This window comes from Hydrogenophaga sp. (assembly GCF_030651625.1).
Classification (GTDB): domain Bacteria; phylum Pseudomonadota; class Gammaproteobacteria; order Burkholderiales; family Burkholderiaceae_C; genus Hydrogenophaga.
In genome coordinates, this window is record NZ_JAUSCF010000020.1 from 56,512 (window position 1) to 153,093 (window position 96,582).

General features: G+C 65.0%; 92 protein-coding genes and 1 pseudogene (1 of these 93 only partly in view). 56 read left to right on the plus strand and 37 right to left on the minus strand.

Annotated features, from left to right (window positions below; all coding sequences use genetic code 11):
- Together glgX and glgB are read right to left on the minus strand one after the other, a co-directional pair.
- A protein-coding gene (gene glgX / locus Q7V46_RS07390) for a glycogen debranching protein GlgX (protein ID WP_304912881.1) crosses the window boundary here: on the minus strand, positions 1–1,146 show its 5' portion. It extends 1,113 nt beyond the left edge of the window; only the first 1,146 of its 2,259 coding nucleotides appear in the window; it begins with the start codon at positions 1,144–1,146; the stop codon falls past the left edge of the window.
- On the minus strand, positions 1,143–3,059 hold the full coding sequence (gene glgB / locus Q7V46_RS07395; protein ID WP_304912882.1) for a 1,4-alpha-glucan branching protein GlgB: 1,917 nt from the start codon (positions 3,057–3,059) through the stop codon (positions 1,143–1,145). Before glgB ends, glgX begins: the two co-directional genes overlap by 4 nt.
- A gap of 94 nt (positions 3,060–3,153) precedes the next feature.
- Between glgB and Q7V46_RS07400 the strand changes: the two genes are divergently transcribed.
- From Q7V46_RS07400 to Q7V46_RS07450, 11 genes are all read left to right on the plus strand, one after another.
- A complete protein-coding gene (locus Q7V46_RS07400; RefSeq protein WP_304912883.1) occupies positions 3,154–4,083 on the plus strand; it encodes a cation diffusion facilitator family transporter in 930 nt (309 codons plus the stop codon).
- Positions 4,080–4,523, plus strand: a complete 444-nt coding sequence (gene dtd / locus Q7V46_RS07405; RefSeq protein WP_304912884.1) for a D-aminoacyl-tRNA deacylase — start codon at positions 4,080–4,082, stop codon at positions 4,521–4,523. Before Q7V46_RS07400 ends, dtd begins: the two co-directional genes overlap by 4 nt.
- Positions 4,524–4,729: 206 nt before the next feature.
- The gene (locus Q7V46_RS07410) at positions 4,730–6,064 is read left to right on the plus strand and encodes an NAD(P)/FAD-dependent oxidoreductase (protein ID WP_304912885.1); all 1,335 of its coding nucleotides are present in this window, start codon (positions 4,730–4,732) and stop codon (positions 6,062–6,064) included.
- Positions 6,065–6,069: 5 nt separating this feature from the next.
- Positions 6,070–7,065 carry a hypothetical protein gene (locus Q7V46_RS07415; RefSeq protein WP_304912886.1) on the plus strand — a complete coding sequence of 332 codons (996 nt, stop codon included), beginning with the start codon at positions 6,070–6,072 and terminating at the stop codon, positions 7,063–7,065.
- A 26-nt stretch (positions 7,066–7,091) separates the two neighbouring features.
- Positions 7,092–7,931 (plus strand): MipA/OmpV family protein, encoded by an 840-nt coding sequence (locus tag Q7V46_RS07420; RefSeq protein WP_304912887.1) that lies wholly within the window; start codon positions 7,092–7,094, stop codon positions 7,929–7,931.
- Positions 7,924–8,748, plus strand: a complete 825-nt coding sequence (locus Q7V46_RS07425; protein WP_304912888.1) for a 1-acyl-sn-glycerol-3-phosphate acyltransferase — start codon at positions 7,924–7,926, stop codon at positions 8,746–8,748. The genes Q7V46_RS07420 and Q7V46_RS07425 overlap by 8 nt, the downstream gene beginning before the upstream one ends.
- Positions 8,715–9,473 carry a glycosyltransferase family 2 protein gene (locus Q7V46_RS07430; protein ID WP_304912889.1) on the plus strand — a complete coding sequence of 253 codons (759 nt, stop codon included), beginning with the start codon at positions 8,715–8,717 and terminating at the stop codon, positions 9,471–9,473. Before Q7V46_RS07425 ends, Q7V46_RS07430 begins: the two co-directional genes overlap by 34 nt.
- A 9-nt stretch (positions 9,474–9,482) precedes the next feature.
- Positions 9,483–10,262, plus strand: coding sequence for a class I SAM-dependent methyltransferase (locus Q7V46_RS07435; protein ID WP_304912890.1), 780 nt, complete (start codon positions 9,483–9,485; stop codon positions 10,260–10,262).
- On the plus strand, positions 10,259–11,461 hold the full coding sequence (locus Q7V46_RS07440) for a cation:proton antiporter (protein WP_304912891.1): 1,203 nt from the start codon (positions 10,259–10,261) through the stop codon (positions 11,459–11,461). Before Q7V46_RS07435 ends, Q7V46_RS07440 begins: the two co-directional genes overlap by 4 nt.
- A gap of 70 nt (positions 11,462–11,531) precedes the next feature.
- Positions 11,532–11,762 carry an acyl carrier protein gene (locus tag Q7V46_RS07445; RefSeq protein WP_304912892.1) on the plus strand — a complete coding sequence of 77 codons (231 nt, stop codon included), beginning with the start codon at positions 11,532–11,534 and terminating at the stop codon, positions 11,760–11,762.
- A 4-nt stretch (positions 11,763–11,766) separates the two neighbouring features.
- A complete protein-coding gene (locus Q7V46_RS07450) occupies positions 11,767–13,023 on the plus strand; it encodes a beta-ketoacyl synthase (protein WP_304912893.1) in 1,257 nt (418 codons plus the stop codon).
- Positions 13,024–13,075: 52 nt separating this feature from the next.
- On the opposite strand, the gene Q7V46_RS07455 is transcribed toward Q7V46_RS07450, so the two are convergent.
- Genes Q7V46_RS07455 through Q7V46_RS07465 form a run of 3 tightly spaced genes read right to left on the minus strand, consistent with a single transcriptional unit; the run spans position 13,076 to position 16,935 of the window.
- Complete coding sequence (locus Q7V46_RS07455; RefSeq protein ID WP_304912894.1) at positions 13,076–14,797, minus strand: NAD(P)/FAD-dependent oxidoreductase; 1,722 nt, start codon at positions 14,795–14,797, stop codon at positions 13,076–13,078.
- A gap of 45 nt (positions 14,798–14,842) precedes the next feature.
- On the minus strand, positions 14,843–15,700 hold the full coding sequence (locus tag Q7V46_RS07460) for a beta-ketoacyl synthase chain length factor (protein WP_304912895.1): 858 nt from the start codon (positions 15,698–15,700) through the stop codon (positions 14,843–14,845).
- A complete protein-coding gene (locus tag Q7V46_RS07465; protein WP_370690301.1) occupies positions 15,688–16,935 on the minus strand; it encodes a beta-ketoacyl-ACP synthase in 1,248 nt (415 codons plus the stop codon). Before Q7V46_RS07465 ends, Q7V46_RS07460 begins: the two co-directional genes overlap by 13 nt.
- A gap of 310 nt (positions 16,936–17,245) precedes the next feature.
- On the opposite strand from Q7V46_RS07465, the gene Q7V46_RS07470 reads away from it, so the two are divergent.
- From Q7V46_RS07470 to Q7V46_RS07545, 15 genes and pseudogenes are all read left to right on the plus strand, one after another.
- Positions 17,246–17,530, plus strand: coding sequence for a phosphopantetheine-binding protein (locus tag Q7V46_RS07470; RefSeq protein ID WP_304912896.1), 285 nt, complete (start codon positions 17,246–17,248; stop codon positions 17,528–17,530).
- A gap of 49 nt (positions 17,531–17,579) precedes the next feature.
- On the plus strand, positions 17,580–18,233 hold the full coding sequence (locus Q7V46_RS07475) for a hypothetical protein (protein ID WP_304912897.1): 654 nt from the start codon (positions 17,580–17,582) through the stop codon (positions 18,231–18,233).
- 11 nt (positions 18,234–18,244) lie between these two features.
- Positions 18,245–19,880, plus strand: a pseudogene (locus Q7V46_RS07480) (AMP-binding protein).
- Positions 19,877–20,779, plus strand: a complete 903-nt coding sequence (locus Q7V46_RS07490; protein ID WP_304912900.1) for an acyl-CoA synthetase — start codon at positions 19,877–19,879, stop codon at positions 20,777–20,779. The pseudogene Q7V46_RS07480 and the gene Q7V46_RS07490 overlap by 4 nt, the downstream one beginning before the upstream one ends.
- The gene (locus Q7V46_RS07495) at positions 20,776–21,354 is read left to right on the plus strand and encodes an outer membrane lipoprotein carrier protein LolA (RefSeq protein ID WP_304912901.1); all 579 of its coding nucleotides are present in this window, start codon (positions 20,776–20,778) and stop codon (positions 21,352–21,354) included. The genes Q7V46_RS07490 and Q7V46_RS07495 overlap by 4 nt, the downstream gene beginning before the upstream one ends.
- On the plus strand, positions 21,351–23,684 hold the full coding sequence (locus Q7V46_RS07500) for an MMPL family transporter (protein ID WP_304912902.1): 2,334 nt from the start codon (positions 21,351–21,353) through the stop codon (positions 23,682–23,684). The genes Q7V46_RS07495 and Q7V46_RS07500 overlap by 4 nt, the downstream gene beginning before the upstream one ends.
- Positions 23,681–24,340, plus strand: a complete 660-nt coding sequence (locus Q7V46_RS07505; protein ID WP_304912903.1) for a hypothetical protein — start codon at positions 23,681–23,683, stop codon at positions 24,338–24,340. The genes Q7V46_RS07500 and Q7V46_RS07505 overlap by 4 nt, the downstream gene beginning before the upstream one ends.
- A complete protein-coding gene (locus Q7V46_RS07510) occupies positions 24,337–25,137 on the plus strand; it encodes a polysaccharide deacetylase family protein (RefSeq protein WP_304912904.1) in 801 nt (266 codons plus the stop codon). The genes Q7V46_RS07505 and Q7V46_RS07510 overlap by 4 nt, the downstream gene beginning before the upstream one ends.
- On the plus strand, positions 25,134–25,907 hold the full coding sequence (locus Q7V46_RS07515) for a class I SAM-dependent methyltransferase (protein WP_304912905.1): 774 nt from the start codon (positions 25,134–25,136) through the stop codon (positions 25,905–25,907). Before Q7V46_RS07510 ends, Q7V46_RS07515 begins: the two co-directional genes overlap by 4 nt.
- A 34-nt stretch (positions 25,908–25,941) precedes the next feature.
- Positions 25,942–27,132: a beta-ketoacyl-[acyl-carrier-protein] synthase family protein gene (locus Q7V46_RS07520; RefSeq protein ID WP_304912906.1), complete on the plus strand. Its 1,191-nt coding sequence runs from the start codon at positions 25,942–25,944 to the stop codon at positions 27,130–27,132.
- Positions 27,129–27,938, plus strand: coding sequence for a beta-ketoacyl synthase chain length factor (locus tag Q7V46_RS07525; protein ID WP_304912907.1), 810 nt, complete (start codon positions 27,129–27,131; stop codon positions 27,936–27,938). The genes Q7V46_RS07520 and Q7V46_RS07525 overlap by 4 nt, the downstream gene beginning before the upstream one ends.
- Positions 27,939–28,006: 68 nt before the next feature.
- Entirely contained in the window at positions 28,007–28,411 is a 405-nt protein-coding gene (locus tag Q7V46_RS07530) for a 3-hydroxylacyl-ACP dehydratase (protein WP_304912978.1), read from the plus strand.
- Positions 28,412–29,131 (plus strand): 3-oxoacyl-ACP reductase FabG, encoded by a 720-nt coding sequence (fabG, locus tag Q7V46_RS07535; RefSeq protein WP_304912908.1) that lies wholly within the window; start codon positions 28,412–28,414, stop codon positions 29,129–29,131.
- Positions 29,132–30,018: 887 nt separating this feature from the next.
- On the plus strand, positions 30,019–30,549 hold the full coding sequence (locus tag Q7V46_RS07540; protein ID WP_304912909.1) for a hypothetical protein: 531 nt from the start codon (positions 30,019–30,021) through the stop codon (positions 30,547–30,549).
- A gap of 96 nt (positions 30,550–30,645) precedes the next feature.
- The gene (locus tag Q7V46_RS07545) at positions 30,646–31,602 is read left to right on the plus strand and encodes a restriction endonuclease (protein WP_304912910.1); all 957 of its coding nucleotides are present in this window, start codon (positions 30,646–30,648) and stop codon (positions 31,600–31,602) included.
- Positions 31,603–31,683: 81 nt separating this feature from the next.
- Here the strand turns inward: Q7V46_RS07545 and ybeY are convergent, their stop codons facing one another.
- The 3 genes from ybeY to Q7V46_RS07560 are packed head-to-tail and all read right to left on the minus strand — an operon-like array spanning position 31,684 to position 33,635.
- The gene (gene ybeY, locus Q7V46_RS07550) at positions 31,684–32,145 is read right to left on the minus strand and encodes an rRNA maturation RNase YbeY (RefSeq protein ID WP_304912911.1); all 462 of its coding nucleotides are present in this window, start codon (positions 32,143–32,145) and stop codon (positions 31,684–31,686) included.
- 19 nt (positions 32,146–32,164) lie between these two features.
- Positions 32,165–32,614, minus strand: a complete 450-nt coding sequence (locus Q7V46_RS07555; RefSeq protein ID WP_304912912.1) for an MliC family protein — start codon at positions 32,612–32,614, stop codon at positions 32,165–32,167.
- Positions 32,615–32,648: 34 nt separating this feature from the next.
- The gene (locus Q7V46_RS07560; RefSeq protein WP_304912913.1) at positions 32,649–33,635 is read right to left on the minus strand and encodes a PhoH family protein; all 987 of its coding nucleotides are present in this window, start codon (positions 33,633–33,635) and stop codon (positions 32,649–32,651) included.
- Positions 33,636–33,721: 86 nt separating this feature from the next.
- On the opposite strand from Q7V46_RS07560, the gene ruvA reads away from it, so the two are divergent.
- From ruvA to Q7V46_RS07590, 6 genes are all read left to right on the plus strand, one after another.
- Positions 33,722–34,300 carry a Holliday junction branch migration protein RuvA gene (gene ruvA, locus Q7V46_RS07565; protein WP_304912914.1) on the plus strand — a complete coding sequence of 193 codons (579 nt, stop codon included), beginning with the start codon at positions 33,722–33,724 and terminating at the stop codon, positions 34,298–34,300.
- A gap of 111 nt (positions 34,301–34,411) precedes the next feature.
- Positions 34,412–34,648 (plus strand): TraY domain-containing protein, encoded by a 237-nt coding sequence (locus tag Q7V46_RS07570; RefSeq protein WP_304912915.1) that lies wholly within the window; start codon positions 34,412–34,414, stop codon positions 34,646–34,648.
- 48 nt (positions 34,649–34,696) lie between these two features.
- A complete protein-coding gene (gene ruvB, locus Q7V46_RS07575) occupies positions 34,697–35,755 on the plus strand; it encodes a Holliday junction branch migration DNA helicase RuvB (protein ID WP_304912916.1) in 1,059 nt (352 codons plus the stop codon).
- Entirely contained in the window at positions 35,752–37,068 is a 1,317-nt protein-coding gene (locus Q7V46_RS07580; RefSeq protein WP_304912917.1) for an efflux RND transporter periplasmic adaptor subunit, read from the plus strand. Before ruvB ends, Q7V46_RS07580 begins: the two co-directional genes overlap by 4 nt.
- Positions 37,069–37,074: 6 nt before the next feature.
- Positions 37,075–38,301, plus strand: coding sequence for an FtsX-like permease family protein (locus Q7V46_RS07585; protein WP_304912918.1), 1,227 nt, complete (start codon positions 37,075–37,077; stop codon positions 38,299–38,301).
- 16 nt (positions 38,302–38,317) lie between these two features.
- Positions 38,318–39,043 (plus strand): ABC transporter ATP-binding protein, encoded by a 726-nt coding sequence (locus tag Q7V46_RS07590; protein ID WP_304912919.1) that lies wholly within the window; start codon positions 38,318–38,320, stop codon positions 39,041–39,043.
- A gap of 153 nt (positions 39,044–39,196) precedes the next feature.
- On the opposite strand, the gene Q7V46_RS07595 is transcribed toward Q7V46_RS07590, so the two are convergent.
- Both Q7V46_RS07595 and Q7V46_RS07600 read right to left on the minus strand, forming a co-directional pair.
- Positions 39,197–39,739 carry a carboxymuconolactone decarboxylase family protein gene (locus Q7V46_RS07595; RefSeq protein ID WP_304912920.1) on the minus strand — a complete coding sequence of 181 codons (543 nt, stop codon included), beginning with the start codon at positions 39,737–39,739 and terminating at the stop codon, positions 39,197–39,199.
- Positions 39,736–40,698 carry a tripartite tricarboxylate transporter substrate binding protein gene (locus Q7V46_RS07600; RefSeq protein WP_304912921.1) on the minus strand — a complete coding sequence of 321 codons (963 nt, stop codon included), beginning with the start codon at positions 40,696–40,698 and terminating at the stop codon, positions 39,736–39,738. The genes Q7V46_RS07595 and Q7V46_RS07600 overlap by 4 nt, the downstream gene beginning before the upstream one ends.
- Before the next feature lie 170 nt (positions 40,699–40,868).
- On the opposite strand from Q7V46_RS07600, the gene Q7V46_RS07605 reads away from it, so the two are divergent.
- The gene (locus Q7V46_RS07605) at positions 40,869–41,891 is read left to right on the plus strand and encodes a D-2-hydroxyacid dehydrogenase family protein (protein ID WP_304912922.1); all 1,023 of its coding nucleotides are present in this window, start codon (positions 40,869–40,871) and stop codon (positions 41,889–41,891) included.
- Between the two features lie 27 nt (positions 41,892–41,918).
- On the opposite strand, the gene Q7V46_RS07610 is transcribed toward Q7V46_RS07605, so the two are convergent.
- Positions 41,919–42,311 carry a hypothetical protein gene (locus tag Q7V46_RS07610; RefSeq protein ID WP_304912923.1) on the minus strand — a complete coding sequence of 131 codons (393 nt, stop codon included), beginning with the start codon at positions 42,309–42,311 and terminating at the stop codon, positions 41,919–41,921.
- 455 nt (positions 42,312–42,766) lie between these two features.
- On the opposite strand from Q7V46_RS07610, the gene Q7V46_RS07615 reads away from it, so the two are divergent.
- Genes Q7V46_RS07615 through Q7V46_RS07625 form a run of 3 tightly spaced genes read left to right on the plus strand, consistent with a single transcriptional unit; the run spans position 42,767 to position 45,531 of the window.
- Positions 42,767–43,936, plus strand: coding sequence for an SPFH domain-containing protein (locus Q7V46_RS07615; protein WP_304912924.1), 1,170 nt, complete (start codon positions 42,767–42,769; stop codon positions 43,934–43,936).
- Positions 43,937–43,957: 21 nt separating this feature from the next.
- Positions 43,958–45,268, plus strand: coding sequence for a TFIIB-type zinc ribbon-containing protein (locus tag Q7V46_RS07620; RefSeq protein ID WP_304912925.1), 1,311 nt, complete (start codon positions 43,958–43,960; stop codon positions 45,266–45,268).
- Entirely contained in the window at positions 45,265–45,531 is a 267-nt protein-coding gene (locus tag Q7V46_RS07625; protein WP_304912926.1) for a hypothetical protein, read from the plus strand. The genes Q7V46_RS07620 and Q7V46_RS07625 overlap by 4 nt, the downstream gene beginning before the upstream one ends.
- A gap of 7 nt (positions 45,532–45,538) precedes the next feature.
- On the opposite strand, the gene Q7V46_RS07630 is transcribed toward Q7V46_RS07625, so the two are convergent.
- Positions 45,539–47,320: a lysoplasmalogenase family protein gene (locus Q7V46_RS07630; protein ID WP_304912927.1), complete on the minus strand. Its 1,782-nt coding sequence runs from the start codon at positions 47,318–47,320 to the stop codon at positions 45,539–45,541.
- Positions 47,321–47,439: 119 nt separating this feature from the next.
- Here Q7V46_RS07630 and Q7V46_RS07635 point away from each other — a divergent pair, with 119 nt between their 5' ends.
- Complete coding sequence (locus Q7V46_RS07635) at positions 47,440–48,615, plus strand: SPOR domain-containing protein (protein WP_304912928.1); 1,176 nt, start codon at positions 47,440–47,442, stop codon at positions 48,613–48,615.
- Between the two features lie 241 nt (positions 48,616–48,856).
- Here Q7V46_RS07635 and Q7V46_RS07640 read toward each other — a convergent pair whose 3' ends face one another.
- Together Q7V46_RS07640 and Q7V46_RS07645 are read right to left on the minus strand one after the other, a co-directional pair.
- Positions 48,857–50,026 (minus strand): DSD1 family PLP-dependent enzyme, encoded by a 1,170-nt coding sequence (locus Q7V46_RS07640; protein ID WP_304912929.1) that lies wholly within the window; start codon positions 50,024–50,026, stop codon positions 48,857–48,859.
- A 37-nt stretch (positions 50,027–50,063) separates the two neighbouring features.
- Complete coding sequence (locus Q7V46_RS07645) at positions 50,064–50,708, minus strand: histidine phosphatase family protein (RefSeq protein ID WP_304912930.1); 645 nt, start codon at positions 50,706–50,708, stop codon at positions 50,064–50,066.
- 218 nt (positions 50,709–50,926) lie between these two features.
- On the opposite strand from Q7V46_RS07645, the gene Q7V46_RS07650 reads away from it, so the two are divergent.
- Entirely contained in the window at positions 50,927–53,311 is a 2,385-nt protein-coding gene (locus Q7V46_RS07650; protein ID WP_304912931.1) for a PAS domain-containing sensor histidine kinase, read from the plus strand.
- Between the two features lie 31 nt (positions 53,312–53,342).
- Here the strand turns inward: Q7V46_RS07650 and Q7V46_RS07655 are convergent, their stop codons facing one another.
- The 4 genes from Q7V46_RS07655 to Q7V46_RS07670 all read right to left on the minus strand — a co-directional run bounded on the left by Q7V46_RS07655 (position 53,343) and on the right by Q7V46_RS07670 (position 56,498).
- Positions 53,343–54,104 carry a DUF4136 domain-containing protein gene (locus Q7V46_RS07655; RefSeq protein ID WP_304912932.1) on the minus strand — a complete coding sequence of 254 codons (762 nt, stop codon included), beginning with the start codon at positions 54,102–54,104 and terminating at the stop codon, positions 53,343–53,345.
- A gap of 42 nt (positions 54,105–54,146) precedes the next feature.
- Positions 54,147–55,076, minus strand: a complete 930-nt coding sequence (gene ttcA / locus Q7V46_RS07660) for a tRNA 2-thiocytidine(32) synthetase TtcA (RefSeq protein ID WP_304912933.1) — start codon at positions 55,074–55,076, stop codon at positions 54,147–54,149.
- A gap of 230 nt (positions 55,077–55,306) precedes the next feature.
- Positions 55,307–55,681 (minus strand): dihydroneopterin aldolase, encoded by a 375-nt coding sequence (locus Q7V46_RS07665; RefSeq protein ID WP_304912934.1) that lies wholly within the window; start codon positions 55,679–55,681, stop codon positions 55,307–55,309.
- 25 nt (positions 55,682–55,706) lie between these two features.
- A complete protein-coding gene (locus Q7V46_RS07670; RefSeq protein WP_304912935.1) occupies positions 55,707–56,498 on the minus strand; it encodes an SDR family oxidoreductase in 792 nt (263 codons plus the stop codon).
- Between Q7V46_RS07670 and Q7V46_RS07675 the strand changes: the two genes are divergently transcribed.
- From Q7V46_RS07675 to Q7V46_RS07720, 10 genes are all read left to right on the plus strand, one after another.
- Positions 56,497–57,666, plus strand: a complete 1,170-nt coding sequence (locus tag Q7V46_RS07675; RefSeq protein ID WP_304912936.1) for a class I SAM-dependent methyltransferase — start codon at positions 56,497–56,499, stop codon at positions 57,664–57,666. The two genes, Q7V46_RS07670 and Q7V46_RS07675, sit on opposite strands and share 2 nt — an antisense overlap.
- Before the next feature lie 13 nt (positions 57,667–57,679).
- Positions 57,680–57,874 (plus strand): DUF2905 domain-containing protein, encoded by a 195-nt coding sequence (locus Q7V46_RS07680; RefSeq protein WP_304912937.1) that lies wholly within the window; start codon positions 57,680–57,682, stop codon positions 57,872–57,874.
- Positions 57,875–58,045: 171 nt separating this feature from the next.
- Positions 58,046–59,551, plus strand: coding sequence for a serine/threonine-protein kinase (locus Q7V46_RS07685; RefSeq protein WP_304912938.1), 1,506 nt, complete (start codon positions 58,046–58,048; stop codon positions 59,549–59,551).
- Positions 59,552–59,669: 118 nt separating this feature from the next.
- Entirely contained in the window at positions 59,670–60,110 is a 441-nt protein-coding gene (gene trxC / locus Q7V46_RS07690) for a thioredoxin TrxC (protein ID WP_304912939.1), read from the plus strand.
- Between the two features lie 159 nt (positions 60,111–60,269).
- On the plus strand, positions 60,270–61,280 hold the full coding sequence (glk, locus tag Q7V46_RS07695) for a glucokinase (RefSeq protein ID WP_304912940.1): 1,011 nt from the start codon (positions 60,270–60,272) through the stop codon (positions 61,278–61,280).
- Between the two features lie 150 nt (positions 61,281–61,430).
- The gene (locus Q7V46_RS07700) at positions 61,431–62,678 is read left to right on the plus strand and encodes an ABC transporter substrate-binding protein (RefSeq protein ID WP_304912941.1); all 1,248 of its coding nucleotides are present in this window, start codon (positions 61,431–61,433) and stop codon (positions 62,676–62,678) included.
- A gap of 91 nt (positions 62,679–62,769) precedes the next feature.
- Positions 62,770–63,633 carry a carbohydrate ABC transporter permease gene (locus tag Q7V46_RS07705; protein ID WP_304912942.1) on the plus strand — a complete coding sequence of 288 codons (864 nt, stop codon included), beginning with the start codon at positions 62,770–62,772 and terminating at the stop codon, positions 63,631–63,633.
- A gap of 157 nt (positions 63,634–63,790) precedes the next feature.
- Positions 63,791–64,651, plus strand: coding sequence for a carbohydrate ABC transporter permease (locus Q7V46_RS07710; RefSeq protein ID WP_370690302.1), 861 nt, complete (start codon positions 63,791–63,793; stop codon positions 64,649–64,651).
- 205 nt (positions 64,652–64,856) lie between these two features.
- Positions 64,857–65,939 carry an ABC transporter ATP-binding protein gene (locus Q7V46_RS07715; RefSeq protein WP_304912943.1) on the plus strand — a complete coding sequence of 361 codons (1,083 nt, stop codon included), beginning with the start codon at positions 64,857–64,859 and terminating at the stop codon, positions 65,937–65,939.
- A gap of 132 nt (positions 65,940–66,071) precedes the next feature.
- Positions 66,072–66,323, plus strand: a complete 252-nt coding sequence (locus Q7V46_RS07720) for a hypothetical protein (protein ID WP_304912944.1) — start codon at positions 66,072–66,074, stop codon at positions 66,321–66,323.
- Positions 66,324–66,484: 161 nt separating this feature from the next.
- Here Q7V46_RS07720 and Q7V46_RS07725 read toward each other — a convergent pair whose 3' ends face one another.
- The 11 genes from Q7V46_RS07725 to Q7V46_RS07775 all read right to left on the minus strand — a co-directional run bounded on the left by Q7V46_RS07725 (position 66,485) and on the right by Q7V46_RS07775 (position 80,557).
- Positions 66,485–67,852 (minus strand): sensor histidine kinase, encoded by a 1,368-nt coding sequence (locus Q7V46_RS07725; RefSeq protein WP_304912945.1) that lies wholly within the window; start codon positions 67,850–67,852, stop codon positions 66,485–66,487.
- 24 nt (positions 67,853–67,876) lie between these two features.
- Positions 67,877–68,575, minus strand: a complete 699-nt coding sequence (locus Q7V46_RS07730; protein WP_304912946.1) for a response regulator transcription factor — start codon at positions 68,573–68,575, stop codon at positions 67,877–67,879.
- A gap of 360 nt (positions 68,576–68,935) precedes the next feature.
- Entirely contained in the window at positions 68,936–69,352 is a 417-nt protein-coding gene (locus Q7V46_RS07735) for a hypothetical protein (RefSeq protein WP_304912947.1), read from the minus strand.
- Between the two features lie 86 nt (positions 69,353–69,438).
- A complete protein-coding gene (locus tag Q7V46_RS07740; protein WP_304912948.1) occupies positions 69,439–70,344 on the minus strand; it encodes a mechanosensitive ion channel family protein in 906 nt (301 codons plus the stop codon).
- 74 nt (positions 70,345–70,418) lie between these two features.
- Positions 70,419–71,801, minus strand: a complete 1,383-nt coding sequence (gene otsA / locus Q7V46_RS07745) for an alpha,alpha-trehalose-phosphate synthase (UDP-forming) (protein ID WP_304912949.1) — start codon at positions 71,799–71,801, stop codon at positions 70,419–70,421.
- A 318-nt stretch (positions 71,802–72,119) separates the two neighbouring features.
- Complete coding sequence (locus Q7V46_RS07750) at positions 72,120–73,946, minus strand: glycoside hydrolase family 15 protein (protein ID WP_304912950.1); 1,827 nt, start codon at positions 73,944–73,946, stop codon at positions 72,120–72,122.
- Between the two features lie 5 nt (positions 73,947–73,951).
- Positions 73,952–74,695 carry a trehalose-phosphatase gene (gene otsB / locus Q7V46_RS07755; RefSeq protein WP_304912951.1) on the minus strand — a complete coding sequence of 248 codons (744 nt, stop codon included), beginning with the start codon at positions 74,693–74,695 and terminating at the stop codon, positions 73,952–73,954.
- Between the two features lie 105 nt (positions 74,696–74,800).
- Positions 74,801–76,090 (minus strand): multifunctional CCA addition/repair protein, encoded by a 1,290-nt coding sequence (locus Q7V46_RS07760; RefSeq protein WP_304912952.1) that lies wholly within the window; start codon positions 76,088–76,090, stop codon positions 74,801–74,803.
- Positions 76,091–76,630: 540 nt separating this feature from the next.
- Positions 76,631–77,317, minus strand: coding sequence for a glutathione S-transferase family protein (locus Q7V46_RS07765; RefSeq protein WP_304912953.1), 687 nt, complete (start codon positions 77,315–77,317; stop codon positions 76,631–76,633).
- Positions 77,318–77,550: 233 nt separating this feature from the next.
- On the minus strand, positions 77,551–78,513 hold the full coding sequence (locus tag Q7V46_RS07770) for a complex I NDUFA9 subunit family protein (protein WP_304912954.1): 963 nt from the start codon (positions 78,511–78,513) through the stop codon (positions 77,551–77,553).
- A 52-nt stretch (positions 78,514–78,565) separates the two neighbouring features.
- A complete protein-coding gene (locus tag Q7V46_RS07775; protein ID WP_370690303.1) occupies positions 78,566–80,557 on the minus strand; it encodes a transglycosylase SLT domain-containing protein in 1,992 nt (663 codons plus the stop codon).
- Positions 80,558–80,566: 9 nt separating this feature from the next.
- On the opposite strand from Q7V46_RS07775, the gene Q7V46_RS07780 reads away from it, so the two are divergent.
- Positions 80,567–81,223 (plus strand): 5-formyltetrahydrofolate cyclo-ligase, encoded by a 657-nt coding sequence (locus Q7V46_RS07780; RefSeq protein ID WP_304912956.1) that lies wholly within the window; start codon positions 80,567–80,569, stop codon positions 81,221–81,223.
- A 4-nt stretch (positions 81,224–81,227) separates the two neighbouring features.
- On the plus strand, positions 81,228–82,400 hold the full coding sequence (locus Q7V46_RS07785) for an alpha/beta hydrolase (RefSeq protein WP_304912957.1): 1,173 nt from the start codon (positions 81,228–81,230) through the stop codon (positions 82,398–82,400).
- A gap of 13 nt (positions 82,401–82,413) precedes the next feature.
- Here Q7V46_RS07785 and Q7V46_RS07790 read toward each other — a convergent pair whose 3' ends face one another.
- Positions 82,414–83,331, minus strand: coding sequence for a DMT family transporter (locus Q7V46_RS07790; RefSeq protein ID WP_304912958.1), 918 nt, complete (start codon positions 83,329–83,331; stop codon positions 82,414–82,416).
- Between the two features lie 172 nt (positions 83,332–83,503).
- On the minus strand, positions 83,504–84,553 hold the full coding sequence (locus Q7V46_RS07795) for a LysR substrate-binding domain-containing protein (protein ID WP_304912959.1): 1,050 nt from the start codon (positions 84,551–84,553) through the stop codon (positions 83,504–83,506).
- 118 nt (positions 84,554–84,671) lie between these two features.
- On the opposite strand from Q7V46_RS07795, the gene Q7V46_RS07800 reads away from it, so the two are divergent.
- Complete coding sequence (locus Q7V46_RS07800; protein ID WP_304912960.1) at positions 84,672–85,190, plus strand: DUF2917 domain-containing protein; 519 nt, start codon at positions 84,672–84,674, stop codon at positions 85,188–85,190.
- Positions 85,191–85,193: 3 nt separating this feature from the next.
- On the opposite strand, the gene Q7V46_RS07805 is transcribed toward Q7V46_RS07800, so the two are convergent.
- Complete coding sequence (locus tag Q7V46_RS07805; RefSeq protein ID WP_304912961.1) at positions 85,194–85,565, minus strand: TfoX/Sxy family protein; 372 nt, start codon at positions 85,563–85,565, stop codon at positions 85,194–85,196.
- A gap of 175 nt (positions 85,566–85,740) precedes the next feature.
- Between Q7V46_RS07805 and Q7V46_RS07810 the strand changes: the two genes are divergently transcribed.
- Positions 85,741–86,337 (plus strand): TetR/AcrR family transcriptional regulator, encoded by a 597-nt coding sequence (locus Q7V46_RS07810; protein ID WP_304912962.1) that lies wholly within the window; start codon positions 85,741–85,743, stop codon positions 86,335–86,337.
- Between the two features lie 151 nt (positions 86,338–86,488).
- Positions 86,489–87,469, plus strand: a complete 981-nt coding sequence (locus Q7V46_RS07815) for an MBL fold metallo-hydrolase (RefSeq protein ID WP_304912963.1) — start codon at positions 86,489–86,491, stop codon at positions 87,467–87,469.
- Between the two features lie 102 nt (positions 87,470–87,571).
- Here Q7V46_RS07815 and Q7V46_RS07820 read toward each other — a convergent pair whose 3' ends face one another.
- Positions 87,572–87,973 (minus strand): PKD domain-containing protein, encoded by a 402-nt coding sequence (locus tag Q7V46_RS07820; protein WP_304912964.1) that lies wholly within the window; start codon positions 87,971–87,973, stop codon positions 87,572–87,574.
- Positions 87,974–88,217: 244 nt separating this feature from the next.
- Between Q7V46_RS07820 and Q7V46_RS07825 the strand changes: the two genes are divergently transcribed.
- A complete protein-coding gene (locus Q7V46_RS07825) occupies positions 88,218–89,492 on the plus strand; it encodes an anion transporter (RefSeq protein ID WP_304912965.1) in 1,275 nt (424 codons plus the stop codon).
- A 279-nt stretch (positions 89,493–89,771) separates the two neighbouring features.
- Here Q7V46_RS07825 and Q7V46_RS07830 read toward each other — a convergent pair whose 3' ends face one another.
- On the minus strand, positions 89,772–90,692 hold the full coding sequence (locus tag Q7V46_RS07830; protein ID WP_304912966.1) for a DUF6279 family lipoprotein: 921 nt from the start codon (positions 90,690–90,692) through the stop codon (positions 89,772–89,774).
- On the opposite strand from Q7V46_RS07830, the gene glmU reads away from it, so the two are divergent.
- A complete protein-coding gene (gene glmU / locus Q7V46_RS07835) occupies positions 90,691–92,088 on the plus strand; it encodes a bifunctional UDP-N-acetylglucosamine diphosphorylase/glucosamine-1-phosphate N-acetyltransferase GlmU (protein ID WP_304912967.1) in 1,398 nt (465 codons plus the stop codon). The two genes, Q7V46_RS07830 and glmU, sit on opposite strands and share 2 nt — an antisense overlap.
- 11 nt (positions 92,089–92,099) lie before the next feature.
- Here glmU and Q7V46_RS07840 read toward each other — a convergent pair whose 3' ends face one another.
- Together Q7V46_RS07840 and Q7V46_RS07845 are read right to left on the minus strand one after the other, a co-directional pair.
- On the minus strand, positions 92,100–92,876 hold the full coding sequence (locus Q7V46_RS07840; protein ID WP_304912968.1) for a DUF2726 domain-containing protein: 777 nt from the start codon (positions 92,874–92,876) through the stop codon (positions 92,100–92,102).
- A 158-nt stretch (positions 92,877–93,034) separates the two neighbouring features.
- A complete protein-coding gene (locus Q7V46_RS07845; protein WP_304912969.1) occupies positions 93,035–93,532 on the minus strand; it encodes an Lrp/AsnC family transcriptional regulator in 498 nt (165 codons plus the stop codon).
- Positions 93,533–93,668: 136 nt separating this feature from the next.
- Between Q7V46_RS07845 and glmS the strand changes: the two genes are divergently transcribed.
- Complete coding sequence (gene glmS, locus Q7V46_RS07850; RefSeq protein ID WP_304912970.1) at positions 93,669–95,537, plus strand: glutamine--fructose-6-phosphate transaminase (isomerizing); 1,869 nt, start codon at positions 93,669–93,671, stop codon at positions 95,535–95,537.
- A gap of 5 nt (positions 95,538–95,542) precedes the next feature.
- On the opposite strand, the gene Q7V46_RS07855 is transcribed toward glmS, so the two are convergent.
- A complete protein-coding gene (locus Q7V46_RS07855) occupies positions 95,543–96,361 on the minus strand; it encodes a hypothetical protein (RefSeq protein WP_304912971.1) in 819 nt (272 codons plus the stop codon).
- Between the last annotated feature and the right edge of the window lie 221 nt (positions 96,362–96,582).

Consider the following 96,582-nt stretch of genomic DNA (forward strand, 5'->3'; position numbering starts at 1 on the left):
CCAGCGCAGGCTGTCCATCACCCACTGTTGCACGCGGGGTTCGCTGATCGCCAGGCTGTTGCCGGTGCCGCTGAAGTTGTGCGGCACGCCGTGCTCGCCCAGGGCGTACCAGTGCGTCTGGCCCAGCCCGCGCCAGCTCAGTGTGGGTCCGTCAAGGTCGCTCTCGGCCGTGTGGTTGAAGACCACGTCGAGCACCACCTCGATGCCCGCGCGGTGCAGGGCGTCCACCATGTGGCGGAACTCGGCGCGCACCGCGGCGGCCTCGATGGCCCCGGCTGGACCATGCCCGCCGGTGACCGCGGCGTAGCCCGGCTCGGGTGCGAATGCATTGAGCGTGTTGTAGCCCCAGTGGTTGCTCAGGCCACGTTGGATCAGGTGGCGTTCGCTGATGTGCTGGTGCACTGGCAGCAGACACACGGTGGTGATGCCCAGGCGCTGCAGGTGACGTACCACGGCCGGATCGGCCAGAGCGGCGTAGGTGCCGCGCTGGTGCTCCGGCACTCCAGGGTGCAGACGGGTGAGGGCCTTCACATGCGCCTCGTAGATCACCACGCGGTCGCCGTCGATGGCGGGTCGGGGTGCCATGGTCAGGCCCGCAACCAGCTCCGCCTGCGCATCCACCACCACACAGCGCGGCATCTGGGCGGCGTTGTCGTGCGGGTCGGGCTGGTGCTCGCTCCAGGCCTGTCCGGGGTGCAGCGGGTCGTTGCAGGCGTGGCCGGTCTGCAGCGCGAGGCGCCCGGTGTCACCCACCAGCGCCAGCGCCCAGGGATCCAGCAGCAAGTGGGCGGGGTTGAATCGGTGGCCGGCTTCGGGCAACCACGGGCCGCTGGCACGCAGCCCGTAGAGCTGGCCTGCACCCACTCCGGGCACGAAGGCCGCCCAGACGCCATCCCCAGCGGGCTGCAGCGGCAGGCGATGCTGTTCCACCGGCGCACCCGGCTCGAACAGGCACACCTCCACCCCGTGGGCGTCGGGTGCCCAGACCGAGAACTGCACGCCGTCCTCGCCGCCCTGACCGCACAAGTGAGCACCCATGGCCGGCACGGCGATGCCGCCAGGGCTCCCGTGCAGCAGGCTTTGCCAGGCCACAGGTGGCGTCTCCCCATTGGGGGAAAGACGCGAATCGTCGGAGGGGGGCTTCATGCCTGTTCGGGTTGGAGCCACAACACGGCGAGTGGCGGTAACGTCAGCGCCGCAGACCAGCGCTGCCCATCCTGCGCCAGGTCCTCGGCCAACACGCGGCCATGGTTGCCCACGTTGCTGCCGCCGTAGTGGCTGGAGTCGGTGTTGAGCCGCTCGTGCCAGTGGCCGCCGTGCGGCAGGCCCACGCGGTGGCCATGGCGCACCATGGGCGTGAGGTTGGCGATCACCACCACCGTGTCTTCGAGCGCGTGGCCGTATCGCGCGAACGCCAGCACCGAGTGATCGGCGTCGTCCACCACCAGCCACTGGAAGCTGTAGGGGTCGGTGTCGCGCGCGTGCAGGGCCGGCGCGCTGCGATAGACGTGGTTGAGGTCGCGCACCAGGTGCTGCACGCCGGCGTGCGCAGGGTCATTCAGCAGGTGCCAGGGCAGTTCGGCGTCGTGGTCCCATTCGGTGGGCGGGGCCAGTTCGGCGCCCATGAACAGCAGCTTTTTGCCCGGGTGGGCGTACATCCAGGCGTAGAGCGCGCGCAGGTTGGCCAGCTTCTGCCAACGGTCGCCGGCCATCTTGTTCAGCAGCGATCCCTTGCCATGCACCACCTCGTCGTGCGAGAGCGGCAGCACATAGTCTTCGGTGTGCGCGTACATCATCGCGAATGTCAGCTTGTTGTGGTGCCAGCGCCGGTGGATCGGGTCGAGTGCAAAGTACGACAGGGTGTCGTGCATCCAGCCCATGTTCCATTTGTGGTCGAAGCCCAGCCCGCCGGCGGCCACGGGGCCTGTGACGCGCGGGAAGGCGGTGGATTCTTCTGCAAAGGTGGTGGCGCGCGGCGCTTCCTGATGCAGCACATCGTGCACCTCGCGCAGGAACGCGATGGCCTCGTAGTTCTCGCGTCCGCCGTGCTCGTTGGGCACCCACTCGCCGGCTGGGCGGCTGTAGTCGCGGTAGAGCATGGAGGCCACCGCGTCCACCCGCAGGCCGTCGATGCCGTACTGCTCGACCCAGAACAGCGCGTTGCCCACCAGGAAGTTGCGCACCTCGTGCCGTCCGAAGTTGTAGATGAGGGTGTTCCAGTCGCGGTGGAAACCTTCACGCGGGTCGGCGTGTTCGTAGAGTGCCGTGCCGTCGAAGCGGGCCAATGCGTGTTCGTCGGCCGGGAAATGGGCGGGCACCCAGTCCAGGATGATCTTCAGTCCGGCGGCGTGCGCAGCCTGCACGAAGCGACGGAACGATTCGGGCGAGCCGTGGCGCGCGGTGGGCGCGTACAGGCCGGTGGGCTGGTAACCCCACGAGGCGTAGAAGGGGTGTTCGCTCACCGGCATCAGTTCCAGGTGGGTGAAGCCCATATCTACAGCGTAGGGCACGAGGTGGGTGGTGAGCTCGTCCCAGGTGGGCACGGTGTGCGGCCCGTCGGGCCGGCGCCACGAACCCGCGTGCACCTCGTAGATGGCCATGGGCTGGTCGGGGCGTTCGTGTGCTGCGCCACCTCGGTCGGCCGGTGGGCGCAGGGGTTCGCACACGCGGGCCGCGTTGCCTGGGGGCAGTTCGGTTTCGCGGGCGTAGGGGTCGGTCTTGAAGACGTGGCGGCCGTCGCTGCCCTGCACGTCGAACTTGTACCAGTCGCCCACCGCCGCACCAGGCACGAAGCATTCCCACACGCCGCACTCGGGACGCAAGCGCATGGGTTGCGTCTTCCACTGGTTGAAGTCACCCACCAGCCCCACTTGCCGCGCGTGGGGTGCCCACACGGCGAACGCGGTGCCGGCCTGACCGTCCAGCGTGGTGGCATGGGCCCCGAGCTTTTGCCAGGGACGCAGGTGCTTGCCTTCGGCCAACAGCCAGACATCGGTCTCGCCCAGCCAGAAGCTGGTGGTGGGGGGATGGGCGGAGGTGGGGGTTTTTTCAGGTGTCATGTGTGCGTGCTGTCCGGGCATTCTGTCACTGCTTGCGGGATGGCTGGTCAATCCCCTCGACGATCGGGTCAGGCCGGTGATGGACAATCTGCGCATGACCCCAGCCCATGCCCGTCTGCTCACGCCCCGGCGCCTGCTCATGGCGTCGGTGGTGATGGCCATCGTCACCATCACGCTCAAGACAGGCGCCTGGTACATCACCGACTCGGTGGGGCTGCTGTCGGACGCCATGGAATCGTTGGTGAACCTGGCCAGCGCCATCTTTGGCCTGGTGATGGTGACCATCGCTGCCCGCCCGGCCGACGAGAGCCATCCCTACGGCCACCACAAGGCCGAGTACTTTTCTTCGGGCTTCGAAGGCATCCTGATCATTGCTGCGGCGCTGGGCATCATCTGGGTCGCCGGGCACCGCCTGTTTGATCCCCAGCCGATCGAGCAGGTGGGCTGGGGTCTGGCGCTTTCGGTGGTGAGCTCTGCACTCAACGGCTTGCTGGCATGGGTCATGTTCCGCGCGGCCCGCGAGCACCGGTCGATTGCCCTGGAGGCCGATGCCAAGCACCTGGTCACGGACGTGTGGACGTCGGTTGGTGTGGTGTTGGGTATCACCCTGGTGCACTTCACGGGCTGGCTCTGGCTTGATCCGGTGGTGGCCATGGGCGTGGCGGCCAACATCATGAGGGAAGGTTTTCACCTCCTGTGGCGTTCCTCGCAGGGCCTGATGGACGAGGCGCTGGAACCCGAAGTGATGGCCACCATCCAGCAGACCCTCGAAGGATTTGCGCCAGCCAACAACGAATTCAACATCATCCGGTTCGACCACCTGAGCACCCGAAAGGCCGGCCAGCGCCGCTTCGTGGACTTGCACATGCACATGCCGGCAGAGTGGTCGCTGGGTCGGGCCGCTGCCGTGCGCGGCGACGTGGAGAAAGCCCTGATGCTCGCCGTGCCGGGCCTCCGAGCCACGATCCAGTTGCTGCCCAGTGATGTGGAGGCGCACCTCGACGATCCGAGGGATCCGGCATGATGGCTTTGTTGCAGCGCGTGAGCGAGGCGCGCGTGGTGATCGAAGGCGACACGGTGGGCGCCATCGGGCAGGGGCTGCTGGTGCTGTTGTGCGCCGAGCCTGGCGATACCGAGGCTGTCGGCGAAAGGATGCTGGCGAAGATCCTCAAGCTGCGCATCTTCGCCGACGATGCGGGCAGGATGAACCGCAGCGTGCAGGATGTGGGGGGAAGCTTGCTCGTGGTGAGCCAGTTCACGCTGGCGGCCGACACCCAGAGCGGGAACCGTCCCGGTTTCACGAATGCAGCGCCGCCTGTGCTGGGTGAGGCACTCTATGACGCCTTTGTACGTTCGGCGCGGAAACAACACCCTGTGGTCCAGACCGGCCGTTTTGGCGCAGACATGCAGGTGCATCTGGTCAATGACGGACCCGTGACCATCCCTCTCAGAGTGGTCGCATGACGGTGGTTCGGCCTTGTTACATTCTCTCGTCAGGGTGTCTTTTCTGAACCATTGGCACCGCTATACTTCGCCACCGCAGGGCTTCGAAGGCGCCGATGGGTCGTGCAGCACCCGTGTCAGGGCTGTGAACCCACCGCCCGAGCAACGAACACTCGGCGGCCCTACCGAATTCATTTGCCTATCCGGCTTTGCCAGAGGCTCGCCCCATGCAAAACCCTCCACAAATCCCTGAGACCAGACGTTGCGACGTGCTGGTGATCGGCGGCGGTCCGGCAGGTTCGACCGTGGCGCCGTTGCTGGCGGAAAAGGGCCACCACGTTGTGCTGCTTGAGAAGGCCCACCATCCCCGCTTTCACATTGGTGAGTCGCTGCTGCCGGCCAACCTGCCGCTGCTGGAACGCATGGGCATTGCCGACGAAGTCAAGGCCATCGGCATGTACAAGCCGGGTGCAGAATTTGTGTCGCCTTGGCATGAAAAGTCACAGGTGTTTCAGTTTGCCGAGGCGTGGGACAAGTCCCTGCCGTATGCCTACCAGGTCAAACGTTCGGTCTTCGACGAGATCCTGATCCGCAACGCTGAAAAAAAGGGCGCAACGGTGCTCGAGGGCTGCAAGGCCACAGGGGTCGATTTCCTGCCTGACGACAGCGTGATGGTGAAATCCACGCTGGACGACGGGCACCAGATTCACTGGCATGCCCGCTTTCTGATCGATGCTTCGGGTCGCGACACCTTCCTGGCCAACCGGTTCCGAATCAAGCAGCGCAGTGAAAAGCACAACAGCGCAGCGGTGTATGGTCATTTCGCAGGTGCGCAGCGCAACGAAGGGCCCGGTGAAGGCAACATCACCGTCTTCTGGTTCGATCACGGCTGGTTCTGGTTCATTCCACTGGTCGATGGCGTGACCAGCGTGGGCATGGTGACCTGGCCTTACTTCATGAAGACGCGCGGCAAGCGCAGCCTGGAGCAGTTCCTGCAGGATGGCATCGCCTCCTGTCCCGGACTGGCGGCCCGCATGAAGTCGGCCACACTCGTCAACGAGATCGAGGCCACCGGCAATTTTTCCTACACCTCGGCGCACAACCATGGCCGCAACTATGTGTTGCTGGGTGACGCCTATGCCTTCATCGACCCCGTGTTCTCTTCGGGTGTGATGCTGGCCATGAACAGCGGCGTGGTGGCTGCCGAGGCGGTCGATACCTGCCTGAAGACGCCGCACAAGGCCGCGGTCGCACTCAAGCGGTTTGACCGGCAGATGCGCCATGGCCCGACCCAGTTCTCCTGGTTCATCTACCGGGTCACCAACCCCATCATGCGCGACCTGCTCATGCACCCGCGCAACACTTTCCGCATGAAGGAAGCATTGCTGTCGGTGCTGGCGGGCGACATCTATGGCAAGACGCCCATCTGGCGGTCGGTGCGCACGTTCAAGCTGCTTTACTACATCGCCAACGCGGTCCAGCCCCAGCGTGCGTTCATGGCCTGGAAGCGCAGGCGTTTCAACATCCGAAGGGTGGAAGACGCAGCCCTCCACAACGCGTAGTGCGTGTGCCGTTGCAGCTTGTCACCGCTGAAGGCTTCGTTGCAGGCGATGCCGACCTGGTCCTGGGTGGGGCTCTGCTGGGCCTTGGGTCGGTGCCGCACCCTGAATGGCCGGTTCAGCACGTGGGCGCGGCGTTGCTCGGGGTCGACGCGCCTGCCCTGCAGGAAACCTGGCTGATCGACGGAGCGCCGGTGACGGCGGGCCGGTTCGAAGGCGTTGAATGGCGCCGATGCGGTGATGTGCTGTACGGCGTGATCGAGCTGGCCGAAGACGCGCTGCCCGCCGGCGGGGACAAGACCGCTTTGCAGTGGGTGAGCGAGTCCGCCTATGAGCGAATCTTCCGCCTGCTCGACACGCAAGGTTTGCCCCACCTGTGGCGGGTCTGGAACTACCTGTCTGACATTCATGGTGATGACGGCGGACTGGAGCGGTATCGCCGCTTCAACATGGGACGCGGCCATGCCTTTGAGCAGGCAGCACGCAGCGTGGTGGGGCGCGTGCCTGCGGCTTGTGCGATCGGGCTCGCCCAGGGGCCTTTGTCGGTGGCGTTCCTTGCCGGCGCGGTTCCGGCTGTTCCCATCGAGAACCCGCGCCAGCTCAGTGCCTACCTGTATCCGTCTGACTACGGGCCGCGCAGCCCGACCTTTTCGCGCGCAGCGCTGGTCTACCCGCCCGGGCAGGAGCTGCTCTTCATCTCCGGCACCGCCAGCATCGTCGGACACCGCAGCCTGCACGACGGCAATGTGCTGGCCCAGAGCCAGGAAACATTCGACAACATTGAATCGGTGCTCGCTGAAGCCAACCGTGCCAGCCGCCATGGCCGTTTTGATCTGACCGGCTTGAGTTACCGTGTCTACATTCGCCACGCCGAGCATTTCGATACCGTGCGGCGTGTCCTGCATCAGCGCTGCGGCAATGTGGCTGCGGTCTGCCTGCAGGCCGACATCTGTCGCGTCGAACTGCTGGTGGAGATCGAAGCCATGGGTGGGCATGCCGCCTGATCATGGACCCTGCACGAAAGAACAACTTGCTCAGCAACAGAACTTTTTCCTTCGGTGTGACGCTGGCCTGCGTTTGCGTCTCGGCCATGGCCGAAAAAACCGCGCCCCTGTGGGAAGTGGGTGCCGGCGTGGCCGCCTTCAGCTTTCCGGCATACCGGGGTTCTGACGAGACAAAACAATTCGTGTTGCCGGTGCCCTATTTCGTGTACCGCGGCGAGTTCCTCAAGGCCGACCGAGATGGGCTGCGGGCCAGGCTGTTTGCGTCGGACCGTGTGGACTTGACCGTGTCGGCCGCGCTGTCGCCACCCGCACCCAGCGAAGACATTCGCGCGCGCGCCGGCATGCCCGACCTGCGTGCATCGTTCGAAGTGGGGCCGCAACTGGACCTGACCTTGTGGCGTGCCGGGGACCGGGAGCGCAGCCTGAAGCTGCTCTTGCCCCTGCGCACCGCTTACACACTGGAGCGGTCCCCGCAGCACATCGGCTGGGTGTTCCATCCGAAGCTCAACCTGGACGCTGGAGAACTGCCGGGCCTGCGTGGCTGGAACGTGGGTGTGCAGGCAGGACCGCTGTTTGGCGACAAGCGCCAGCATGCTTACTACTACGGCGTGGATCCGGCGTTTGCGACAGTCGATCGGCCGGCCTACTCGGCGGGCGCAGGCTATGCCGGCATGCAGTATCTGCTCGGCGTGTCCAGGCGCTTCCCCTCTCACTGGGTGGGCGCCTTCCTGCGCTACGACTCGCTCAGCGGCGCGCGTTTCGCAGACAGCCCGCTGGTGCGCGATCGCAGCTACCTGGCCGCTGGCGTGGCCGTGACCTGGATCTTCGGTCAGTCGACCACCCGCGTGTCCACCACCAATGACTGAATCCCGACGACCGTCGCTCCTCTGGCGTGCCTACGAGGCGCTGGCCATGGTCATCGGCCTGGGAAGCCTGGCGCTGATGTGTCTGTTGTGGTTGCCTTTTGCCTTGCTGCTGTACCCCCTGCTGCCCAAGTTGGCGGGACAGACGCTGGGGCGCAAGGCCATCAGCCTGATTGCCCGGCTGTACCTGGGACTGCTGAGATGGGTCTGCGCCTGCCGTTTCGACCTGAGCGAACTGGACCGGCTGCGCAGCGATACGCCGCTCATCGTGGCCGCGAACCATCCCTCCCTGCTTGATGCGGTGCTCATCCTCTCGCGCTTGCCCAACGCCGTGTGCGTGATGAAGGCCAGCCTGATGGACAACGTGCTGTTCGGCTCGGGCGCTCGCCTGGCGCGCTACATCCGCAACAACGCACCGGTGGAAATGGTGCTGGGTGCGCGCGATGAGTTGCGCGGCGGCGCACAACTCATCATCTTTCCGGAGGGCACACGCACCACCGACTTCCCTGTGGGACCTTGCCTGCCCGGCGCTGCACTGATCGCGGCGCGCGCCAAGGTGCCGGTACAGACGGTGTTGATCGAGTTTTCGACGCCCTACCTGGGCAAGGCCTGGCCGCTGTTCCGCCCGCCCCAACTGCCGCTGCGTTGCCGCGTGCGCCTGGGGCGCCGGTTCGATCCGCCCGCCGACGTGCGGGCTTTCACCCTGGAACTGGCGGCCTACTTCCGCGCCGAACTGACCGAAGCGCCCGCGTCCGCTGCCGAAGCGGTGCTTTCTGAGATGTCCCCATGCCCGAAACCTCCCGCAGCCACCTCGTCCTGATTCCCAGCTACAACCCGGGTCCGGGCGTGGTGGCCACCGTGCAGGCGGCCCGCGCACAGTGGTCGCCCGTCTGGGTGGTGGTGGATGGCAGCACCGATGGCACCGAAACGTTGTTGCAGAACATGGCTGCCAACGATCCCGGCCTCAACGTGCTGGTGCTGCCGCACAACCAGGGCAAAGGCTCGGCCGTGCTGGCAGGCATTGAAGCTGCAGCCACACGAGGGTTCACCCACGCGCTCACCATGGACTCGGATGGTCAGCATCCGGCCGATCTCATCCCGACCTTCATGGCCGCCTCCCAGGCTGCACCCGATGCCATGGTGCTGGGCAAGCCCGTGTTCGGCGCAGAGGCGCCCGCCCTGCGTGTCAATGGACGCAAGGTGTCCAACGGCTGGGCCAATCTGGAGACCTTGTGGATGGGCGTGGGCGACTCGCTGTATGGGTTTCGCGTCTACCCGATGGCGCCCCTGGCCAAGATCATGCGAAGCAACCTGTTCATGCGCCGCTTCGACTTTGACCCTGAAGCGGTGGTGCGTTTGTGCTGGGCCGGCGTGCGCCCGATCAACATCGATGCACCGGTGCGCTATCTCTCGGTCGAGGAGGGCGGCGTTTCGCACTTCAAATACCTGCGCGACAACGCCCTGCTGACCTGGATGCATGCCCGCCTGTTCATCGGCTTCCTGATTCGCCTGCCGGTGCTCGTGGCCCGGCGGTTCTCCAGCTGAAAAAAAAGCATGACCCCACGTAACGCTCCGCTGACCGACGATCCGCGCCTGAAGGCCTATTTCGATGGTGAGGAAGAGCGCCGCGCACTCACTCGCGACCTGTTCAATGATGCCGCCGGAGGCTACGACGCCGCAGAACGGCTCACGGCCATGGGAAGCGGCGCCTGGTACCGGCGCGACGTGCTGCGCCGCTGCGGTTTGCGCCCGGGTATGCAACTGCTTGATGTGGCGGCGGGTACCGGTCTGGTCACGGTGGCGGCGCACGAACTGGTGGGGCCAGAAGGACAGGTCACGGCACTCGACCCTTCGCCGGGCATGCTCGCCGAGTTGCGCAAGAAGATCGAGGTGCAGACCATCGAGGCGTTTGCCGAAGCCATTCCGCTGCCCTACGCCTCCTTTGACTTTGTATCCATGGGTTATGCGTTGCGGCACGTGGCCGACCTGGACCAGGCCTTCGGTGAATACCTTCGGGTGCTGCGACCGGGTGGCCGGGTCTGCATCATGGAAATCAGCCGGCCCGCAGGCCGGGTGGGCAGGGCGCTGCTGCGTGCCCACATCGGCGTGGTCGTGCCTGCGTTGGCGATGCTCAGCCGCCAGCGTGCCGAGGTGGGCAAGCTGTGGGAGTACTACGGCGACACCATTGAAGCGGCGGTGGACCCGGCCAGCGTGCTGGACGCCCTGCGCCGCGCGGGCTTTGTGGATGTGGACTGCCACGTCACGATGGGGGTGTTCCGGGAGTACGTGGGTCGCCGCCCCGAGGCTGCAGCGGTTCCGTCGGAAGCGGCATGATCACCACCGAACTCTTCCTGATCGCCATGGCGGTCATTTTTTCGCTGCCCTGGCTGGTCTGGCGGCTCGGGCGCACCGATTACTGGGCGCCGCTGGTGGTGGTGCAGATCATCGCGGGCATCCTGCTTGGCCCCGGCGTGCTGGGGCGGGTGGCACCCGAGGCTTACACCTTCGTCTTCACGCCGGCGGTGATCCAGTCGCTCAACGGCATTGCCTGGTGGGCCGTGATGCTGTTCGTGATGATCGCCGGCATCGAGCTCGACCTGAAAAAAGCCTGGGTGCACCGGCGCGAGAGCGGCATCACGGCCGGTCTGGCGCTGGGCATGCCGCTGATCTTCGGCTGTGGGGCCGCGCTGGTCATGCTGTCTGCGGGCGGTGGCTGGATGGGTCCTCAGGCGCAAACCTGGCAGTTTGTGCTGGGCGTGGGCATGGCCTGCGCGGTGACCGCGCTGCCGATTCTCATCCTGCTCATGGAAAAGCTGGAAATCCTTCGGCAGCCGATCGGGCAGCGCATCCTGCGCTACGCCAGCCTGGACGACATCGCCATCTGGGGCGTGCTGGCCCTCATCCTCATGGACTGGGAGCGCGTGGGGCGGCAAGTGGGGTTCATGCTCGCCTTCTTCGTGATTGCGCTGCTGTACCGCCGGCTGATGCGCTGGTTGCAGGAGCGCGACCGCTGGTACGTGGCGCTGATCTGGCTGGCCGTGTGTGGTTTCGGTGCCGACTGGGCCGGCCTGCACTACATGGTGGGCGCCTTCCTGGCCGGGGCCGTGATGGACGCCGAGTGGTTCGATCAGGACCGCATGGACCTGCTGCGCCACCACGTGCTCCTGGTGATGATGCCGGTGTTCTTCTTGTCCACCGGCCTGCGCACGGAGTGGGCTCTCGGCGGCTATGCCGTGTTTGCGGCGGCGGGGCTGTTGCTGGTCGCGTCGGTGGCGGGCAAGCTGATGGGCGTGCACCTGGCCGGCAGGGTGCTGCGCTGGGGGCCGGGCGAAGCCAGCATCGTCGGCTGGCTGTTGCAGACCAAGGCGCTGATCATGATCATTTTTGCCAACATCCTGCTGGACAAGGCCGTCATCACCAGCGATACCTTCACTGCCCTGCTGCTGATGGCGGTGGCCAGCACCATGCTCACCGTGCCGCTGGTGGCGCCCAAGTTGGCCCGCCTGCGTGAACTGGTTCATCGCCACCACTGAAGGGCATTGGCGCGCCATCCGGGCATATTCCCAAGTAAAGTGCAGGGCGATTGGCTAGAATCCGGGCCCTATGACACCTCTCGAACTGGTTCGATCCTTTCTTGAAAACCGCCTGGGCGTCGAGCCTGTGCGGGTCGAGCCCGCATCCACTCTGGTCGATCTGGGGGTCGACTCCATGATGATGCTGGAGCTGATGTTCGAGTTCGAGACCCATCTGGGTATCCGGCTCCCCTCCGACCTGTCTTCGCCCCAGACGGTAGGCGACATGCTGGACATGATGGACCGGCTGGCGCAAGCCTGAACGCATGGCGGCGCAGCGCAGGGTAGCGGTCACCGGCCTCGGCCTGGTCAGTCCTTTTGGGGGCGACCTGGCCGATTTTTTTGCACGTCTCTGTGCGCAGGAGTCGGCGGTGACGCACCTTCGAACCGACGACAAGCCCAGCCCGCTGGCATTGCCCATGGTGCTGTGCCAGCATTTTGACGCGGCCGCTGCCATCGGAAAGCCCTTGGCTGCCTTGACAGACCGTTTTGCCCAGTTGGGGCTGAGCGCCGCCTTCACGGCCTGGGAAGATGCCGGCCTGTCGCGCAGCGCAGGCGGCCAGGACCGCAGCGACTGGGGTGTGGCCTGGGGCACTGCACTGGGGGGCGCCCATTTTTCTGAAAAGATCTACCGCGATCTCTGGCAGGAGGGCCGGGATCGCGTCGCACCCCTGTCGGTGCTGTTGGGCATGAACAACGCCGCCAATGCGCACATCTCGATCCAGCTCGGGCTGGGTGGTGTGAGCGTGAGCCACAGCGTGGCGTGCGCGTCATCGGCCATTTCCATCGGTGAAGCCTTTCGCCGGGTGCGCAGCGGCGAGGCCACTGTGATGGTGTGCGGGGGCTCCGATGTCCCTCAAAGCTACGGTGTGATGCGCGCCTGGGAAGCCCTGCGCGTGCTGGCGCCTGGTGATGAACACAGCTCACCCTCGGCCTGCCGCCCTTTCTCCTGCGAGCGGCGCGGGCTGGTGCTGGGCGAGGGCGCGGCGGCGCTGGTGCTGGAAGACTGGGACCATGCGCTGGCCAGGGGAGCGGCCATTCACGGTGAAATGGTGGGGTTCGGTGCCACCTGCGACCACAGCCACCTGGTGCGACCCGAAGTGGCTGGCCAGGCGCGCGCGCTTCGTGCGGCACTGGCCGATGCGTCGCTTGCCCCTGAAGAGGTCGACTATGTCAACGCCCACGGCACCGCCACGACTGAAGGCGACCCCACCGAAGTGGCGGCCTTGCGCGAGGTGTTTGCCGGCCATGCGGTGCAGCTCGCGGTGAGTTCCACCAAGGCATTGCATGGGCACATGCTGGGCGCGGCCGGTGCCATCGAAGCCGTGATCACGGTGCTCAGCCTGCGCGATGGCGTGGCGGTGGGCACGGCCCAGCTGGAAGGTCACATCGATGCCGCGTGCGAAGGCGTGGACCATGTCACCACCACCCGACGTGACCTGCCCTTGAAGACCGCCCTTTCCAGCTCCTTTGCCTTTGGTGGCAGCAACGCGGTGCTGGCTTTCCGGGCGGCAAGTACCTGAACAAAGGGCGCTCTGCAGGCCCTGCCCTCTGGCGCAGGCTCCTGAGTGCCTCTCAGCCAGCGACGCCAAGGACCTGGCTTTGCCGGTCCGATGGCGTGCCCCCTTCAGGGCGTAGCGCAAAGCACTGCGGGGGTGCTTCCCTTAACGGCAGCATGCGTTCGCCACCCGCAGACATCCGCCTTGACTGGTTGACCGTGGGTTCGGTGAGCATGCGAAGCTCCTCGCCGTCCAGGCCGGGGTGATCTTCCAGTGCGCGCTCCAGGATCTCGCGCGCCAGCTGGTGCAGTTGTGCACTCGAGTGGCGGATGCGCTCGGCGAATGCTGCCGTGTCCAGTTCGTCGTTGAGGCTGCGGTTGAGTTCGGCAAACCAGGGAATGGATGCCTGGTCCAGCATGACCGCCGCATTGCGCTTGAGGCTCTTGCCCGACCAGGCGCGCAGAAAAGACTGAACCACCAGATTGAGCCGCTGGCAACGTGCCATTTCATCGCGCAGGGCGGCCATGGTGGTCAGGTCGGTGAGCCGGTCGTGGAAGAAGAACTGGGACAACACACCCCAGTAAATGGCGTAGTCCCAGATCACTTTCACAGGCAGCACTTCCGGATCGCCGAACAGCGTGTACTGGTCGGTGTAAAGCGCCAGCGTGCTGTCGTAGAACGAATGGAACAGCTGGTCGTAGATCTGGGCACGGGCCCCCAGGCGCTCGCCCCGCCGGTCCATGTCCACCAGTTCGGTGATGTAGGTGTTGCTGATGGCGATGAAATCGCTGCCAGGTGAATAGAACGGGTCCAGGAACAGGCCGGCTTCGCCGGTGAGCGCCCAGCGGTCGGCCGAGAACACCTGCTTGCACCCGTAGGAAAAGCGTTTGAGAAAGGCAAAGTCCTGCAGCAGATGGCGTTTGCCGTCCAGGTCGTCGAACAGGCGCGGCTGGTACTTCTGGAGCCAGTCCATGGCCTTGTCGAAGGTGTCCATGGTGTCCAGCGGGTGGATGCGCGGGTCGGCGACGATCCCCACGGAATGCGAGCCTGAAGACAGCGGAATCAGCCACACCCAGTAGCCCGTGCCCACCAGGTGGTTGGTGGAGAGCCAGCGGGCTTGCGGGTCGCAGCGTTCGCGCCAGGCCAGGTTGTCGCTCCATTCGTCCAACACGATGCGGTCCTTGATGCGGAACCAGATGGCGTGAGCGCCGTGTGCGTTGGTCTGCGCCAGGTCCAGCTTGCGCTTGAGCAGGCCGGCGCGTCCGCAGGCATCGACCACCCAGCGGGCGCGCACCTCGTGCATGGCGCCCTCGTGCTCGTACACAACTTCGTGATCTTGCGCGGGCGTGGTTTCGGACCCGCTGAGCTCCACCCGGCGCACCATGGCCGATTCGACAAACCGGACACCACGCCGCTGCGCTTCGGCGGTCAGGAAATTCTCGAAGATGCCGCGGTCGATCTGGTAGCTGGGTACCGACAAGTGGCGGCTGGCGCCGATTTCGGTGACCTGGTCAATGTCACGGCGGCCCTCTGAGAAAAAGAAGCGGAACCCGAATTTGCGCAGTTGTTTGGTGTGCAGGTGCTCGCGCAATCCCAGCACCTTGTCGAAATAATGGGCACCAATTTCGACCGACGATTCCCCCACCTTGTGGGCTGCCTCGGGCGCCGGCAGGGTACGACGTTCGAGCACCAGCACGTTGATGTCGGGCATGCGTTGCCTGACCTGCATGGCCAGGGTGAGACCGGCCAGACCGCCGCCAAGGATCACCATGTCGCAACGAGAGGTGGAAGTGTTCATGCCGTGAGTATCCTGCGTGTGTTGCACGGTAAATGCAATTTCCGGCTATTTCTCGCAATGCTCGGCTTCGGCGTGGGTGGCCGCCTGGTTCGCCGACAAGGGTTCGATGGTCAACTGCAGGCTTTGTTTGCGAGACTGTGCCAGCGTCACGCTCGTGGGCGCAAGTGATGCGAGCGCCTCGAACAGCGGAAGCGCGTCCGCCATGCCATTGTTCGCCAAGGCCCCAGACACGTCCGAACGGGCCTGGATGGGGGGTTTTTCTGCGCGGAGGAGAGACCACGCCATTCGGTGGGAGCTGCGTGCGCTGCGTTCAGGCGCCAGCACCAGCGCCACCGCGAGCGCACCGCTGCTGGCCATGGATTCCGTGAGGGCGCCCGTGGCGGCGGTGTCGTAGCCCACCAGAAGCACCGGTTGCTGCTCTGCGCTGCATTGCACAGCAGCCTCAAGGAAGCCGGCAGCAAAACTGCAGTTGAAGGCGGTCAAGGTGGTGTTGGGCTGCCACGAGCCACCGACCATGCTCCAGAGGCCGGCGGGCGCGTTGTGAATGGAATGCAGAAACTTCGTGGGCGACACATGAAGCGGGTCGCAAGCCAGCGTAGCGCAGAGGGTGTCGATGGTGGGCAGGTCGCCATGCGCCGAGACAAACACGCCCAGCAAAGCATTGGCCTGCCTGCCTGACGCAGCCACCGCCATGCGGGCCGCCTCCAGCGCGAGTGCCACCGTTTCGGGTGCCCGGCGACGTTCGCTCGCAGTCAGCAAGGTGGCCGTCGGCAGGCGGCCCGTGGATGGTGCGGCACTGCGCTCGCCGCGAAACGCGGCTCTTGCGCTGCCCCAGTCCGGCAGACCGGGAGCCCAGAAGGCAATGCCTTCAACAAAGAGCGCGTGCTCGGTCATGCGGAACATGGCGCTTGAACCAGGGGCTGTGAGCCTCCCTCGCCCCGGCCCCATACCAGCACACAGTTGCTGCCGCCAAAACCAAAGGCATGGGTGGCCGCCACGCGCACATCCCCCTGGGCAGACTGGCGGCGAATGAGGGTACCGCAGGCCGGATCCACTTCGCGCGTGTGGACCGTGCCTGGCATCAGGCCGGTTTCGATGGCGAGCAGGCTGAAGGTGCTGCCCATCATGCCGGCAGCACCCAATGTGTGTCCCACCATGCCTTTGGTGGAGCTGGCATGGGTGCGCACGCCGAATCGCCGGTTCACCAGCGCCGCTTCCACGTCGTCGTTGAGTGGCGTGGCCGTGCCATGCAAATGCAGGAAGTCGACCGCATCGGCGTCCAGGCCCGCGCGTGCGAGAGCACCGTCCAATGCGGCTTCGGCGCCCCGACCTTGGGGGTGAGGTGCCGACAAATGGTGGGCGTCGCTCGACTCGCCATGCCCCAGCAGTTGCAAGGCGCCAGGGCCTTTCTCCAGCAGGGCAAAGCCGGCAGCCTCGCCGAGATTGAGTCCTCGGCGTTGGGTGCCAAAAGGCTCGCATGGATCTGGCGACACCAGTTGCAGGGCGTGAAAGCCGAACAGGGTGCTGCCGCACAGGGTATCCACACCGCCCACCACCACGGCATCGGCCACACCCACGCGCAACAGCCGCTCGGCCGAGCAAAAGGCTTTGGCACTGGAAGAGCACGCGGTTGAAAGCGTGAAACAGGGGCCGTCCAGCGCCAGTGCTTCCTGTACGAAAGCACCCAGGGCGTGCAAGGTGTGCAGGGGTGCGTTGTGCATATGCTCGGGAAAGTGGCCGTCGATGGTGCGGGCCTGATAGGCGGATTCCGTGGCGCCAATGCTGCCGGTGGTGGTGCCCATCACCACCGCGACGCGATCAGAACCGTGGCGCCGGCGAGCGTCCGCTACGGCTTCCAGGAAACCATCGGCCTGCAAGCCCAGCCAGGCGAGGCGGTTGTTGCGGCAGTCCCACCGCGCCCAGGATTCGGGCAGAGGTGCATCCAGCCCTTCCACACAACCCACCCACGTCGCCAGATGGCCGGTCAGAGACAAGTATTTGCAATCGTCCGCCGTGAGCGGCCGAAGCCCGCTGAGCCCTTCCTTCACCGCAGCGAGCATCGCAGCCTTTCCCCGCCCGAGGGCAGAGGTGGCGGTGTAGGCGGAGATCTTGGTGGGGGCGATAGGTTTTATGTACACAGGCGAGTATGAAACCATCCAATTTTAGAAATCGAGCCAGCGAAGATCGAAATTGAGGGCTATTGCGGGAATTCGGGCCATTTCAGGCCTCGCTGCATCGCTGCGAACGCCTCCCTGCGCAATGCGACAGGTGCATTTTGTGATTGCCCACCGGCTAAAATGCCGGGTTGCTTCGACCCCTGTGCGCCACACGGCGGGCGTCGTGAAGCGCTTCCGATCAACGGGCTTTGTTCCAGCTGGACCCCTGTTGTTGGATGGCCGCAATGCGGTGCCGGCCAATGTGGCCGCCCTTTCCTGAACGAAAACTGCCATGACCCAGAACGCCACCCCCGAAGCCGTCGAAGCCCTGTTGCCCGAAGTTTCTGCGCTGATCGTCGAAGCCCTCAACCTGGAGGTCAAGCCAGAGGAAATCGACGTGGACGCTCCCCTGTTTGGCGAGGGACTGGATCTCGACTCCATCGACGTGCTGGAAATTGCGCTGGTGATTTCCAAGAAGTACGGATTCCAGATGCGCTCTGACGATCAGGACAACGAACGCATTTTTGCGTCGCTTCGTGCGCTTACCGCTCACATTGCGAGCCAGCGCACGGCATGAGCGAAGCGCAGGGCCACTTCAAGCCGTCTCGAATCCCTCCGGGATTGGCATGACCCCGGCCCTGGTTCCGCTGCTGCGCACCCTGGGGGTGGCTGCACTGGCGGTGGCATGGGCTGTGGGGGCGCATGTGGCCAGTGCCAGTGGCGAGCCCTCGCACTGGGGCGCTGCCCTGGCCATTGCGCCCTTGGCGCTGGCCTTGTGTCTCGCCCTGTGGCGCCTGCCCAGCCGGTGGCTCGCCGCGTTGGCGGCGTGCGCGGCCCTGGGGCTGCTGGCCTGGGCCTGGCCGGCTCTGACCAGCGAGGTGGCGCTGTTGTATTTTGTGCAGCACGTGGGGGTGAATGTGCTGCTGGCCGCTTTCTTCGGGCGCACGCTCTCCGGGCCGGGCGAGTCGCTGGTCACGCGCATGGCGCGACAGGTGCATGGTGGTGTGTTGTCGGCTCGCCAGGTGGCCTACACGCGCTGGGTGACCAAAGCCTGGACCACGTTCTTTCTCTGCATGGCCGCCACCTCGACCGCTTTGTTCCTGCTAGCGCCTGTGGCCGTGTGGTCGGGGTTTGCCAACCTGCTGGGTGCACCGTTGACGGGCGCCATGTTCGTGGGTGAATACCTGTGGCGCATGCGGTGCCTGCCGGCCCATGAACGGTCCACGTTTGCCGATGCCGTACGGGCGTGGAAAAAACAAGGGTCGGATCCGGCGCCATGAACACAGATTCCGTGAACAAACAACCGCTGGTTACCGGCGTCGGCCTGGACCACACCATTGCCTGGACGCCCGGCGGCCCACGCCGTGTGCGCGACCTGATCGCTGATGCCCAGTGCCTGGCCGAGCAACTGCCGCCCTGCGACCACCTGCTCAACGTCTGCCAGGATCGCTACCGTTTTGCCGTGGGTTTCACCGCCGGGCTGCTGTCCGGCAAGGTCAGTCTTCAGCCCTCGTCGCAGTCGGAAGAAACGCTCAGGCGCGTGATGACCGAGCATCCGGATGTGGTGTGCCTGACCGACACCGACTTCGACAGCCTGGACATGCCGCAGTTCCGGTTCCCCGCGCGGCTGGAGGTTGACCCTCAAGAGGTGGAAGAAATCCCATTGATTCCCGCCGAACGCCTCGCGGCCGTGTTGTTCACATCCGGGTCGACCGGCTTGCCGCAGCCCCACCACAAGACCTGGGGCAAACTGGTGCAGAACGGGCGGGTCGAGGCCATCCGGCTCGGACTGACCGTGCGACCCCATGCCATCGTGGGCACGGTACCGGTGCAGCACAGCTACGGGTTCGAGTCCACCTTCCTGCAGGCGCTGCACGGCGGCAGCGCGTTCTGGTCGGGCCGGCCGTTCTATCCGCAGGACATCGTGGCTGCGCTGGCGGCGGTGCCGGCGCCGCGCATGCTGGTCACTACGCCGTTTCACCTGTCGGCCCTGCTGGCGGCCGATCTGGACCTGCCCGAAACCGACCTGCTGCTGTCGGCCACGGCGCCGCTTTCAGGGCACCTGGCTGCGCAGGCCGAAGCGCGTTTTGGTGCACCGCTGCACGAAATTTACGGGTCCACTGAAAGTGGCCAGCTGGCCAGCCGGCGCACCACCGACGGCGCCGAGTGGACGTTGCTTGATGGCGTGCGGCTGGAGCAGGTGGGCGACGAAACCGCGGCCATCGACGGTCACGTGGAAGGCCGTGTGCCGCTGTCCGACATCATCGAATGCCTGCCAGGTCAGCGCTTCCTGCTGCACGGGCGCCATGCCGATCTGGTCAACATCGCCGGCAAGCGCACCTCGCTGGCCTACCTGAACCATCAGATCGGGGCGGTGCCCGGCGTGGTGGATGCCGCCTTCTTTTTGCCCGACGGCACCGAGGCCGAGCACATCACCCGCTTGACGGCCTTCGTGGTGGCGCCAGGCCTTGACCGTGCCACCTTGCAAGCCGAATTGCGGCAGCGCATGGACGCGGTGTTTCTGCCGCGCCCGCTGGTGTTTGTGGACGCGCTGCCGCGCAACGATACCGGCAAACTGACCCGCGAAGGGTTGAAAGTGCTGTACGCCGAGAAAGTGCACCATGGACGAACTTGAGTCGAACTGGGCCGTGCCGGTCGATCACCCGGCGTTTGCCGGTCATTTCCCTGGCCAGCCCATCGTGCCCGGTGTGGTCTTGCTGGACCATGCCATGCATCTGGCCGGGCAGTGCCTGCAGGGCAATGATGGCACCTGGCGCGTCGACAATGCGAAGTTTTTTCACCCGGTGGGACCAGGCGCGCAGCTGCGTTTCCGTCTGAGCCGCAAGGCCTCAGGCACGGTTGCTTTCAAGGTGAGCGAAGACGGGCGCGACGTGGCCTCAGGCGCGCTCTCACCCACAGGCACATGAAGAGCGACACTCCCGACTGGGTGCGTCGCCAGGAACGCAGCAACCTGGCCATTCTGCGTTTCATGGTCTGGCTGTCGTTGTCTTTCGGGCGCGGTGCCAGTCGGGTCGTGCTGTATGGCATCGCGGTCTACTACGTGATCTTTGCGCCCCAGGCGCGTCGCGCCAGCCGGGGTTACCTGCGCCGCGCGCTCGGCCGCTGGGCCAACTGGCGCGACGGTTTCCTGCACGTGTTCAGTTTTGCCAGCACGGTGCACGACCGCATCTATCTGCTCAATGACCGGTTCGACCTGTTCGACATCGAGGTGCACGGTGCCGAGGAGCTGAGGGCCAAGCTGGCAGACGGCAACGGCGCCCTCCTGATCGGCGCCCACATGGGCAGCTTCGAAGTGCTGCGGGCCATCGGGCGTGGCCGCGAGGGCCTGAAGGTGGCGATGATGATGTACGAGGAAAACGCCCGCAAGATCAACGCGACGCTCGAAGCCATCAACCCGGTGGCCACCCAGGACATCATCGGCCTGGGTCAGCCGGGCTCCATGATTGCCGCGCGCGACAAGCTCGATCAGGGTTACCTGGTGGGCATGCTGGCCGACAGGCGCCTGGGCGACGACGTCACCACGCCCATCGATTTCCTGGGCGAGCCAGCGCCGTTTCCGGTGGGGCCGTTTCGGGTGGCGGCCATGCTCAAGCGGCCGGTGTACTTCATGACCGGTCTTTACATGGGCGGCAACCGCTATCAAATACACTTTGAACCTCTTGCCGACTTCACCCAGGTCGAACGTGCCGGGCGCGACGCTGCCATCCACGCCGCCCAGCAGGTCTACGCCGACCGCCTGAGCCATTTCTGCCGCCAGGCGCCCTACAACTGGTTCAACTTCTTCGACTTCTGGCAGGACAAGTGATTTACCACCTGCGTGCTTTTGTTCTGGTCTGTGCCGCACTCGTGCTGGCCGGCCCCACTGCGGCCGCCGGGTTCGACGTGGTGCAACTGATGGACAGCCTGGCGCGTCACCCGGGCGGACCGGCGAAGTTCACCGAGACCCGTCACCTGGCCATGCTCGACAAACCGTTGGTGAGCAGCGGCGAAATGCACTTCACCCCGCCTGACCGACTGGAGAAGCGCACGCTCACGCCCAAGCCCGAATACATGTTGCTGGATCGCGACCGCATCACCCTGGAGCGCGACCAGCGCCGCATGACGATTCGCCTGGGCAGCCGTCCCGAGGTGCTCGCCTTCGTCGACAGCGTGCGTGGCCTGTTGTCAGGCAACCGGGTGTCCATGGAGCGCAGCTACCTGATGCAGTTGCAGGGCGAAGCCGATCGCTGGGTGTTGACCTTGCATCCCAAGGATGCCGAGATCGCCGCTCTGATCCAGCGCATCACGGTCAGCGGCACAGACAACCAGATCCGCACCATCGAGTACCTCCAGGCCGATGGTGACCGTTCGGTGCTGGCGATCGAACAAGTGAACCCATGACCCGGCGGGCCGGCACCGTGCTGCTGCTGTGGCTGCTGGCGGTGGTGGCCGGTGTGGTGGTGGCGGCGAACAGCCGCTTCAACGCCGACATGTCGTTCTTCCTGCCCAGCGAGCCCACGCCGGGGCAGCAGGTCATGGTCGATCAGCTCAAGGAAGGCGCGGTCTCGCGCCTGCTCATGGTGGGCATCGAAGGCGGCGACGAGACCACACGCGCCGATTTGTCGATGGACCTGCGTCAGCGCCTGCAGGCATCCGGCCTGTTCCTGTCGGTGCAGAACGGCGAAGCCGGCAGCCAGGACGCCGAGCGCGCCCACCTGATGCAGCACCGCTACCTGCTCAGCCCCGAGGTCACCCCGCAGCGCTTCACAGTGGATGGGCTGAAGGGCGCCATTGCCGACAGCATCGACCTGCTCACATCGCCCGCCGGGCTGATGTTCAAACCACTGCTGCCACGCGACCCCACGGGCGAACTGTGGGCGCAGGTGCAGCGGCTGGACGCAGGCGCCGAGCCCGACAGCGTGGAGGGCGTCTGGGCCTCGCGCGATGGCCAGCGCGCGCTGCTCCTGTTGCAGACCGCCGCAGAAGGGTCTGACACCGATGGTCAATCCCGGGCCATCGACACCGTGCGGCGCACCTTCGAGGAAGGCCGCCAGGTCCTGGGCGTGATCGATGCAGAACTGCAGATGTCAGGCCCCGGCCTGTTTGCCGTGAACGCCCGCGCCACCATCAAGGAAGAGGTGACGCGCCTGTCGCTCATCGGCATCGGCTGCATCGTGCTGGTGCTGCTGCTGGTCTACCGTTCGCCGCGTCTGCTCGGTCTGGGGTTGTTGCCGGTGGCATCGGGCGCGCTGGCGGGCATCGTCGCGGTGAGCCTCGCCTTTGGCACGGTGTATGGCATCACCATTGGCTTTGGCATGGCGCTGATCGGTGAAGCGGTGGACTACGCCATCTATTACTTCGTGCAGTCCGGCTCGATGGGAGCGGCCGCCTGGCGGCAGCGCTTCTGGCCCACAGTGCGGCTGGGCGTGCTCACCTCGGTGGCGGGATTTGGTTCACTGCTGTTCTCCGGCTTTCCTGGTCTGGCACAACTGGGGCTGTACGCGCTCACGGGCGTGGTCACGGCCGCGCTGGTCACCCGCTTCGTGCTGCCCGAACTGGCGCCGCAGCATCTGCGCGGGAGCGATCTGAATGGGCTTGGTCAGGTGCTGTCCCGCTTTTATGCAGGCTTGCGTCGTCTGCGCTGGGCCGTGCTGGTGCTGGCCGTGCTGGCGGCCGGGTACCTGGTGACCGAGCGGGACCGCCTGTGGACGCCAGACATCGCCGTGCTGAGCCCCGCCAGCGTGGAAGACCTGCAAGTGGACGCTGCGCTGCGCGCAGACATGGGGGCGCCAGACGCGCGCTACATGGTGGTCGTCAGCGCCGCAGATGCCGATACCGCGCTGCGGCTGGCCGAAGAGGCCGCGCCCGCGCTGGACCAATTGGCGGCCGACGGCGTGATCGGCAGCTACGACAGCCCGGCGCGTTTTCTGCCCAGCAAACAGACCCAGCTCGCGCGCCAGGCTGCGCTGCCCGAACCGGAAATGCTGCGGGCCCGGCTGGTCGAGGCGCAAGCCGATTCCCCGCTCGCTGCATCCACGCTGGAGCCTTTCATCACCGACGTGGCCGCCGCTCGCACCCAGCCGCTTCTGGAGCGGACCGCGCTGGGCAGCAGCGGTCTGGGCCTGCTGGTGGACTCCCTGCTGGTGCAGCGCGCAGGCGGCTGGAGCGTGCTGTTGCCGCTGCACCCGCCCATGGCACCTTCAGAGGGTGCAAGCACCGACATCGACGGCGCGGCTGTGCAGACCGCGCTGGCCGGCACCGAGGCTCACTTCATCGACATGAAGACCGAGCTGGACACCCTTTACAACGATTACCTGCAGGGCGCCATCGCACTCTCGCTGGCCGGCGTGTGCGTGATCGTCCTGCTTCTGGGCGCCACGCTGCGTTCACCCCGCCGCCTGGCTTCGGTCCTGCTGCCGCTGGTGCTGGCGATTGTGTTCGTCATTGCCGGCCTGCAACTGGCGGGCGAAACCTTGCACCTGCTGCACCTGGTGGGCCTGTTGCTGGTGGTGGCCGTGGGCTCCAACTACGGCCTGTTCTTTGACCGCGCCGAAGGGCAGGACGATCTGGAGCCTTCGACCGTGGCGGCCATGGGCGTGGCCAACCTGACCACCACGCTGGGCTTCGGCGTGCTGGGTTTCTCCACCGTGCCGGTGCTGCACGCCATGGGCGTGACGGTGGGGCCGGGCGCTGTACTGGTCTTGCTGCTTGCGGCCATGTTCAAGAGATGATGCAACCGCTGCGCTGCCTTCGCGCCGAACGCGGCGCTTCCGACCTGCTGGTGCTGCTGCCAGGCGCCTACATGCGGCCGGAAGATTTTGTGGAGGCGGGGTTTTTTGCAGAGGTGGAGCGGCGCGGCCTGGCGCTGGACCTGTGTGCCGTGGCGATCGACATGGCCACGGTGTCCGATGGCCGGGCGGCGGAGGCGGTACGACAGCAGGTGTTGTTGCCAGCGCGCCAGACCCATGAGCGCGTCTGGCTGGGTGGTATTTCGCTGGGTGGGCTGATGACGCTGGAAATCACCGCTGGCCATCCGGAACTGGTGGGCGGCCTGTGTCTGATCGCCCCTTACCCCGGCAGCCGGCTGGTCACCAACGCCATTGCCCGTGCCGGCGGTATCGACCACTGGACACCCAGCGAGGCGTCGCTGCGCGACCCCGATACGCGTGTGTGGCACTGGCTGAAGGCGCCACCACCCGTGCGGCCCGTGTTCGTGGGACACGGCCGGCAAGACCGTTTTGCCGAGGGCATGGCGCAGATCGCCGAGCGCTTCCCACCAGCTTCGCGGCACGAAGTGGAAGGCGACCACGACTGGCCGGCCTGGCGTACCCTGTGGTCGCGCTTTCTGGACGCGGGGCATTTCCCCGCCCGGAGCCCATCCGCATGACCACCCGCTGGAAACCGTCCCCCTTCATGAAAGCCAGCTTTGCGCTGCACGGTGCGGCCGCGCTGGGCACGCTGGCCGCACCGGCTGTCTGGCCCTGGGCCTTGGGCGCACTGGTGCTCAACCACGCGGCGCTCACCACCGCCGGCCTGCTGCCACGCACCACTTTGCTCGGTCCCAACCTCACCCGCCTGCCCGACGCAGCCGCTGCGCGCCGCGAAGTGGCCGTCACCATCGACGACGGCCCCGACCCGGAAACCACACCGCGTGTGCTCGACCTGCTGGACGCCGCCGGTGCCAGTGCCAGCTTCTTCTGCATCGGCTGGCGCGCGCGCGAGAACCCCGCGCTGTGTCGCGAGATCGTGCGCCGAGGCCACAGCGTGGAGAACCACGGCGATGCGCATTCGTGGGCGTTTTCGCTGTACGGCTATGGCCGCCTCAAGGCCGACATCGCCGCCGCCCAGGCCACGTTGTCCGATATCACCGGCCAGGCACCGCGCTTTTTCCGCGCCACCGCCGGGCTGCGCAACCCCATTCTTGACCCCGTGCTCAGTCAGCTGGATCTGCGCCTGTCCGCCTGGACGCGCCGCGCTTTTGACACCCGGACCAGCGACGCAGCCCTGGTGCATACGCGGCTGGTGCATGGCCTGGGGCCGGGCGATATCCTGCTGCTGCACGACGGCCATGGCGCACGCGGCGCCGATGGCGCCCCCGTGATCCTGGCGGCGCTGCCGCGCCTGCTGGTCACTCTGAAAGAACACAACCTCACCACCGCCACCCTGCCACAAGCCTGCCCATGAGCAATACCGTCTCCCGAAGCGCCTCCCAGGACGCATCCCCTGGCCTCTCGCAGAGCGCCTTCCTGAAACGCCTGCTCGACGACGCCACCCAACCCTTCCTGGGCGGTGGTCGCTTCGCCTACCACTACGCCCGTGGCAAGCTCGGCGGCGACCCCATCTTTCGTGAGCTGCTGCGCCAGGGCCTGCTGCCCGAGCGTGGCCGTTTCCTGGACCTGGGCTGCGGGCAAGGCAGCCTGTTCTCGTGGCTGCTGTCTGCGCGTGCCCTGTATGAAAAAGGCCAGTGGCCCGCCGGCTGGCCCACACCGCCCAGGCCTGATCAACTGCGCGGCGTGGAGCTGATGCAGAAAGACGTGGAGCGCGCCGCCCGCGCCTTTGGGCCGAACCACCCGGTGCTGCGTATCGAGCAGGGCGACATGTGCCGCACCGACTTCGGCAAGGTCGACGTGGTCACCATCCTCGATGCGCTGCATTACTTCGACCACGCCGGCCAGGAAGACGTGCTGCGCCGTATCCACGCCGCGCTGCCGCCCGGCGGACTGTTCCTCACCCGCATTGGCGACGTGAGCGCCGGCCTGCCGTACCACATCAGCAACTGGGTTGACCACGTGGTCACCTTCGCGCGCGGCCACCGCCTGCCCAAGCTCTACGCCCGCCCACTGGCCGACTGGCGCGCGCTGATGCAGCGTGTGGGCTTCGAAGTGGCGACGCAAAACATGAGTGGCGAGAAACCCTTTGCCAACGTCATGCTGGTGTGCCGGGTACCGTCCTGACGCAAACAATACAAAAACCAAAAACGGAGACCCCATGACCCCGGTGCAACTCACCGCCTTCACGGCCACCACCTGCCTGGGGCAGGGGCTAGCCGCCACCCGCGCAGCCCTGCGCGAAGACCGCGGCGCGCTGGCACCCTGCGCTTTTGAATCGGTCAAGCTCGACACCTGGATTGGCGAGGTGCCCGGTGTGGACGAACAGGTGCTGCCTGAGCATGTGGCCGCCTACGACTGCCGCAACAACCGCCTGGCCCTGATGGGGCTGGAGGCCGACGGCTTCGCAGACAAGGTGCGCGAGGCCGCGGCCCGTTACGGCAAAGCCCGCGTGGGCGTGTTCCTGGGCACCAGCACCTCCGGCATCCTGCAGACCGAACTCGCCTATCGCCAGCGCGACGCTGACACCGGCGCCCTGCCGGAAGACTTCAACTACCGCGCCACCCACAACGCGTTTTCGGTCGCCGAATTCACGCGCGACTACTTTGGCCTGGAAGGCATGGCCATGGCCATCTCCACCGCGTGCTCGTCCAGCGCCAAGGTGTTCGCCGCCGCGCAGCGTCAACTCGCCCTGGGCACCATCGACGCGGCCATCGTGGGCGGCGTGGACACGCTGTGCCTCACCACGCTCTACGGCTTCGCCTCGCTGGGCCTCACATCGGCCCAGCCCTGCCACCCGTACGACGCCGCGCGCGACGGCATCTCCATCGGCGAGGCCGCGGCCTTCGCCCTGCTGGAGCGTGCCGACGCGCCCGCGCCCGGCACCGTGCTGCTGCTGGGTGCTGGCGAGTCCAGCGACGCGTACCACATGTCGTCCCCGCACCCGGAAGGCCTGGGCGCTGAACTGGCCATGAGCGCCGCCCTGCGCGCCGCAGGCTTGAAGGCCGACGACATCGACTACATCAACCTGCACGGCACCGCCACCCCGGCCAACGACGCCGCCGAAGGCATGGCCGTGGCCCGCCTGTTCGGCGACCGCGTGCCGTGTTCGTCCACCAAGGGCGCCACAGGCCACACGCTGGGCGCGGCTGGCGCGGTGGAAGCCGTGGTGTGCGCCCTGGCGCTGACCGACGGCTTTCTGCCCGGCAGCCCGGGTACCGCCACACTGGACCCGTCCATTCCGCTGCAGTACGTCACCCAGGGCCGCAGCGCCACGGTGCGCCACGCGCTCACCAATTCATTCGGCTTCGGCGGCAGCAACTGCGCCCTGGTGTTCGGTATCGCGTCATGAACCAAGCAGCATCCCCAACCCTCACTGCCTGGATCGACGGCATCGGCCTCATCGCCCCCGGCCTGCCCGACTGGACAGTAGCCAGCGCCGTGCTGCGCGGCGAACAGGCGCTGGTGCCAGCCCCCACCGTGCTGCCCGTGCCCACCAGCCTGCCGTCTGCCGAGCGCCGCCGCGCCAGCCGTGTCATCAAGCTCACCCTGGGCGTGGGGCTGGAAGCCGTGGCCCATGCCCAGGCCGACGTGTCCACCCTGGCGACCGTGTTCTCCGCATCGGGTGCCGACGGCCACAACTGCCACGCCTTGTGCGAACAGCTCGCCACCGACGACCGGCAGATTTCGCCCACCCGCTTCCACAATTCCGTGCATAACGCCGCCGCCGGCTACTGGGGCATTGCCACGCGCGCCATGGCGCCGTGCCAGGTGCTGTGCGCGTTCGACGCCAGCTTCGGCGCCGGCCTGATCGACACGCTCGGCCAGGTGGTGCTGGACCGCCAGCCCACGCTGCTCATCGCCTACGACAGCGAATACCCCGAGCCGCTGCGCGCCAAGCGCGACACGCCCGACTGCGGCGGCGTGGCCCTGCTGCTCAGCCCTGAGCGCGGCCCGCACTCGCTGGCCCGAATCGAGGTGTCGCCCACCACCGACGCTGCCCAAACCCTGAGCGAACCCGCCCTGGAAACCCTGCGGCAACAGATCCCGGCCCTGCGCGCGCTGCCCCTGCTGCGCGCCCTGGCCAAAGGCGAATCAGGCACCGTGGTGCTGGACTACCTGGCACCCATGCAATTGCAGGTGGAGGTGAGCCTGTGAGCGCTTCGGTTGTTGGGCAAGTGGTCGACCACGCCGGCATCGCCGCGCGCATTCCGCACCACGGCAGCATGTGCCTGCTTCACAGCGTGCAGGCCTGGTCTGAAGCCGCCATCGAATGCCGCGCAATCAGCCACACGGACCCCGCCAACCCCCTGCGCTCGCACGACCAGCTGGGCGCCGCCCACGGCATCGAATACGCCGCACAGGCCATGGCGGTGCACGGCGCGCTGCTGGCCGGCGCAGAAGGCCCCCCCCGCCAGGGCTACCTCACCAGCGTGCGCGGCGTGAGCCTGCACGTGACCCGGCTGGACGACCTGCCCGGCGAGCTTGAAGTGCGTGCCGAACGACTCTCCGGCGACGACCGCAACATCCTCTACCAGTTCTCCGTCCACCACGAAGGCCGCTGCCTGCTCGAAGGCCGCGCTGCCGTGGTGATCGACGCCAGTGCCCTTGTGCAAAAGGAAACCCCTTAAATGAAACGCGCTCTCGTCACCGGCGGCAGTGGCGGCATCGGCGCCGCCATCTGCCGCCGCCTGGCCGCAGACGGCCACCATGTGGTGGTGCACGCCAACAGCGGCATCGACCGCGCCCAGGCCGTGGTCAATGACATCCAGGCCGCAGGCGGCAGCGCCGAAGCCGTGGCCTTCGACATCACCCACCGCGAAGCCACCCAGGCCGTCCTTGACGCCCTGGTGGCTGCAGGCCCCATCCAGATCCTGGTGAACAACGCCGGCATCCACGAAGACGCCGTGTTCCCCGGCATGAGCGGCGGCCAGTGGGACCGCGTGGTCGACGTGTCCCTCAACGGCTTCTTCAACGTCACCCAGCCCCTCACCATGCCCATGATGCGCACCCGCTGGGGCCGCATCATCAGCATCACCTCCGTGGCCGCCGTCACCGGCAACCGCGGCCAGGTGAACTACTCCGCCGCCAAAGGCGCGCTGCACGCCGCCTCCAAGTCCCTCGCCCTGGAACTCGCCAGCCGCGGCGTCACCGTCAACGCCGTGGCACCCGGCATCATCGCCACCGGCATGATCGACGGCGCATTCAACGCCGAAGCCATCAAGAAGATCGTGCCCATGCAGCGGGCGGGGCAGCCGGAGGAGGTGGCGAATCTGGTGGCCTTCCTCTCTTCTGATGAAGCGGCCTACATTTCGGGGCAGGTGATTTCGATCAATGGGGGGATGATTTGACCCTTCTCGCCGCAGTTGCAGCGCGTGCATTTCAGGCCGCTGTATTGTCATAGGTGGCCCACCGTAGTGGAGTGCAATTGGCGTAATCGTTCGTTGTACCTGATCCAATAATTTGAGGGAGCGGGTGAGGCAATCAGTTTGCATCAAATTTATGTTAGGGGAAAGATTTTGCGAAACGTGACAGTGCCGCTCAGTTGGACCTGTGTTGACTGGCGTCCCGACGAGACTTGGGGAAAAATCCTGCTGCCTAGGCTGGTGGAAAATGGGGCGAATTCTAAGTACCTTGATCGCAGTGTTTACGTCATCCGTCTTGCTGGAAATTTTGCAATAAGCTATCCAAACGGCGAATCTCCAGCTGTATACGTTGGAGAAGGTGGCTTTGGTAGAAGAATCGCATCTCACAAGAAATGGGCTCGTAAGCTTGAAGAGCTAGTAGGGAAATTTTGTTTCCAGGTTTGTGTAGCAACACCAAGGGTGAGAAATCAACCCAATACATACCTAGACTGTGAAGCAGCGGTTCTACACAGATTTGGGGAGCGCTTCGGCTCAGCCCCCCTGTGGAATAAGCAGTTTGAAAGACGGCGATTCCAACACCACAACTACAGCCAAAACAAGCTTGACTACGTCATCGGGAAGCGGAGTGGTGCAAAGTACCATTGGGCTCTAAAGCCAATGAGGTCCTCGCCTTTCTATTCAAGCTATCTCAAGACTCATGTATAGAGCGCAGATCATTCCCACAGCCCCTCGTACCATCGTTTCAGCGATTTAGCATGACATTAGACTGAAAGCGATGACATTCTGATGTCGCCAAGACCTAGTAGGAGCTTTCTTGGAGTTGACGGATTGGCATCCAAGAGTTGTTTCGGAGCTCGCTGAAGTAGGCGGGGATGATCGCCATAATCGCTGCTCTATTTGGAGTCATTTCGTTCATTTGCCATTTTCGAAAGATCACACAAATGTCACGAACGTATGGACTTCGAACTGCAGGAGACCTTTTGGCAAAGCTTGAGCGCGATGCTCAAGCCTTTCGAGAAGGTGTGTCAAGTGACCGCTTCTTCAATTTTGTGATCACGGCATACGCATTGGCTGACTGGGTTCAGAGCGACCCCAACGTTCCGGGGGCTGCGAAGGCAGCGCTGGCACAATTTCGAGACAAGTTTGAAATTAAGATCTGTCGGGACCTAGCCAACGCTAGCAAACATTTCCAACTGGATTCGAGACGAAATCCGAATCCAACCGTGGCATCGACTAATTCCGCTCAGGGCTATGGTTTGGGAAGATTTGGCGCAGGTGAATTTGGAGTGGGTGAAGAGGAAATCACCGTGTGGCTAACTGCGGGAAGAGGCGTGAATGGGCTGGTTGTTGTGGAAGACGCACTTCGGGAGTGGAAAGCATTTTTTCTGACTCATACCATATGAGCCGACTGTCGCAGATTTCATATCCTTTCATTTAGAGATGGCTGCCCTGCGTGGGGTGTTCGGGCCAGGGCTTGCTGGTTAAATGTCGCAGGCCGTATGACCATCAAGGTGCACTATGCTTCGGAAATGACAGTCCCATCCTACGACCAGTTCATCGAGCCGATTCTGCGATTCCTTGCCAAGAATCCAGATGGAGCACCAGCAAAGTCAGCCCACGATGCAGCCGCGACTGCCCTCGGACTTACCGAAGAGGACCGACAACAAATGCTGGCGAGCGGCACGCAGTTGGTCTACAAGAATCGCGCTGGCTGGGCGCATGACCGACTAAAGAGAGCAGGCCTATCGAGTTCGCCAAAGCGCGGGTTCTGGAGGCTCACCGCCGAGGGAGCCGCCTTTGTAAAGGTGCACTCTGCGCCACTTTCCGAAGAGGAGACGCAGAAGCTCGCTATGGATTTCATTGGCGTCAGACTAAAAGTCCCTGGGGTAGCAGGCGAACAAGTGCTTCCAACCTCAGCGCCATCCGAAGCTCCAGCAGTCGCCAGCCCGGACGATCAACTTGAAGTCGCACTGGCAGAACTACGGAAGTCCGCAGCATCAGACCTTCTTGAGATTCTGGCCACGGTCTCGCCTTCGTTCTTCGAGCGCGTAGTTCTCGACTTGCTACATGGAATGGGCTACGGCGCAAATAGAGAGGATTTGCAGCAAGTCGGAGGTCCCGGAGACGCGGGAATCGATGGTGTGATCTCACTCGACCGGCTGGGACTTGAGAAGGTATATGTTCAGGCCAAACGGTGGCAGGAGAACATCAGTCGCCCGCATCTTCAAGCTTTCTATGGCGCTCTGGCCGGGCAGAAGGCAAGGAAAGGTGTTTTCATAACCACATCGCTTTTTTCGGCTCAAGCCCGCGACTACGCAAAGTCGGTTGAAGGTATCGTTCTCGTCGACGGTCCTCGCCTCGCCGGTTTGATGATTGACCACGGCATCGGTATCTCCGCCAGAGTAGTAAGGATTCCGAAGATTGACAGCGACTACTTTGACGAGAACGCGGCGTAGTCCCGATTTCGACCAGCCGCGAATTCTGCATCGCCCTGGAATAGAAATTGGGTGGGCTTGAAGGATTGAGGACTTTTTTGTTCAGCGCCGCCCATACGGATCCGCCACCCCCAACCCAGCCAGAATCTCCGTCTCCCGCGCCTCCATCGCCTCGGCATCGGCCTCCCCCGTCTCATGGTCCCACCCTTGCGCATGCAAGGTGCCATGCACCAGCAAGTGCGCGTAGTGGTCGGCCAATGACTTCTTCAACTCCCTGGCCTCACGCGCCACCACCGGTGCGCACAGCACCAGGTCGGCCATCACCATGGGTTCGGTGGCGTAGTCGAAAGTGAGCACGTTGGTGGCGTGGTCCTTGCCGCGGTAGTCGCGGTTCAGGGCCTGGCCTTCTTCGGCGTCGACGATGCGCACGGTGATTTCGGCATCTGCTTCCAGTGCGTGGCGGATGCAGCGCTGCACTTTGTGGCGGGGCAGGGCGGCGCGGTGCAGGGCGGCGTCTGGCAGGTCGCCGAACTGGAGGGACAGGCTGAGGGAGGGCAGGGGCATAAATGGGGTGAGGGCGCGATCAAGGTGTGGGCAGGGCGCGGCAGTCGCTCAGCAGCACCTGTTCCTTGGCGGTGTGGTCCGCCGCCATGAAGGCCAGAAACCCCTCGCTGCCTTTGGTGTGCCAGCGCAGGCTGTGCTGTTCGTCCAGTGCCACGTAGCGCGCGCCGGAGGCGGTGGGCCGGTTCTGCAGCAGGGCGGTGCGGCCATCGTGGTGCAGGGCGGCAAACGCGAGGTTGTCAGGCAGATTGAGGTAGACCACGTCCAGCTCGGTGCCGCCTGCGCAGCGGAAGCGCACGGTCTGGCTGGAGAAATCCGGGCCCACGACCATGGCGGTGCCGGTGACTGCCTTCTTCTCGGCTGGCATGGCGGGCGCAGCATCCAGTGGAGCCTTGCCGGTGCCTGCACACGCGCCCACCGTGAGAAGCAGCGCGGCCAAAGCGGGGAAACGAAGTGGCGTGGGCAGGTTCATGGGAATGGGTCTCTGTGGCGAAGCGTTGGCTGAATCAAGCGGCGCGAGTGGATCTGCGCGCAGCACGGCGCGGCGCAGCTGCCGCGTCTTCGGCAGCGCCTCGTGCGTCGTAAGCGTCCACAATGCGCGCCACCAGCGGGTGGCGCACCACGTCGGCGCTGGTGAGGCGGTTGAAGGCGATGCCGGTCACGCGCTTGAGCACGCGCTCGGCATCGATCAAACCACTCAGTTCGGTGCGTGGCAGGTCGATCTGGCTCACGTCGCCGGTGACCACGGCCTTGCTGCCGAAGCCGATGCGGGTGAGGAACATCTTCATCTGCTCCACCGTCGTGTTTTGCGCTTCGTCCAATATCACGAACGAGTGGTTCAGCGTGCGCCCGCGCATGAATGCCAGCGGCGCAATCTCGATCTGCTGGCGCTCGAAGGCTTTCTGCACCTTGTCAAAACCCATCAGCTCATACAGCGCGTCGTACAGCGGGCGCAGGTACGGGTCCACCTTCTGGCCCAGGTCGCCGGGCAGAAAACCGAGCTTTTCGCCGGCCTCCACCGCCGGGCGGGTGAGCACGATCTTCTGCACCGCGCTGCGCTCCAGCGCGTCCACCGCGCAGGCCACGGCCAGATAGGTCTTGCCGGTGCCGGCCGGGCCAATGCCGAAGGTGATGTCGTGCGTGGCCATGTTTTCCAGGTAGCGCGCCTGGTTGGGCGTGCGCCCGCGCACCTCGCCGCGCCGCGTCTGCATGGCAATGGCGTCTTCGCCGCCGGGCAGGGCGGTGTCGCCGCTGAGCATCAGTTGCACCTGTTCGGCCGGAATCGGCTTCTTCGCCATTTCATACAGCGCCTGCAAGGTTTCCAGCGCCTGGGTGGCCTTGGGTTTGGTGCCTTCGATGCGGAACTGCTCGAACCGGTGCGCCACCTTCACGTTCAAGGCCGCCTCAATGCTGCGGATGTGGCTGTCCATGGGGCCGCACAGGTGCCCCATGCGGACGTTGTCGGGCGGCGTGAAGGTGTGTTTGAGAATCAAACCGATAATCCGTGAGCGTGATGGCAAGCGGTGTTCCGACGCTGCTTGTGCCAGACTGGCACGATCGAAACCCGAGGAAACCCCCGATGATAGGCAAGTTGACCGGCGCATTGCTGGAAAAAAGCCCTCCCCAGATCCTGATCGACTGCCACGGCGTGGGTTACGAGGTCGATGTGCCCATGAGCACCTTCTACAACCTGCCCGCCACCGGCGAAAAAGTGTCGCTTCTTACCCACTTCGTGGTGCGGGAAGACGCGCAAATTCTTTACGGCTTTGGCACCGCGCCCGAGCGCGAGGCCTTCCGCCAGCTCATCAAGATTTCAGGCATTGGCCCGCGCACCGCGCTTTCGGTTCTCTCCGGCATGAGCGTGGCCGACCTGGCCCAGGCCGTGACCGCCCAGGAAGCTGGCCGTATTGTCAAGGTGCCCGGCATCGGCAAAAAGACGGCCGAGCGCCTGCTGCTGGAACTCAAAGGCAAACTGGGCGCCGACCTGAACCTGCCAGGCGCTGGCCCGGCGCAGAGCGAGGTGCAGAGCGACATTCAGCAGGCGCTGATGGCCCTGGGCTACAGCGAGAAAGACGCGGCTGCTGCGCTCAAACCCCTGCCGGTGGATGTGGGGGTGAGTGAGGGTATCAAGTTGGCGTTGAAGGCACTGGCGAAGTGAGTGGTGCAAGTGCGGCACCTCCTTCGACCTGAAAAACTATTGCTTCCATGAGTCGGCACACTGGTGTGCCTGAGTGGTGCTTGGTACCCTTGTCTGGCAAGCGAGCCTCCCATGCTGACCATTCGCCTGACACCTGACACCGAAGAACGCCTCGATCGCCTGGTAAAGGAAACGGGTCGGACCAAGACCGAGATCGCGCGTAACGCAATCCACGAGCATTTGGCCGATTTAGAGGATTTCTATCTGGCCGATGCCAAGGCCCGGAAGCACCGCAAGGGGATTCCGCTGACAGATGTCGAGCGCGGGCTCAGCCTGGCAAATTCAGAGGAGCGTCCGGATGCAGGGTGAACGGTATAGTCAAACACCGTCTACCCGACATTGCCGCAGAACCTCCCCGTGAGCATCCAGACCGACGACTTCGCCCCCGCCCCGCGCATGGTGTCTGCTGCGCCGGCTTCGCCCAAGGAAGAGGCGATCGAGCGGGCGCTGCGGCCCAAGCTGCTGGACGAATACGTGGGCCAGGTGAAGGTGCGCGAGCAGCTGGAGATCTTCATTGGCGCGGCCAAGATGCGCAGCGAGGCGCTGGACCACGTGCTGCTGTTTGGCCCGCCCGGCTTGGGCAAGACCACACTGAGCCACATCATTGCGCAGGAACTGGGTGTGAACCTGCGCCAGACCAGCGGCCCCGTGCTGGAAAAGCCCAAGGACCTGGCGGCGCTGCTGACCAACCTGGAACCCAACGACGTGCTGTTCATCGACGAGATTCACCGGCTGAGTCCGGTCGTCGAAGAAATCCTGTACCCGGCGCTGGAGGACTACCAGATCGACATCATGATCGGCGAAGGCCCGGCCGCGCGCAGCATCAAGCTGGATCTGCAGCCCTTCACCCTGGTGGGAGCCACCACGCGCGCCGGCATGCTCACCAACCCGCTGCGCGACCGCTTCGGCATCGTGGCGCGGCTGGAGTTCTACACGTCGGAAGAACTGGGTCGCATCGTCAAGCGCAGTGCGGGTTTGCTCAACGCACCGATGGACGAAGAGGGTGGCTTCGAGATTGCGCGCCGCTCGCGCGGCACACCGCGCATCGCCAACCGCCTGCTGCGCCGCGTGCGCGACTATGCCGACGTGAAGGGCAGTGGCACCATCACCCGGGACATTGCGAACCGCGCGCTCGCCATGCTCGACGTGGACCCGCAGGGCTTCGACTTGATGGACCGCAAGTTGCTCGAAGCCGTGATCCACCGGTTTGACGGCGGGCCGGTGGGGCTGGACAACATCGCGGCCAGCATTGGCGAGGAGCGCGACACCATCGAAGACGTGATCGAGCCGTATCTGATTCAGCAGGGTTTCCTGCAGCGCACACCGCGCGGACGCATCGCCACGTTGGCGGCGTACCGGCACCTGGGCGTGGTGCCGCCCAATACCGACAACAGCCTGTTCGAGCCTGGCCTGTGACTGGCAGCACAACCGAGCCCAAGCGCCGCTACTGGCTGGGCATCGCCTTCTGGGTGCTCGTCGTGGTGGGTGGCTATGCCGCCTGGTTCTTCCTGCGGGCGCCGGTGGTGGAGGCCGTCACCGTGCAGGCGGCACCCCTGGTGCGCACGTTGCAGTTCTCGGCCCGTGTGGCGGCGTTGTCACGGGTGGAGGTGGGCAGCACCATCACCGGGCGGGTGGCCCAGGTGAAGGTGGACGAGGGCGCTTCGGTGCGGCAGGGCGACGTGCTGCTGCAACTGGAATCCGACGAGCTGGACGCAGCCCTGGCCCAGGCCGTGGCCGCAGAAAAGCAGGCCCAGGCGCGACTGGCCGGGCTGCGCAGCACCGGCCGCGTGGCGGCCACCGCAGCCACGGCCCAGGCGGCGGCCAACCTGCGCGCAGCGGCGGCAGAACTGGCCCGCACCGAACAATTGGTGGCCCAGGGTTTCCTGAGTGCTTCGCGCCTGGACGATGCGCGCCGCGCGGTGGCGGTGGCCCAGGCCCAGCAGGACAGCGCGCAGGCCCAGGGCCAGGCCATTGGCGAATCTGGCTCTGACCTGGTGCAGGCCCAGGCCCAGCTGGCGGTGGCACAGGCGGCCACGGCAGCAGCGCGCGCGCGCCAGGCACAGGTAATCGTGCGCGCACCGGCTGATGCGCGTGTGCTGGCGCGCGACGTGGAACCCGGGCAGATCGTGCAGCCCGGCCGGGCCTTGCTGGCGTTGGCGTTGGACGGTCCCACGCAGCTGAGCGCCCAGGTGGATGAACGTTTTCTGGACCAGCTGCGCCCAGGACAGATGGCGGCCGTGGTGGCCGACGCCTTCCCTGCAGAGCGCTTCACGGCGCGGGTATTGACGATTGCGCCGGCGGTGGACGCCCAGCGCGGTGCCATCGAGGTGCGCTTCGCTCTGGAACAGGCCGCGCCGGACTACCTTCGCGAAGACATGACGCTGTCGGTGGAGGTGGAGACCGCCCGGCGCGACAGCACCCTGGTGCTGCCGCTGGCGGCGCTGCGCAAAGATGTGCACGCGGCCGACGGCGATCCCGGAGGTACGGTCCGTGTGCTGGTACAGGCTGACGGCCGTGCCGAGGCGCGCACCGTGCGCCTGGGTCTGCGCAACCTTGCGCTGGTGGAGGTGCTGGAAGGCCTGGCCGATGGGGACACGGTGCTGGTGGGCGGCGACTTGCAAGACGGCCAGCGCGTGCGCACGCGGCCCATGAGCACCACCGCCGGTCCAGGCGCGGCAGCCGCGGGGCAGGACGCCGGATCGGCCCTCACCAATGCCATGGGGCGTTGAACGCGCATGACCACCCTGCTCGGCTTCGAACTGCGGGTGGCCCTGCGCTTTCTGCGCGAAGGCCGTATGCAGACCCTGCTCATCATGGTGGGCGTGGCCGCGGGCGTGGCGGTGATCGCCTACATCTCTGCGCTCATCAGCGGCTTGCAGACCAATACCCTGAACAAGACGCTGGGCGCGCAGGCGCACATCACGCTCAGATCCGCCGACGACGTGGTCACACCCGCCGCAGCCCTCCAGCCCGGCATCACCGCGCTGACCGAGATCCAGCCTCGTGCACAGCGTCTGCGCTCGGTGGCCAACTGGCAGGCACTGCTGCCGCTGCTTGAGGCGCTGCCGGAGATTGCCGCGGTATCTCCCATGGTGGCCGGTGGCGGGCTGGCATTGCGCGGCGAAGCCACGCAGTCGATCTCGCTCATGGGCGTGGACCTGGACCGCTACGACCGCATCGTGGGGCTGCGCGGAAAGGTGGTCAGCGGCGTGGCGCGGCTGTCCCCCGGCGAAGCCATCGTGGGGCGCGAACTGGCGGCCGACCTGGGCGTGCGCGTGGGCGACCGCCTGACGGTGCAGACCGCGCTGGTGAGCGAGCCGGTGCGCGTGACCGCGCTGGTGGACCTGGGCGTGCGCGAGCTGAATCGGCGCACCGTGATCGTGCCGCTGCGCGCGGCGCAAAGCCTGCTGGGCCTTCCCGGCGGCGCCACCACCATTGACGTCACCGTGCGCGACGTGTGGGCCGCGCAGGCGCTCGCCGACGACCTGCGCCGGCGCTTCCCCTACCAGGTGGAAAGCTGGCAGGAAAGCAATGCGCAGCTGGTGTCGGCACTCAACGCGCAGTCGGTCAGCACCAGCCTGATCCGTGGTGTGGTGCTGGTGGTGGTGGTGCTGGGCATTGCCAGCGTGCTGGTGGTGTCGGTGGTGCAGAAGGGCCGCGAGATCGGCATCCTGCGCGCCATGGGCGCCACGCGTGGCCAGGTGCTGCGGGTGTTCCTGCTGCAGGGCGCGGTGGTGGGTTCCGTCGGTTCGGTGGCGGGGCTGGCGCTGGCCGTGCTGCTGATCTGGCTCTTCACCACCTTCGTGCGAGGGTCTGACGGCCTGCCTCTGTTCAATATCACGCTGCAGCCCGGGCTGGCGCTGCGCATCGCGCTGCTGGCCACGGTGTGCGGGGTGCTGGCGGCCATGGCACCGGCGCGCCGAGCGGCCGCGCTGGACCCGGCCCAGGCCATCCGCATCTGACGGTTTGCCTTTTCTGATGTCCGAAGCCACCCCCCAGCCCCTGATCGAACTCGACGGCCTGCGCAAGACCTACAACGCCGGCCTGCCCGCAGAGGCCGAGGTGCTGCATGGCGTGTCGCTGCGGGTGAATGTGGGCGAATTCATTGCGCTGATGGGGCCATCGGGCTCTGGCAAGAGCACGCTGCTCAACATCCTGGGCCTGCTCGAACGCATGACCGCCGGCAGCTACCGCCTGCAAGGCGAACCGGTACAAGATCTGGACGACACCGCACTCACGCTGCGCCGCCGCCATCTGCTGGGCTTCGTGTTCCAGTTCCACCACCTGCTGCCGGCGTTCTCTGCGCTGGAGAACGTGACCATGCCCTTCCTCATGGCCCACGGGCACGTGAACGACAAGCAATTGGCCCATGCGCGCGACCTGCTGGACGCGGTGGGCCTGTCACAGGCGATGAAGAAGCGGCCGTCTGAGCTTTCTGGCGGCATGCAGCAGCGGGTGGCGATTGCGCGTGCACTGGTGATGTCGCCTCCGCTGGTGCTGGCCGATGAACCCACCGGCAACCTGGACACCGCTTCTTCAGATGACGTGTTCGTGTTGCTGCGGCGCATGCACGCCGAGCGCGGAGTTTCGTTCGTGGTGGTGACCCACGACGCGCGCCTGGCGGCGCGGTGTGACCGGCTGGTGGAGCTGGTGGATGGGCGGATTTCCAGTGATGTGGTGACGCCGCTTCTGCCAGCCAGTTGACATCCCTGCGGCGCACCCCGACATCCTGAAGAGTGTCGTCAGGGGCACTGGGTGGCAACACCTCTGGAGTTGATCAGGCCAGCATCAACGCGCTCGACGTCGAGCGCGCAATGATGCAGGGGCTGGGCGGGAGGCGTAGGCCCATGCAGGCGGCTATTCCGGGGTGACGTGCAGCGCCACGAGGAAGCGCGAGACCATGTTGTAGGCGGCCACTGTGCCCACCAGTTCCACCAGCGCCTGATTGCCCAGGGCCACCTGAAGGCGGCGCATGATCGCGTCTTCCACGCGGATGTGCCGGGTCATCTGCAAGGTGAGAATCGCCGCGTCGCCCTGCAAAGCAGAAAATGCGCCCTGATCGAACCGCTCTGTGCCCAACAGCCTCAGTGCATCGAGCTGAGGCTGCGTGCCACCCGCCTGAAGGAACACCGGAGCGTGCTGGGTGAACTCGTACTCGGCCGCATTCAAAACAGCCACGCCGCACATGGCCAATTCACGCAGTTGCGGATCGAGGCTCATGTGCTCGCGCACCTGCTTCAGAAACCCGTTCCAGCCGGTGGCCAGGGGAGCGCTGTGCAGCAGCATGCGGTCCAGATTCAGCAGTTGCCCGCCGCGCCGCTCACGAATGGCAGTCACCAGATCCGCCGGCTCCGCAAGGTCCAGCGGCTGGAAGGGAACGATGCGGTCGCCGTCGTTCATTCGGTGATGTTGTTGTCTTTGATGAACTTGGCCCAGGTCGTCATCTGACGCTCGACAAAGGGCGTGAAGACTTCGGGGCCACTGCCGTCAATCTGAATACCCTGAGCTTGCAACTTGCTGGAAATGGCCGGGTCGCGGAGTGCTTTGCGCAGGGCTTCGTTGAATTGAGCCACGATGGGTGCCGGGATCTTGGCTGGACCGATGACGCCCCACCAGGCGGGTGCGTCAAATCCAGGGAAGCCGCTTTCGGCAATCGTGGGTACGTTGGGCATGTCCTTGGAGCGCTGGCTGGTGGTCACAGCCAGCGGCGTGACGTTGCCGGCCTCGGCGTGGGGCTTGATCAGAAACAGAGAACCTATGGCCAGTGGCACATGGCCCCCAACGGCATCGTTCATCAGTGGGCCGCCGCCCCGGTAGGGCACGTGGGTCCAGTTGAAGCCGGCGTTCTGCGCCAGCTGCGCGATGGCCAGGTGACCCAGGCTGCCGGAACCGATGGTGCCGTAGCTGTTGGGCTGCTTGGCTTTGGCTTGCTCCATGAGTTGCCCAAAACTGGTGATGGGCGAGCCTTTGGTGGCAGCCACCACCATCGGCGCCGTGCCCAGCAGGGTGACGTGCGTCAGGTCCTTCATGGTGTCAAAGGGAATGCCAGGCTTGAGGCCCGGATTCACCGCGTGGGTGTCGAACACCACGCCGAAGGTGTAGCCGTCGGGCTGAGCGCGCGCCACAGCCGAAGTGCCGATCATGCCGGAGGCGCCACCAATGTTCTCCACCACCACGGTCTGCTTGAGTTCGATGCGCAGGCCTTCAGCCAGAATGCGTGCCACCTGGTCCACGGACCCGCCTGGTGGGAACACGGCAATCAGGCGAACAGGTTTGGCACTCGGCCAAGCCTGTGCATGTGCCACGGTGCCGCCGACTGCAGTCAGGGCCACTATGGCCGATACGAGTAACTTTTTCATCATCGTTCTTGTCTCCTGTTATGGGGAAGGTATGCAGGGATAGTGCAATTTCAAGTATGGGCGGCTGAGGTCGAATGTCTGTACGTAGAACTACGAGCCATGACGCGCTTATCATGCAGATTCGCCCATTGGTCACTTTCCGCTTGCGGTTTTCTTTTATTAAGAACGAGATGAATCAGACGGCTTCTTCCTCCAAATCTGTCGCCCCCGGGCGGTTGCCTCGCGTGGTGGTTCTGGACGATTACGAAAGGGCTTTCGACACCTTGGCCGACTGGCAGCCTGTGCGCGAGCGCGCACTTCTGCACATCCAGACCACCCCTCTGAAAGGTGCTGCGCTGGTGGGCATGCTGGGCAGCGCCGATGTGGTGGTGCTCATGCGCGACCGCACGCCCCTGACAGCCGAGCTGATTGCCCAGTTGCCTCAGCTGAAACTGGTGATCTTTACTGGAACCCGCAATCAGGCTCTGGATGCAGCGGCGCTGGCCTCACGTGGCATTCCGGTTTGCCACACTGGCTGGGGTCCGTCCAAGGACAGTACCGCCGAACTGACCTGGGCGCTCATCATGGCAGCCTACAAGCGGCTGGTGGAGAACTGCAACGCGCTCATGCAGGGGGAGGAGCAGGCCCAGTGGCGCACGCCTCACGCCCTGTTGCCCATGCTCAAGGGTGAGACCATCGGGCTGGTGGGCCTGGGTGAGATCGGTGGCCGCGTGGCTCGTTACGCGCAGGTCTTCGGTATGGAGGTGCTGGCCTGGAGCCCGCGCATGACGGTCGAACGCGCTGCCGAGCACGGCGCCGCCTTCGTGGAACTGGATGCATTGCTGGAGCGCTCGCGTATCGTGAGTTTGCACCTGGTTGCCACGCCACAGACGCGTGGGCTTATCAATGCTCAAAGGCTGGCAACGATGCGGCCCGACAGCCTGCTGGTGAATACCTCCCGCTCCCACCTGATCGACACGGCGGCACTGATGCAGGCTTTGCCACAAGGTCGCCCGGGGCAGGTGGCGCTCGATGTGTTCGATACCGAACCGCTACCGCTGGACGACCCGATTCGCCGCTTCTCTCAGGTGCTCCTCAGCCCTCACCTGGGCTTTGTGGCGAAACCTGTCTTCGAGACTTTTGTGCGGGATGCACGCGAATGCGTGTTGTCCTGGCTGGCCGGGGAGCCGCTGCCGCGCTTGCTGGCACCCTGAACCTTTCTGGTCCAGGCGACACTGGGGTCAGTCCACCAGCCGCTCAGCGTGCAGTTCCCGAATCCGCGCGTCCACGTAGTAGCCGCCGTATTCGGTATAGCGCAGGAAGGGCAGATGGCAGTGCTGGCAGGCCCAGATTTCGCAGCGGTTGTACGGGCGGAGGGTGAGAGAGATGGGTGCTTGCGCCGACCAGTCGTCCACGCCCTTGGGGCGAGGTGTTTCTTCAAGCGTGGGCTCGTCGTCACCGGGCAGCCACAGCGAGCCAACTGCTTGCAGCGCACCGGCGCTGGCGGTGGCGGGGAAAGATTCCCAGCCGGGGCTGGAAAACGGGCGGCAATGGGCGCAAGTGTTGGCGGGGGCGGACTCGGCCAGTCGGGTGGCTTCTTCCACCGAAAGGCGACGCAGGGGCTTGTTGTTCATTTTCCAATGCTATAGGGTTGCTGGATGTGTGGTTGGGGCCACGGCAATCCCCATGAATTGCCGGCAGCTTCGCAGACTTGGTGCCCATGCTCCACTCAGCGAGATCAGACCCGCCTTTGCACCAGCCTCGCACAACCTCAGGATTTGGATCGCAACGCCGACCCCGAACGGGTCGGTCCACGGCCTGATTTGGCATGAGGTGAAGTCAGTCAGGCCTGTTCAAGGGGTACGTGCATCACGTGAACCCCACTGCACACGATCTCGGCCAATCGGCTGTCGCAAGGCACGGCTTCAAAGGGAGGGGTGCCCGGTGGATGCACTGTTGGACAGGTGGTTGGTCAACGATGAGACTCCATCATCGGGTGGGTGAAGATTGCTGATCAGGCGGTTCAGGGGGGTATAGTCTGGCGCCTGTGGTAGGCACTCTTGTCCGCCAAAAATCACGGAGAGATGTCATGGGTCTTGTTCAGGCAGTGGCGGGTTCGATCGGCGGTGCGCTCGCCGATCAGTGGAAAGACTTCTACACCGTGCCGGGCGGGTTGCCGGCCACAGCGGCGCTGTTCGCCGCCGTGCCGCAAGGCACCAATGCCGGCCGGGGCTCCAACACCAAGGGTTCCTCGAACATCATCACCAATGGTTCGAAGATCGTTGTGCCCGAAGGCTACGGGCTGCTGCTGTTCCAGGAGGGTGCGATCACGGGCTTTGTGGCCGAACCGGGTGGCTACGAATGGCGATCGGACGATCTCAATTCCAAGTCGATTTTTGCGGGTGATGGCATTGTCGATTCGCTCGTCTGGCAGAGCTGGGAGCGTTTCAAGTTCGGCGGACAGCCGGGTTCGCAGCAGGCCGCGTTCTTCGTGTCGCTGAAGGAGCTGCCGAACAACCGCTTTGGCACGCAATCTGAAATCTACTGGGACGACGGTTTTCTGAACACACAGGTGGGCGCGGTGACACGCGGCTCCTACACCTTGAAGATCGTCGACCCGATCCTGTTCGTGAAGAACTTCGTTCCTGCCGCCTACCTGCAGCCCGGCAAGGTTTTTGACTTCACCGACATGGACAACGCCGCCGCCGGTCAGCTCTTCAATGAGGTGGTGGGTTCGCTCGCGCCGGCCTTCAGCCTGTACACGAACGATCCGGGCAAGGGCAACCGCATTTCCAGGCTGCAGCAGGATTCGGTGGGTTTTGCCCAGAGCCTGTCCAGTGCGGTGGAAAGCGCCTACCAGTGGAAATCGGATCGCGGGCTGGCCATCGTCAAGACCGCCATTGTTTCCATCGAATACGACGCGAACACAAGGGAACTGCTCACCAAGGTGCAGCGCGCCGATGCGCTGGCCGGTGCACGCGGCAACTCCAATCTGCAGGCCAGCGTGGCTTCGGGTATCGAGTCGGCGGGTGAAACCGGCGGGTCGGCGGGTGTCATGGGTCTGGGCATGGCCACCGGCATGCTCGGCGGTATCGGCAGTTTGCAGCAGCCGGTTGCACCAGCCGCGCCGGTTGCGCCGACGGCACCCGTCGCAGAAGACCCGATTGCCAAGCTGAAGAAGGCCAAGGAAATGCTCGATCTGGGCCTGATCACGCAGGCCGACTACGACGCGGTCAAGGCGAAAGCGCTGGGCCTTTAAGAAGCGAACGGAGCAGACGGCTTGAGCAATCCGCGTGTTCCTGCGCCAGATCCTGCGCTGGGCGGCCCGGGTTCGCCGCAGCAGGTGCCGCCGCCATCGGGCAGTTTCCCGATCGACCCGGCGACCCTGCCCGAAGCGATCCGGGACGAGTTGTTGGCGCCCGATCCGGTCGCCATCGACACATCCGCAGAAGAACTCAAGGACGGCCTGAACCGCTGCCCGAAATGCGGTGCGACCGACATTCGGCACAAACCTGGCACCGACCTGCTGGTGTGCCTGTACTGCCGCAACGAATGGCACGGTGAGCGGGTCGAGGAACTGTTCGGTTTCGGCGAAGGTATCGACCAGCTCAGGGACACGGTGGTTGCGTCCGGTGCCCAGGACATCGCAGCCGATGCCGCCAGTCTGATGAGCTTCAAGTGCGCGGGCTGCGGGGCCGAGGTGACGGTCAACACCGAAAGTGCGATGACCGCGCGTTGCCACTGGTGCCGGCATGTTTTTGGTGTCAACGAACAGGTGGCCAACGGTGCGGTGCCCGACGCCATATTGCCCTTTCACATCAAAAAGGACGACGCGGTTGCGCGCATCCGTCAGTTCGTGGACAAGCGGCGCCTGTTTGCGCTCAAGGCCTTCAAGGAACAATTCACGCCCGACAACGTCACCTGCGTCTACCTGCCATACATGATCGTGGATGCCAACGCGAGCGCTGACGTCGCCGGAAAGGCCGAGATCGAGACGCGCCGCTACACCCGGGGCAGAGGCAAAGACAAGAAGACCTATTACGACGCCGACGTCTATCAGGTGCAGCGGCATGTGAATTTCATCGTGGACGACCTTCCAATGGAGTCCACCGCCCATCGCCGCAACCTCGACACGCGCACCAACACCAACAACATCATCAACACGATCCTACCGTTCGACACCAAGAACGCGGTGAAGTGGAACGCGTCCTATCTGGTCGGCGTCACGTCAGAGAAGCGCAATCTGGATGTGGCGCACCTGCGCCCGCATCTGGAAGACCAGTTGCTGTCGATCGCCCGCGCCCAGGTCGTTGCATCCGCGAGCCGCTACGACCGTGGCGTGCGCTGGGAGCAGGAACAACTCAGCGTGCACGGCACGCGCTGGGTGTCAATGTACTTGCCCGTGTGGTTGTATTCGTACCACCAGCCGGGCAAAAACGGCGGCCTCCTGCACTACATCGCGGTGAATGGTCGCACCGGCGAGACCATGGGCAGCGTGCCGGTGCAACAGTGGAAGCTGCTGACGGTGGCCATCACCGTTGGCACCTTCCTTGAGGGCATTGCCCTGTGGATCATAGGGAATTCGTCATGAACGACGACGGCGGACTGTGGCTGCTGCTGCTGGGGCCGGCCGGTGCAACCGCGCTGTATTGGGCCTTGTACCGGTATTACCGCAACACCGACAAATCGCACGCCTTTGAATACGAAACCACCGTCAAGGCGGAGCCCGTGACCGGTTCAGATCACAAGGTCAATGAGGTCAGGGGCACGCAACAGCCACGTATCTCTGGAGACAACCTGCGTGATTACCGCAAGCGCGTGCAGCGCATCCCGAGCGGTGACCCTACCCGTTAGCGTTTCCTTATTGACCTGACGTCACGGGCGCATTGTTTCCATGCGGTTCCGCGAGGCGACGACCCGTGCTGGTGCCACGAATCGATCTCTCCCATACATGACGAACAATCAGAATCTGCGCCACGTAGTAGGTCGTCAGCACCCACACCTGAGCCATGGGCAGCGGCGACACAAACCTGTTCACCGCCAGCAGCGCATCGCTCAGCATGAAGAAACCCGCGCCCAGTGCCACACCCACGGCTGCGCCGCTGCGCAACACGGTGGCGCGGCCGATGGCCTGGGCGGCCATGATCGCGATCACCGCCACGTAGACCGCCACCGGCACCCGCAGCGCAGTGGGCAGGCCGCCCTGCCAGAGGAAGGCGTACATCGCCGCGCCGATGCCGAGCGTGGCGACGAGTGCCCGCTGGCTTGGGAACCACGGTGTGTCCTGGCGGAACAGCGCGATATAGGCCAGGTGCGCCAGCAGGAATGCCACCAGCCCCGGCACGAAGTAGCCCGGGAACATCAGGAACACGTCACCAGCCAGACTCAGCGCCAGCGCGCCGAGCAGCAACACAGTGCCCAGGCTGCGCCTTTGTGCGGCTTCCGTGCGCGCAACCACCACCGCCATGGCCAGCACCATGGTCAGGGGTTTGAAGACACGGTGCAGATCCACATAGCCTAGCGCCGCAGTGGCCGTGGACAAGGCCGCTGCCTGCACCAGCAGGACTTCCAGCATGGAAAGCCGGCCTTCCATGACCGCTCCAATGGCCCACAGCGACACCAGCAGCACGACGAACACCACGGCGCTTTGCGACAGCGGCCAGGCGTCGGCCACCCATAGGAAAGCCGCCACGCCCGCCAGCAGCAGTGCAAACTGCACCGCCGCAAACAGCTGCACGCCGCGTGACATGGGCGGCGCGTAGCGCTGCACCTGGGTCAGGTCAAAGGCAGGCGAAGGAAAGCGCGCCGCCACATCGGCCGGGCGCCAGCCGGGCGGCTTGAACCACACGCGCAGCTTGTCGGCCCAGTTCTTGGTGTGCCACGAATCCTTGAGCAGGCCCCAGTAGACCTCGGTGTTGGCCCACAGCGGGTTCCAGCTGTTCAGGGGTTTGCGTGTGCCGTAAACACAGGGCTCGTCTTCTTCCTTGAAGCTGCCGAACAGCCGGTCCCATACGATGAGGATGCCGCCGTAGTTGCGATCCAGGTAGCGGTCGTTCACGGCGTGGTGCACGCGGTGGTTGGATGGGCTGCAGAACCAGCGGTCGAACCAGCCCAGCTTTTTGACCTGTTCGGTGTGCACCCAGAACTGGTAGAGCAGGTCGATGAGCGCGACCACGCCGAACACCAGCGGCGGCACACCGGCCAGGGCCATGGGCAGGTAGAACACCCAGCCCAGCAGTGCGCCAGAACTGGTCTGGCGCAGCGCGGTGGAGAGGTTGTAGTCCTGGCTCTGGTGGTGCACCACGTGGGCGGCCCAGAAGATGGCGCTCTCGTGGCCGGCGCGGTGCAGCCAGTAGTAGCAGAAGTCGTAGAACACCAGGGCGACCAGCCAGCCCATCCAGGTGGTCCAGAACGGGTGGTCGGGCCAGATGGCCACCGCCGAGTACACGGCGGTGTAAATGCCCACGCGCAGCAGCCGGGTGAACACCGCGCTGATCTGGCTGAGCATGCCCAGACCGATGCTGCTGATGGCGTCGTCCAGGCGGTAGGTGTTGCGCCGGCGCTTGAGGCCGATGGCGTATTCGACCGCGATGAGCACAAAGAAGACCGGCGTGGCCAGGACGATGATCTGGCTGGGGCTCATGGGCGGTTGCAGGTTGCGGTGGCTGGCATGCGCGCATTGTGGCCAAAAGGCGGGTGGCGTGGGCTCGGCATCTACCCGCATGTCTGGAGGGTGCGCGCAAGGCCGTGCCAGAATTCGGCATGCCCGCGTCGCCGCCCCTTGAAGACCATTCCACCATTCGTCTGGCCCAGGCCGCTGCCAGCAACCCCACCGCTGCCCTGTACCGGGCAGCGCTCGGGTCGGTGAGCACACAGCGCTACCTGGCACTGTTCGAACGGTTCGATGCGGCTGGCCGCGCCAGCCTGGTGTGGAACCCGGCGGCCGGTCTGTGCACCCTGAACTGGATGGCGTTTCGCGGCCTGTGGGGCGCGGCCCTGGTGTACCTGGCCGCTGCAGAAGGGCTGGCGATCCTGACGTTCGGGCTGGGTCGGCACCTTCAGTGGCCCACTGGCGTGGAAATCGGGGTGCTGGGCTCGCTGCTGATGCTGAGCATCCTGGTGCCGGGTCTGTATGGCAACGCCTTGCTGCACGCCGATATTCGCCGCCGCATGGCCAGCGCCGTGACGGATGCCCACACGGTGAGCGAGGCCTGCGAGGCGCTGGAACGGCAGGCGCCGACACAGCGGCGCCTGAAGGCGTTCCTGCTGGGCAATGCCTTGCTGGGGGTGCTGTTGCTAGCAGTGGGAGCGTTCATCTGGGCATCCGAACCCCCTGGAGCCGATGCCCCGACGGCAAAAGAAACCGGGCAGGTGCAGGACCAGGTCACGGTACCGGTGGCACCTGTGCCGCCGGCAACAGTGGGTGCGCCGCTGAAGGCTGAGTCGAACCCGCCGGGCACACCTGCGTCACCCGTCGCACCGGTGGAGGCTCAACCATCGGCCGTGCCCGTGTCTGAGCCGCCAGTGGAAAGACCCGCTGTCCCGCCCTTGCCTGAGCAGACCCTCACCGCAGCACCCGCTGAATCGCCCCCGGCCGTGCTTTCCGCCCCTGTACCGAAGCCCTTGCCTCCGCCGCGCGCAGCGGCGCCCGCATCAGAGCCGAGGCCCGCAAGCCCGCCGCCGCCCATCCTCGTCAAACCCGCACCACCTGTGAGCCATGGCATCAACGTCGGTCTGTTCGCCGAAGAGACCAACGCCATCAAGGTGCATGCCCAACTCATCGAAGCCGGTTTGCCCGCCACCATGCAGACCGTAGAAGGCACACGCGGGCCCCGTACCCGGGTGCGCGCCGGCCCGTTCCCCGATCGGGCCTCGGCCGACGCCGCCGCGCAACGCATTCGGGCGATGGGGCTGGAGGCGCAGATTTATCGTCAGTGATTGCCTGGTGGATGTGTTCGGTGTGCCTTCGGACAGCAAACCCGATGATGTTGATGAGGCGTTGCTTCTGGCGGGCCCCTCACCCCAGCCCTCTCCCCAGAGGGGCGAGGGGGTAGGGCACCGCGCTCACGAATGGTGGCGGAGCGAGAGCTGGCCATCCAGTGCACCCGTGGAACCGGCTTTGCAGGGCCACTGGGTGCGCCCCCCTTCCAGGGGGTGACGCCGAAGGCGGCGCGGGGGGTCAACCTGTACAGCCGCGCGCATCCACCCGAATGACCCGCTCCACCACACCCGCAGCCAGACCCCCACGCACCCCGACCATGTAATCGTGCAGGTTCACCGTGGGGTCGCAATGGCCCGGCACCAGCCACACGGTCTCGCCCAGCGCAGGCAAATCCCCGAGACTCCCGGTGCTGCGCAACACGCCATGCTCATCGCCCCCATTGGCGAAGCTCAAGCCGTCGGGGAACGCGACCGTGGGCAGGCCGCTGTCGATGGCGTGGCTCTTGTGGCCGGCGTCGCAGACCGCGTGCGCCGCGCTGCGACTGATCACCTGCGACTTCACGAACAAGGCATGTTCAAACACCGGCGCGCCTGGCGTGACGCTGTTGGCGGCGTAGTCGGCGTCCATGAACAGGTAGGACCCACATTGCAGCTCGCCCCAGATGCCGCTGCCGGCCTCGTTCAGGAATGTGCCGGTGCCGGAACCGGTCACAAGGGCGACTTCAAAACCCTGCGCTGCCAGGGCCTGCCGGGTCAGGGTCACCGCCTGGGTTGCCTCTTGCACCGACCTCGTGCGCTGGTCCGGGTCCCGCTGGTGCTGGGCACTGCCGTGGTAGGCCTGAAGCCCCGCGAAACGCAGCACCGGATGGCTGGCCAGGCGCTGAGCCAGCGCCACGGCCGCATCCCCCGGTGGCAGGCCGCAACGACCATGGCCCACGTCGATCTCGATGAACACGTCCATGGCGGCGGGCTGATCCACACCCGTATCGGCCAGCGCATGCGCCAGTGCGTCAATGCCCTGCGCGCTGTCCACAGCGATGGCGAACCGGGTGCGACAGGTCCGTATCGCCTCGGCCAGCCGCTGCAGCTTGGCCGGTGCGATCACTTCGTTGCTGATGTAGATGTCACTCACGCCGCCCCGCGCCAGGGCCAGTGCTTCGTCGGTCTTCTGCACGCACACGCCCACGGCGCCATGCGCCATCTGCAGCAGCGCCAGCTCTGTGCTCTTGTACATCTTGGCGTGGGGCCGCAGGCGCAGGCCGTGCGTCTGGGCGAAATCGGCCATGCGGGCGAGGTTGCGGTCCATGGCGTCGAGGTCGATGACCAGCGCAGGTGTGTCCACCATCGCCACGCCGTGGCCGACCCATTCCTCGGCACGATGCCAGCGTTCGGTTGAAAAGGGTGTCATGGATGGAAAAGGACTCGCAAAGTGGAACGGGAGTTCATCAGTGTTCGTCCAGCGTCTGTGTGCCATCGGCACTTTGCAGGTGGGTGGTGTCGGCCCAGCCCACCAGGCTTAGGCCTTCGGGTGACCAGAGCAGGCGGTTGATGGCGGTGTTGGGCAGTTCCCAGCTGCGGGGGGCCTGCAGTTCGAGTCGGGTGGCGGCCCGGTAGAGGATGTCGAGTACGCCGCCGTGCGCCACCATCAGCACCTGTTCGCCCGGATGCCTTGCCGCCAGCTCCGTGACGGTTTGCACCACGCGTTCGCGCAGTTGCAGCAGCGATTCGCCGCCGGGCGGGGAAAAATCGGGCACGCGCTTTCTCCATGCCATGCTCTCTTGCGGCCAGCGGGCTTCCAGTTCGGCCCAGGTGTGGCCTTCATAGCGCCCAAAACAGCGCTCGCGCAGGCCGACGTGGGTATTCACCTCCTTGCCGTGCGCGCGGGCCACAGCCTGGGCCGTTTCCAGCGCTCGCTGAAGATCGCTGGCGTAGAAGGCGGTAATCGGTTCGTCGGCCAGCGCCTGGGCCAGCCGGGCCGCCTGCCATTGACCGTGCGGGTTGAGGGCGATGTCGGTGTGGCCCTGGATGCGCGTGTCGCGGTTCCAGGTGGTTTCGCCATGGCGCACGGCCAGAATGCGGGTGACTTGCAAAACGGGGTTCCTTGCTTCGAACGGGGCTTCCGCACACTGTAGCGCCTTGGGTGGTGGGAGCCAATGTCTTGATTGTTTTCTCCTGCGAATGATGGATGGGTGATCCCGAATAAATGCGGACAGGCGTGTGTGGTGGAGCCTGCGCACCCGTTGAATTGCCATTGGTTCACGCCCCAGATCGGTCGCACGAACCGGATGCTTTGCTCCACAATCTCGCCATGACGCTGCCCAACCCCGCGCTCCATGGGGACTACTCCACCCTGTTCAGCTTCCTGCCCATTGGCGCGTACCGCTGCAATGCCGAGGGGAAGATGGTTCGGGTCAACCCGGCCCTGGTGCGCCTGAACGGGTACGACACCGAGGCCGAAATGCTCGGCGCTGTCAACGATGTGGCGCGGGAGTGGTATGTGGATCCGGGCCAGCGGGCTGAATTCCTGCGCCTGCTCGACAGAGACGGTTATGTACGGGGATTCGTGTCGGAAATCCGCCGGCACCGCACGCGCGAACGCATCTGGGTGTCCGAGCACGCCCACAACGTGCGGGATACCGAAGGCAAGCTGCTTTACTACGAGGGTACAGTCGAAGACATCACGGCCCAGGTGCAGGCACAGGATGAATTGCGTCGTAGCGAAGAGCAGTTGCGTCTGATGACCTCGCAGGTGCCCGGCATGGTGTTCGTTGTGCATGTGTCGCCCGACGGACGGCGTCAGTATCGCTTTGTGAGTTCCGGGGTTCGCGACATCTACGGTTTCACCCCTGAAGACGTCATGCGGGATGCGACTCTGCTGGAACGCACGCTGCACCCGGAAGACCGGGTCATTCTTGAAGCCGACACGAAGCTGATTCGAGAAAGCCCGGTGGATCTTGGGGGCGAGTTCCGGATCGTGATGCCCGACGGATCGATCAAGTGGGTGTACCGGCGCTCCTGTGCCGTGTCGTCGGACTCGACGGGATATGTGCGGGTGGGCGTGCTGCTCGACATCACCGCGCGCAAGCAAGTGGAAGCCGACCTGCGCAAAAGCGAGGCTGTGTGGAAGCTGGCGCTGGAGAGTGCGGGCGACGGGGTGTGGGACTGGAATCTGCAGTCCAATGAAGAATTCATTTCGCAAGGCATCAAGGCGATGTACGGCTACGCCGACGAGGAACTGGCGAATGTTGCCGAAGAGCTGGACAGCCGAACCCATCCCGATGATCTGCCCCAGATGCAGGCCGACCGGCAGGCCCACTTCGAGGGGCACACGGCCACCTACCGCAACGAGCACCGGGTGTGCTGCAAGGATGGCAGCTGGAAGTGGGTGCTTTCGCGGGGCATGGTCATTGCGCGCGACACAGACGGCAAGCCGTTGCGCATGATCGGGACGCACACCGACATCACCGAGCTCAAGCGGGCCGAGGCCCACCAGCGCGCGCTGGAGATCCAGTTGCGGGAGTCTCAGAAGATGGAAGCGATCGGCACCCTGGCAGGCGGTGTGGCGCACGATTTCAACAACCTGCTGGCAGCCATTCTGGGTAACCTGGCGCTGGCGCAGGAAGACGTGGGCCTGCACCACCCCGCGCGCGAGAGCCTGGTCGAGATCCAGCGTGCGGCCATGCGGGCTCGCCAGCTGGTGCAGCAGATCCTCACCTTCAGTCGCCGCCAGACGCAGGAACTGCAGCACCAGTTGCTCACCCCGCTGGTGCAGGAAGCACTGGACCTGCTGCGGTCGCTGCTGCCTGCCGGCGTGCGCCTGAACGCCCGCCTGCCATCGACACCGCTGCCTGTGATGGCCGACGCCACACAGGTGCAGCAGGTGCTCATGAACCTCTGCACCAACGCTTGGCAAGCCATGGACAACCAGGCCGGCGAGGTCGCCGTGGCGCTGCGGGCGGTGGAAGTGGATGCGGCGCAGGCCTTGCGGGTGGAGGGTCTGTCCAGCGGACACTACGCCTGCCTGAGCGTGGCCGACAACGGTCCGGGCATGGACGAAGACACAGTGCGTCGCATCTTCGAACCTTTCTTCACCACCAAGCCGCCCGGGGCCGGCACCGGGCTGGGTCTGGCGGTGGTACACGGCATCGTCAAAGCCCACCGTGGCGCCATCGACGTGACCAGCAAAGTGGGCGAGGGGACCCGGTTCGACGTCTACCTGCCGCTGGCGGCGCAGGTGATGCCGACGCCGCAAGCGCTGGCCACCCCGCAGGCTGCGGTGTCCCTGCCTGGTGCGGAGGCCACGTCCCCGCACCTGATCTACATCGACGACTACGAGGCCATGACCTTTCTGGCCGGGCGGCTGCTGCGCAAGCAGGGGTTCAAGGTCACCACCTTCGAGTCCGGCGAGGCCGCGGTGGCATGGCTGACGCAGCACCCGCAGGAGCCGATTGACCTGGTGCTGAGCGACCAGAACATGCCGGGCATGTCGGGAGTGGATGTGGCGCGGGAAGTGCGGCAGCTGCGGCCCGGTCTGGGCGTGGCGATTGTCTCAGGTCATGTGAGCGACAAGCTGCTGGCCGACGCGGCCGAGCAGGGCGTGCTGGAGGTGATGGGCAAGCAGGACAGCATGGACGCCCTGGCCGAGGCCATCCGTGGGCTGCTGAGTCAGGTATCGGCTCGGCCGACGGATTGAACCGTCCTGAGTGCCCGTTGAAGCTCGAGCGTCAGCGCGGGATTTCGATATTGACCTGTCGCGGACCGCTGGGCGGCACCGGAAAACCCTGCAATGCGGCATCCATCATGGCGGCCCAAAGGGCCGGTGTGCTGTTCCAGCGCCCGTCGTGCGCAGCGCGGGTTTCATAGACCACCTGGCCGTTGTCGGAGCGGCGGATCACCAGCGTGAGCTGACGCTGGTAATAGGGTGATTCCATGGGCATGAACATGGGCGCCCAGAAGATCTGGCCGCCGGCGCCGATGTAGTGGCCCCGCCCGCCCGAAATGCCGAAGCCCGCTCCGCCATACCGGTTCCATGGGTCGCCCCAGAACCCGCCTCCCCAGTAGCCCATCCAGGGATCTTCCCAGGGTGCGCGCGGCAGGCGCTGGGTACTGGCACCGACCTGCACCTGCCAGGGCGCCGTGGCGTCTGGTGCAACCACTGTCCAGCCCGCCTTGCCCAGCGCGGCCTGGGCGAGTGCCTCCAGTTCGTCCTGAGCGCGGGCACTGCGGCCTTCGCGTTGCGAGGGCAGGCGTTCAAAACGGTAGCTTTGCGGCGCGTTCGGCACGGCTGCGGCCGGCGCAGCGCCCGCCGCTGTGGGCGTCCAGTTGGCAAAACTTTCAACCTGGTTGTCCACCAGCAGCACGCCGGCGCAGCCGCCCAGGGAACCCAGCACGCTCACGGCCAGTGTCAGGCCGGCGATGCGGGCCATCCTGGCCCAGCGGTTGGATGAACAGGGATTCCTGAGTGGAGCGGTGCGCGCAGGTTGCATGGTGTGTCCAGTGGGGAAGCTGCCCGCTTGGCGCTGCTGGCGTCAGTGGGCTGTCGAAATCGGTATGACCGCCTTGCGGGGCAAGGCGTTCCCGGGTTCATCGAAGTGGCTGGTGATGGATGCGGCTTCCGATGCTGGCAGCGGCAAGGGCTCAAAGTCAAAAGCCTTGTCGCCGTCTTCGCTGGCTTCCCCGGTGGCACGGATGGTCTGGAAGGGAAACAGCTGGGTGTCCATCAGGTGGCTGGGCACCACATTCTGCAGGGCAGAGAACATGTTTTCAATGCGACCTGGAAACTTGCTTTCCCATTCTTTCAACATGTTGCCCACCTGCTTGCGCTGCAGGTTCTCCTGGCTGCCGCACAGCGTGCACGGAATGATGGGGAACTGGCGCAGTTCCGCCCAGCGGGTGAGGTCTTTTTCCGCCACGTAGGCCATGGGGCGGATCACCACGTGCTGCCCGTCATCGCTCACCAGTTTCGCCGGCATGCCCTTGAGCTTGGCGCCAAAGAACATGTTGAGCAGCAGGGTCTGGAGGATGTCGTCGCGGTGGTGGCCAAGCGCGATCTTGGTGGCGCCCAGCTCGCCCGCCACCCGGTACAGAATGCCCCGGCGCAAGCGGCTGCACAGGCTGCACAGGGTCTTGCCTTCCGGGATCACGCGTTTGACGATGGAATAGGTGTCCTGGTTCTCGATGTGGAACTTCACGCCCAGCTTGGTCAGGTAGGCCGGCAGCACGTCGGCCGGGAAGCCGGGCTGCTTCTGGTCCAGGTTGACCACGATCAGTTCAAAGTCGATGGGGGCGCGCGCCTGCAGCTTCTGCAGGATGTCGAGCATGCCGTAGCTGTCCTTGCCGCCAGAGAGGCAGACCATCACCCGATCGCCTTCTTCGATCATGTTGTAGTCCACGATGGCGCGACCCACCTCGCGGCACAGGCGTTTTTCAAGTTTGTGGTTTTCCAGCGCTTCGTTCATCGGGGTTCCTGATAGGTCGGGCGGTGCGCTTCACACAGACGAGACACGCAAGGCTCAATTTTGCCTGCATGCCTCGTCAGGCATGATGCGTTGCATGCTTTTGGGGTGTGGCCGCCCCGAAGAGTCAATGAAGATCATTCATGTCGATGCTTGGTTGATCCTTCCAGGAGCGCTGGTGGCATGCGCATGCAAGCATCTCGCTTTCAAGCATTGAACGGCTTGACTGTCGCTCACCAGTTCCCACTCTCCATCCGGATCGCCACTTCGCAATCCTCAAAAATCTCCAGCTTCGCAATTTTCACGCGCACGCCAATCACACCGGGCAGTTGCATGAGCCGACGGGTGAGTTTGCCGATCAGGCTTTCCAGCAGGTTCACGTGTTCGGCGGTGCACTCGTCGATGATGATCTGGCGCACCTTGCGGTAATCGAGCACGTGGCTGATGTCGTCGTCATGCGGCAGCAGCGGCTGGGTGCCCTGGTTGAGTTCGGCGTCGACCTGGATCGGTTGCGGCGCCGATTTTTCGTGGTCCAGGATGCCCAGGTTGGCGTCGAAGCGCAGGCCGGTGAGGGTGAGAATCTGCGTGCCGGTGGAGGACGTGTTCATGGTGCGTTCATGGGCAGAGAGCGGTTCACATCAGTGAAAAATCGCGCTCGAAGCGCATGAGGTGCTGGCCACCGTCCACCAGCAGCGTGGTGCCGGTGATGGAGCGGTTGTCCAGCGCGAAGGCCACGGTGGCCGCCACGTCCTGCGGGGTGGACGAGCGACCGAGTGGGGACTGCCGGTGCAGTTCGTCGAATTTCTCGCCGCTCAGCATGTGGCTGGTCAGCGTGAGGCCGGGCGCCACGCCCACCACGCGCACGCGCGGCGCCAACGCCAGAGCCAGCATGGTGTTGGCGGCTTCCAGCGCCGCTTTGGACAGGGTGTAGCTGAAGAAGTCCGGGTTCATGTTCCAGAGTTTCTGGTCCAGCAGGTTGACCACCGCGCCTTCAACCTCACGCACGCCCAGATGTTCGTGCAGTGCTTGTGCCAGCAGCACGGCAGCGCCGGTGTTGGCGCGCAGATGGGTGTCCATCGCTTCGAAGCCGAAGCTGGCGGCGCTGTCGTGCTCGAAAGTGGACGCGCTGTTGACCACGGCGTCCACCGCGCCGAAATGCGCCACCACCGCCGGTAGCAGCGCCCGCACGCTGGCCTCGACTCCCAGGTCGGCGAAGAAGGTGCCGGCGCTACCGGCGCGACCTGTCAACGCGTCGCATTCGGCCGCCGTCTGCTGTGCTTCGGTGGCCGAATGCCGGTGATGCACGGCCACGTTCCAGCCGTCGCGCGCCAGTCGCAACGCGATCTCCCGCCCCAGGCGCTTGCCGGCGCCGGTGACCAGCGCGGTGCGCGCAGAGATTTGATGACAGGGCAGGGCTGGGGGCATGGAGGACAATCGGCCGGTGAATACCGAATCTGTGAGCGAGTCGACAAGTTTAACGAGCGCCCTGCAAGAGCGGGTGCAGGGGGCCATCCGCGCCTCGGGTGGCTGGCTGCCATTTGACCGCTTCATGGCCATGGCACTGTACGAACCCGGTCTGGGCTATTACGCCAATGCGTTGCCGAAGTTCGGCCACATGCCAGTGGGAGTGGCCGGGCAGGGCAGCGACTTTGTGACAGCGCCCGAGCTTTCGCCACTGTTCGGACACACGGTGGCGAGGCAGGTTGCGCAGGCGCTCGACGCCACTGGCACCGACGAGATCTGGGAGTTTGGTGCCGGCACCGGCGCTCTGGCACTGCAGGTGCTGGATGCGCTGGCCGCATTGGGCCGGCCGTTGCGACGCTACACCATCGTGGATCTGTCGGGCAGCTTGCGCCAGCGGCAGCACGCCATGCTGGCGGCTCATTCGGCCGTGCTGCGCTGGGCCGATGCGCTGCCTGACACCTTCGAAGGCGTGTTGCTGGGCAACGAGGTGCTGGACGCCATGCCGGTGCAACTGTTGCACCGCGCGGGCGGGCAGGTCGGTGGCGTCTGGCACGAGCGGGGCGTGGCGCTTGACGCAGAAGGCGCGCTCGTCTGGGCGGATCACCCCACCGGTCTTCGGCCACCCGTTGACATCGAGGGTCCGCACGACTACCTCACCGAGATCCACCCGCAGGCCGAGGCTTTCGTGCGCACCCTGGCCGACCGCTGGCGCAAGGGCGCCGGGTTCTTTTTCGACTACGGCTTCCCGGAAGCCGAGTACTACCACCCGCAGCGGCACATGGGCACGCTCATCTGCCACCGCGCCCACCGAAGCGATGACGATCCACTGGCCGATGTGGGTGAAAAGGACATCACCGCTCACGTGAACTTCACCGGCGTGGCCCTGGCCGCTCAGGACGCGGGCTTGAGTGTGCTGGGCTACACCTCGCAGGGGCGGTTCCTCATCAACGCAGGCCTCATGGATGCGGCCCAGGGGGCCAGTGCGAAGGAGAACGCCCTGCTGGGCAAGCTGGTGAACGAGCATGAGATGGGTGAACTGTTCAAGGTGCTGGCCATTGCGCCCGCCGATTGCGCGGGAGGCTGGGTTCCTGTCGGCTTCACCGCAGGTGACCGGACCCACAGGTTGTGAAAGCGAGCGCACCATGATCCGCTGGATGATCGTCATCTTTCTGGCTTTGTTGCTGATCAGCTGGTTCACGCCGCTGCTGCAGAAGCTGGGTTTTGGCAAGCTGCCCGGCGACCTGCGTTTCAAGGTCTTTGGCCGCGAGTGGTTCCTGCCGATCACCACCACCATCCTGCTGAGCTTTTTGGCCAGCCTGATCGGGCAGATCATCTGAGAGCCCGAGCCTCTGTCGCTCGCGCGATGGATGCACATCCTCTTGCTCCGTTGTCAGCATCGCCTCCTGGGCGGCGGCTGTGCGTGATTTATGTGGCAATTGAGCGCAGGGGCTTGCTACAGGTGGCCGTTTCCTGCATTTGGTCAAGCCGGGTTACGGTGTAATTCGGACATGTTGCCCGAACAGATTGGCCGGTACATTGTTCTTGACCCACTGGGCGAAGGCGCCATGGGTAGGGTGGTGCGAGCCTTTGACCCGGATCTCGGGCGGGTGGTGGCCATCAAGATCCTGCGCACTTCGGGCCTGTCTTGTGAAGCTTTGCAGGCGCTTGAGCGGCGCTTCGTGGTCGAGTCGCGCTCTGTGGCCCGCTTGCGTCATCCCGGGATCGTGGCCGTCCACGATGTGGGGCGAAGCGACCTGGGTGCCTACATGGTGATGGAATGCGTCCAGGGGCTGAACCTTCGCCAGTGCCTGAACCATGGCGTCCGCTTTTCAGTCCCAGGGGTTTTGCACCTGATGGACGGGGTCCTGGCGGCGCTGGAACACGCGCACGAGCACCATGTGTTGCACCGGGACATCAAGCCAGAGAACATCCTGGTGGACAACCAGGGCACCGTGAAACTCACCGACTTCGGCATCGCCAAGATGCTCGACCCGGACGGCGTACAGGCCACCATGGTCGAAGGTCAGCTGATCGGAACGCCCCGCTACATGGCGCCCGAACAGCTCAGGGGACAGGCGCTGGACGGGCGTTGCGATGTGTTTGCCTGCGGCGTTTTGCTGTTTGAGCTTTTGACGGGTCGCCCGCCATTTGGCGGGGAGCAATTTGTCGAGATCATCCAGAACATCCTGAACCAGGCGGCGCCCAGGGCCTCGGACCTGTCGCCGGGGGTGACCGCCAGGTTGGAGCGTGTTTTGCAGCTGTCATTGCAAAAAGACCGGTCGCTGCGTTTTGCGACGGTGTCCCATTTGCGCGAGGCATTGGCCGCCGCCGGGGCCGATGCGGCAGATGGCGCATCGGGCGCGGAAGGGCCTGTGCCCGGTGCTCCCTCGGAATTGCGCGACTGGGTCGCGGCGGACAGCCATTCCACGCTGGCGGATCTGCTGGCATCGGTCAAACCGGCTGAGCACGCCGACAAGGTTGCGCCGGGCGCGCTGCCCGGTGCCATTCGCTTGCAGACCGATGTCAGCCTGACAGAGCCCACTCAGGCCTTTTTTTCTGACTCGACCCGTGCGTCGACCGGATTCGAGCGCACGCAGCCGCTGCGCGCCAGTTCCCTGCGTCTGTGGGAGCGGGTTCCCGCTGGATTGCGTTCACGACCTGTCGGCTTGCTGCTGGTGCTTCTGATCGGTGTGGCCTGGCTGCTTGCACCACCGGGGGGGCAATCGGTGGGACTTCCTGTGGTTCTCCCGGTCGTGCTTCCTGCGGTTCATCCGGTGGTTGTTCCTGACGGGGCCCCTGAACAGACACTGAAGGCGGTTGCCGTGACCCCGAGCGAGAGTCCTCCCGCCAAAGCGCAATTGCCTCCGCTACGGGAAAAACGGCCGCTGGTCACGAGAGTGCCGCCCCGCGAGCCCTGCGCCGATCTTGGCTTTTTCCAGCGCGAAAGCTGTCTTTGGACGCAATGCAGCACCGACCGCTACCGGAGCCATGCGGTGTGTGTCCGGTTTCGCTGAGGCGTGCAGGCCTTGGCTGGCGTAGCGGGTTACCGCAGGCAAACCGATACCCCGTAGGGTGTCTTGAAAGCAAAGGAACAGGCCCGCATCTGTCGCCTATCGTTTCCAAGGTCCATCCATGACATCCAATCTCCTGCACATCGTCTGTCCCCACTGCCACACCACCAACCGCGTGGCCAGCACCGCGCTGGCCAGTGCGCCGGATTGCGGCAAATGCCATCAGCCCCTGTTCACCGGCCACCCGGTCGCACTGGACGAGACCGCTTTCGAAAAACACATCGCCCGCTCGCATTTGCCGGTGCTGGTGGATTTCTGGGCGCCCTGGTGCGGCCCCTGCCGCGCAATGGCACCGGCCTTCGAGCAGGCCGCGCAGCAGCTGGAGCCCGGCATGCGGCTGGCCAAGGTGAACACCGAAGAGGCACAGTCCCTGGCGGCGCGTCTGCAGATCCGCAGTATTCCGACCCTGGCCCTGTTCGTGGGCGGGCGTGAAGTGGCGCGCCAGCCGGGTGCCATGGGAGCGGCCGACATCCTGCGCTGGGCGCGTTCGCACAATCGCTGAGCGCCTGCGAGGCATCGGCATTGCCCTTGATCCTCTGCAAGGCTGGTCCGTTTCAGACGGTGGTTCTGGAAAACCACCCGCCGATCGGTTGACAATGGCGGGTACTACCCGTCCATCCTGGCCGCACGCTGAATGCGGTCGTCAGTGCGCCACCATGCCATGTCTGCACCAGCACCTGCCCCTGCTTTGCCCGCTCAACTCGATCCTGTGAACACGCGCCTGCTCGCGGACGTGGGTGGCACCAACGCGCGCTTCGCCTGGCAGGCTGGGCCGGGTGCGCCCATCACCGATGTGCGCGTGATCCCGGCGGCCGAACATCCCCGGCTCCAGGACGCAATCCGCACCTACCTGGACGGGCTGTGTCGCGGCACGCCGCAGGCAGTGGCGATCGCCATTGCCAACCCCGTCACAGGCGATCAGATCCGCATGACCAACCACCACTGGTCGTTCTCTCAGAGCGAGGTGAAGGACGAATTCGGATTTCGGACCTTGCGCCTGCTCAACGATTTCACCGCCCTGGCCCTGGCGCTGCCCGATCTGCCAGCGGAAGATCTGGTGCAGGTCGGTGGCGGTCCGCCGCAGACAGGCAATGCCATCGGACTGGTCGGCGCCGGCACCGGTCTGGGCGTGTCGGGTTTGCTGCCCGACGGGCGCGGAGGCTGGGTGGCTCTGGAAGGCGAGGGCGGCCATGTGACACTGCCCGCCAGTACCCCGCGCGAGCGGTTGGTGATGGATGGCCTCGTGCGACGGTATGGCCATGCTTCAGCCGAACGCGTCACCAGCGGGCAAGGTCTGCTGGACACCTTTGGCTTGCTCTGCGAGGCCGACGGTGTGACCACGGGTCAAGTGGTGAATGCTGCCGATGTGACCGCAGCGGCGCTGGAGACTGGCCACGCGCAGGCGCTGGAAGCGCTGAACATGTTTTGTGCCCTGCTGGGCTCGGTGGCAGGCAACCTTGCACTCACGCTCGGTGCGAGGGGCGGGGTGTATGTCGGTGGCGGCATCGTGCCGCGCCTTGGCGATTGGTTTCACACCTCGCCGTTTCGGGAACGGTTCGAAACCAAAGGCCGGTTCCGGAGTTACCTGCAGACCATTCCTGTGTGGGTGATCACTTCGAGGCAATCGCCGGCATTGATGGGCGCGGCGCGGGCGCTGGACGAACATACCTGAGCCTTTCGGCCAATGTGCACGTGCCGGGAGCGGGGGATGCGGGTATTCACCAATTCAGCCTTGTAATTAATTAATGAAAAATGAACGGTCTCGACGCAAGGTGCGCTGAGACAACCAGAAACGGGCCAATGGCCCCAAGGAGACACGTTCATGAAACCCAATTCCCTGTTGTGCGCCGCTGCGGTCGCGTTCACCATGTCCAGCGCGATCGCTGGCGAAGTCGAAGTGCTGCACTACTGGACCTCCGGTGGCGAAGCCAAATCCGCAGGCGAGCTGCGCTCCATGATGCAATCCAAGGGTCACACATGGAAAGACTTCGCCGTGGCCGGTGGCGGCGGCGACAACGCCATGACCGTGCTGAAGAGCCGAGTGGTCTCGGGCAACCCGCCGTCAGCCGCCCAGATCAAGGGCCCTGCCATCCAGGAATGGGCCGCCGAAGGCGTGCTGGCCAACCTCGACACCGTGGCCAAGGCCGAGAACTGGGACAAGGTGCTGCCCGCCGTGGTGGCCAACGTCATGAAGTACAAGGGCAACTACGTGGCCGCACCGGTGAACGTGCACCGCGTGAACTGGATCTGGGCCAGCCCTGAAGTGCTGAAGAAAGCGGGTGTGGCCGGCATGCCCAAGACGCTCGACGAGTTCTTTGCTGCAGCCGACAAGATCAAGGCCGCCGGCCTGATCCCGGTGGCCCATGGCGGCCAGAACTGGCAGGACTTCACCACCTTCGAATCGGTGGTGCTGGGCGTGGGTGGCCCGAAGTTTTACCAGGACGCACTGGTCAAGCTCGACCAGAAGTCGCTCACCAGCGACACCATGAAGAAGTCGCTGGAAGCCTTCCGCAAGATCAAGGGCTACACCGACGCGTCTGCCCCCGGCCGCGACTGGAACCTGGCCACCGCCATGGTGATGCAGGGCAAGGCCGGCTTCCAGTTCATGGGTGACTGGGCCAAGGGCGAGTTCATGGCCGCCGGCAAGGTGCCAGGCAAGGACTTCCTGTGCGCAGCCGCACCGGGCACCGCCAACGCTTTCACCTTCAACGTGGACTCGTTTGCGATGTACAAGCTCAAGGACGCCGGTGCCCAGAAGGCCCAGGCCGACCTGGCCGCCGCCATCATGAGCCCGCCGTTCCAGGAAGTGTTCAACCTGAACAAGGGCTCCATCCCGGTGCGCCTGAACATGCCCATGGACAAGTTCGACGATTGCGCCAAGCTCTCCAGCAAGGACTTCGTCGACACCGCCAAGACCGGCGGGCTGGTGCCCTCAGTAGCCCACGGCATGGCCATCAGCCCGGCCGCTGAAGGCGCCATCAAGGACGCGGTCAGCCAGTTCTGGAACAACGACCGCATGAGCATCGACGATGGCGTGAAGAGCATCGCCTCGGCGGCCCGCAACCAGTAAGCACGGCATCGCCCAAGGGGACCCGGTGAAGGTTTTCACCGGGTCTTGTCCTGCGCGGTCCTGAACGGCCAGCGGCGCCCGGAAAGTCCTCATGAACAAACTCGAACAACTGCTGCCCAAGCTCGTGCTGGCGCCGGCTTTCCTGCTGGGGCTGGCATTCATCTACGGCTTCATGGTGTGGAACGGTGTGCTCTCGGTGTCCGCCTCGCGCATGCTGCCGAACTACGAGTTCGTCGGCCTGGCGCAGTACGAACGCCTGTTCGCCATGGACCGGTGGTGGGTGGCCATGAAGAACCTCGCCATCTTCGGCTTTCTCTACGTGGGTGTGTCAATGGCGCTCGGCATATTCCTCGCCATCTTGCTGGACCAGAAGGTGCGCGGTGAAGGCTTTATCCGCACCATCTACCTCTACCCCATGGCCCTTTCCTTCGTGGTCACGGGTACGGCGTGGAAATGGATTCTCAACCCCAGCGACGGCCTGCAGAAACTGGTGCAGGACATGGGTTGGACCACCTTCACTTTCGACTGGCTGGTGCAGTCCGACATGGCCATCTATTGCGTGGTGATTGCGGGGGTGTGGCAGTCGGCAGGCTTCACCATGGCGCTGTTCCTGGCCGGGTTGCGCGGCATCGACGACAGCATCATCAAAGCCGCACAAATCGACGGCGCCTCGCTGCCGCGCATCTACTGGCGCATCGTTTTGCCCGCCATGCGCCCGGTGTTCTTCTCCACGCTGATGGTGCTGGCCCATCTGTCCATCAAAAGCTTCGACCTCGTGATGGCCCTCACCGCTGGCGGCCCGGGCTACGCCACCGATGTGCCCGCCACCTTCATGTACGCCATGAGCTTCAGCCGTGGCCAGATCGGGCTGGGCGCAGCCAGCGCCACCATCATGCTGGCCACCGTCGCCGCCATCGTGGTTCCCTACCTCTACAGCGAACTGAGGAAGAAATGAAAGCCCCCCTGCGCCGCTTTGCGGCTTCCCCCCAAAGGGGGGACCACGCCGGTGGACCGGCGAAGCCGGCTCCACGGCGTGCGCTTGAACAGGCACGTGCTCCGGTCTTGTCGCTGTATAGAGCCACAAGCTGTACAAAAGATCTCGGTAAATTGCCATGAACCGCCATCGTTTCACCCTCGGCCGTTTCGCCCTGATGGCCACCCTGCTCATAGGCGCGGCGTTCTTCCTGGCGCCGCTGTACGTGATGGTCGCGACTTCGTTAAAGGACGCCGACGAAATCCGCAACGGGAACCTGCTGAGCCTGCCGGGCAGCCTCAACTTCTCCGCCTGGCGCGAGGCATGGTCCACCGCCTGCACCGGCGCAGATTGCCGGGGCCTGCAACCCTTCTTCTGGAACTCGGTGTGGATGGCGGTGCCGGCGGTGCTGATCTCCACCGCCTGGGGTGCGGTGAACGGCTACGTGCTCAGCCTGTGGAAATTCAAAGGCAGCGAGGCCTTCTTCGGCCTGTTGCTCTTTGGCGTGTTCATGCCGTTCCAGGTGGTGCTGCTGCCCATGAGCCAGGTGCTGGGCTGGCTGGGCATTTCCAGCAGCATCGGCGGGCTGGTGCTGGTGCATTGCCTGGCGGGCCTGCCCAGCACCACGCTGTTCTTTCGCAACTACTACGCCGCCGTGCCGGGCGAACTGCTCAACGCCGCGCGGCTGGACGGTGCCGGCTTCTGGCAGATCTTCCTGCGCATCATCGTTCCCATGTCCACGCCCATCGTGATGGTCACGCTGATCTGGCAGCTCACCCAGATCTGGAACGACTTCCTGTTCGGTGCGTCCTTCAGCGGCGCCGATTCGCGGCCTGTGACCGTGGGTCTGAACAACCTGGCCAACACCACCAGCAGCGTCAAGGCCTACAACGTGGACATGGCCGGCGCCCTGATCGCGGCGTTGCCCACGGTGGCGGTGTACGTGCTGGCCGGGCGCTACTTCGTGCGCGGTCTCACGGCCGGTGCGGTGAAAGGCTGAAAAGGATGAAACACCCCCGCGCCGCTTCGCGTCACCCCCTCAAGGGGGCGGCACTGGCCGTCCGGCAAAGCCGGCCCGGCGGTGCCACTGGACTCGACCATTTCATGCGTTGTGGGTCGTGCGCTGCGCGTTGGAGCAACTGACATGCCAACGCATTTCTCTCTTCTTTCACTGCCCTGGGTGGCAGTTCATCTTGAGGTCTGACATGGCATCCGAACTCCACATCCAGGGCGTGCGCAAGTGCTTCGGCAAGGGCGAGAAGGCGGTCGAAGTCCTGAAGAAAATCGACATCGACGTCGCCCCCGGCGAATTCCTGATCCTGGTCGGTCCATCGGGCTGCGGCAAGTCCACGCTGCTGAGCATCATCGCGGGGTTGGAGGAGCCCACCGAAGGCGCCATCCGCATTGGCGGGCGCGATGTGGTGGGCGTGCCTCCCGCGCAGCGCGACATCGCCATGGTGTTTCAGAGCTACGCCCTCTACCCCACCATGAGCGTGGCCGACAACATCGGCTTCGCGCTGGAGATGCGCAAGGTGCCCAAGGCCGAGCGACTCCAGCGCATCGGCGAGGTGGCGTCCATGCTGCAGATCGAACACCTGCTGGACCGCCGGCCCAGCCAGCTCTCTGGTGGACAGCGTCAGCGCGTGGCCATGGGGCGGGCGCTGGCGCGCCAGCCGCAGCTGTTTCTGTTCGACGAGCCGCTGTCCAATCTGGACGCCAAGCTGCGCGTGGAGATGCGCGCTGAAATCAAGCGCCTGCACCAGGTCAGCGGCATCACCAGCGTGTACGTCACGCACGACCAGATCGAGGCCATGACCCTGGGCAGCCGCATCGCAGTGATGAAAGACGGCATCCTGCAGCAACTGGGCACGCCCGACGACATCTACAACCGCCCGGCCAACACCTACGTGGCCACCTTCATCGGCTCGCCCACCATGAACCTGGTGCCGGGTCGAACCGTGGCCGCCGAAGGACGCGGCTTCACCATCACGGGCGCCGACTTGCCGCTCGCGTGCCCGGCAGCGGCGAACAGCAATGCCCTGATGGGCCTGCGGCCGGAACACATCGGTTTTGGCGACCACGCGCCCTGGCGTGGCGAGGTGAGCGTGGTGGAGCCTACCGGGGCCGATACCTTCGTGGTGGTTCAGACCGCCGCTGGCGACGTCACCGTGCGCACCGCGCCGCAGGTGCGCGTGGCACCCGGCGACCGGGTCGGCCTGGACATCCAGGCCGATCATGTGAACTGGTTCGACCCTGTTTCCGGCTTGCGCATGGCTCCCGCTGCCTGAACGCCGGATCACCGACGCAGCTTGTGCCAGAGCGTGACCCGAACGCAACGGCGCGAGTAACAGCACAGCCGATCGCGAGCACCTTGCGCTAAGCTTTCCCCACGGTCCAGGAATGGACCACAAGGAGACAGCATGAATCCCACCCCCCTGCGCGTTGTTCTGGTCTTCAGCCCTGAGGATCAGGCCTGGATTCGGCGCGGCGCATACACGGTGCCCGATTTCTGGCAGGGCCATGGCGTGCCCCCCGCCATGGGCGATGAATTCCGTCTGGGTGGGCGGCAGTTCACGATCCAGGGGCGGCTCTGGGCGCAGGAAGCCGGGGTCACGCTGCTGCGCGTGTTTGTGGGCAGTGGCCATGCAGAGAGCGATTCGGTATTCGGATGACCCCCCGCGCAGGGAGGGATTCACCCCCCCGCGCCGCCTTCGGCGTCACCCCCCTGAAGGGGGGCGATACCAGCGGCCCGGCGGAGCCGGTTCCACGGTATCTCTGGATGGGGCATTTCGCTCCGGAAAGGGCTTTTCCGCGCTCTGCGCTGGCTGCAGTTTCAGCCCAGGGTGAGCACGACCCTCAGGCCATGCGGTTGTACGCGTTCCACGGTGGCGTCGCCGCTGTGCCGGCGGGCGATTTCGCGGACGATCGCAAGGCCCAGGCCGCAGCCGCCGGGCTGTTCGCTGGCGCGCCAGAAGCGCTGGAACACGTGTGACAGGTCGTCTTCGCTCAGGCCAGGGCCGTTGTCTTCCACGACCAGCTGGGTCTGTGCGCCGGCCGCCTCGACCCTGAGGGTGACGGTGCTGCCGCGCGGGGTGTAACGCAGCGCGTTGTCGATCAGGTTGGCCATGGCTTCGCGAAGTTGCAAGGCGTCGCCTTGCAGTTCGCGGTGTTCGGCGCCCTCGTAACCCAGGTCGATGCCGGCCGCCACCGCCTTGGGCGTCCACTCGCGGGATACCTCGCGACCCAGCGCGGCCAGGTCGATGGGGTCGCGGCGTGCGGTGGTTTCGGTTCGGGCCAGGGTGAGCAACTGGTGCACCAGGTGGGCACTGCGTTCTGCGCCAGTGAGCACCTTCTTCAGGCGTGTGCCCAGCACCGGATCGGCGGTTTCGCGCTGGGCCAGTTCCACCTGGCTGATCAGGCCTGCCAGCGGTGTGCGCAACTGGTGGGCGGCGTCGTTGATGAAGCGCTTTTCCTGATGCACGCTTCGCTCGACTTCGCCCAGCAGTCCATTGACGGCTTGCACCAGCGCGTGCACTTCGCTGGGTGCCTGCGTCATGCCGATGGGTTGCAGCGCGTTGATGGATCTGTTTTCCAACTGATCGGCCAGGCGGGTCAGCGGCGCGAGACCGCGGCGTATGCCGCCGTACACCAGCAGGCTGAGCACCACGCCCAGCGCCAGCAGCGGCGCAAGCAGATCGGCCACGAGTTCGCGCGCGATGCGTTGCTGCACCGCGGTGCCTTTGCCCACCTGCACACGCAGCGTTTGCGGGGCGTCGGCATCGCCGTACTGCACGTCCAGCGCCACCAGTCGCAGCGGCTGGCCATCCAGCTCACCGCCGTAGAGCAGTGTTTCTCCAAAGGCCGCTGGCGCGTGAGGGGGCGGGGGCAGGCGCTGGTTGCCGAGCAGGAACTGGCCCGGGGGCGACGACACGGTGTAGCTGACACGGTCGTCCGGGTCCTGCTCCAGCACGTCCTGAGCGGCACGCGGAAAGTCGATCAGCAGGCCCGAGCCGATCGGCTTGACCTGGCGCGAGAGGGCGCGCACCGCCTGCGTGAGTGATTGGTCGATGCCTTTTTCGGCGTAGCTCAAGGCGATGCGGTAGGTCAGCAGACCGCCACCTGCCCACAACACCAGTTGCGGCAGCAGCAGCCACAGCAACAGCTGGCGGCGCAGAGACAGGCGGGAGGGGGTGCTGCTCATCACAGTGCCGTGCCGACCGCCCATTCAGACGCCGGAGGCTTCGAGCATGTACCCAAGGCCGCGAATGTTGCGAATGTTCAAGGGCGCACTGGCCAGCTTGCGGCGCAGCCGGTGCACGTAGACCTCCAGTGCATTCGACGCCACGCCGCTGCTGTCACCGGGCTCGGCCTGCCAGGCGGTGATCACGTCTTCCCGGCTGACCACCTGCCCGGTGTGCCGCATGAGCAGCTCGAGCAGGGTCCACTCGCGCAAGGTCAGGTCGACTGCGTCTTGGCCTATCCAGACCCGAGGCGGGTGGGACTCCAGCCGCAGCGTTTCCGCGCCGGCAGAGGCTGTCCGTGGGGCACCCGCTGCAGGCAGGTTGGCACGCCGCAGCAACGCCTGCAGGCGGGCCTGCAGCTCGTCGAGGCTGAAGGGTTTGGTCAGATAGTCGTCGGCGCCAGCGTTGAGGCCGGCCACCCGGTCCTCCACACCGTCGCGGGCGGTGAGCACCAGCACCGGCAGCGCGGGCAAACGCTCGCGCAGGCGCCGCAACACAGAAAGGCCATCCACCTTCGGCAGCCCGAGATCGAGCACCACGCCATCAAAGCTTTGGGCTTCCAGCCGTTCAAGTGCGATCTGCCCGTCTTCCGCCAAAGAGATGCGGTGGCCGGCCTGCATGAGCTGGGCACTGAGCCCATCTCGCAGGAGCTCGTCGTCTTCAACGATCAACAGGTGTGCCATGCAGAGATTATCGTGTGCCCCCACGCTCCACCGCTGCGTGGGTCGCTGCCCCCCGAGGGGCTGACCTTGCTTGGGGCGGCCCGGCGCTGCGGTCGGTCCGTTGCCCCCACGCTCCACCGCTGCGCGGGTCGCTGCCCCCCGAGGGGGCTGATCCGGCTTGGGGCTGCCCGGCGCCGGATCGGGTCGCCCTCACGCTCCAGCGCAGGGATGGTTGACCCTATGCCCTTCCCGAGCGAGGTGCCCCAGTCAAGAGATACCGTCGGGCCGGCTTTGCCGGACGACTGGTATCGCCCCCTTGAGGGGTGGCGCAAAGCGCCGCGGGGGTGTTTCAGACCTTCAGCAAAGCGCCGCGGGGGTGTCTCAGTCCACCTCCAGGTTCCACCGAAAGCCGCAGCGCTTGCAACACACCGGCACCAGCCGCTGCGCCTGTGGCCGCCGGTCCTGGGCATCCTGCAGCTTCAACAGGCCATAAGCCTCGCACTGACCGCAGTTGGCCTGGTTGGCCAGTTCTTCGGCGTGCATGAGCAGATAGAGGTAGCGGCGCATGGCCCAGAGGGTGACGGCGGCGCACAGCAGCACGAAGCCGGTGTTGAGGATCTTCTCACCGGCGCTGGCGCCATGAAAGGCCTCGAAGCTCGCCATCATGGCCACGGCAGCGACCAGGGCCAGTGCCATGTGGGCATGGCTGGAGAGCAGCTCACGTTCGTACCACTTGCGAAATCCCACCCGCTGAATGCCATCGGCCAGGGAACGGTTGAGCGGGTTGCGAGCGGTCATGGCAGGCTCCTGATGGGGCACATGGTGGCACAGACCGGACTTTCTCGCCAGCATTTCTGGTCAATACCAGCCGGCGCCCCGGTTGCTCAGGCTTCAATCATCTGCTGCAACGGGAAGGCGGGCGCCTTGCCGTCCTTGTCTTGCCCTGCGTACACGGTGAGGTGAGGGTAAGGGATCTCGATGCCCTTGGCGTCGAATGCCGCCTTGAGCCTGCGCAGGTACTCGCGGCGCACGCCCCATTGCTCGATGGGCAGGGTGCGGAAGCGGCAGCGGATCACCACGGCAGAATCACCCCAGCTGTTCACCCCGGCGATATCGAGATCGCCCGTGATTTTTGCCTGGTAGTCGGGGTGTTCACGCATCTGAGCGGCCACCTCCCTCATCACGGCCATCACGTCGTCCACGTTCTCGCGGTAAGCCACGCCGATGTCCATCACCGCATGGCTGAAACCGCGCGTCATGTTGATCACGGTGGTGATGTGGCCGTTGGGCACGTAGTGCACATTTCCGTCATAGTCGCGCAACTGCACGTAGCGCAGGGTGATCACTTCCACCACGCCCGAGTGGCTGCCCAGTTGCACCACATCGCCTTGGCGGATCTGGTTCTCCAGCAGCAGGAAAAACCCGGTGAAGAAGTCCTTCACCAGGCTTTGTGCACCAAAACCCACCGCCAGGCCAACGACACCGGCCGCACCCAGAATCGGCGCGACCGACACACCCAGTTCGGAAAGCACCAGCATGCCGGCGATCAGACTCACCACGACCGCCACCAGGTAGCGGAACACCCGGCTCAGGGTTTCAGCGCGTTTGGCGGATTCGGCATCGTCCATGCGCATGGCGATGCGGGCTCGCAGTGTGCGGATGGCTCGCTGCAGCACCATCACCAGCACCCAGGCCGCGAGGATGATGAAAGTGATGCGAGTCAGGCTGGCTGCAGCACCGCCCAGGCTCTCCCACCATCGGGTCGCCATTTCAATGAAGTTCTCGTTCATTTGTTCTCCTTTCAGAATGTGCCAAAAGCAAAGCGGGCGCCGGCCTTGCAGCCAGCGCCCGCCGATGGGAAGAATCAGGGTGCGGGAATGGCGACGAGTGCAGCCAGAAACTGCTTGCGCCACCAGTGCACGTCCTGCTCGCGTATGCGGGCGAGCAGCGCCTGGTGTCGGCGCTGGCGCTCGTCCAGCGGCATCTGCAGCGCGCGTTGAATGGTCTCGGCGGTGCGCAGTGTGTCGTAGGGATTGACCTGAAGGGCTTCGATGAGTTGCTCGGCCGCGCCGGCAAAACGCGAAAGCACCAGCACGCCGGGGTCGTCCGGGTCCTGAGCCGCCACAAACTCCTTGGCCACCAGGTTCATGCCGTCGCGCAGCGGCGTGACCAGCGCCACACTCGCGGCGCGGTACAGGCCGGGCAGGCGCTTGCGGGCCACGTTGCGGTGGATGTAACGCACCGGCATCCAGTCGAGTTCACCAAAGTCGCCATTGATGGAGCCGCACAGGCTTTCCAGTTCCTGCTTCAGCGCGGCGTACGCGTCGACCGATTCGCGGCTGGGCGACGCGATCTGGATGAGCGTGGCACTGCCCACGTTCTCAGGGTAGCTCTGCAAAAGCTGGCGAAATGTCTTCAGGCGCTGAGGCAGGCCCTTGGAATAGTCCATGCGTTCCACGCCCACCAGCAAGCGGCGACGTGAATATTCACGGCACATCTGGGCGTGCATCTCCTGTGCGTCCTTGCCTTCGCCCAGCGCAGCAAACTCGTCCACATCGATGCCGATGGGGAAGGCCTGCACCTGCAGCGTCTTGCCGTAAGCACGAAACTCGTGCTCACCCAGAATGTCGGCCGAGGTCTCGGTGCCCACGTAGCGCGAAAAATGCGCCACGTCGGCGTTGCTCTGCAGGCCCACCAGGTCGTAGGCGAAGAGCGAGCGCATCAGCCAGTCGTGGGCCGGAACGGCAGCCAGGATCAAAGGCGGCGGTACCGGGATGTGCAAAAAGAAGCCCATGCGCTGCTGGCAGCCCATGGCACGAAGCTCGGCAGCCAGCGGCATCAGGTGGTAGTCGTGTACCCAGATGATGTCGTCGGGTCGGAGCAGGCCGGCGAGCTTGTGCGCGAACATCTGGTTCACGCGCCGGTAGCCGCCGATGTAGCCCGCATCAAAATCGGCGAGATCCAGCCGGTAGTGGAACACCGGCCACAGCACACCGTTGCTGTAGCCCAGGTAGTAGCTGTCGTGGTCCTCGCGGCTCAGGTCCACCGTGGCCAGTTGCACGTTGCCGGCCTGCTGCAGGTGGAGCTCACCTTCTCCCGGGGTGCCGTTTTCGACGATCTTGCCGCTCCACCCAAACCACAGCCCGCCCGAAGCCTCCAGCGCCTGGCCCACCGCCACCGCCAAACCTCCCGAGGCCGGTTTGCGAGGGTCCGCTATTCGGTTGGATACGACAACGAGACGACTCATCCGATACCTTCCAGTTTGCAGAATTCAATCTGTGGCAAGCGACGTGCCTCCATCAAGTCGCAACGCGGAACCGGCTTCGCCGGGCCGGGGGTGCGGCCCCCTGGTGGGAGGCGCAGAAGGCGCATCGGGGGGAGCTTCATATCGGGGTGCATTTCTAGTGTGCTGTCCCGCAAATAGTTGCATGAAATGAAACTGATGAATTCGCGCCCAGGGCAAGGCGCAAACCGCAGCGATAGCCTGTGCTGTCGCGAGGATTTGCAACGCAGCCATGGGTGTGAATGCGCGGTTTCATATGCAAGTTATTGACGGGACAGGACACTAGATCACCGTGTCCCATGCGGTTGAGAGCCTGACAGCCGCATTGATGATGCCGACCATCGAGTAGGTCTGAGGGAAGTTGCCCCACATCTCGCCGGTGACGGCATGGGTGTCTTCCGACAGCATGCCCAGTGGATTGCGTGCGGCCAGCATGGTCTCGAAAATGGCACGGGCTTCGTCCACCCGGCCAATGCGGGCGAGCGCGTCGATGCGCCAGAAGGTGCAGATGTTGAATGCCGTCTCTGGTGTGCCGAAGTCGTCGGGCGCTTCATAGCGGCGCATGTAGGGGCCATCGCACAGGTGCTCTTCCAGTGCCTTCAGCGTGGCAATGAAGCGCGGGTCCATGGGGTCGATGATGCCCACCTCGGCCATCAGCAGCACGCTGGCGTCCAGGTCGCGCCCACCGAAGCTCTCGGCGAATGCCTGGCGTTCTTCGTTCCACGATTCGCCCAGGATGCGATCACGCATGTGGGCCGCGTGCTGTTGCCAGTGCGTCGCACGCTCGGGCAGTTGCAGGGTGTGAGCGATCTTGGCCAGGCGGTCGCAGGCGGCCCAGCACATGAGGGCGGAGCTGGTGTGTACCCGGGCGCGCGTGCGCAGCTCCCACATGCCGGCATCGGGTTTGTCAAAAATACGCACCGCTTGAGCGCCCACCGCTTCGAGTCGCTCGAACTCGGCCAGGCCCGCCGGGTGCAGCAGGCGCTTGTCGTGAAAAGCCTGTGCAGCTGCGAGCACGATGTTGCCGTACACATCGTGCTGGAAATGTTCCTGCGCCTGGTTGCCCACGCGAACTGGTCCCATGTTGCGGTAGCCCGGCAGGTTTTCGCACAGGCTCTCGGGCAGTTCGCGCTCCAGGCCTATGCCGAACAGCGGCTGCACATGGCCGCCGTTGGCGCCCACCACCGCGTTGGTCAGCCAGCCCAGGTAGTCTTCCATTGTGCTGACTTCGGCCAGGCTGTTGAGCGCGCGCACCACAAAGAAGGCATCGCGCAGCCAGCAGTAGCGGTAGTCCCAGTTGCGCTGTGTGCCCGGGGCCTCGGGGATGCTGGTTGTCATGGCTGCCACGATGGCACCCGTGTCCTCGAACACCGAGAGCTTGAGGGTGATGGCCGCGCGGATCACCGCATCCTGCCATTCCAGCGGCAAGGCCAGACGCCGCGTCCACTCGCGCCAGTAGGCCAGCGTTTCCTGCTCGAAGTGGCGGGCGGTGTCGCCCACGCCGCCCTCCAGGGTTTCGTCGGGCCCGAGCAGGAAGTTGTGCTCGCGCGTCAGCAAGAAGGGTTCGCGGCTGATCACATGCGAAACCGATGCGTCGGTCTGCAGGCGCAGGGTCTGCTGGTCGCCCACATAACGGATGTGGTTGCTGCCAGAGGTGATGGTGGGGGTTTGCGCACCCCAGTGAAACCGCGGCGTCAGCTGCACCCGCACCCGCGGCGCCCCTTTCAGCGGTCGGACCCTGCGCACCAGCATGGTGGGGCGAAAAAAGCGGCCACGGGAAGGGAAGCGCGGCGCAAAGTCGGTGATCAGCAGGCCCTGGCCATCGCGGTCCCACAATTCGGTGTGAAGCACCGCCGTGTTGGGGGCGTAGTACTGGCGCGATTCGGCCAGGTTCTCGATTTCGATGGAAAACGCGCCAGCGCCCTCGTCCCCGCCAAGCAGGGCATGGAAGACCGGGTCGCCGTCAAAGCGGGGCAGGCAACTCCACACCACCCGTCCCTGGAGGTCGATCAGCGCGCTGAAGGCGCAATTGCCCACCACACCCAGCGACAGCGAGGCGGGTGCAGGCGGGGCGAAACCACGGGGCTGGTTGGCGGAGGGGTTGGGCATTGTTGTCAAGGTGTTGAGAGTTCCGGTGAGGTTTTGGCCAGCCAGGCGCGAAGCGCCAGGGGGTCTGCGATCCGGTGCAGGGCACAGCTGTGACCGTCACCGACCTTGATGCCGGCACCACCCAGGCGTTGCACCACTTCAAAGCCGGCTTCGTCGGTCACGTCGTCCCCGGCGAACAGGGGAATTCGGCCAGAAAAGGGCGCCTCGGCCATGAAGGCCTGGATCGCATGCCCCTTGTTGACGCGGGCCGATTTCACTTCCACCACGGCCTTGCCGCGCAGCAGTTGCAGGCCGGGGGTGTGCTGCACGGACGCCTGCATCGCGCTCACGCATGCGGCTTCCAGTTCGGGCGCCAGCCGGAAATGCAGCGCCATGGCGGTGTGCTTGTGCTCGACCAACAGGCCCGGGTGCCGAGACGCCAATGCGTTGGCGGCCGCCAGCGCAGGCCCGAGATCGGGTACCTGCTCCGGATCCAGCGAGACCATGCCCCATTCGGCGCGCCGAACCGCGCCGTGCTCGTAGGCGGCCGGCAGTTGCAGGGGGGCGATCATGGGCTCAATGTCGGCCTGCGCACGTCCGGTGATCAGCGCCACCGCGCCACCGAGCTGCGCGTGCAGGCGCTCCAGCAGGCTCAGCAGCTCGCCAGGAATGACCACGGCATCGGGTCGGGGGGCCAATTCCGCCAGGGTGCCGTCGAAATCAAGAAACAGGGCCGACCGGGCGGTCAGCAGGCCAGGTGGGGTACTCATCGGGTGTAACCCTAACAGACTTGGGATTGCGTTGCGCCGATATGTCCCTTTCTTCCGACATCGAAGGTGCGGGAAGCGGTTGTTCCACGCTACCGGTCAGAGGTGTCAACCAGCCAGGGTCTGCTCGTCGCTCGCCAAGTGGGCCGTGAGCGCCGCGACACGTGCATCCTGAATGCGTTGGCCCACCTGGGCGCCCGTGACACCCGCAGCGATGGCTTCTGCCGCCACGCTGGTCGTGGACACCGAGCACGCTACAGCCAGTGCCTGTTCCAGCCTCTTGCGCTGGGGGTAGGCCGAGTCGTGGAGGCCGAGTCGTCCGCGGGCATCGCACTCGCAGGCCAGCAGCACTTCCCCGAACCGCGCAGGCTTTCGGAATGCGTCGCATCGCTCCAGCAACCGCACCAGCGCGGCGGCATTGAAGCCCTGGCTGCGGTGAATGTTGCCGTGCTCGCGCGCCACCACGTCGGCCAGTTCGCGGCATTCCACCGGCACACGCAGACGCTCGCTCAAGCCCTTGAGCAGGCGGGCACTGCGCTCCTCGTGGCCGATGTGGCGCGGCAACACGTCGGCCGGTGTCGTGCCCTTGCCCAGGTCGTGGCACAGGCAGGCAAAACGGGTGGGCAGATTGGCGGCCAGTCGCGCGCTCATGTCGAGCACCATCATCAGGTGCACGCCGGTGTCGATTTCGGGGTGATAGTCGGCACGCTGCGGCACGCCCCAGAGGCGGTCGACCTCTGGCAACAATCGCTTCAGGGCGCCGCATTCGCGCAGTACCTCGAACATGCGGCTGGGCCGCTGCTCCATCAGGCCGCGCGCCAGTTCCTGCCACACCCGCTCGGACACCAGGTGGTCCACCTCGCCGTGGCCCACCATCTGGCGCATCAGCGTGAGGGTTTCGGGAGCGACCGAAAAGTCGGGAAAACGCGCCGCAAACCTCGCCAGCCGCAGGATGCGCACAGGGTCTTCTCCGAAGGCGGCCGTCACGTGGCGGAGCACGCGATCGCGCAGATCGCGCTGTCCCCCAAAGGGGTCGATGATCGACGCGCTTGCCGGCCGCTCTGCCTCGGTTTCTGCCACAGCCATGGCGTTGATGGTCAGGTCGCGACGGGCGAGATCGTCTTCCAGCGTGACGCCAGGAGCGGCGTGGAAATCGAAGCCGTGATAGCCCGGTGCGGTCTTGCGTTCGGTGCGGGCGAGTGCGTATTCTTCGCGCGTCTGCGGGTGCAGGAACACGGGGAAGTCTCTGCCGACGGGCAGGAAGCCTTGCTCCACCATGGTTTCGGGCGTGGCGTCCACGACCACCCAGTCCCGGTCTACATGCGAGGCATCGGGTAGTGATGTGCTTTGCGCCATCAGTGCGTCGCGGACTGCGCCGCCTACCAGGTAGGTTTTCATTTTGGCTAGTGTAGGGTGGGTGGGGTCGTTGGGTTTGCGCGGGCTTTGTGGCTTTCGTTAGGGTTTGTTCTTTCGTGGCGTGCCGGGTCTCGGCCCGGCGGCCGAGTTACCTTTCTTTGCGTCACGTCGCCAAAGAAAGGTAACCCAAAGAAAGGCGACCCTGCTGCCAGTGACCCCTGCGCTGCGCTCCGGGGCAACCTGTGGTGCTCGCAGCGGGCGGGGTCCGTGCAAACTCGCTGCGCTCAGACATGCACGGCCCTTTTTCCGCCCGCTGCTGCGCTCCTCGGCACCGGCAGAAGGGGCCCGAATACGGGATCGGGCTTCCTCGCGTGCATACGACTCGGCCAACCGGACGAGGCCCCTTCTGCGCGAGCCGAGCACCGCAGGGTGCCCGTAGCGCAGCGCAGGGGTCACTGGCAGCAGGGGGCGTTTTCTTTGCCTACTTTCTTTGTCGACACAAAGAAAGCAGGTGCGCCGCCGGGCGCACATCCCGGCACGCCACGAAAGGAAAAACACAGCCAGAAAAACAAACCCGTCTTGTCATCGCCCCAACCGATAAGGCTCCTCAAAATCCAGAAAATCGTGTTCCGCCAAAGCATCCTCAACCCAAGCCTTTACCCCCGGCAGCCCACACACCCGCTCCACATACGCCGCCAGGTCGGCAGGCAACGGTAGGCCATAAGTCTTGATGCGCATGCACACCGGCGCAAAGTACGCATCGGCAATGCTGAAGTCGCCAAACAGCAGGGCACCTTCAGGTTGTGCGGCCAGCAGTTCGCTCCACAACCCGCACAGCCGGGCCATGTCGGCACGCACACCGGCCTGGTCGCGCCAGATCAGCTTGCCCGTGTCGGGTAGCGATGCTTCGATGTTCATGGGGCAGTGGCTGCGCAGCGCGCCGAAGCCGCTGTGCATTTCAGCGCAGACGCTGCGCGCCCGGGCGCGTGCCTTGGCATCGGCAGGCCACAGTTTCTTTTCCGGGAAGCGTTCGGCCAAATACTCGGCAATCGCCAGCGTGTCCCACACCGCGAAGCCGTTGTCCAGCAGAACCGGTACCTTGCCCACCGGGTTGACGCCGCGCAGTGCTTTCTTGAAGGTCGAATCCGCCTCGAACGAGTCGAAGCGGACCATGACTTCTTCGAATGGAATGCCGGCCTGCTTCATCAGCACCCAGGGGCGCATGGACCAGGACGAATAGTTCTTGTTGCCGATGTAGAGCTGGGGCATAGGATTGCTCCCCCCGCGCCGCTTCGCGTCACCCCCCTCTCTCTCGCCTCCGGCGGGAAGGGGGCGGCACCTTGGACCGGCGGAGCCGGATCTTCGGTGCCCCTGGATGGGGCTGCTTTTGGCGACGAGGTGTGTGGTTGAACGAACCGCCATGTTAGTGCCAGGCTGTCGTGCCATTGATGCCAAAAGAACCACGGATTGATTCAGTGGTCATATGGCATCGCCGGAGTGCCTCAGGGGCGGACGTTGTGCCGGTATTCGGTGAGGCGGCTGCGGCCGCCGCGTGTGCCGAGGTAGGCTGGGGCGACGGCGTGCACGCTGGTGGGCTCGATGCCGAGGGACGACAGGCCTGGCCACTGGCCGGTGGCCACGTTGTCCACGCTCATGGCGGCAAGGTTGTCGCGGCTCATCAGGGGCTCGCCAGGGGCCATTTCCATCATCAGGGCCTGCAGCTTGCCCAGCGCCATGGGCAGCGGCAGGATCGGGCGCTCGCGGCTGCCGTGGCGTCCGGCCAGGCGGACCAGTTCGGCCAGTGTGAGCACGTCGGGCCCGGCGCATTCGAAGGTCTGGCCCACGCTGGACATGGGCAATCCCTTGTCCTGCAGGCACGCGACCACGGCCGCGGCCACGTCTTGCACCCAGACCGGTTGAAACCGTGCACTGGCGCCGGCCAGCGGCATCACGGGAAACACGGCCTGCAGGCGCGCAAACAGGTTCAGAAAACGATCACCGGCGCCAAAAATCACGCTGGGGCGCAGGATGGTGAGGTCGAGTCCGCCGTTGCGCAGCACTTCCTCGCCGCGCGCCTTGCTGCGTTGGTAGAGCGACGGTCCGTCAAGGCCCACGCCGAGGGCGCTGATGTGCACCACACGCTTCACACCAGCCGCCTTGCAGGCTTTGACCAGCGTCTGGGGCAGCGCAACGTGTGCTCGCTCGAAGGCCGCCTCGTTGCCATGCAGGATCGCCACCAGATTCACGACCGCGTCGTGTCCCGCCAGCAGCCGGGTGAGCTGAGCCTGGTCGTGCACGTCGGCTTCCAGCACGGTGAGGCGCGGCAGATGCTGAACCTGTGCGGCGTTGATGGCGCGGCGGGTGGGCACCGTGATGCGCCAGCCGAGCCGGTGCAACTGTTCGCAAACCTGGCGACCCACAAAACCGGTGCCACCGAGAACGAGGATGTTGGGGGTCTGGGACATGAAAGGATTTCTGTGAAAGAGAGAAAGTTTGCTGGAGAAGGCTATGGGTGGCTCAGGGCAGGTCGCGATTCACCGCTTGTGCCGTGGCCTCGCGTGGACCCACCACGCCCAGCCGTGCGCGCAGCGATTGCGGTTGTCCGCTGATCAGGGCCGCGTAGTTGGTGGTGTTGGCCAGAACCTGCTTCACGTAGTCGCGGGTTTCTTCAAACGGAATGTTCTCTGCCCAGATTTCGCCCGCCAAAGCAGGGCCGTTGCGCCAGGCGCGTGGGCGGCCAGGCCCGGCGTTGTAGGCGGCCGCAGCCAGGGGCAGCGAGCCCTCGAAATCATCCAGAGCGAACTTCAGGTACGCGGTTCCGATGAGGATGTTGGTCTCGCGCTCGGTGATGTGGTGAGGGCGAAAGTTGGTCAGCCCGATTCTGTTCGCCGTCCAGCGCGCAGTGGCCGGCATCACCTGCATCAAACCGGAGGCACCCACGTGCGAGCGCGCATTGGTGACAAAGCGGCTTTCCTGGCGAATCAGGCCGTACACATAGGCTGGATCGAGTCCGATCTCGTTCGACCGGCGAACCACTTCAACCTGGTGCGGCATGGGGAAGCGCTGGGCATGGTCGGCGACGGCGCTGGTGCGCAGGCTGGTGTTGATGCAGCGGTCCCACAACTCGTGGCGGCAGGCCAGATCTGCCGCAGCCAGCAGCTCCCGCTCCGGCATGCCGCCCGGCGAATGCAGGGCCACGGTGTAGTGCCATTCACGCACCCCCTCACCCCGCAGGCCCAGCCGAATGGCGGCCAGCGCCCGCTGCAGCCCCGGGTGGCTGGCTGCGGTCTGGCGTTCCTGCGCCGTCAAGGCAGCAGGCGGTGCAGGGGGTGTGATGGGATGTCCCAATTCTTCCAGCGCCAGCTGCTCGTAAAAGCCGTGGGGCGAGGCAATGCTGTCGTAGAGCGCGCGGGCCTGCACGGTGGCGGTGGCCTGATCCGGCTCGCGCATGGCCTGCATGGCGCGCGCGCGCCAGTAAACCCATGTGGGCTCACTGGCCTGCGCCTCACTCATGTGGGCGATCGCGTCGCGCACATGGCCCCATGCCCCTGCCCGCATGCCGGCGCGGGCCTTCCAGGCCAGGTGGTCATCGGTCATGAGGGCGTCCTGCCCATGGACAAAGTAGCTCAAGGCTTCGTTCTGTAGCTTCTGGGCCGATCGTTTACCGATCACGCCCCAGACCCAGCTGCGCTCTTCCTGCGTGAGTTGCGCCACCCAGCGCTTGCGGTTCATCTCCTCGGCTGCCGCCGCCGGGTCGCTGAAGGCCAGGCGGATCGTGGCCAGCACCACCATCTCCTTGGTTTGCGTGCGAATGGCCATGAGCTTCTCGTCCAGGAACTGCGCCGGGTTCTTGGCCACTTCGTCCACCAGGGGTACCCACTGCGGATCCAGCATGGCCACCGCCTGCGACACCGCAGCGGGTCGATTGGCGTCCATGGCCAGACGCGCGCGCTGCCACACCGCCTGCTTCGGGAGATGGCCGCTGTCCAGAAAAGCCTGGGCGGCGGTGGCACAACCGTCTTCGGCGTCGCGCTGGGCATGCCACAAGGCCTGCACCTGCGCCGCGGCTTCCTCGGCTGGAATCCGCCTGGCGGCGGCATCCAGCATCAGGGCATAGCACTGGATCTGCCGGTCGTCGTTCATGCGGAAAGCCGGCAGTTCGGCAGCGAAGTTGGCCCAATCGCGCTGCTTGGCCAGCAGCAGCAACCAGTCGTTGCGCAGCCTGTCTTCCCAGTAGGTTCCCGGGTGGCGTTGCAGGGCGGCGCGCACTTCTGAAGGCTGGGCGGAGTCCAGTCGGGCCCGCATTTCCCAGTAGCTGGCCAACGGCTCCAGCACGTGCCCGCGCACGGCCGGCAGCAAAGCGGACAGGGTGGCCGCATTGCCTCGCCGGAAAGCTTCGCGCATTTCCAGTATGGTCGTGTCTGCTTGGCCTTGCGCCCACGCCGCGCCCTGCACACACAGCGCAGCCATAATGGTCCAAAGACCCCGCCTCAAGTTCACCGGTTTCATGTACTGATTATGGACATCAACGATCGCGAGAGTTCCCCAGACAGTGGGCCGGCCGGTGTGGTCGGACAGACGGCCGCCGAGCTCAAGGCGGCCTGGCGCAAGCAACTGGTGGACAAACGCCAGAAGCTGGCCGACAGGGCCTGGCGCAACGATCTGCTGCAGCGGGTCATGCGAGTCTGGCTGATTGAGCGCAGCGATGCGGTCATCGGGGCTTATTGGCCGATCAAGGGCGAGTTCGATCCCTTGCCGGCCCTGTTTCGCTGGCAGGAAGCGGGTCTGGAGGAAGATGCACAAGGCGCGCAGCGGCACCGGCGCATCAGCCTGCCCGTTGTCAACAAGGTGGACAAGACCCTGACCTTCTACACCTGGTACCCCGGATGCCCGATGGAGGAGGACGCCTACGGCATTCCCAAGCCGAAGGACACCGAGATCGTGGTGCCGACCTTGATCTTTGTTCCCTGCGTAGGCTATGGCCCTGGCGGCTACCGGCTGGGTTACGGCGGCGGCTTTTACGACCGCACCCTGGCCAGCCTGCAGCCCAAACCGTTCACCGTGGGCCTCGGTTACGACTTTGGGTACCTGCCCCATCTGCAGCCCGAGGCGCACGACATGCCGCTGGACGCGATCCTGGCCGACACCGGTGTGATGTGGCCCGAGCGCCGGTGAGGCGATGATCGTTCGCCAGCCTGCGCTCTTGCACCAGTGGGTGCACATCCAGTACCAGGAAAACAGCGCCTTCACCGAAACATACGGCTTCTCCGGCAGCCAGGGTGCGGTCAATCTGGAGGGCCTGCTCATCAGCACACCCGCCGCCTCGCGCGATGTGGTGTTCCTCATGATGCATCCCAGTTCCACGCTGCAGCTGCTGCCCCTTCCGCCGGCGCTCGCCGCTGCGGGCTACCCGGTGTTGTGCATGGGCACCCGCTATGCCAAAAACGACACCGCGCTCATCATGGAAAAGGTGGTGCTCGACGTCGGCGCCAGTGTGCGGCATGCGCGCGAGGTGCTGGGCTTTGCCCGGGTCGTGCTCATGGGTTGGTCGGGTGGCGGCTCACTGGCCCTGTTTTACCAGTCTCAGGCCGAGCGACCCAGCATCCAGCGCACGCCGGCCGGTGAGGTACTTGACCTGAATGCTGCACGTCTGCCGCCGGCCGATGCGGTGGTGCTCGAAGCCGCGCACCGCTCGCGGGCGCATTGCCTGCGGGACTGGATCGACCCGTCTGTGCTGGACGAGGACAACCCCGATCTGCGCAATCCCGAATTCGATCTTTACGCGCCCGGCCTGCCGGTACGGCCACCGTACCCGGCCGACTGGCTGGCGGCCTACCGCGCTGCCCAGCTGGCGCGCGTGCGCCGCATCACCGCGCGGGTGCAGGACACACTGGACACCCTCAGGCGCCGTGGCGGGCCCGAGGTGGAGCGCGGCTTCGTCACCCATCGCACGCTGGCCGATCCGCGCTTTCTGGATGGCGACATCGACCCCAATGGCCGCGTGATCGGCCGCTGTTACCTCGGTGTGCCCGAGACGGTGAACAGCGGACCCGTGGGCATGGCCCGCTTCTCCACACTGCGTTCCTGGCTCTCTCAATGGTCCATCGACGATTCGCGCGCCATGGGTGAGGCTTGTGCGCGCGACATCAGCGTGCCGCTGCTCGCGATCGAACACGGGGCCGACGACGCCGTTCCCCAGCCCGACATCGGCCTCATGTTCGACGCCTGCGCCAGCACCGACAAGGTCATGCAGGTGGTGGTTGGCGCCAACCATTACTTCCAGGGCCAGCCCGGTGAGCTGCAGCAGTCGGTATCGCTGATCACCGCCTGGATGCGTCAGCGCGGCTTTTAGAACACATGCAGCATCAGGGATGCTCTGCTGTCGCGTGCACTTCGGTGATGCGCTTTTCGCGGCGAACCAGGTAGAGGCCGCTGGCGATCACGATGGTCGCGCCCAGCCAGGTATGGGCCGCAGGCAGGCTTTGCCAGATGAGCCAGTCGAGTCCCACACCCCAGGCCAGTGCGGTGTACTCGAAGGGCGCCACGGCAGACGCCTGACCGTGGCGGAACGCCTCGGTGATGGCGAGCTGGCCACCGAACCCGGTGACGGCAAGGGCCAGCAACAGGGCCGCGTCGTCTGGCTGGATGGCCACCCAGTTCGGCAGCGCCAGCGCCCCCGCGCCAACCGACATCATCACCATCATCCACAGGATCAGGCTTTCGCTGCTGTCGGTGCGGCTGGCGAGGCGGCCTGCAATGGCAGCCACTGCGTAGCAGAGGGCCGCCCCCAGGACGGCCAGGCCGCCCACGGTCACGAAGCCGGTTTGCAGCGCATCGCCGCTGGGTCGCAGCGCGATCAGCACGCCCACAAAACCGATGCCGATGGCCCACCAGTGGGCCGGTGGCACGCGCTCCTTGAGCACGGGCACCGAGAGCGCGGTGATCATCAGCGGTGCAATGAAAAACAGCGTGTAGGCCGCCGACAGCGGCAGTTCACGCACGCCCAGCGTGAACAGCGCCAGCATGGCGATGCCCAGCACACCGCGCAGCAGGTGCAGCGGCCAGCGCACGCGGCGCACCGTGTGCCAGGTGCCGCGCCAGGCGATGTACACCACCACCAGCGGCAGCGCGGTCATGCCGCGCAGTGCGGCAATCTGCAGTACCGGGTAGCGCGAGGACAAGGTCTTCAGCACCGCGTCCATGAGCGCAAAAAATCCCACGGCGGCGAGCATGAAGACGATGCTGCGCAGGTTGCCGCTCAGCGGGTGGCGAGGGGATGACATGGATGGAGCGAAGGAGCAAAGCGCGAGAGTGTGCACCAGTTTTCTGCGAGCTGCTGACACCCACGGCACCGGACCAGACCGGTCCATCCCAGCGCACGCACGCACGCATGCCAGCGTCCATCCCGCGCGCCGTTCCGCCGCTTCCAGAGTGGCGCGGCCTCGCGCACCGGCATCAGTCGATCTGGTCCACGGTGTCCGGATCGGGCACGTCGCCAATGGCCTGGCGCGTCAACGCGGCCTGATCCAGCAACCAGTCGAAAAAGGCCTTCACCTCCGGGCGCTGCATGCTTCGCTGTACCGGAATCAGCCAGTAGACCAGAGGCGAGTCGAGTCGCGTCTGTGGCAATGGCTCCACCAGATCACCACAGGCCAGGCTTTCGGCCACCAGCGGCAGGCGCGCCAATGCCACCCCTTGCCCGGTGAGCGTGGCTTGCACGATCTGGTGGGCGTAGTTGAAGTAGAGCCAGCGCTTGGGTGTGAGTCGCGTTTTGGCGCCAGCCCCGCGCAGACGCGACTTGCCCACGGGGGCGGGTGTGCTGGCGTTGCTGGCCTTCCCGGCTTGTTCATCGATCCAGCGCTGCCAGGTCAGCCATTCGAGGTGGCGGGTGCGGTGCGCATCACCGGCTTCGATCAGGGTGAGTTGCGCCAGATCTTCCACTTTCTCGATCTGGTGTTCTCGCAGCAGCCACGGACTGACCACGGGCGTGAGCTGTTCGCCGAACAGGCGCGTCGCGTTGGCTGCCACGCCTTGCGGCACGGTGTAGCGCAAGGCCAGGTCCACATCGGCGGTCGCCAGGTCAACCTGTGTGTCGGAGGTGTCGATGCGGATATCGATGTCCGGGTGGTCCCGCTGGAAGGCCTCGAGGCGGGGAATCAGCCACATGGAAGCGAACGAGGCCCAGGTGGTCACGGTCACGCTTTTGCGCCCAGCGCTCTGCCGTATCTGGCGCACCGCCGCATCAATGCGTTCCAGTGCCATGCCGGCGGCACGCAGCAACTGCGAGCCTGCGCTGGTGATCTCCACCGCGCGCGTGTGGCGCAGGAACAGCGTCACGCCAACTTCGTCTTCCAGCGCCTGTATCTGCCGGCTGACCGCACTCTGCGTCAGTGAGAGCTCGTCGGCCGCCACGCGGAAGTTCAGGTGTCGGGCGACGGCGTCGAAGGCCCGCAGATGCCCCACAGAAATCGGGCGGGTACGAGGCGGTCGGTCGTTGGATTGCATGGCTCATGCCTTTTCTATTGATGCGTAAACCGAATGAATAGCTTACCCCCATTTCATTGGACCGAAGGGCGCGCGCAACCGACCATGTCAACCTGTTCCACTGTCTCAGGAGTCCGCCATGTCGCCACTACAAGCCCCTTCATCTGCCGCTGCGGCCGGCTCGAAGCACCGCACCCTCATGGCTGGCGCCTGGGGCCTGGCCCAGGGGCGCGCCCTCGGCCTGCACGCCGGGCAACCGGCAGAACTGCGTATCCTTCGCGGCCGTGTGTGGGTCACGCTGGGTGACGCCCTCCATCGGTCTGAGCCGGTCGGGATGCAGGTGGCTGGCGATGTCTTCCTGCACGCGGGCGATGTGCTCCGGGTGCCACGCGGCGCGCGGTTGGTGATGGAATCGCTGGACACCGCGTCCGAACCCGCCGCGCTGTTCGACTGGGTCGAAGATTCGGGCCGTGCGCTGCGCAACCGGCCCGGCAGGTTCAGGCGCGAAGTGCTGGCACCCGGGCATGACCTGGCGCTGGCGCTGCGCCAGGCGGCCCTGGCATTCACCCGCCTGGTTCGGGGGCTGCTGGGCTATGGCGAATTTCTGGTGGCGGGTCGCGGCAGGGTGCTGTCGCGTTTTGAGGGCAACCCACCTTGAGCCTCAGGCGGCGGGCTTTCGCGCTCGCCGACTGGGTTGGCGCGCGGCCACCGCCGCCCCCAGCGCCAGTCTCGCCCATGGAAGCATGAGCGCAGGCGATTCCAGTGCTTCATGCGGCGGGGTGTGGTAATTCAACTTCATGGACTCGCCCTTGGCGTCATAGACAAAAGGCTGTGCGCCAGCCGCGAGCCAGACCGGCTCGGTGGTGGCGTTGGTCTTGAGGTACAGCGTTTCCCAGGCAATGATGGCGATGTTCATGCCGTCGGTGGAAATGCCCCAGCCACCGAACATGCGCTTGGCCACACATGGCCCCACGCCAGAGAGCAACTCGCAGGCGTGCAGGACGAACGGATCGGTGACGGGTTTGGCAGGCATGGGTGGATCGTAGAGGTTGATCAGCCAAGTTGCCAACGCCGAGTGGAGATGAACAACACTTCCGGAGAGCAATGCCTGTTCCAGAAATACCGTGGAGCCGGCTCCTCCGGTCCACTTGTATCGCCCCCTCGAACGGGGTGACGCCAAAGGCGGCGCGGGGGTGGGACAATTCCCCATGGCCCGCCCCAAATCCGCCTCCCACGATCTCAAACGCGAACAGATCCTCGATGTGGCCGCAGATTGCTTCGCCCGCCAGAGCTTCCCTGCGGCCAGCATGAACGACATCGCGACCGCCTGTGGCACCAGCAAGGCCCGGCTCTACCACTACTATGAGAGCAAGGAAGCGATCCTGTTTGACTTGCTGGACCGCTACACCCAGCGCCTGCTGGCGCTGATTGGCGAATCCGAGGCGCGGGCGCAGCGAAAGAACCTCAGTGAGCGCGATGCCTTGAGCGAACTGGTGCGTGCCTTTCTCGCCGAATATGAAAGTTCGGCCACCCGCCACGTGGCGCTGGTTTCAGACACCAAGTTTCTGGGTGAGGTGCAGCGCGACTTGATCCTGAACCGGCAGCGCGACGTGGTGGCTGCTTTCACCCGATTTCTGCGCCGGGCTTACCCCGAGCGGGTCACCTCGGTGAACCAGACGGCATTGACCATGATGCTGTTTGGCATGATCAACGGGACGTTCACCTGGTTACGTCCCGACGGGCCACTGAGCTATGCCGCGTTTGCCGACGAAGTGGTGGCCGTGCTGGAACGGGGACTGGCATGACCCAGTTGCCAACCGTCTCCAGCCCCAGACCGGGCCTTTTCATACCAACGGCTGAAAAGGTCAAAAATTTACTTATATGTAATTGATTTCGTTTAGGTAAAATCTTGCAGATTGCAGTTTGCACTTTTCCGACCCCCACAGGAGACCACCCATGAGCAAAGCCTTCGCCTCCCAGGCCGACCTGGAAGACAAAAAAACCACTTTCGAACAGCTCAGTCAACATTGCTGGGCCTACACCGCCGAGGGCGACCCGAATTCCGGCGTCATCATTGGTGAGAAATACATCATGGTCAGTGACGCCACGGCCACGCCGGCCATGGCGCAGGACCTGATCAAACAGATCCGCACCGTCTCGGACAAGCCGATCAAGTACGTGCTGCTCACCCACTACCACGCGGTGCGCGTGCTCGGTGCCAGCGCCTACCTCGCCGAAGGCGCCACGGAGGTCATTGCCAGCCGCGGCACCTATGAACTGATCGTCGAACGTGGCGCGCAAGACATGCAGAGCGAGATGGAGCGCTTTCCGCGCCTGTTCCGTGGCGCCGACAGCGTGCCCGGCCTGACCTGGCCCACCATGGTCATTGGCGACGGCAAGCCTGGTCGTCAGGGCAGCCTGGAAGTCGATCTGGGCGGTGTGAAGGTCAGCATCTGGCACCCGGGTCCGGGCCACACCCGTGGCGACACCATTGCCTGGGTGGAAGCAGAAAAAGTGCTGTTCAGTGGCGATCTGGTGGAGTACGAAGCAGGCGTGTACACCGGTGACGCGCAGCTGGAAGAGTGGCCCACCACCCTGGAGGCCCTGCGCGAGTTGAAGGCCGAGTTCATCGTGCCCGGCCGTGGCGAGGCCATGAAAGGCAATGCCGACGTGAACAAGGCGCTGGACTACACCCAGCGCTGGGTCACCACCCTGTTCCAGGCCGGCAAGGAAGCCGCTGCTGCAGGCATGGACCTCAAGACCGCCATGACCCACACCCGCAAGACCATGGACCCTGTGTTTGGCCATGTGTTCATCTACGAACACTGCCTGCCGTTCGACGTGAGCCGTGCCTACGACGAAGCCAAGGGCATCAAGAACCCACGCATCTGGACGGCCGAGCGTGACAAGGAAATGTGGGCGGCCCTGCAGGGTTGAGTGCTGCGAAAGGGGCCGAACAGACCCCAGGCCCATGAAGGAGACCCGCCCAGGCGGGTCTTTTTTTGCGTGCCCAAGACACGCGACTGCCTCAGAAGGTGATCAGGCCTCTTCGTCCTCTTCTGCGGTTTCATCCTCATCGTCCGTGCTGCCAGTGGACTCACCCACCTTCACACTCTCGGTGGCGCTGCCTTTGCGGCCAGCGCTGTCGGTTACGGTCAACGTCACCTTGTATGTGCCGATGGCCTTGTAAGTGTGGGTCACTTTTGCGCCGTTGGCGGTTTCACCATCGCCAAAAGTCCATTCGTACTTCACTGCCGTGGCACCTTCGGGCGCGGCGTTGATCAGGGTGCCGGAACCATCGAAGGTGACCTCTTTGTTGACCACGACCTTCGTTGGGCTCACCTCGATGATGGCGATGGGGTTGCAAGCAGCCAGCAACAATGCCATGGCGGCAATGAAAGCGGCTTTCCAGAGAGATGACGGGCGCAGGGCGGTGGACATGGTGTGACAGCAGCAGAAGTTCGGGGGCACCCCGCCGTTGGCGGAGCAGGTGTCCGCACAATATAAACCTCTTGTGCTGCCGTTGGTGTGACGAATTGATGACCGATTCAGGTCGACCAGCCCAGCAGTCGGTGTCCAACAGGTGGCCCTCGCCACTGCTTTGGTACGATCCCGCGCACCCATCCTGGCGACCCTGCTGTTCCCTCCCAGGCGATTGACAGCCCCTCACTGGTTCATACCACCCATGCTCCATGCTGCGGACCTGCTTGGCCCATCCACCATTGACTGGGCCATTGTCGCGGTCTTCACGGTCGTCTATTTGGGCATGTTTCTCGGCGGCCTGCCGCGCCTGAAGCTGGATCGCTCTGGCGTGGCCCTGCTGGGTGCGATTGCGGTGATCGCGCTGGCCGGTCTGCCGGTTGAAGACGCTGCCCGCGCCATCGACCTGCCAACCATCGTGCTGTTGTTTGCGTTCATGGTGGTGTCGGCGCAGATGCGGCTGGGCGGCTTCTACACCGCTGTGACGCGTCGGGTTGCCTCGCTACCCCTGTCCCGCAGCGCGCTGCTGGGCGCGCTGATCGGCGTGGCGGGTTTGTTATCGGCGGTATTTTCCAACGACATCGTCTGCCTCGCCATGACGCCGGTGGTGGCGCGGCTGTGCTTGCAACGTGGGCTGAACCCGATGCCGTTTCTGATCGGTCTGGCTTGCGCGGCCAACATCGGTTCGGCGGCCACTCTCATTGGCAATCCGCAGAACATGCTCATCGGTTCGGTGCTTCAGTTGCCATTCGCGGGTTATGTGCAACAGGCCTTGCCACCGGTTTTGATCGGGCTGGTGCTGTTGTGGGCGTGGTTGGCGTATGGGCCTGGGGCCAAGTCGGTGAGCCCTCGCCCAAGGCCTCTCCCAGGGAGAGATGGAGTGAACAACCCAGGCATTGAAGAGCCAGCCTTCGACGCCTGGCAGACCGCCAAAGGTCTTCTGGTTGCTGGTGCGCTGCTTCTGATCTTCCTGTTCACCGACTGGCCTCGCGACGTGGCCGCTCTGGTGGGTGCAGGTGTGCTTCTGCTGAGCCGGCGCCTGCAGTCGGCCCGGGTGATGGGACTGATCGACTGGCCGCTGCTGATCTTGTTCATGGGGCTGTTTGTGGTGAACCACGCCTTCGAGAGCACGGGGTTGGCGGGGCAGGCCGTGGGTTGGCTCGCCAGCCAGGGCGTGCACCTGGCCGATCCAGGACCGCTGCTGGTGGTGGGTGTCGTTTTGTCCAACCTGGTGTCGAACGTACCGGCGGTGATGCTGCTGTTGCCGCACCTGGCTGGCAGTGGCGAGCAGGCAGGCGTGATGCTGGCGCTGGTCAGCACGTTCGCTGGCAACCTCCTGCTGGTGGGCTCGATCGCCAACCTCATCGTGGCCGACCTGGCGCGCCAGCAGGGCATCGAGATCGACTGGAAGCGACACGCCCTGACCGGCATTCCGGTGACGCTGGCCACGCTCGCCGTTGTCTGGATCTGGATGCGTTGAGTTGCCGAAACGGCTCCGTCCCAGGGCCCTATGCACGTGCATGTCGCGGTTTGCGACTCGAAGGTTTCGGGCTTCGCTGCAAGAGGGTGGCACGCCACGCAAGCCACGCCGTGAACTCAATGTCACAGGGCCGAGCCTGGCGAGGTGCACCAGCGTGTGGCCGCTACCCAAAAAAAGGTCCAGAGTCGGCTCGCCCCGGCAGGTGCCGGGTGTCAGGCGCCGATTCGGTTCGGATTTGCCGGTTCGGTGCTGTGGCAGGGAAGGTGAGCGGCGGGCCAGTCAGCGCCGGGACGCCAGGCTGACCACATCGTCTTCATATCCTCTGAGCGCTTTGACCGCGTTGGCGCGCTGTGCGGGCGTTGTGCTGTTGTGCAGGGCTGCGAACTGTGCACAACCGTGTTGTACCAGTTGGGCGCTGTATTCAGGATAGCCGGGTGTGGGCGAGCGGCTGATGCGCGCCAAGTGCTCTCGCACCGCCTGCCCGGCAATGGCCGGCTTCGCTTGCAGGTCGCGCACCGTGTTGAGCAGGTCGGCCTGGCGGCGCTCGCGTTCGTACTGGGTGCGTTCGGGGTCCCATGGCGAGCGGCGCACCTGTTCGCGCAACAACTCGCGCTGCGCGGTCGTCAGGGGGCCGTAGAACCGTTCGCTGCGTTCGACGGCTTTCTTCAGACGCTCCTCAAGCGCCCGTTCCGCGCCGGGTCTGAGATGTTCTTTGGCAAAGTCTTCATTGCTCTTGGCCTGGCGCCGTTGCAGGTTCGCCAATTGCACTGCGTCCAGCTGCAACGCCACCCTGGCCATGGGAGCCACCATGCGCTCTGCGGCGACGTCGATGCGTTGACGGATCGTCTCGAACTCGGTGCACGCTTCGGCAGGCGAGACATCGCGCAATGCCAGGTCTTGCCATGCGCGCAGTTGCCGCGAGTACGCTGGCAACTCGGTGCTGCGGTGCCACTGGAAGAAATCGTCTATCTTGCTGCGCACCTGAGGCGTCTGTTCGCTGGTGAAGTCAATGTGGCCGTCCAGCCACCAGTAGGTGAGGTTGGGTGCCTGGTTGTAGGCCAGCCGGGCGGTGCTGCAGGCGGCCAGGCCCGCGGCGAGCACAAAGGCGGTTCCGTAGGCCAGAACCCTGCGGGAGATAATTGACGAATTCAACGCGCTGGCAAGAACGCCGCGCATTTTGTCCCCGAAAGAGGTGCTCATGTCGTTCCCTGTGGATGTGGTGGTGATGGCGGCCGGCAAAGGCACGCGCATGAAGAGTCAACGACCCAAAGTGTTGCACCGATTGGCTGGGCGCGCACTGGCCCAGCACGTGATCGACCGTGCCGTGCGGTTATCGGCGCGTTCGGTGGTGGTGATCACCGGACATGGTGCCGAGCAGGTGGAGCGGGGACTGAATGCGTCTGAAGGTGCCGCGCTGCGGTTCGTGCGGCAGGAGCCCCAGCTGGGCACGGGTCACGCGGTGCAGCAGGCGGTGCCGCTGCTGGCGGACGATGGTGTTGTCCTGATCCTGAACGGTGACGTTCCCCTGATCGGTCAGGACACGCTGGAAGCGCTGCTGCAGGCTTGTGCGGGCCAGTACCTCACCCTGCTGAGCGTGGACACCGGCGCAGATGCCACCGGCTATGGCCGCATCGTTCGCGGCACCAACGGCTCGGTGCGAGCCATCGTGGAACACAAGGATGCCGACGCACAGCAGCGTCTTGTCACCGAGTGGTACAGCGGCGTCATGGCAGTGCCCGCCGAAGTGCTCAAGCCTCTGCTCGCAGAACTCGGCAATGACAACAGCCAGGGGGAGTACTACCTGACCGATGTGGTCAAGCACGCGGTGGCACGCGGCCTGCAGGTGCGGGCCATCACCACGTCCGATGCAGTGCAGGTGGCCGGTGTGAACAGCCCGGTGCAACTGGCCGAGCTGGAGCGCGCCTACCAGCGCAGGCTGGCCGAAGCGTTGATGGAACAAGGGGTGCGCCTTGCTGATCCGGCACGGCTGGATGTGCGTGGCGAACTGATGTGCGCAGCCGACGTGGAGATCGATGTGAACTGCGTGTTCGAAGGTCGGGTGAAGCTCGGCGAAGGCGTTCGAATCGGTGCGAACTGCGTCATCGCCAACGCTGCCATTGATGCGGGTGCGGTCATTCACCCTTTCACCCACATCGACGGCGAGACGTTGGGTGTGTCTGTGGGGCGCGGCTCGCTGGTGGGACCGTTTGCGCGTTTACGGCCAGGCGCCCAACTGGGTGCCGAGGTGCACATTGGCAACTTCGTTGAAGTGAAGAATTCGACCCTTGCTGATGGGGCCAAGGCCAACCACCTGGCCTACCTGGGCGACACCACGGTGGGTGAGCGGGTGAACTACGGCGCTGGCAGTATCACCGCCAACTACGACGGCGCCAACAAACACCGCACCGTCATCGAAGCCGATGTGCATGTCGGCAGCAACTGTGTGCTGGTGGCGCCAGTGACCATTGGTGCGGGGGGCACGGTGGGCGCCGGGTCCACTGTGACCATGAGTACCGCAGCCGGCAGCCTGACCGTGGCACGGGGCAAGCAGGTGAGCCTGCCCAACTGGCAGCGGCCAGCCAGGCGAACACCCTGAAAACCAGACCGTCACCCCGCGCGGGACGATCCCGACTTGCTCTGTCCCTTGTATTCGCTGCTGTTGCCTGCGGCGCGGCTTGTACCTGCACCACTGAGTTCGCCTCTGGTGCTGCTGAGGGCTCCACTGAGGCTGCTGCGCCCTTCGCGGTCAAGATCCATCAAGCCGCTGAGGCCCATGACCTCCGAATCCCGAAAGCCGGTGGCGGGGTAGACCTGATCGAATTCGGAGAGTTGTGATTCCAGTTGCTGGAACCGGCTTTCACGCGAGTCCTCTTTTTCCTTGGGCAGCGGTTGTGGCAGCGCTGCCAGGTTGAGCTGCTTGCGGAATTCAGAGGGCGAGGGCATGCGGTGCAGTCCATTCTTCAGAAAAACGAACCGCACGCCAGCGGTCTTGAGGATGCGGTTCTTTATCTTCACCTGATGGGCTTTGGCCTTGGCGTTGCTCAGGTGGTATTGCTCGATATCGAACGCAAACGTGGGGCGCCCGTCTTCACCGCAGACCACGAAGTCCACCCGTTGTTGCCTGAGTCGATCCTCGGCCTTCTCCCGATTGGATGCGCGGCGGATTGACAGCATGTCCTTGAGCAACATGTTGGGCAGTACCACCTGGCCCGGGAAGGTGTCGTTCAAGTAGTCGAGCATGTGTACCTGCTCGACGGTGAGGATCCGCTCTGGCGTGTAGCGGTCGTCGCGACCAGACGATGTGCCCCGGTTGCGGCGCCAGAACCAGACACCCGCGCCCACCAGCACAAGGGCGATCAACAAACCAATTGATAACGGCAACATGCAACCTCCTGCGACCAGCCAATTCAGCTTTGGCGGAATTCTAGGAGGGTGTTACACAAGCGGGTGCAAGTCAACACTTTGTTACGCCCATTTGGCCTGCAAACGTGCGATTTGATGTGAATTTGGAAGCTTTTGTGGGTCTGCGCCCGGGAAAACACTCACTGAGTGCGTGCCAACGGAAGCGGTAACCGGGGATCGAACTTGGCTCGCTTGACACTGAAAAAAGCCTTGACGTTGCGCACATTGGCCTCGCTGGTGAACAGACGCTGTGCCAGAGCGAGGTAAGCCGGCATGTCCACCGTGTGCACCACCAGCACGAAGTCAGGTCCCGGGCTCACGCGGTAGCACTGCTGCACGGCGGTGTCTGCCACCACCCGGTTTTCAAACAGCTCAAGATGTTCGCTGCCCTGTCGCTCCAGCGTGATTTCCACCAGAGCCGTCAGGCCATGGCCGGTGTGGGCGGCCAGTCGGTCAGGGCTGAGCAGCGCCACTTCGCGTTCGATCAGGCCTGTTTCGCGCAACCGCTTGATGCGCCGCAGGCTGGTCGGCGGCGACAGGTGGGCGAGTTCGGCCAGGGCCTGGTTGCTGCGTGCCGCGTCTGTCTGCAGCAAGTCAAGCAAGCGCAGATCGGCTTCATCTATGTCGATTGATTTCATATTTTGTGTATCTATGGAACAAAAGACTATTCAACGGTATGCGTGAAATTATCTTTCACATATTGACCAATCGGCGAACCATATTTCTCAGGCTCATCGATAGCATCCTGATCATTCAATTCAAAGGAGTGCTTTCATGTGCGGCATCGTGGCAGGGGTTTCGGGGCGCGACATCGTGCCCGTGCTGGTTCAGGGGCTGCAGCGGCTCGAGTACCGCGGTTACGACTCCTGCGGGGTGGCGGTGCATGCCGGCGGCCTCAGGCGCGCGCGCAGCACGGCGCGGGTGGCTGAGCTGATGCAGCAGGTGCAGACCGAAGGCATTGCCAGCGGCACGGGCATCGCCCACACCCGCTGGGCCACACACGGTGCACCGGCGGTGCACAACGCCCATCCCCACTTCAGCCACGGCCCCGGCGACACCGCTGGCGCAGTGGGCCGGGTGGCGCTGGTGCACAACGGCATCATCGAAAACCACGACGAACTGCGCGAAAGCTTGCAGGCCAAGGGCTATGTGTTCGAAAGTCAGACCGACACCGAAGTCATTGCGCACCTGATCGACTCGCTCTACGACGGCGATCTGTTCGCCGCACTGCAGGGTGCCGTGCCCCAGTTGCATGGTGCCTACTCACTGGCTGTGTTCCACCGCGATGAACCGCACCGTGTGGTGGGCGCGCGCGCAGGCTCACCGCTGGTGCTGGGTGTGGGCATGCTGGATGGCCAGGCTGGCACAGAGCATTTTCTGGCCAGCGACGCCATGGCCCTGGCCGGCGTGACCGACCAGATCGTCTACCTGGAAGAGGGCGACCTGGTGGACCTGCAACTGGGCCGCTACTGGGTGACCAACGCGCAAGGCCGCCCGTTCGAGGCCAGCGATCGACCCGTGAAGACCGTGCACGCCCACAGCGGTGCGGCCGAACTGGGCCCCTACCGCCACTACATGCAGAAAGAGATCTTCGAGCAACCGCGAGCCATCGGCGACACGCTCGATGGCATCAGCGGCATCACGCCCGAGTTGTTTGGTGACGGCGCATACCGCATCTTCAAGGACATCGACAACGTGCTGATCCTGGCGTGCGGCACCAGTTACTACAGCGGGTGCACCGCCAAATACTGGCTGGAGAGCATCGCCAAGATCCCCACCCAGGTGGAAGTGGCCAGCGAGTACCGCTACCGCACCAGCGTGCCCAACCCCCGCACCCTGGTGGTCACCATCACCCAGAGCGGCGAAACCGCCGACACCCTGGCCGCGCTGCGGCACGCCCAGGGCCTGGGCATGAAGCACACGCTGACCATCTGCAATGTGGCCACCAGCGCCATGGTGCGCGAATGCGCGCTGGCTTATGTCACCCGCGCAGGCGTGGAGATCGGCGTCGCTTCCACCAAGGCCTTCACCACCCAGTTGGCCGGCCTTTTTCTGCTCACGCTCGCATTGGCGCAAATGCGCGGCCACCTGAGCGAAGAAGCCGAAGCCGAACACCTCAAGGCCATGCGTCACCTGCCAGTGGCGCTGCAAGGCGTGCTCGCGCTGGAGCCGCAGATCATCAGCTGGGCCGAGGACTTCGGTCGAATGGAGAATGCGCTGTTTCTGGGGCGCGGCTTGCACTACCCCATCGCGCTGGAAGGCGCCTTGAAGCTCAAGGAAATCAGCTACATCCACGCCGAGGCTTATCCCGCCGGTGAACTCAAGCACGGCCCCCTGGCTCTGGTCACCAGCGCCATGCCCGTGGTCACCGTCGCGCCCAACGACACCCTGCTGGAAAAGCTCAAGAGCAACATGCAGGAAGTGCGTGCCCGCGGCGGCGTGCTTTACGTGCTGGCCGACGCAGACACCCGCATCAAGAGCAGCGAAGGCATCCACGTCATACGCATGCCCGAACACTACGGCGTGCTCTCACCCATCCTGCATGTGGTGCCGCTGCAATTGCTGGCGTACCACACGGCGTTGGCGAAGGGGACGGATGTGGACAAGCCAAGGAACCTGGCGAAGAGTGTGACCGTGGAGTAGTTTTCTCAGGCGCCAGGCACATACACCATTGCAATGCTGACCCAGACACCGAAGCTGAAATATGGGGTCAGCCAGAGTGCATCGGCTTTCCACTCGGCCCAGTTGCCGCTGCGCACGCGGCGGTGCCAAGCGTCGCGTGCGCCCTGGTCAATGCGCATGTAGGCCCGTCCGCGTGCGCGCTCGATCTGGTATCGGCGCCAGTACATCGGTGCGTCCACGCCGACCACATAGGCAACGAAAGCAACTGAGCACAGGATGGAAAACATCGCCAGCGAATGAACCCAGCCGCTGGTATCGATGGCAATGACGCCCAGCAGGGCTGCCATCCAGGCAAAGCCTGCCGCCCACAGCATGGATTCGACGGCCTGCGTGATGTGATTCAAGGTCAGAACGCTGTGCCAGCAAAAACCCTGTGCCACCATCATGAAGACCGGGATCGCCCAGGCTGCAAGCTGCACTGCTGGCATGTTGGCGTGCGCGCCCAGTTGGTGGACCAGCAGCCCCAATTGGATCGCAAAGCAGATCTCGGCGACGGTGGCTGCAGCACGTCCCAGGAAGATGCTGGACAGCCGCGTGTCCACCACGACGAGTCGCTCGAGGTCCACGCGGGGAAGCACCGACCGGTAGGCACACACCAGCACGTAGACCCCAGACAACATGAGATGCAGATTGCCGTACACCCCGCCGACCGCCCCGAAGTGCCATGCAGCCAGCCAGATACAAACGTTCAGAACAGCCAGCGCGGACATCCCCCGCCACCACGCCAGAACGGTGGCGTCTGCTCCAGCGACGCTCAGCGCAAAATGATGGCGAAATGATGACATGGGGTCGCGAGCTTAACTGGTCGTCGATTCCAGAGGCAAGCGCTTTGGTTACCGGGGGGTTGCTTTGGCTTCGCTTGGTCCTTGCACCTGAACAACGCACAGGCGCAAGAGACTCAGTGCCGCGCGGTGAGCCTGGCGTACAGCAGTCCGGCGACCACGGCGCCTGCGGCCATCGCCAACAGACCGGGCAGATGGCGCGTGGCGTCAATGAACACCGGCAT

Bases quoted from the DNA above. Each gene is read 5' to 3' on its own strand.
- glgB (WP_304912882.1), bottom strand. From the start codon at position 3,059: ATGACACCTGAAAAAACCCCCACCTCCGCCCATCCCCCCACCACCAGC.
- Q7V46_RS07400 (WP_304912883.1), top strand. From the start codon at position 3,154: ATGACCCCAGCCCATGCCCGTCTGCTCACGCCCCGGCGCCTGCTCATG.
- dtd (WP_304912884.1), top strand. From the start codon at position 4,080: ATGATGGCTTTGTTGCAGCGCGTGAGCGAGGCGCGCGTGGTGATCGAA.
- Q7V46_RS07410 (WP_304912885.1), top strand. From the start codon at position 4,730: ATGCAAAACCCTCCACAAATCCCTGAGACCAGACGTTGCGACGTGCTG.
- Q7V46_RS07425 (WP_304912888.1), top strand. From the start codon at position 7,924: ATGACTGAATCCCGACGACCGTCGCTCCTCTGGCGTGCCTACGAGGCG.
- Q7V46_RS07430 (WP_304912889.1), top strand. From the start codon at position 8,715: ATGCCCGAAACCTCCCGCAGCCACCTCGTCCTGATTCCCAGCTACAAC.
- Q7V46_RS07435 (WP_304912890.1), top strand. From the start codon at position 9,483: ATGACCCCACGTAACGCTCCGCTGACCGACGATCCGCGCCTGAAGGCC.
- Q7V46_RS07440 (WP_304912891.1), top strand. From the start codon at position 10,259: ATGATCACCACCGAACTCTTCCTGATCGCCATGGCGGTCATTTTTTCG.
- Q7V46_RS07445 (WP_304912892.1), top strand. From the start codon at position 11,532: ATGACACCTCTCGAACTGGTTCGATCCTTTCTTGAAAACCGCCTGGGC.
- Q7V46_RS07450 (WP_304912893.1), top strand. From the start codon at position 11,767: ATGGCGGCGCAGCGCAGGGTAGCGGTCACCGGCCTCGGCCTGGTCAGT.
- Q7V46_RS07455 (WP_304912894.1), bottom strand. From the start codon at position 14,797: ATGAACACTTCCACCTCTCGTTGCGACATGGTGATCCTTGGCGGCGGT.
- Q7V46_RS07460 (WP_304912895.1), bottom strand. From the start codon at position 15,700: ATGTTCCGCATGACCGAGCACGCGCTCTTTGTTGAAGGCATTGCCTTC.
- Q7V46_RS07470 (WP_304912896.1), top strand. From the start codon at position 17,246: ATGACCCAGAACGCCACCCCCGAAGCCGTCGAAGCCCTGTTGCCCGAA.
- Q7V46_RS07475 (WP_304912897.1), top strand. From the start codon at position 17,580: ATGACCCCGGCCCTGGTTCCGCTGCTGCGCACCCTGGGGGTGGCTGCA.
- Q7V46_RS07490 (WP_304912900.1), top strand. From the start codon at position 19,877: ATGAAGAGCGACACTCCCGACTGGGTGCGTCGCCAGGAACGCAGCAAC.
- Q7V46_RS07500 (WP_304912902.1), top strand. From the start codon at position 21,351: ATGACCCGGCGGGCCGGCACCGTGCTGCTGCTGTGGCTGCTGGCGGTG.
- Q7V46_RS07505 (WP_304912903.1), top strand. From the start codon at position 23,681: ATGATGCAACCGCTGCGCTGCCTTCGCGCCGAACGCGGCGCTTCCGAC.
- Q7V46_RS07510 (WP_304912904.1), top strand. From the start codon at position 24,337: ATGACCACCCGCTGGAAACCGTCCCCCTTCATGAAAGCCAGCTTTGCG.
- Q7V46_RS07515 (WP_304912905.1), top strand. From the start codon at position 25,134: ATGAGCAATACCGTCTCCCGAAGCGCCTCCCAGGACGCATCCCCTGGC.
- Q7V46_RS07520 (WP_304912906.1), top strand. From the start codon at position 25,942: ATGACCCCGGTGCAACTCACCGCCTTCACGGCCACCACCTGCCTGGGG.
- Q7V46_RS07525 (WP_304912907.1), top strand. From the start codon at position 27,129: ATGAACCAAGCAGCATCCCCAACCCTCACTGCCTGGATCGACGGCATC.
- Q7V46_RS07530 (WP_304912978.1), top strand. From the start codon at position 28,007: ATGTGCCTGCTTCACAGCGTGCAGGCCTGGTCTGAAGCCGCCATCGAA.
- fabG (WP_304912908.1), top strand. From the start codon at position 28,412: ATGAAACGCGCTCTCGTCACCGGCGGCAGTGGCGGCATCGGCGCCGCC.
- Q7V46_RS07540 (WP_304912909.1), top strand. From the start codon at position 30,019: ATGATCGCCATAATCGCTGCTCTATTTGGAGTCATTTCGTTCATTTGC.
- Q7V46_RS07545 (WP_304912910.1), top strand. From the start codon at position 30,646: ATGACCATCAAGGTGCACTATGCTTCGGAAATGACAGTCCCATCCTAC.
- ybeY (WP_304912911.1), bottom strand. From the start codon at position 32,145: ATGCCCCTGCCCTCCCTCAGCCTGTCCCTCCAGTTCGGCGACCTGCCA.
- Q7V46_RS07555 (WP_304912912.1), bottom strand. From the start codon at position 32,614: ATGAACCTGCCCACGCCACTTCGTTTCCCCGCTTTGGCCGCGCTGCTT.
- ruvA (WP_304912914.1), top strand. From the start codon at position 33,722: ATGATAGGCAAGTTGACCGGCGCATTGCTGGAAAAAAGCCCTCCCCAG.
- Q7V46_RS07570 (WP_304912915.1), top strand. From the start codon at position 34,412: ATGCTGACCATTCGCCTGACACCTGACACCGAAGAACGCCTCGATCGC.
- Q7V46_RS07585 (WP_304912918.1), top strand. From the start codon at position 37,075: ATGACCACCCTGCTCGGCTTCGAACTGCGGGTGGCCCTGCGCTTTCTG.
- Q7V46_RS07590 (WP_304912919.1), top strand. From the start codon at position 38,318: ATGTCCGAAGCCACCCCCCAGCCCCTGATCGAACTCGACGGCCTGCGC.
- Q7V46_RS07595 (WP_304912920.1), bottom strand. From the start codon at position 39,739: ATGAACGACGGCGACCGCATCGTTCCCTTCCAGCCGCTGGACCTTGCG.
- Q7V46_RS07600 (WP_304912921.1), bottom strand. From the start codon at position 40,698: ATGAAAAAGTTACTCGTATCGGCCATAGTGGCCCTGACTGCAGTCGGC.
- Q7V46_RS07605 (WP_304912922.1), top strand. From the start codon at position 40,869: ATGAATCAGACGGCTTCTTCCTCCAAATCTGTCGCCCCCGGGCGGTTG.
- Q7V46_RS07610 (WP_304912923.1), bottom strand. From the start codon at position 42,311: ATGAACAACAAGCCCCTGCGTCGCCTTTCGGTGGAAGAAGCCACCCGA.
- Q7V46_RS07615 (WP_304912924.1), top strand. From the start codon at position 42,767: ATGGGTCTTGTTCAGGCAGTGGCGGGTTCGATCGGCGGTGCGCTCGCC.
- Q7V46_RS07625 (WP_304912926.1), top strand. From the start codon at position 45,265: ATGAACGACGACGGCGGACTGTGGCTGCTGCTGCTGGGGCCGGCCGGT.
- Q7V46_RS07630 (WP_304912927.1), bottom strand. From the start codon at position 47,320: ATGAGCCCCAGCCAGATCATCGTCCTGGCCACGCCGGTCTTCTTTGTG.
- Q7V46_RS07635 (WP_304912928.1), top strand. From the start codon at position 47,440: ATGCCCGCGTCGCCGCCCCTTGAAGACCATTCCACCATTCGTCTGGCC.
- Q7V46_RS07640 (WP_304912929.1), bottom strand. From the start codon at position 50,026: ATGACACCCTTTTCAACCGAACGCTGGCATCGTGCCGAGGAATGGGTC.
- Q7V46_RS07650 (WP_304912931.1), top strand. From the start codon at position 50,927: ATGACGCTGCCCAACCCCGCGCTCCATGGGGACTACTCCACCCTGTTC.
- Q7V46_RS07655 (WP_304912932.1), bottom strand. From the start codon at position 54,104: ATGCAACCTGCGCGCACCGCTCCACTCAGGAATCCCTGTTCATCCAAC.
- ttcA (WP_304912933.1), bottom strand. From the start codon at position 55,076: ATGAACGAAGCGCTGGAAAACCACAAACTTGAAAAACGCCTGTGCCGC.
- Q7V46_RS07665 (WP_304912934.1), bottom strand. From the start codon at position 55,681: ATGAACACGTCCTCCACCGGCACGCAGATTCTCACCCTCACCGGCCTG.
- Q7V46_RS07675 (WP_304912936.1), top strand. From the start codon at position 56,497: ATGGAGGACAATCGGCCGGTGAATACCGAATCTGTGAGCGAGTCGACA.
- Q7V46_RS07670 (WP_304912935.1), bottom strand. From the start codon at position 56,498: ATGCCCCCAGCCCTGCCCTGTCATCAAATCTCTGCGCGCACCGCGCTG.
- Q7V46_RS07680 (WP_304912937.1), top strand. From the start codon at position 57,680: ATGATCCGCTGGATGATCGTCATCTTTCTGGCTTTGTTGCTGATCAGC.
- Q7V46_RS07685 (WP_304912938.1), top strand. From the start codon at position 58,046: ATGTTGCCCGAACAGATTGGCCGGTACATTGTTCTTGACCCACTGGGC.
- trxC (WP_304912939.1), top strand. From the start codon at position 59,670: ATGACATCCAATCTCCTGCACATCGTCTGTCCCCACTGCCACACCACC.
- glk (WP_304912940.1), top strand. From the start codon at position 60,270: ATGTCTGCACCAGCACCTGCCCCTGCTTTGCCCGCTCAACTCGATCCT.
- Q7V46_RS07700 (WP_304912941.1), top strand. From the start codon at position 61,431: ATGAAACCCAATTCCCTGTTGTGCGCCGCTGCGGTCGCGTTCACCATG.
- Q7V46_RS07705 (WP_304912942.1), top strand. From the start codon at position 62,770: ATGAACAAACTCGAACAACTGCTGCCCAAGCTCGTGCTGGCGCCGGCT.
- Q7V46_RS07710 (WP_370690302.1), top strand. From the start codon at position 63,791: ATGAACCGCCATCGTTTCACCCTCGGCCGTTTCGCCCTGATGGCCACC.
- Q7V46_RS07715 (WP_304912943.1), top strand. From the start codon at position 64,857: ATGGCATCCGAACTCCACATCCAGGGCGTGCGCAAGTGCTTCGGCAAG.
- Q7V46_RS07720 (WP_304912944.1), top strand. From the start codon at position 66,072: ATGAATCCCACCCCCCTGCGCGTTGTTCTGGTCTTCAGCCCTGAGGAT.
- Q7V46_RS07725 (WP_304912945.1), bottom strand. From the start codon at position 67,852: ATGAGCAGCACCCCCTCCCGCCTGTCTCTGCGCCGCCAGCTGTTGCTG.
- Q7V46_RS07730 (WP_304912946.1), bottom strand. From the start codon at position 68,575: ATGGCACACCTGTTGATCGTTGAAGACGACGAGCTCCTGCGAGATGGG.
- Q7V46_RS07735 (WP_304912947.1), bottom strand. From the start codon at position 69,352: ATGACCGCTCGCAACCCGCTCAACCGTTCCCTGGCCGATGGCATTCAG.
- Q7V46_RS07740 (WP_304912948.1), bottom strand. From the start codon at position 70,344: ATGAACGAGAACTTCATTGAAATGGCGACCCGATGGTGGGAGAGCCTG.
- otsA (WP_304912949.1), bottom strand. From the start codon at position 71,801: ATGAGTCGTCTCGTTGTCGTATCCAACCGAATAGCGGACCCTCGCAAA.
- Q7V46_RS07750 (WP_304912950.1), bottom strand. From the start codon at position 73,946: ATGCCCAACCCCTCCGCCAACCAGCCCCGTGGTTTCGCCCCGCCTGCA.
- otsB (WP_304912951.1), bottom strand. From the start codon at position 74,695: ATGAGTACCCCACCTGGCCTGCTGACCGCCCGGTCGGCCCTGTTTCTT.
- Q7V46_RS07760 (WP_304912952.1), bottom strand. From the start codon at position 76,090: ATGAAAACCTACCTGGTAGGCGGCGCAGTCCGCGACGCACTGATGGCG.
- Q7V46_RS07765 (WP_304912953.1), bottom strand. From the start codon at position 77,317: ATGCCCCAGCTCTACATCGGCAACAAGAACTATTCGTCCTGGTCCATG.
- Q7V46_RS07770 (WP_304912954.1), bottom strand. From the start codon at position 78,513: ATGTCCCAGACCCCCAACATCCTCGTTCTCGGTGGCACCGGTTTTGTG.
- Q7V46_RS07775 (WP_370690303.1), bottom strand. From the start codon at position 80,557: ATGAAACCGGTGAACTTGAGGCGGGGTCTTTGGACCATTATGGCTGCG.
- Q7V46_RS07780 (WP_304912956.1), top strand. From the start codon at position 80,567: ATGGACATCAACGATCGCGAGAGTTCCCCAGACAGTGGGCCGGCCGGT.
- Q7V46_RS07785 (WP_304912957.1), top strand. From the start codon at position 81,228: ATGATCGTTCGCCAGCCTGCGCTCTTGCACCAGTGGGTGCACATCCAG.
- Q7V46_RS07790 (WP_304912958.1), bottom strand. From the start codon at position 83,331: ATGTCATCCCCTCGCCACCCGCTGAGCGGCAACCTGCGCAGCATCGTC.
- Q7V46_RS07795 (WP_304912959.1), bottom strand. From the start codon at position 84,553: ATGCAATCCAACGACCGACCGCCTCGTACCCGCCCGATTTCTGTGGGG.
- Q7V46_RS07800 (WP_304912960.1), top strand. From the start codon at position 84,672: ATGTCGCCACTACAAGCCCCTTCATCTGCCGCTGCGGCCGGCTCGAAG.
- Q7V46_RS07805 (WP_304912961.1), bottom strand. From the start codon at position 85,565: ATGCCTGCCAAACCCGTCACCGATCCGTTCGTCCTGCACGCCTGCGAG.
- Q7V46_RS07810 (WP_304912962.1), top strand. From the start codon at position 85,741: ATGGCCCGCCCCAAATCCGCCTCCCACGATCTCAAACGCGAACAGATC.
- Q7V46_RS07815 (WP_304912963.1), top strand. From the start codon at position 86,489: ATGAGCAAAGCCTTCGCCTCCCAGGCCGACCTGGAAGACAAAAAAACC.
- Q7V46_RS07820 (WP_304912964.1), bottom strand. From the start codon at position 87,973: ATGTCCACCGCCCTGCGCCCGTCATCTCTCTGGAAAGCCGCTTTCATT.
- Q7V46_RS07825 (WP_304912965.1), top strand. From the start codon at position 88,218: ATGCTCCATGCTGCGGACCTGCTTGGCCCATCCACCATTGACTGGGCC.
- glmU (WP_304912967.1), top strand. From the start codon at position 90,691: ATGTCGTTCCCTGTGGATGTGGTGGTGATGGCGGCCGGCAAAGGCACG.
- Q7V46_RS07830 (WP_304912966.1), bottom strand. From the start codon at position 90,692: ATGAGCACCTCTTTCGGGGACAAAATGCGCGGCGTTCTTGCCAGCGCG.
- Q7V46_RS07840 (WP_304912968.1), bottom strand. From the start codon at position 92,876: ATGTTGCCGTTATCAATTGGTTTGTTGATCGCCCTTGTGCTGGTGGGC.
- Q7V46_RS07845 (WP_304912969.1), bottom strand. From the start codon at position 93,532: ATGAAATCAATCGACATAGATGAAGCCGATCTGCGCTTGCTTGACTTG.
- glmS (WP_304912970.1), top strand. From the start codon at position 93,669: ATGTGCGGCATCGTGGCAGGGGTTTCGGGGCGCGACATCGTGCCCGTG.
- Q7V46_RS07855 (WP_304912971.1), bottom strand. From the start codon at position 96,361: ATGTCATCATTTCGCCATCATTTTGCGCTGAGCGTCGCTGGAGCAGAC.